Source organism: Massilia sp. CCM 8734 (assembly GCF_011682155.1).
GTDB lineage: Bacteria > Pseudomonadota > Gammaproteobacteria > Burkholderiales > Burkholderiaceae_D > Telluria_A > Telluria_A rubra.
Genome location: NZ_WHJI01000035.1, coordinates 1 through 86217, shown reverse-complemented (window position 1 = coordinate 86217; position 86217 = coordinate 1). Strand labels below are relative to the sequence as shown.

Genomic DNA, 86217 nt, shown 5'->3' with positions numbered 1-86217 from the left:
TAGATTGCAGATAGATGCCACTATCTGAAGCAGTACCGGGTCCCCATCGTCTAGAGGCCTAGGACATCACCCTTTCACGGTGAGTACAGGGGTTCGAATCCCCTTGGGGACGCCAGTTTTACCAGAGGGTCGTGAAAACGGTTCTTTGTTATTCCAGCGCAGAGTAGTTCGCGTTACATGGGGGGTATAGCTCAGCTGGGAGAGCGCTTGCATGGCATGCAAGAGGTCAGCGGTTCGATCCCGCTTACCTCCACCAAGTTTTGATGTAGTCGTACATTGCAGGTAGTTGCCACTACCTGGCAACAGTTCAGGTCCCCATCGTCTAGAGGCCTAGGACATCACCCTTTCACGGTGAGTACAGGGGTTCGAATCCCCTTGGGGACGCCAGTAAGTGTGAGAAGCCGCCTTGTGCGGCTTTTTGCATTGTGCGATCGATCCGTTGATGCGGCATCAAGCACGTCGTGCCCGCGCAGGCGGGCACCCAAGTTCATGGCGCAGTCGATGGCTCACCGAACTTGGGTCCCCGCCTGCGCGGGGACGACGGTTTTTAGGTCAGCGGCATTAAGCGCGTCGTGCCCGCGCAGGCGGGTACCCAAGTTCATGGCGCAGTCGATGGCTCACCGAACTTCGGTCCCCGCCTGCGCGAGGATGACGGAGCCGCCGGCAGCAGCTTTACCCAACTATTCCGACAACCGACATGCCCCTCGCCAACGAACCCGCACTCACCCTCGCCCTGTTCTGCCGCGTCGTCGACAATTACGGTGATATCGGCATTTGCTGGCGACTTGCTCGCCAACTCCGGCGCGAACACGGCATCGCGGTCACCCTGTGGGTCGACGACCTGCAAAGTTTTCAGCGCATTTGCCCCGAGATCGACCCCGCCGCCGCGCTCCAGCGGGTCGGTGGCGTGGCAGTGCGCCACTGGGCCGACCAGGATGGTGCTTTCACCCCTGGCGATATCGCCGACATCGTCATCGAATTTTTCGCCTGCGACATCCCGCCCGGCTATATCACCGCCATGGCGCAGTGCGAACCGCGTCCGGTCTGGTTCAACCTGGAAGGCTTGACGGCCGAAGAGTGGGTCGAAGGCTGCCACACCTTGCCATCGTCCCATCCGCGCCTGCCGCTGACGAAACACTTCTTCTTCCCTGGCTTCACCGCCAAAACCGGCGGCTTGATGCGCGAGGCGACACTCGACGACGAACGCCGCCAATTCCAGGAAGATCCCGCCACGATGGCCGAATTTCTGGCGCGCTTCGGCGTCACGGAACAAGAAATGGCGTCGACGAAGATTTCGCTGTTCTGCTATCCGCACGCGCCGGTCGCGCAGCTGTTCGCGGCCTGGCAGGGCGGTTCGCACGCCATCACCTGCCTGGTGCCCGACGGCGTCGCACGCGACGCGGTAGAAAGTTTCCTGCAAGCGCCTGCCGACCCCGGTGCGTCCCGCACCTGCGGCACGCTGACCGTGCGCGTGCTGCCCTTTGTCGCCCAGCCCGATTACGACCGCTTGTTGTGGGCGTGCGACCTGAACTTCGTGCGCGGAGAAGATTCCTTCGTGCGGGCGCAGTGGGCCGGGCGCCCGTTTGTCTGGCATATCTACCCGCAAGACGAGAACTTGCACCACAAGAAGCTGCGCGCCTTTTTAGGGCGCTACGCCAGCGGCCTCGACAGCCTGTCCGGGCTCTCGCTGTGCTGGAACGGCGCCGCCCCGGACGCACCCGATCCGGCGCCGCTGTGGCCGGCCTTTTACGCCGCTTTGCCCGAACTGCATGCGCATGCCGACGAATGGCGGCACCAGATGTTGGCAAACGGCGACCTCACCAGTAATTTGCTGAACTTTGCCTCTTCGCTTAGGTCATCAAGGCCCGGATAAGGTACAATATTCGGTTAATTTCTAACGTATTTTTACCTCGATCAAACGTGAGCTTCCGGCGTCATGCCAGCAGGCGACAGATGATTTTTATGCAACCCACTTTTTACGTACACTCTTTATGAAACCTGCAAAAGAAATTCGTGTTGGCAACATCATTATGGTTGACAGCAAGCCTATGATCGTGTTGCGTTCCGATGTCAACGGCTCGAGCCGCACGGGCTTCACCTACAAATGGAAGATGAAGAATCTTCTGAACAACAGCCCGATGGAAAACGTTTTCCGTGGCGACGACAAGTTCGACGTCGTCGTGCTGGACAAAAAGCCAGTGACGTACTCGTACTTCGCCGATCCGCTGTTCGTCTTCATGGATACTGAATACAACCAGTACGAAATCGAAGAAGAAAACCTGGGCGATGCGCTGCATTACCTGAAAGACGGCATGGAATGCGAAGCCGTGTTCTACGACGGCAAGGCCATCTCGGTCGAGCTGCCAACCACGATCGCACGCAAGGTTGCTTACTCCGAGCCAGCAGTCAAAGGCAATACGTCGGGCAACGTCCTGAAAGAAGCCAAGCTCGAGAACGCAATCGAAGCGCACAGCCACTCGGTCCAGGTGCCACTGTTCGTCAGCACCGACGACGTCATCGAGATCGACACCCGCACCAACGAGTACAAGCGCGTCGTCCGTAACTGATCACGCCGCTGCTCCAAAAAAACGCTGCCTCATGGGCAGCGTTTTTTTTGGTCGTTATTATGTGCTTACTTGGCTTTTTTGGCCTTGGCGAACACCGGCCCCCACAGCGGATGCCCGCTTTCGCCGGGCGCCAGCGCAAAGGACGGATCGAGCTTGAAGGCTTTGTCGAAATGCTGGCGGCACGGCGCCGGGCGCGAGGTCACGCAGTAGCTGAAGGCAATGTACTTGTGCGCGATCACCTGGTTGGCCTTCGAGCCGCCGGTCACATCGGCCGTGCCGAGACGCTTGATGGCGTCGTTGTACGCACCCTGGTTATACAGCTCGATGCCTTCGCTCAGCGCCAGCTGGTCGCTGCCGGGCGCCTGGGTGGCCGGCACCACGGGTGTGGGCGGGCGTGGCGTGGGCGTGCGCGGGGTGCTCGGCTTGGCGGCCGCGCTCGGCTTGTTCGGCGCTTCGGGGGTGACGCAGCCGGACAGCGCGAGGCTGCCGGCCAGTGCGGCGTACATCAGAAAGTGTTGGGATCGGTTCATGCCTCGATCTTAATGCGTTTATTTAGGCTGCGCTGTGAAATCATGTTCAATCGTGCGTGACTTGTTTTTACTGGTGTCGAGATTGACCGTGAAATCCTGGAAACCGGGATTGGCGATCCGGATTTTGTGCTTGCCGGCGGCCAGGGTCAGTTTTTTCAGGGGCGGCGTCACGCCCGCTTCCTTGCCATCGACATAGATGGTGCCCCATGGCTTGATCGACAGCTTGTAATTGAACGATTCCGGCGCCGCTTCCGGCACCGGCTCGGCCAGCACATCGGCGGCAGCGACGCCCTCGGCCGGCACGGTCGCATCGGCGACAACGGTCTCGGCCGGCACAGGCGCTTCGGCCGGCGGGGTCACCGCAGCCACTGGCGCCGGTATGGCTGCCGGCGGCGGCAGGACGGCGGCGGGCATGGCGGGCTGGGGCTGGGCCGGCGCGACCATGATGGTGTCGGACGGTTTGGACAGCAGCGAATACAGGCCCACGCCGATCGCCGCGATCATCACCACGCCGGACGCGGCAATGCCGGTCCAGGCCGGCAAGCCCTTTTTGGCCGGCTTGACCGGTTTGGCGGCTTTGTCGGCCACGTCCGGCTTCGGGCGGCGCGAGGACTTGGCCAGCGGATCTTGTTTCGACGACGAGCCGGGCGACTTCGACAGGTTCGGCTTGGGCGGCGCACCCTCGGCGCCAGTGGCCGGCACGGGACCGGTCCTGGCGCTGGCAGTAGCGTCCGGCAGGCGGTCGATCGTGGCGAAGCGCTGGGCCGGGCCGGTGGGGCGGGCGCGCGGCGCTTCGCCGCTGGTGTCGATGCCCAGCAGGGCGCGGAAGGCGTCGATGGTTTGCGGGCGGTCTTGCGCCAGCACGGCCAGGCCCTTGTCGATGGCGGCCAGGAATTCCTGGCCGTAGCCGGGCAGGCCGCGTTCGGCCAGCGGCTTGACCGGATCGCGTACCATGCGCGCGATCGAGGTCGCGGGCGGTTCCTTGATGATGGCAAAAAACATCACCGCGGCCAGCGCGTAGATGTCGGTGTACGGACCCTGGTCGAGCGACGCGTCGCCGGCGTACTGTTCCACCGGCGCATAGCCGGGTTTCAGGATCACGGTCAGGCCGCGCGTGCGGTCGCCGATGATCTGGCGCGCCGAGCCGAAGTCGAGCAGCACGGCGTCGCCGCTTTCCTGCACGATGATGTTGTCCGGGGAAACGTCGCGGTGCAGGATTTTCATGGTGTACAGCATCTCGAGGGCGTCGAGAATCTGCTTCATCACCTTTTTGCACCACGCTTCGGTCACCAGCTCCGGGCTATGCGTGACAATATCCTTGATCGTGCGGCCATCGTAATACTGCATCGCCGTGTAGGCGGTGCGGTTCTGTTCCCAGAAACGGTGGACCTTGACCAGCGACGGGTGGTCGAACTGGGCCAGGAAGCGCGCTTCGTTGATAAAGCTTTTCAGCCCCACATTGAAGGTTTCCTGGTGCCGTTCGGCACGCACCATGATGCTGTTGTCGCTGGCGCGCGCGGCCAGCACGCCCGGCATGTATTCTTTCAGGGCCACGCTGCGCTGCAGCGAGTGGTCGAACGCCATGTAGACGATGCCGAAGCCGCCTTCACCGAGCACGCCGGTGATTTCGAAGTCGGCCAGCCGGGTGCCGATCGGCAGGCAGTTTTCGGAGCCGGGGGCGAGGGCGTTCATACGATCTCGCTCTCGACACGGATGGCGTACGCGGAGAAGTTGTCGCGTACCTTGTCGGTGCCTTCCAGCGCCGCCTCGGCCAGGGCGCACATGGCGCTCAGCCATTGCTCGCTGTTGCCCGATTCGGCCAGGGTGCGTTCCATCTCGTCTTCGTGCACCCATTCCCACAAGCCATCGCTGCACACCAGCAAGGCGTCGCCGTCGAGCAACTGGACCGGGCCGTCGCCGAGCGCGACCGGGGTTTCGCCTTCAGCGCCGACCGCCGCGAACAGGATGTTGCGTTGCGGATGGCTGCGCAGCTGCTCGGCGCGCGCATAACCGGCGTCGATCAGTTGCTGGGTCAGGCTATGGTCGCGCGTGACGCTGACCAGTTGCGCGTCGCGGAACAGGTAGACGCGGGTGTCGCCCAGGTGCGCCCATAAAGCGTGGGCATTGGCCTGGTCGACCAGCAGGGCGGCCACGGTGGCGCTCATGTCGTGGTTCTGCGGCTGGGTTTGTTTGTTTTTCGCAACACTGGCGATGGCGTTGGCCGTATACGACAGCAAGGCATGGGCCCCGAAGGCCGGTGCGGCGGCGAATTTCTCGAGCATGGCTTCGACTACGATGTGAGCGGCCACTTCGCCGCCCTCGTGCCCACCGGCGCCGTCGGCGATGATGAAGCAGGAAATATCGCCATGCTGGGCTTCGCCGACAGCGTCCTGGTTACTGGCGCGCATGCCGATTTCGCTGATGCGGGTCCAGGCCAGCCGGATCGGATTGCGCTCAACCATTGTTGCTGCCGGCATTCGCGCGCTCGACTTCCTTTTCATAGGCGGCCAGGAAAGCCGGGCCGAAAATCGACTTGAACTGGTCTTTTGTTTCCGCCTCGGCGGTGTGGTAAGCCTGCTTGTAGGTCTTCCAGCTCTCGGCCTGGCGGCGCGAGGGAATCAGGGTGCCCATCATGCCGCCGCCCGACACTTCCGTCTCGAACAGTTCCGGCTTCAGGCGCGCCATCATGGCGGCCATGCTGGCGCGGGTGCCCGCCACCATGCCTTTTTGATGACTGCGCAAGTCGTTGTAGGCGTCGTCGAGCGACTCGAGCGGCTCCATGAAGCCGGGCATTTTCTTGCGCAGCATCTGGGTCAGCACGGTCTGGCTGTCCGGGAAAAATTTGAGTGGATTGTTGTTGCGCATCACCACCATCGTGACATCGGCCTTGACCTCTTGCTTGACCAGCGAGCGCAGGGCCAGCAAGTCGATCGTCCCTTGCAGCGAGCTGGCCATCAGCTTGCCCATCAGCTCCATTAACTCCGGCGTCAGGCCGGAACCGAGCGCATCGGCAGGAATGCCGGCGCCACGCAGGAAAGCCTGCTTCAGTGTTTCAATGTCATCAAGCACGACGTTATTATTCATGGGTGCGGGGCCGCAGGGAAGCGTCGATGTTTATCTCAAGCAATCATGCCAGATTTAACGATTAAGCGCATCACCCGGATGAACCTAATTTATGCATTTTGCCTCGTGACAACGCAATTTGCCGCATCTTCCGGCATGAACGCCATCATTGGCGTCATGCGAGCGTCCTTGCGCTGCATTTCTGGGCAGCGGGACGCGTGACACGTTTAGTGTAGCTGCATAAGTGCCCCGCCGCATAGCCCGGCTTGTCGGATGCGCAACACAATGCCTTGCAGAATCGTTACCAGATGTTTCCGGACAGCCTGTCGGGCTCGGGAGTCCCAAGTCCGAGAGCTTGCTAAGCGTCGATAAAGCGCATCTTGAAGCTGCGGCCCTTGATATTGCCGAAATCGCGGCCCAGTTTGTTGCCCGCGTTGAGGCGCTGGAAAGCGTGCTCGGCCACATGGCGGTCGAGCGCCACATAGGTCATGAATTCGAATACATTGATCTTGCCGACCTGTTCCTTGGTGAGGCCGGCGTCACCGGTGAGCGCGCCCAGCAGGTCGCCCGGGCGCAGCTTGTCTTTCTTGCCGCCCATGATGACCAGGGTCACCATCGGCGCCGGCGCGGCCGGCTCGCCATCGTCGGCCAGTTCGGCCAGCGGATGCCAGGCCACCGGCGCGTGCTGGTACTCCTCGATCAGCTTGACCCATTTCTTTTCGTTCGGCGCGCACAAGGTCAGCGCCAGGCCCGATTCGCCGGCGCGGCCGGTGCGGCCCACGCGGTGGATGTGCACTTCGGTATCTTTCGAGACATCGGCATTGATCACCGCGCCCAGGTTGGCGATGTCGAGGCCGCGCGCGGCCACGTCGGTGGCCACCAGCACCGAGCAACTGCGGTTGGAAAACAACACGAGGATCTCGTCGCGCTCGCGCTGTTCCAGTTCGCCGTACAGCGCCAGCGCCGAAAAGCCCTGCGCGCGCAATTCATCGGCCAGTTCGCGGCAATGCACCTTGGTGTTGCAAAAGGCCAGCGCCGAGACCGGCTTGAAGTGTTTCAGCAGGCGGCCCACCGCCTGGTCGCGGTTGTCGAAGCCGACTTCATAAAAGCGCTGCTCGATCTGGTCGCCGCTGTGCTGGGCCTCGACCACCACTTCCACCGGGTTGCGCAGGAACGATTCGGTGGCGCGCCGGATATCGTCCGGGTAGGTGGCCGAAAACAGCAGGGTCTGGCGGCGCGAAGGGCAGGCGCTGACGATGCCGGCGATCTCGTCGTAGAAACCCATGTCGGTCATGCGGTCCGCTTCGTCCAGCACCAGGGTCTGCACCTTGGACAGGTCGATGCTGCCGCGTCCCAGGTGGTCGCGGATGCGGCCCGGGGTGCCGACCACGATGTGGGCGCCGTGTTCGAGCGAGGCGATCTGCGGGCGCATCGGCGCGCCGCCGGTCAGGGTCAGCACCTTGATATTGCCTTCGCCGCGCGCCAGGCGGCGCAATTCGTTGGCCACCTGGTCGGCCAGTTCGCGTGTCGGGCACAGCACCAGGCCCTGGACCGCGAACCAGGCCGGATTCAATTTATGCAAGATGCCGATGCCGAAGGCGGCGGTCTTGCCGCTGCCGGTCTTGGCCTGGGCGATCAGGTCGCGCCCGTCGAGCACGTGCGGCAGGCTCTTGGTCTGGATATCGGTCATCTCGCGATAGCCGAGCGTGTCCAGGTTGGCCAAGAACGTGGCGGTCAGCGGCAGGGTGGCGAAGGCGTTTGGATTCATGGCGTGCTCTGGCAAAAAGGGGACGGGCCCAGTCTAACAGGCAAGCTGCGAGAGGGCGGATGGCGGGGAATTACGCGGCAGCCCAGTTGGGCAGGCCGGTCAGGTCGGTATTGTCTTCGCGCCGCCACACTGGCAGGCCGCTGGCGTCGGTTTCGTCGAGCAGTTCGAGTTGTTCCTGGCGCAGGGTTGCTTTGCGCGGGCGCGGCGCGCTGGCGCGGCGCGCTTCGGCTGGGGGATGAACGAGCGGCGCAGCCGCGCCGAACCCCGGCAGATCGAAGGTCGCGTTATCTTTTTTGTCTCTCATGGGAAGCGCGGCGGACTCGCTTGAAGGCAGCAAGTCCCTTTCTAAAAACAAAAGCCCGGCTGTGTGAAGAGTCGGGCTCAGTTCAAAATGTGTTTGGTTGCGGGGACAGGATTTGAACCTGTGACCTTCGGGTTATGAGCCCGACGAGCTGCCAGACTGCTCCACCCCGCGTCTGAGCGGCGAATTATATAGAGGTTCGGCCGAATATGCAAATGATCTGTCCGTCAGCGCAAATCGTAGCGTGCGCGCAGTGCTTGCAGGGCGCCGTTTTTCTCCAGTCGCGCGATGGCGGCGTTGATGCGCGCCAGGTCGTTGTCGGTGGTGCTGGCGCGGCTGAGCATCAGGTGCACCGGCGCCTGCTGCAGCACAAAGGGCAACTGGCGAAGCACCAGCTTCTGGCGCTGCGCTTCGTACATGATGGCGGCGCGGTCGCCCATGATCAGCTGCGCGCGTCCGGCGCCCAGCATGCGCATGCCCTGCTCGAAGGCGCCGAATTCGAACAGGCGCCCGGCGGCGCGCAGGCTTGGCGCGGCGTGCGCGAATTGCGACCCGTACCAGCCGACGCGCGGCGCCAGCACGGCCGCCTGTTCGCGCGCGACCCCCGTCATGCTGGTCACGCCGGCGTAGCGCGCATAGTCGCGCGCCAGCACGAACAGCGCCACTGTCTCGTGCCGGTAAGGGGAGGAAAAGCGCGCGAAACGGCGCCGCTCCGGCGTGTCGGTGGCGGCCAGCATCAGGTCGAAGTCGCCACGCTCGAACAGCAGCATGCGCCGCACCGTCGGCAGCGGCGGGGCGGTGACCAGGGTGCAGCCGGCTTCCTTGAGGATGGCCTTGGCCATGTCCATATCGAGGCCGGTCTGGAGGTTGTCTTCGTTGGTGAAGGAGTAGGGCGGCCACTCCTCGCTGACCATGTTCAGCGGGCGGCTGCAGGCGGCGGCGTGCGTGCACGCCAGCAGCGCCGCGGCGGCCAGCAGGCCCCTTACAGTGCGCGCAGGCGCCATAGCGAGGTCAGTTCGGCGGCGCGCGCGGCGTGCAGCGGGTCGGCGGCATCGGCCGCGCGCGGATGGGTGGGACGCACGTCGTGGCGTTCGATGACTTCAAGGCCGCCGTCCGCGATCAGCGCGAGCAACTGCGCGCGCGGGCGCAGGCCGAGGTGCTCGGCCAGGTCGGACAGAATCAGCCAGCCCTCGCCGCCGGGCGCCAGGTGCGCCGCCAGGCCATTGAGGAAGCCCTTGAGCATGCGGCTGTCCGGGTCGTACACCGCGTACTCGATCGACGAACTCGGGCGCCCCGGCAGCCAAGGCGGATTGCACACCACCAGATTGGCGCGCCCTTCCGGGAACAGGTCGGCCTGCACCACATCGACCGTGCCGGCCAGGCCGAGGCGCTGCAGGTTTTCGCGGGCGCAGGACAGCGCCCGCGCATCCATGTCGGTGGCCACCACGCGCCCCACGCCGCGCTGCGCCAGCAGGGCCGCCAGCACGCCGGTGCCGGTGCCGATGTCGAACGCCAGCGCGCACCCGCCCGGCAGCGGCGCGTCGGCCACCAGCGTCACGTACTCGCCGCGGATGGGCGAAAACACGCCGTAGTGCGGGTGGATGCGCGCCTCCAGCGCGGCAATCTCGACGCCGTTCTTGCGCCACTCGTGGGCGCCGATCAGGCCAAGCAGCTCGCGCATCGACGCCACGAAAGCTTCGTCGCTGCGCCCGTAGGCTTCGTTGCAGGCTTGTTTGACATCCGGCGCGCGCCGCAGCGGCACGCTGTAGTCGGCCTCGAACGGCAGCAGCAGCATGGCCAGGGTGCGGGCGCGCTGCGACTGGGCCTGGCGGTGCAGATGGAACGCGTCGGCCGGCGAGGCGGGCGCCTTGGGCGCCTTGGCGCGCCCGCCTTTATGGTCGGCGCGGCGCGCCAGCGCTTGCAGCAGCTGGCGCGCGTTGTGGAAGTCGCCGCGCCAGAGCAGGGCGGTGCCTTCGCAGGCGAGGCGGTAGGCCACGTCGGCCGGGGTTTTGTCGTCGGCGATGACGACTTTTTTGGGCGGCGGCATGCCGCTCTCGGAGCGCCAGCGCGCGCTGCGCGGCTGGCCCTCTTCGGTCCAGTGGATGCGCGCCGGGGCGTCGGCAGTGTGTTCAGGTTGCATGGGGGCGATCGGTCAGTGGTGCGAAAACGGAAAACGGCAAGCGCCCCGTGCGGGCACGGGGCGTCGATATCACTATTATACGTGGGCCTGTGGCCTCGTCAGGCGCGCGCCAGCATGCCCGCGCCCGCCGGGGCGCTGCCGTAGGCGCTGGCCAGCACCTTGCTGCGGTCTTGTGCCGGCACGTCCGGCTGGTCGGCGCGGGCGCGCGGGGCCAGCAGGGCGGCGCGGTCGACCAGGCGCAACAGGCGCAGGCTGAGATCGCCGCCTTCGCCGGAGGGGCCATTGACGTTGGCCTGCAATTCGCGTCCGAGCAGCTTGAACAGGTCGTCCAGGCTGCCGGGAAACTTCACCGGCGGCAGCGGTTTGCCGGTCAGTACCAACACATCGGGTGAATCGAGCCGGGCCGGGCGATTGGCCGATGCGGGGGGCGCCGCCGTGTCGGCACGCGCTTCGCTGGCCAGGCTGGCACTGGCTTCGTAATTGACTTCCAGCTCGAAATCGAAGGTCTGGCCGTCGGCCGTGCGCAATTGGCCGGTGCCGATGAAACTGGCGGACTCCTTCAGGGAAAAGGCGCTGCTGCGCACGCTGCCGTTTTGCATGGCGGAGCTTGACAACGCCGACTGCGCCTGCACCGCCACGGCGTCGAAACTGACCGTGGCGCCCCTGGCGGCGTCGCCGAACAACTTGCCCACAAAGGTATCGAGAAACTTCTGCGCCACGTCGACGGTGGAGCTGGCCAGGTCGCCGACCCGGTTGATCATGCTCTGTGGCGACAAGCTGACGTTATCGTTGTACAGCGACACCGGATCGACCACCGGCAAACGCGGGGCGACATTGCCGCTGGCCGGGGTCAGTTGCGCGCCCACGTTCCGGCCGCCACCCTGCGCGATGGCGGGAGGGACAGTGGAAACGGGCGCGCGGGCGCTCAGGGCGGACAAAAAAGACATGGTGGTCAGACAATAAAAACGTTGCGTTACTGACCATAACGGCAGCCATGCCGATTACTTTAGTTATTTTTCTATTATTTTTTTATTGCCTTGAGGCATCTCAATCAATGGTGATGGGACCATTGCCCTTCTGGCGAAGCGAGATAGGATTGAACTGCGTCCTTGCTTCCTGTCGCATGGCGCTTGATTTCCCCGCAGGCGCACACGCCCTGGTAGGGCTGGATGTGGGAGCAGGCGGACACTTTCTGCAGGAAGACTTTGACAGGTTTATCGCACTTGACGCATTTAAAGGTCAGCACGCGGGCGGGTTTTGACATGGGAAAGATCCGGACGTAAAAAGCGCGCATTTTATCATCGGGATGCGCAGTCGCAGTCAACTGTTGGCCTGGCACAGCGTTAACGGAGCAGGCCCCTGGGCGAACAGATCGAGACAGGAAGCAACATGAACACCGACAAGCAACCAAGCAAGGAAAGCGTGCGCCAGTGGCTGCGCATGCAAATCGCCCAGCGCCGCCCGCCGCCCGACCCGCAGGAAATCCGGCGCGAGCTGGGATGGGAACGGACCAAGGTGCAGTTGGCGAAAGCAAAACGATAAGTGCTTGAAAACACGCCGGGCGGTTTATTGCACCGTCACGGTACTGGTGCCGCCGCCGCCCGGCTGCACCAGGATACGCGTTGCAATGCGCTCCGTCATCTCCTGCACATGCGAGATCACGCCGACCTTGCGGCCCATCGACTGCAAGCCGTCCAGCGCATCCATCGCCACCCGCAGCGTTTCGCTGTCGAGGCTGCCGAAGCCCTCGTCGATGAACAGCGACTCGACCCGCACCCGGTTCGACGATAGCGACGCCAGACCCAGCGCCAGCGCCAGCGACACCAGGAACGATTCGCCGCCCGAGAGTGAATTGACCGAGCGCACCTCGCCGCCCATGTCCTGGTCGCGCACCATCAGCCCGAGCGACGGCCCGGCGGCGTTGATCACGCGTTCGAGGCGATAGCGCTTGGCCAGGTGATGCAGGTGGCTGTTGGCGTACCCGAGCAGCACATCGAGCGTGAACTGCTGCGCGTAGTTGCGGAATTTCTTGCCGTCGGCCGAGCCGATCAACTCGTTCATCTTGCCCCAGCGCCGCTCGCGCAACTGCTGTTCCTCGATCTGCGCCATGACCGCCTGCGCCTGCGTGCGCCGCACGTCGTCCTGGGCGATCTGCAAACGCAGCGCGGCGGCGTCGCCGGCGGCCGCGTTGCGCTCGTCGACCAGCCGGGCCAGCGTGTGCTCCAGCAAGGCCTCGCTGGCGGCCGGATCGTCGCCATCCCGCTCGTGCCGCTCGTGCCGTTCGTGCAGTTCGCGCTGGGCGCGGCGTTCGGCCAGCACCGCCGCCGCGTTGGCGCTGCGCTCGTCGAGCGCCTGCAAGGCGGCGCGCTCCCGCATGATGACGCCGGCGTCCTCCGCCAGCAGTTCGACCAGGCGCGCGCCATCGGCCACGCTCTCCAACGCCCGATGGCGTTCGCCGTAGGTGGCCAGCCATTGCGCCAGCCGCTCGCTCACCTGCTGCCTGCCGGTCTGCGAGGCGGTGAGCCGGGCGCCAAGGTGCAGCAGCGCGTCGCGCGCGCGCGTTTCGGCTTGCGCCGCTTGCTGGGCGGCGCTTTGCTGCTGCGCCAGCGCGGCGCGGGCCGCATCGACGGCGCCGGCCAGCTGCGCCTCGATCTCGCGCACCGGCTGCCCGCCCCACAGCGCGGCGCGCTGCGCATGCATGGCCCGGACCTCGGCGTCGATCCGCGCAAAGTCGGCGTCGGCGCCGGCACTGGCCTGGCGCGCGCGTTCCAGGTCGCCGGCCGCCGCCAGATTGGCCGCTTCCAGCGTCAGGATCGTTGCGGCGCGGCTGGCGTGCAGCGCCGATTGCGTGCGCCATTGCTGCGCTTCGGCGGCGCGCGCGTCGCGAAACGCCGCTGCATCGCGCCGCCATGCGCTGGTCCAGTCGCCGCTCAAGGCGGGGTCGAGTTCGTCCAGCAGCTGCGCCAGGGCGCTTGCCGCGCGGGTGCGCTTGTCCGACAGCGCTGCGTGCTGGACGCTGGCCTGGGCCAGGGCGGTGCGCCCCGCGCTTGCGGCTTCCTGCAGGCGCGCGTGGGCGCTGTTGGCCGTATCGCAGGCGCGCTGCGCGGCGTCGCGCGCGCTGGCGGCCGTGCGCGCGGCGCGTTCGCGTTCGTCGAGCTGCTGCGAGCGCGCCTTGAGCGCGGCCACTTCGCCGACGAACCACGCGCCGCGTGCGGTTTCTTCGGGAGCGACGTCGGCCAGGGCGTGCTCGTTCCATGCTGCGTGAGCCTCCGCCAGGGTGGCGTCGAGCAGCTCGTGTTCGCGCACGCTGGCGTCGAGCTGGTCGCTGGCGGCCGCAGCGAGCGCGCGTTCGGTGGCCTGGGCCGACAGGTTCTCTTGCAGCGCGGCGCGGCACGCGGCCACTTCCGCGCGCAGGCTGCCCAGCATGGCGCGCAGGCCCGCATCCTGGTGCTGGTACGGGTGCTCGGCGCTGCCGCACACGGGACAGGGCTGGCCCTCATCGAGGTTGGCGCGCAGGTCGACGACGCTGTCGGCGCACGCCAGCTCGGCGATCTTGAGCGAGCGCTCGGCCTGGGCCAGTGCCGCTTCGAGCGCGCCGGCGGCCCCCGCGCGCGCGTCCAGCGCGTTGTCGGCGGCGGTGATCGCGCCGCGCGCACGCGCCGCATTGGCGGCGGCCTGGCGCAGGCGCTCGCGCGTCGCGTTCACGCCGGTCCAGATTTTCTCGGCCTCGACCAGGCTGTCGCGATGCCGGTCGAGCGCCGTGCGTTCGGCGCGCAGCTGGTCGGCGTCGACGGCGTCGAGCGCGCTGATGGCTTGCTGGCGCGTGGTCTCTAACGCTTGCAGTTGCTGGGTCGATTGCGCCAGCGCTTCGGCGGCGCGCGCTTCGCTGTCGGTGGCGGCCAGCATGGCTTGCTGCGCCGCGTCCAGGCCGGCGGCGCTGGCGCTGTCCTGCTCAGCGGCCTGCGCGGCCTGGGCGAACAGCGTGTCCCAGCGCGGCCACCCGGTAGCCAGTACTTCCCAGTCGCTTTGGCACACCAGCCAGTCGGCGCCTTGCTGGTGCGCGCTGCGCAGCGCGGCCAGTTCGGCGCCTTTCGCTTCCAGTGCGGCGCCGGCCAGGGCGGCGTCGCGCGTGGCGTGCTCGCGCACCTGCGCCGCCTTGGCGTGCGACGGTTTGAGCGCCGCGATGCTGGCGTCGAAGGCCTTGGCCTGGTCCAGCTGTGGCGCACTGGCGCGCAGGGCCTGTTCCTTGTCCTGCAAGGCGGCGCTGGCGCCAGCGAAAGCGACGGTCGCGCCTTGCAGCGTGTCCTGGGCGCGTTGCAGCTCGCCGCCGCCAGCCGCCAGCGCTTGCTCGATGGCGGCGAGGTCGGCGTCGAGCCGGGCCTGTTCGGCCAGCAGCGCGCGCGCCGGTTGCAGCGCGTCCAGCGTGGCGAGGTGGCGCCGGCGCGCCTCGGCTTGGGTGGCGTCGGCGTGGGCGCTGGCCAGCGTTTCCTCGGCCAGCAGCTCGTTGCGGCGCAGGCGCGCACGCTCCTGGTGCCAGCGCAGTTGATGCTCGAGCAGGGCCTTGCGCTGGTCCAGCGCCGCCAGGGCGATGTCGGCGGCGGCGCTGCGTTCGTCGATGCCGGCGCGCGCCTCGGCGGGCAGCGGGGCCTGGTCGGCCAGGCGCGCGGTGAGGCGTTCCAGTTCTTTTTGTTCGTTCCGGAAGCGCTCGAATGCGCGCTTTGAAATGGCGGTGTAGATGGCGCTTCCGGTCAAGGTCTCGAGCAGCTCGCCCCGGTCGTTTTCCTCCGTCTTCAGGAAGGCGGAAAATTCGTTCTGCGCCAGCAGCACGGCGCGCGTGAACTGTTCGAACGAGAGCCCGATACACTTGGTAATCTCGTCGAGCACTTCGGTTTTTGTTCCACCGAGCGCGATCAGCTCCGGCAAGCGCTGAAGGCTCATGGCCGAGGGCTGCAGGCCGCCGCCGGCCTTGCCGCGCGAGCGCCGCACGCTCCAGCGCGCGCGGTAGCGCAACTGGTCGTTCCCGACGAAGTCGACTTCGGCATATGCCTCGCCCGCGCCACGCCGCAACAAGGTGCGCGGATCGTGGGCCGAGACGGTGTCCTGGCCCACATCGGGCAGCACGCTGCCGTTGCGCACGATCTTGAGCAGCCGTGGCGTGGCGTTGTACAAGGCCAGGCAGAGGGCGTCGAGCAGGGTGCTTTTGCCCGCGCCGGTGGGGCCGCTGATGGCGAACAGGCCGGCCGCGGCGAGCGGCTCCTGTTCGAAGTCGACGCAAAATTCGCCAGCCAGCGAAGCGAGGTTCCTGCCGCTGATTTTGAGGATCTTCATGCGTCGTCCCCGTGCGCGCCGGGCAGCATCAGCTCCGCAAAAGCGCTGAGCTGGTCGGGCGGCGCCTCGTCGCCGAACTTCTGGCGGTACAGGCGGCGAAAAATATCATCCGGCTGGATCTGCGCTAACTGCTCGAGCGAGAGCACCGTGCCCGCCTCGCCCGCGCCATTGTGCTTGCGGGTCGGTTCGATTTTCGCCAGGCGCACCGGTTTGCCGGCGATGGCCGCTTCGACCCGGCCGCGCAGGCCCGGTTCTGGCGCGTCCAGCAACACCCGTACCTCCAGAAAGGGCTGGGCCGGCAGCGGCAAGTCTTCCAGGTCGAGCGCCGCGAGCGCGGCCAGTGCTTCTTCCAGGGGCGCCGGTTGGGCCGGCACGCGCAGCAGGTCGACCGCGCGCGGCACCAGCAGCGGTTCGACCTTGACGGCGCCGTCGATCAGGTCGACGCGCAAAACCTGGTGCTGGTAGGCCACTTCGGAGAACGACAGCGGCAGCGGACTGCCGCTGTAGCGCACCTGCTCCTTCTGGCCGACGCGCTGCGCCAGGTGCAGGTGGCCCAGCGCGGCATAGGCGATGGCCGGATCGAACATCGCCGCCGGCAGCGCTTCGGTGCCGCCGATGACGATGCGGCGCTCGGAGTCGAGCGAGGCCTGGCCGTCGACCATGTGACAGTGACCCATCGCGACGACCACCTGGCCGTCTTCGCAACGCGCTTTGGCCAGCGCGAACACCTGCTGGTAGAGCAGGGCGATGCCGTTCAGGTAGGGGTCGGGCGGCGGCGCTTCTGTCGCCGGCGCCACCGGCTCGGGCGGCGCCAGGCGCGGCACATCGCCCGGGCGCAGGAAGGGCACGGCGATGCACCACGCCGCCACCTCTCCGGCCGCGTCGTGCAGCGGCACGATCAGGCGTTCGAGGTCGATCTCGCCGTCGCGCCGGCGCGCCACGTGGCCGACCACGGTGGTGCCGTAGGCTTCGAGCAGCGGCGCGGGCGCTTCCAGGCGGCCGGGCGAATCGTGGTTGCCGGCGATGATGACGATGTCGAGCAAGGGTGCGCGGGTGCGGGCCTGCTGCAAGAAACGGTACAACTGCTTTTGCGACGCGGCGGACGGATTGGCGGTGTCGAACACGTCTCCGGCGACCAGCAGCGCGTCGGGGCGCTCCAGCACGATGATGTCGAGCAGCCAGTCGAGAAAACACTGGTGCTCATAGGTGCGGTCGTGATTATGGAGAGTCTGGCCCAGATGCCAGTCGGAAGTGTGCAGCAGGCGCATAGGTGTGTTGAGGCGAGGAACAGGCGCTCAATATAGCGCAATATGGCGATGCACGACCGGCGCCGGCGCAGGGGGCGGCGCGCTCACTTGAGAAAGCGGCGCAGAAAAGCCAGCGCGGCGCGGCCGTCACCCCACGCGACAAATGTTCCGGCCGCCGACAGTCCCGCGTCGTGCAGCCGGCTGATTTGTGTTTCTGCGCCGTCATGGCGGGGGCGGCGGAACGACATTAATGACCCGTACGATGGTTTGCGTGTCAAGTTCATAGGGAACACGAATGTTTGAGCCGACAAAATCCTTTGTAAAATGCATGCGCGCGCAACTGTTCCAGGAGCGGTGCGCCAGCAATCAGCTCCATCCATGAGATAGCGCTGATGGCAGGGTTGGCATAATAGTCCAGCTCTTGACGGGCTTCCGGAATACCCTTCAAAGCATCGACAAGAATGTTTGTGTCAAATAAGACTAACCCCATTCGTCCCTCATTGCCTTTTGAAATTGAAGACCCTCGGGTATATCATCGCGATCTTTCCAAATTCCAAACATCTCCTTGAGTACCGCAGTACGTCTCTGACGTATGCTCTTCAAGGCATCGTCAGATGACTCTGGCTTCTCCACCGGAAGATGAACTTCCGGGGGAGAAAGCAGTCCCGCTTCGAAGGGGGGCTGTCGACGCGCAGGCGCAACTGCTCATGTTTACCTTCGCTCTCGATTTGGCAAGTGATCGACATGCGAGCTTGCGGAACCGAATTGCTCGTCCCCGTCTCTGGTCGATAGGTATAGAGAATTTGATAGACTTTTCTGTCTTCAACAATTTTCCCCGTTGTATGCACGGTCGTCACGTAGCTCAGATGGAAATGCGTCGAGTAGGATGGCGGCGGGACTGTGCGGGCCGCCTGATCCCCGCTTTCATCCGGCGACGCGCTTGCTGGAGAGGACCTATCTGTGCCCCTCGCGGTATCACCACTGCTTTGATTTAGTGAGCTCATGCGTTGTCCCCCCGGTTGTCCATGCATGCCGCATCAGTCTAGCGCAATTGAGCCGGCGTGCCCCGTGCGCCTGTGGCGCCTCGTAGCGAGGATCTGGGAAAATGCCAGGTGATTGCCTGCGATAGAAGTTGGACAGGCGCGCTTCGCTGAAGTTCCCGCCCAGCGCCGGTCCGCTCACGTTCAGTCAGGATGTGGCGGGAGATGAGGCCGAAGCGCGATGCTACTCGTCGTCGGTCGTAAACGGAAACGCGCCAATGAAGATTGGGTCGTCCGCAATGGGGCGGGTCACCTGTGCAGGGTCATAAGCAAATTCGTACTGCAGAACCACCCAGCGCGCTTGAAGACACCCCTTTCCACCCGCGACCCGCAAGACGTCCGCCATGAACGATTTGGAGTAAGAAATATCTTTCAGCAGGGATTGCAACGCCACCTCGTCGAAATCGAAACTATTCGCTTCCTGATCGTCGAGGCGGTAATAGCCGACGCCACAAAGCTCTTGCAGTATGTCGACGCGTGGTGCGTGCCGTGCGTCCGTCTTGCCCACCCAAACGGACACAAAGCCATCCCTTTCAAAGTCTTGGGTGTAAAAATCATCATCGTCAGTGCGATCTGGTGTGCTCATTTTTTCTCGATGTCGACAACTTCTCCAGGCTTTGCACCTGCATGCATGCCGACGAACGCTACGCAAGCGGTTGCAGGGTACGGCCAGTATTTTAGTCCGTTGGCCTTCGCACCCGCCATGTATTTGAGCTTGTGCCCGCTCAGCGGCCGTCCTGGCGCCCCTGCTACAGTCAAACCGGACGGCCAACCGGGAGGACTGCCATGTTTGCTCGACTGACACATTGGATCTGCGCGCTTCTGTGCGCCGCGCTGGCGCTGCCGGCAGCTGGCGCGGTGCGCTTCCTGGCCCTGGGCGACGCTGGCGAAGGCAATCGCGCCAGTACGCGAACGGCAAGGCCATGGCGGCCTTGTGCGCGCGCAAGGGCTGCGATTTCGTGATCTATCTGGGCGATAATTTCTACGGGAAAGGCATCACCGGCCCGGACGATCCCCAGTTCCAGCAAAAGTTCGAATTGCCCTACGCCGGCCTCGACCTGCCGTTCTATGCCATGCTGGGCAACCACGACTATGGCGATCCGCCCCTGGACTACTGGAAGCCGCAGTTCCAGGTCGCCTACACCTGGCGCTCGGCGCGCTGGAAAATGCCGCACCCGTTCTATCACGTCCAGAAAGACGAGGTGGCCCTGTTTGCGCTCGACACCACCGGCTACCTGCAGGGCGTCAACACCGATACGCAGCGCGCCTGGCTGGCCGGCGCGCTGGCGATTTCCGGGGCCAGGTGGAAGATCGTGGCCGGCCACCATCCCTACCTGTCCAACGGCCAGCACGGCAATGCGGGCAACTATGAAGGGTGCGGCAATGTTTGCCCGGAAATTGTCAACGGCGCGCCCCTCAAGCGCCTGTTCGAGGACGTCATCTGCGGCAACGCCGACATCGTCCTCAGCGCCCACGACCACAACCTGCAATGGCCGACGGCGCGCTGCGGCACGCAGTTCATCATCTCCGGCGCCGGCTCGAAAACCACGCGCCTGGTCGGACGCGACGCCAATCCGGTGCACTTCGCCTACGACCGCAGCCCCGGCTTCCTGTGGGCCAGCATCGACGGCGAGCGTTTCAGCGCCGAGTTTTACGACCTCCATGGCACGCTGCTGTACCAGCGCAGCATCACCAAGGCCGCGCCACCGCCCTGGCGCTGCCTGCGGCCGTGGCCCGGTTACGCCGGATGCCTGCCGGCGCAATTGCTCCCCAGTGGCAGCAGCCCTCCCGCCGACACGGCCCAATGACGCCCAACAATGTAGCGCCGGCACGACGAAGAAATAGACTAGCGGCAAGTGGAAGGCAATATCCTGACTCGCCCAGGCGTGGCGGACGTCCGCATGCACGCCTGCCGCCAACGCGATGATGCCAACGCATGAACCATGCGCACGGCTCCAGGCCAGGATGCGTGGCTGCCGCAAGCGTATTGCAACACCGGTCGGCGCGCTCTCAGGCCGCCGCGCGCCAGGTATTGCGCCCGGCCTGCTTGGCCTGGTACAGCTGCATGTCGGCCAGCTGCAGCAGCGCGTCCGGGTCCGGCGTGCCGCCGCTGAAGTAGGCCAGCCCGATGCTGGCCGAGACCGACACCGTGACCATGCCCAGCTCGAACGGCGCCTGCATCGCGCCAACGATCTTGGCCGCGATCGCCTGCGCGTCTTCCGGGCGCGCCAGCTTTTCCATGATGATGGTGAATTCGTCGCCGCCCAGGCGCGCCACCGTGTCGCTGGCGCGCAGGGTCTGCGCCAGGCGCGCCGAAAACGCCTTGAGCAGGGCGTCGCCCACATGGTGGCCATGGGTGTCGTTGACCGGCTTGAAATGGTCGATGTCCATGTACATCAGCGCCATCAGATGGCCGTCGTCGGCGCTCTCGCGCATGGCCAGGCTGAGTTTATGCAAAAAGCCGGCGCGGTTGGCCAGCCCGGTCAGCGCGTCGACCTGGGCCAGCTTGAGCAGGCGCTTCTTCTCGCGCTTTTGCGAGGTGATGTCCTGGCGCATGACGTGAAAGCCGACCACCGTCACGCCGTCCTCGCCCAGTTGGGGAATGTAGGTCACTTCCAGCGCACGCTCGCTGCCTTCGCGCTCGTCGTGTTCTTCGAACACCAGGGTCTCGCCGCCGAGCGCGCGCAGGATGTACGGTTCGAGCGTGGCGAAGCGCTTTTCGCCGACGGTCTGGCGCACCGTCATGCCCGGCACCTGGGTGCCGCCGCGCCCGAACTCGCGGTCGTAGGCCAGGTTGTGGAAGCGGTAGACCTGGTTGGCGTCGATGTAGGCCACCATGGCCGGCAAGGTGTCGGCGATGGTGCGCAGGCGCGCCTCGCTTTCGCGCAGCGCCATCTCGGCTTCGCGCAGGGTGGTGATGTCGTCGACGGTGCCCACGAAGCCTTCGATGCGCCCGCCGATGCGCACCGCCGCCACCTTGAGCGAGGCCCATACCAGGCTGCCGTCGGGATGCAGGCAGCGCACCACTTTCTTGAACGGCTCGGCGTTCCTGCTCTGGTGCCGGAAGATGGTGTCGAGGCTGTCGCGCTCCTCGGGCAGCAGCGCGTCTTTCCAGCCGCCGCCCAGCGCCCGCTCGCGCGTCACGCCGGTGATCGTTTCGAACATGCGGTTGACGTAGGTGCATTGGCCGCGCAGGTCGGCGCGGATCAGGCCGAGCGGCGAGGCGTTGGTGATCGCGGTCAGCTGCGCTTCGCTGTTGCGCAGGTTCTGGTCCTGTTCATGGCGCCGCGTGACGTCTTCGGCGATGCATAAAATGTATTCGATGACGCCGTCGTTGTCGAACAGCGGCACCGACACCGTGTGCAGGTAGCGCAGTTCGCCGTCGGGACGACGCAGCGGTTTTTCGGGCAGGTCGACCGCCGCCGGACTGGCCAGCATGGCGCGGTCTTCTTCGGGACTGCACAGGGCGAAGTCAGGCGCGAAGGCGGCGCAGTCGGTCTGGCCGATCACGTCGTCGGCGGCGTAGCCGGTGGCCGCTTCGGCCGCCTTGTTCCACACCACCATGGTGCCGAAGCTGGCCGGGCGCACGCTCTTGACGTAAATGAGCAGCGGCAGGTGTTCGATCAGCGACTGCAAAAAGCCGCGGTTGCCGCTGATTTCGAGTTCGGCCAGCTTGCGCGCGCTGATGTCGCGCCAGCTCACCGCCACGCCGGCCGGCAGCGGCACGATCTGATGGCGGATCCAGACCGGGCGTTCGCCCGGCGTGCGCAGTTCGACTTCTTCTTCCAGCGGGCGCGATTCGAGCAGCACCTGGGCGTAGCGCGTCAGGAACGGCGGGTCGACGTTGTGCGGCAGCAGCGGCAGGATGCCTTGCCCGGTGACGGCCGCCCGGGTGTGCCCGAGCAGGGCCGCGCCCTTGTCGTTGATGTCGGTGATGGTGAAGTCCACCACCTGGCCGTCGGCGTCGCGCCGCGCCTTGAGGAACATGACGCCATCGAGACTGCCCTCGGCCGCCGCGCGCGAGGTAGCCTGGGCGTCGCGCGCGGCGCGCATGCTGGCGCGCAGGCGCGCGCTCTGGCGCATCAGCAGCGCTGTGACCAGGGCGATCGCCAGGGTTGCGGCCAGCGCGATCGCCAGGTAGCGGATGCGGTGCCGTTCGAATTTTTCCATCGCGGCGCGCTCGGTGATGCCGACCACCGCCACCAGCGCGTAGCGGTCCATGTCGCTGTAGCTGTAGATGCGGGCGATGCGGTCCGGCGGCGCGTTCGGCACCAGTTCGTCCGACCCCTTGCTGTGCGCCCGAAAGCCGAGGCGTTCGCCCACGAACAGGTGCTCGCCGACGCGCCCGATGCTCAGTTGGGCATCGTGGGCCCACAGGAACAGGGCCGCTTCGTCGTCGACGTTGACGCGGTCGTAGTCGTCGACGAAATACAGCGGGTCGATCATGATCACGATGGCGCCGGCGAAGCGGCCGGCGCCATCGTTCAGGCGGCGCGCGATCTGGATCATCCATTTGCCGCTGCGCGGCTCCACCACCGGGGTCGAGAACTGGGGCGCGTCGCCGGCGCCGCGCGCGAGCGCCTCGAACCACGCCGCGCCGGAGGCGGCGCCGGCCTGGAAGCCGTTGGCGCTGTCGCGTATCGCGCCGTCGCGCCCGACCAGGGCCATCGGCAGATTGAGCTTGGCCGGCAGCACGCTGTCGAGCAGGCCGTTGCGCCGGCTGAATTCGGCCAGGCGCAGGGCGCCGTCGGTTTCCTCGAACTTGAGCTTGAACAGCTGGGTTGCGTGGTCGCTCTGGCGCAGGATGTGGCTGACGTGCTCCGACAGCACGCGCGCCAGCGCCTGGCTGGCCAGGACCGCGTCGTGATGGGCGGCGGCGCGCTCGACCCCCATCTGGTGAAACAGGGTGATCCACATGGACGCCACCAGCGCCAGCGCGAAGCAGGGGAGCAGCAGGACCCGGAACAGGCGCCTGGCTGATCGGCGAATTGCGCTGGCGGAAGGAATAGGCGTCCCCCTGATGGTTGAGCAGCATCAAAAGACTTGGCGCGGCTGCAAGTGCATGACATGCGGCCGCAGGCTAACTTACATTCTGCGCGCAAATACCGGTGATGTGGTTGGCGCACGCGAAAAAATCTTGGGTGCAAGAACATAGCGTGGCGTTTCGTTACTAAATGCTCTACGCTACGTTGCGATGTGCCGACAAGAAACGCGCTGATGGCACGCCCCTTGCGCTAGATCAAACGGATGGTGTCGGAGTTCTTTACACTGGTTTCTCCGGGCTGATGCAAAAGTTCATAAAGAACAACTCCAAGCCTGCCTGAACACACGACTCCAGCCAGGCTCCCGGGCGCTTGCAGCGTCCGGGTCTTGCGTATGCGGGCATCTTCTGAGGAGAACGAATGTTAACGGCGACATATACCCTGGTTGCACTGTCTGTCGAGCAAGCGAATATCCGCAAGCAAGTTCAGACTTTGCAAAAATTGCTACACTCGGCCTTCGCGCACCAGAATGCGCTGGCCGCCGGGCAGGTTGGCGCCGCATGCGAGATGGTCAAACGCCTGTACGAAAGTTGCCACTGGCGCAAAATCGACATGTTTTTGGTGCCGGCCATCCGCAAGACCAGCCCCGCCGCCGAGCGGCTGCTGCTCGACCTGGAAGAACTGGGCCGGGCCGCCGCCGACGCCGTGGGCGTGCTGGTGGTGCGCCTCGGTGTCACGGCGCTCGACACGTATGCCGGCGTGGCCCAGTTCTGCGCCGCGCTCGACGCCTTTTGCAGCGCCACGCTCAAACGCCTCGAACGCGAGGAGAAGGAACTGTTTCCGGTGGCGCGGGCGGTGATTTCCGGCGAGGCATGGTTTTCAATCGCCAACGAAATGCTGGTACATGATGCGTACGAGCAAGACCGCAAGCCGTCGCGCCCGGCCATCGGCACGGCCGGCTACGGGCAGGAGCGTGGAGTCGCCCGCACCGAAGACGCCGGACGGCGTCGCTTCGCCACCCATCTGGCCCACTGACGGCGGGCCGCGTCACCTGCGCCGGAGCGCTCCGGGCCGGCGCTTGCCAAGCCGGTGGCCGATGCCACCCGCGGTATCGGGCAGGAATACTCTAGCCGAGCGCGTGCTTTTCGCGCCATTCTTGCTATCATGGTGGTTTTGAATGGTTGATCTCACGTCATGTTCGAATTCCTTTTCAAGCGACCGGCCGACAAGTCCGACACCCCTGCCGGGAAGTCCGCGCAGGCGAGCCCGAATCCGGCGCCGCAGCCCTCGCAGACCAGCGTGCTGCGTGCCCAGCAGGCCGAAAAGGTAGCCGCGCTGGCCGGCGATGAAGCGGCCGCCGTCGAATTCATCCTGCAATCCGATTTTTCCGAGCTGCGCCTGGCTGCCGCCGAGCACGTCCATACAGCGGCCCAGCTCGAAAAAGTCCACGCCGCCATGCGCAACACCGACCGCCGCGTCGCCAAGCTCATGCAATCGCGCCTGGACGCGCTGCGCCACCACCAGGCCGAGCTTGGGCGTGGCCAGGCCTGCATCGACCAGGCCGAGGCCCTGCTCAAGGACGACAAGCTCTCGCCCAACCAGGTTGCCGACCTGGACCGCCGCTGGTCGGTGATCGCCGCCCCGGAACTGGCCGAGCAGTTCAACGCCATCCGCACGCGGCTGGCCCAGCGCCTCGAAGCGCAGGTGACCTTGCAGCGCGCCATGATCGACAGCCTCACCGCTTTGCGCGCCCTCGGCGCCAGCGACCTGCGCGCCGCCGACCTGGCCGAACGGCTCGACGCCATGGCGCAGGCGCAGGCCGCCGCCCTGGCCGCGCCGGAACACGCGTCGCTGCCGCGCAGCCTGACCAACGAATTCGCTTCCGAGCACGCGCGCCTGACTGCGTCGCTCGGCGCGCTGGAGCAGGGCCAGTCGGCCGTGATCGCGCGCGAAACCGCGCTCGCCGAATGGCGGGCCACGCCGCCCGGCGCGTTCAACCAGGAACAACTCAAAAAAGCCTGGCAGCAGTTGCCGCCGGCCGCGCCGGCCGAAGCGGCCGACCTGCAGCAGCGCTTCGAAGTGCTGCTTGCCTCGCTGCCGGCGCCGGTCGCCGCGCCGGGCAAGCCGGCCAGGGAGCCGCGCAAAAGCGCCCCCGCCCAGGCGCCCGACCAGCACTTCATCGATACGCTCGACGCCATGGAAGCGGCGCTGCAACAAGGTTCGCTCGGCAGCGCGGCCGAGATGGACAAGATCCTCAAGGACAGCAAGGGCACGCGCCTCACGCCGGCCCTGTCGGAGCGCCTGGCGCACGCGCGCGCCGAACTCAAACGCCTGTCGGACTGGGCGCGCTGGGGCGGCAACGTCTCGCGCGAAGAACTGATCAAGGCGGTCGAGCAGCTGACTACGCAAAAACTGGCGATGAGCGAACTGGCCAAGAAGGTCGGCAGCATGCGCGAACGCTGGAAGGCGCTCGACACCTTGTCGGGCGCCGCCCCCAAGAGCCTGTGGGAGCGCTTTGACGCCGCCTGCAGCGCCGCCTATGCGCCGGCCGCCGCCCACTTCAAGCACCTGGCCGACGAGCGCCACACCAACGCGGCCAAGGCGCAAGAGCTGATCGCCGAAGCGGCGCAGGAAACCGCCAAGCTGGCCGAAGGCGAGAGCGTCGACTGGAAGCACATGGCCGCCACCGTGCAGCGCATGCGCCTGGCGTGGAGCCACCTGGGCGCGATCGACCGCAAGGAAAAGAAGCGCCTCGACCACGAATTCACCGATGCGCTCAACACCTTGCAGGCGCCGCTGGAACAGCAGCGCAAGAACGAAGTGGCCGAACGCGAAGCCATGATCGCCCAGGTGGCCGCGCTCGACGCGCACGACCGCCACGCGCTCGACACCCTGCGCGCCTTGCAGGAACGCTGGCAGGAACACGCCCGGGCGCTGCCGCTCGAACGCAAGTCCGAGCAGGCCCTGTGGCAGAAATTCCGCGCCGCCTGCGACGCCGTCTTCGCGCGCCGTAAAGAAAGCGCCAACGCCGCCGACGCCGAACGGCGCAGCCACCAGGAAGCCAAGGACGCCATCAGCGCGCGCCTCGAACACGCCGCCGGTGAGCCGGACGCCGTCGCCCACGCCGCCAGGCTGCTGCGCGAAGCGGCGGCCGAATGGAACGCCATCGGCGCCGTCCCGCGCGCCAACGAAGCGAAGGTCGACAAGCGTTATCACGCCGCCATCGCCGCGTTGCAGCACCATGTCGACGCCGCCAAGCGCGAGGCCAGCCGCGCCCAGGCCAGCGCGCTGCGCGACAAGCTGCGCCTGTGCCAGGAACTCGAAGCCCAGGTTGCCGCCGGCGGCGAGCAGGCCGACAGCTGCGACTGGGCCGCGCGCTGGAGCGCCTTGCCGGCGCTGGACGCCACCTACGAACGCACGCTCAAGGCGCGATTCGATGCGGCGCTGGCGGCGAGCGGCGACGGCCGTGCCGCCTTTGCCGCGCTGCTCGAGAAGAACAGCGCGCCGCTGCTGCACGAAATCCTGCGCCTCGAAATCGTCGCCGGCATCGACAGCGGCAGCGAATTTGCGCGCGAGCGCCTCAAACTCCAGGTCGAGACCTTGCAATCGTCGCTCAAGTCCGGGCAAAAGCCGGGCAACCAGGCGGCCCATTTCCTGCAGCTGTGCGCCATGCCGGCGCTGGTCGACGACCGCACCGCCTCGCGCATCGACCACCTGTTCACGCGCATTGCCAGGGACGACAAATCGAAGGCCGGCAAATGATGGCGGTGCGGGTCCAGGCCGCCGACTTCGACCTGAGCACCGAAATGGCGGCCCTGCGCGCGCAGGATGCGCGCATCGGCGCGGTGGTCAGCTTTGTCGGCACGGTGCGCGACATGAACGACGGCGCCAGCGTGGCCGCGATGGAGCTCGAACACTATCCGGGCATGACCGAACAGGCGCTGGAAAAGATCGTGGCGCAGGCCGGCCAGCGCTGGCCCTTGTACGGCGCGCTGGTGGTGCACCGGGTCGGGCCGCTCGCGCCGCTCGACCAGATCGTGCTGGTGGCGTGCAGCGCCGCGCACCGCGGCGAAGCGTTTGCCGCCTGCGAATTCATCATCGATTACCTCAAGACCGACGCCCCGTTCTGGAAGAAGGAACAAACCCCGGACGGCGCGCGCTGGGTCGACGCGCGCGTGAGCGACGACGCGGCGCTGGCCAAATGGGCCGCCGGGTGAACTTTGTCGCCGTCGGCGTAGGAGCCGCGCTCGGTGCGTGGCTGCGCTGGGGACTGGCATTGTGGATGGGCGCCTGGCACCCGAAGCTGCAACTCGGCACCCTGGCCGTGAACCTGGCGGGCGGCTACCTGATCGGGGTGGCGCTGGGCTTTTTTGGCGCGCATCCGCAGCTGCCGCCCGAATGGCGCCTGTTCGCGGTGACCGGTTTCCTGGGCGGGCTGACCACGTTTTCCACTTTTTCAGGCGAGGCGATGGTGCTGCTCGAACGCGGCGACTATGGCTGGGCGCTGGCGCATGCGTCCCTGCACCTGGCCGGATCGCTTATCTGCTGTATCGCCGGCCATGCCAGCTGGCGCGCTTTGTCCACGTGATGTCAAACCAAGGAGAATTGAATGTCCAAGCAACTGCCGCAACGTCCTACCGGGGCCTTTATCGGCGCATCGTGGGCAGCCCTGTTCGTCGGCGCCGGTACCTACCTGGTCGGGCTGTGGAACTCGACGATGCAGCTCAATGAGCGCGGTTACTACTTTACCTTGCTGATGTACGGACTGTTCGCCGCCGTGTCGCTGCAAAAGTCGGTGCGCGACCGCCTCGAAGGCGTCAAGGTGACGGGCATTTACTTTGGGCTGTGCTGGGTGTCCTTGCTGTTGTCGGTGCTGCTGCTGACGGTGGGCCTGTTTAACGCCACCCTGGCGCAGAGCGAAAAGGGCTTTTTCGCGATGTCCTTCGTCCTGAGCCTGTTCGCGGCGGTGGCAGTGCAAAAGAATGTGCGCGACGTGTCGCTGTCGCAGGAAGCGACCGGCTACGTCGACCCGGGCAAGGAATAAGCCCGGGTTTGAGTTATCCCGGCCGGGCCATCGCGGCCCGGCCCCTGCGCCGTAGCTTACCCCGTTACTCCTGCGGGAATTTCATCGCCTTCCTCACCGCCAGGCAGCGCCGCTCGTTTTCATGCTGTTCGCGCAGCGCGCGCATGGTCCCTTCCGATAATCCCTTCAACTCCTTGCCGGCCCTGGCCAGGCGCGCCACGCTGGCCGGCGTGCAGTTCTTCGGAATCAGGTTCGCGGCCCAGGCGCGCATGTAGACCGGGCCGGCGGCCTTGTCCAGCGCCGGCAGCTGGCGCAGGCGCTCGGCCGCGCTCATTTCGCTCAGCACGCGCTGCCCGGTCGGATACAGGCTTTCCATCGCCGTGCGCACGCGCGCGAACGGCAGCGGGGTTTTCAAGTCCATGATCGTGGCCAGCCACTGCTGCTTGACGGCGGGGTCGGGCCGGATCACGGTGGCGCGCAGCGCGGCCGCCTGGCCGGCGTCGGAATTGTCGCGCGCCTGTTCGGCCGCGATGAGCGCCACGCTGCCGGCGTAACCGGCGCGGCTGAGCGCTTCGATGATCTTCCAGCGCAGGTCCTGGTCCAGCGGCACGCCACCGAGCACCGTCCCGCCATGGAGGATCGACAGCAGCCGCTCTTGCGCTTGCACGGTGGTGGCCGCGTCCAGGTAGGCGTCCATCCATTGGTGCGTGAAGTTGGCGTTGCCCTTGCTCGCTTCGACTCCGCGCCACATCATCGCTTCGAGTGCGGCGGTGGTCTTTTGCGCGTAGCGCGGCGGCGCGTGCATCACATCGATGTAGTGCTTGGCTTTCGCCACCTTGGTCAGCACGTCGCCCAGCAGCTTGTAGTCTGTTTCGAGCGGGGCGTTGGCCAGCGCGGTCTGGATGAATCTGTCCAGCGGCAGTTCGCCATCGCGCACGCCATCCCACAGGCTTTGCCACATCATCGCGCGCAGCAGCGGCTCGTCGATGGCGCCCAGGTGCGCGCTGGCGGAGGCGAACGAGCGCTGGTCCAGCTTGACCTTGACGTAGCCCCAGTCCTGGTAGTTCGGATACACCAGGTCGGGGCAGGCGCTGCCCACCAGTTCAGGCACGCCGGTGGCGGCACCCTTGTACGTGACGGCCACGGTCTTGCCGCGAGCGAGTTTGCCGCCATCGAGCACGAAAGTGGCGACCTGCACGCGTTGCTCGCGCAGCGTCGGCAGCGCGGGCGGGGCGCTTTGGCGCAGGGTGAAGCTGGCCACTTTGCCGGCCTGGCAGCGATAGTCGGCCGCCAGCGTGTTCACGCCGGCCTTGTACAGCCATTGCCGGGTCCACGGCGTGAGATCGCGCCCGGCGGCGTCGCCCAGGCTGCCGATGAAGTCGCCCAACTGCGCGTTCTTGTACTGGTACTTGACGAGGTAGTTGTGCACGCCCTTGCGGAACACCTCTTCGCCCAGCAGGTGGCGCAGCTGCTTGAGGGTGGACGCGCCTTTCGAATAGGTGATCGCATCGATGTTATCGAACGCGTTGGCGCTCGACGCCACCGGCACCTCGATCGGGTGCGTGGCCGGGCTCTGGTCCTGCACGTAGGCTTGCTGCTTGCCTTCGGCGTAGAAGGTTTGCCAGGCGCCGCTGAATTCGGTCGATTCGGCCGTCGCCATGGTGGCCATGAAGGAGGCGAAGCTTTCGTTGAGCCACAGGCCGTTCCACCATTTCATGGTCACCAGGTCGCCGAACCACTGGTGCGCCATTTCGTGCAAGATGACTTCGGCCAGGCTTTCGCGCTGGGCGTCGGTCATGGCCGCCTTGTACAGGAAACCGTTTTCGGCGAAGGTGACCGCCGCCGCGTTTTCCATGGCGCCGTACAGGAAGTCCGGCACCATCAGCTGGTCGTATTTTTCGAACTGGTAGGGGATGCCGAAGTAATTGTCGAAGTAGGCCAGGCCCTGTCTGGTGTACTTGAACCAGTCGGCGGGCGACACCTGGGCGGCCACCGACTGGCGCGCGAACAGGCGCATCGGATACGGGCCGCTGTTGTCTTCCCAGACCTTGTACGGGCCGGCGTGCATCGAAAAATTGTAGGCCGACAGTTGCCTGGTGGCCGGGAAGGTCCAGCGCCGCGTGGCGCCGCGCTCTTCGATGGCGCTTTCGCGTTTGGTCGAGACCACCTGCCAGTCGGCCGGCGCGGTTACCGTCAGCTGGTAGGTCGCCTTCAGGTCGGGCTGGTCGAACAGGGCGAACATCTGGCTCGCCGCCGCCGGCTCGAAGTGCGAGTAGGTGTAGACCTTGCCGTCGACCGGATCGAGCATGCGGTGCAGGCCTTCGCCATTGGTGCTGTGCGCGCGTTGGTAGGTCACGGTGATGCTGTTGCGTCCCACCTTCAGGTCGCGCGCGGCGATCGTGAGGTAGGCCTGGTTGTACTGCGGCGCGAGCGCCACGCCGTTGACGGTGAGGCTGGCGATGGTGGCCTTGTCCAGGTCCACCCGGATCGGCGCGCGCGTGTCCGCCAGGTCGAACTGCAAGGTACTGGCGCCGTCGAAGGTCTCTTTGCCGCTCAGCGTAAAGTCGAGCACATAGGCCACGTTGGCGATGCGCTGGGAGCGCGCCATGGCGTCGGCCTGGGTCAGCGCGTCGGTGCGCGCGGGCGCCGCTGGTGGCGCCCCCGCGCAGGCGGCGCTGGCCAGGAGGAGGGCGCCCACGGCGCTGAAGCGGGAAATAGACGAAGCAGACAAGGCGGCAGTCCAATAAAGGTTTCAATGATGCAAGAATATCATGGGAAACACCGTGGCCGGGAAGGGGCGTCTTGAAAAAAACGGCCGTGGCCCAATCTTTCAATCAAGTTAATCGCACTTTTACGTGGAGCTCGACCATGCGCCAAGACAAAATGACCACCAAACTGCAGGAAGCGCTGTCCGATGCGCAAAGCCTCGCGGTGGGCAATGACAATCAGTATATCGAACCGGTCCACCTGCTGTCGGCCCTGTTGAACCAGGATGATGGCGCGGCGCGCTCGCTGCTGCAGCGCGCCGGCGTGAACGTGGGCAGCCTGACCACGGCCCTGCGCAGTTCCCTGGAGCGCCTGCCGAAGGTGTCCGGCAATGGCGGCCAGGTGCAGGCCGGGCGCGAGTTCGTCGGCGTCCTCAATCTGGCCGACAAGGAAGCGCAAAAACGCGGCGACCAGTTCCTCTCGAGCGAAATGGTGTTGCTGGCGCTGACCGAAGACAAGTCCGACGCCGGCACCCTGGCGCGCGAAAACGGGCTGACCCGCAAAGCGCTCGAGACGGCGGTCCAGGCCGTGCGCGGCGGCGAAGGCGTGAAATCGGCCGACGCCGAAGGCCAACGCGAATCGCTCAAAAAATACACGCTCGACCTGACCGAGCGCGCCCGCCTGGGCAAACTCGATCCGGTGATCGGGCGCGATGACGAAATCCGGCGCGCGATCCAGGTGCTGCAACGGCGCACCAAGAACAACCCGGTGCTGATCGGCGAGCCTGGCGTGGGCAAGACCGCCATCGTCGAAGGCCTGGCGCAGCGCATCATCAACGGCGAGGTACCCGATTCGCTCAAGGGCAAGCGCGTGCTCTCGCTCGACATGGCGGCCCTGCTGGCCGGCGCCAAGTTCCGTGGCGAGTTCGAGGAGCGCCTCAAGTCGGTGCTCAAGGAACTGGCGCAGGATGAAGGCCAGACCATCGTCTTCATCGACGAGATGCACACCATGGTCGGCGCCGGCAAGGCCGAAGGCGCCATGGATGCGGGCAATATGCTCAAGCCCGCCCTGGCGCGCGGCGAACTCCATTGCGTCGGCGCCACCACGCTCGACGAGTACCGCAAGTACATCGAGAAGGACGCCGCGCTCGAGCGCCGCTTCCAGAAGATCCTGGTGGACGAGCCGAGCGTGGAGGCGACCATCGCCATCCTGCGCGGCCTGCAGGACAAATACGAGCTGCATCACAAGGTGGACATCACCGACGCCGCCATCATCGCGGCGGCCGAACTGTCGCACCGCTACATCACCGACCGCTTCCTGCCCGACAAGGCGATCGACCTGATCGACGAAGCGGCGTCGAAAATCAAGATCGAGATCGATTCCAAGCCGGAGGTGATGGACAAGCTGGAACGGCGCATCATCCAGCTCAAGATCGAACGCGAAGCGGTCAAGAAGGAAAAGGACGAGGCCTCGCGCAAGCGCCTCGACCTGATCGGCGACGAGATCGCGCGCCTGGAACGCGAGTACAACGACTTCGAAGAAATCCTCAAGTCCGAAAAGGCGATCGTGCAGGGCACCACGCACATCAAGGAAGAAATCGAGCGCGTGCGCCTGCAGATGGAAGAAGCGACCAGGAGCAGCAACTGGCAGAAGGTGTCGGAACTCCAGTACGGCAAGCTGCCCGAACTCGAAGCGCAACTCAAGCACGCCGAAGCCGACACCAGCAAGGCCGCCGAAGGCGCCAAGCCGAAGCTGCTGCGCACCCAGGTCGGGGCCGAAGAAATCGCCGAAGTGGTTTCGCGCGCGACCGGCATTCCGGTCTCGCGCATGATGCAGGGCGAGCGCGACAAGCTGCTGCACATCGAAGAGAAGCTGCACGAGCGCGTGGTGGGGCAGGACGAGGCGATCGTCGCCGTGTCCGACGCGATCAGGCGTTCGCGCGCGGGCCTGTCGGACCCGAACCGCCCGTACGGCTCCTTCATGTTCCTCGGCCCCACGGGCGTCGGCAAGACCGAGTTGTGCAAGGCGCTGGCCGGCTTTTTGTTCGACACCGAGGAATCGATGATCCGCATCGACATGAGCGAATTCATGGAGAAGCATTCGGTGGCCCGCCTGATTGGCGCACCGCCGGGCTATGTGGGCTACGACGAAGGCGGCTACCTGACCGAGGCGGTGCGGCGCAAACCGTACAGCGTGATCCTGCTCGATGAAGTCGAGAAGGCGCACAGCGATGTCTTCAACGTGCTGCTGCAGGTACTCGACGACGGCCGCATGACCGACGGCCAGGGACGCACGGTGGACTTCAAGAACACGGTGATCGTGATGACCTCGAACCTGGGTTCGCACAAGATCCAGTCGATGGACAGCGACGATCCGGGCGTGGTCAAGCTGGCGGTGATGGCCGAGGTGCGCTCGCACTTCCGGCCGGAGTTCATCAACCGGATCGACGAGATCGTGGTGTTCCATGCGCTCGACGAGAAGAACATCGGCACCATCGCCAAGATCCAGCTCAAGCACCTGGAACAGCGCCTGGCGAAGATGGAGATGACGCTCGACGTGTCGGAAGAGGCCTTGCAGAAGATCGCGGAGGCGGGCTACGACCCGGTGTATGGCGCGCGCCCGCTCAAGCGCGCCATCCAGCAGCAGATCGAAAATCCGCTGTCGAAGCTAATCTTGTCGGGACGCTTCGGACCCAAGGACACCATTCCGGTGCGGGTCAAGGGCGGTAGCTTGAGCTTCGAGTAGTCGGTTTAGCGCGGGCAGGATCTAACTAATGATTTTGCCCCTAAACTTCGCTCCGTCATTCCCGCCTGCGCGGGAATGACGGAGCTTAGGTTAGCGATATTCTGCCTGCGTCAGTTGGTTCAACGCTTGCGGCGCACGCCGACCAGGCCAGCCAGGCCAAGCATGAAGAGCGCAATCGCGCCCGGCTCGGGAACCACGTTCCAGCCGATCACGTCAAAATACTGCACGTCCAGCGGCGACAGGCCGAGCTTTTCGCCACGGCCGGCGGTCGGGTCGAGCAGGCCCAGATGCAGGTCATCCTCCCAGTGGCTCGCTTGCTGGCCATCGCCGTAGGTCGAGCCGGTGGAGAAGGTCGCCAGGGTGGTCTGGCATTTATCGAGCGAGAAGAACTTGGTGCGCGTGTCGGCCGACCAGTCCAGGTCCGCCGCTTTCTTTTTGCTGTGCGCCGAGCAGCGATACAGGTCGCCCGGGGCGATGTAGCTGAACTCCGAGTCGGCATAGTCGCCGTCGCGGTTGTAGTCGAGGACGTCGACGCCGCTGATGAAGCCGAGCGCGTGGCCGATTTCGTGTGCGGCTACGCCGATGAAGTCATAGGCCTTGCCGTCGACGCCATTGTCCGGATCGAAGTCCCAGTCGAACAGGCTGCTGAAATTGATCTCGCCGTCGGAGACGTCGTCCTTGGCGCCGGCCAGGCCGACCGCGCGCGCGTTGGCGCGGGTCATGCGGATGCTGTTGTTGTTGTCGTCGCAGTTATCGTCCAGGAAGGGCGTGGCGCTGCCGATGCCCGACGGGTTGGTGCCGGTGCCGTTCATGATCACATTCAGGCAACTGGCGGTCGACAGGTTCGACACGGCTTTCTTGTCGCTGATGCTCCAGGAATCCTTGGCGAGCGCGTTGCGGTAAGCGTCGTAGCTGAACAGTTCCTGGGTCGATCCGGTCGAGCCGAGCACGCCCGGTTCAAGTGCCAGGAAGCCGATGTTCAGGTTCACCTGCACGTTATCCTGCAACACATTGGTCCAGCGCGCGGCGGCCGCCTGGAAGCCGGCCAGCGCCAGCGGATCCATGCCGGGCGCCGGGGTGAAGTTGATGACGAGCGCCTGCGCGGAGCCGGCGTAAGCGCACAGCAGGGCCGGCGCGATTTTCAGTAGACGTTTGAGGTTTTTCATTTCCGCTTTTCAAGGTGTCGCTGATTGGAATCAGACTATGATTATATTTTTAACCATGCTTGGTGCAATGTGGCATTGCCCGCATGGCGTACTCGTCAAAGCGTATTTTTAAAGCAAGTTTCGCGCCTGAAACTTAAGCCTTTGTTACTAAACATTAAATTTTGAACGAGGGCGGATTTGACAGTTGGAGTGTAAAGATATCCGACAGCGCCGGCGTGGGCGCGCGTATCGTGGCTGGAAAGAAAAAACCGCCATGCCTGCGTGTGCAGGGATGGCGGTCAGTGTGGAGAGAAGCGGACGGCGTGCGCGTCAGGCGCGGCCTTCACGCATGAAGCGCTGGATGTGATCGAGCATGACGGCGTCCGAATACGGCTTGCCGAGCAGGACATCGACACCGGCTTCGGCGGCCTTGACCTGGTAGGTTTCTTCGGCGCTGATCATGATCACGGGAATGTGCGCCGTTAGCGGGTTCTGGCGCACGTGCCTGGTCAGCTCGAAACCATTCATGCCGGGCATTTCGACGTCGGTGATGAGTACGTCGGGCATGCGTTCGGCGATCTGCTTCATCGCGTCGAGGCCGTCTTCCGCCATCGCTACCTGGAACTGATTGTTGACCAGCAAGCGGTTGGTTTTCACCCGGACCACTTTGGAATCGTCGGCGATCATGACGACGGTGTCGGTTGCGACCTTGGCCTGGTGGACGCGTGCGGGGGTGGCGGGAGCCGCCACCGGGGCCGGGGCCGCGACAGTGGGGGCGCTGTCCGCAGCCGCCAAGCGTGCCGCCGTTTCGGCGGCGATGCGTTCGGCTTCGGCGCGTGCCGCTTGTTCGGCGGCGACACGTTCAGCTTCGACACGTGCCGCTTGTTCCGCCGCGACACGTTCAGCTTCCACACGCGCAGCTTCTTGCACCGCAACGCGTTCGGCTTCAAGCCGGGCGGCCTGTTCGGCGGCAAGGCGTTCGGCTTCCCGGCGGGCGGCTGCATCAGCGGCGACACGTTCAGCTTCCGCTTGCGCGGCGGCGACACGTGCGGCTTCTTCCGCAGCTGCCTGTTCGGCCTGCAGGCGTGCAGCCTCGGCTTCGGCGCGCCGTTGTTCTTCCACGCGCGCCGCTTCTTGCGCAGCCAGGCGGTCCGCTTCGATCCGCTCGGCTTCGGCCGCCGCCAGGCGCTCGGCTTCGCGCCGCGCCGCCTCTTCGGCGGCGATGCGGTCCGCTTCGCGCTGGGCCGCTTCGATGGCGGCGATGCGCTCCGCTTCCTGCTGCGCGGCCAGTTCATCGGCAAGACGCTTCGCTTCAGCCTGCGCCGCTTGCTCGTCGGCGATGCGCTGTGCTTCCAGCTGCGCTGCCAGCTCGTCGGCCAGGCGCTTCGCTTCCAGTTGGGCGGCCTGCTCGTCGGCCAGGCGCGCCGCTTCCAGTTGCGCCGCTTGCTCTTCGGCGATGCGCTTCGCGTCGGCTTGCGCGGCTTGCTCATCGGCCAGGCGCGCCGCTTCCAGCTGCTCTGCCTGTTCGTCGGCGAGGCGTTGCGCGTCTTGCCGCGCAGCTTGCTCGGCGGCCAGACGCTCCGCTTCCATGCGGGCAATATTGATCGCGGCGATGCGTTCCGCTTCCACGCGAACGGCTGCGTCGAAGGCCATGCGCGCCGCTTCGACCCGCGCCGCTTCCTCGGCTGCAAGGCGTTCTTCTTCGATGCGGGCCGCTTCCACGGCGGCCAGGCGTTCGGCTTCCAGGCGCTCGGCCTCGGCAAGCGCCAGGCGTTCGGCTTCCAGCCGCGCCGCTTCCTCGGCGGCGGCGACGCGTTCGGCCTCGCGGCGGGCTGCCTCGCGCACCTCTTCCAGGCGCGCTTCTTCGGCGGCAGCCAGGCGCTCTTCTTCCAGGCGCGCTTGTTCCAGCGCCAACAGGCGGTTCTGTTCGTCCTGGGCGCGCGCTTCGGCGACCAAGCGGGCCTCTTCGACACGCGCGGCTTCCTCGGCGGCTTCCTTCTCGGCCTGGATGCGCGCGAAGCTCTTTGCTTGCTCGTTAACATCGAGCATGCTCGGTTCATCGCGTTGCTGGAGCTCCTTGATTTCGCGCTCGCGCAACTTGTAGATCACTACGCGGTACGCCACGTAGAGTAACAAAATGATCAAAACGCCTATGCCGACATTGGTTTCGTAACTTGAAGTAAACACGCGAACAGCTCTCCGTCGTTACCTTTTTTCAAGGCAATGGGTTAATAAAAGGCGATCTTGGTTCTAGGCAATAATGATACACCGGCGCGGGGGAGAACACGATGGATGGTTGTGGGCAATTCACGTCGGCTTGTGTCACGACAGATCGCAAGCGATTGAGGAAACTCGAGATTTAGTATCGCTTTATGCTACTTTTTCGGCATTTATGCACTGGCCTGGCAGGAAACGGCAGATCCCGACACTATTTTGCGCTGCACAAAAAAAGCCGGCGCATGCCGGCTTTACCACACACGCCGTCGCTTACACGGTCGGCGGATCGGTTTCGCGCTCGAATGTGCGGTGCCGCGCGAGCGCCAGCTTGAACTGCGCCAGCGCCAGCGTGGCGAGGGTGGCGTCCAGCCTGACGATGCCGGGGTCGTCGCAGCCGTCCGGCAGCGTCAAAGGAATGGTGGCGCTGGCGAGCAGGTCGGCGCCCTTGCCGAGGGCCAGGATCGGCTTGCCGTGGCGGTATTGCTCGCGCACAAAGTCGAGCACGCGCCCGTCGCGCGCCAGTGCGAGGACGGCATCGTCGCCGCCGCTCGCGACCATCGCGTCGTACACCACCGAGGGCGTGACGTCGAAGGTGGTTTCGACATGCAGCGGCTGGCCGTCCTGCGAGCTGACCTGTCCCAGCCGCTGGCCCACCAGGCGCGGCACGGCGCCCGCATCGAGCAAGGCCGCATAGATCGCGCGCACGGTCGCCCCGTCGGCGCCCGGCGCGACCAGGATGGCGACCTGGCGCGTGCGGATGCCGGTCTCGCCCGGCCGGCTGAGCAGGGACAGGGCGGGCGAGGGCGGGTAGACCGGCAGCGGCAAGCTGGTGGCCAGTGGCAGCGGCGGCGGCACCGCGATGCCGAGGCCGCACGCGACGGCGTGCGCCAGGGTCGCGTCCACATTGACCAGCCCGGCCACCATGCGGACCCGGATCGCCAGCGTTTCCACGCGCGTCAGTTCGAAGCGGAAGGCGTCGATGATGTGGGCTTTTTCGGGCGCGCTCTGGCTGATCCAGAACAGGCGCGCTTGCGAATAGTGGTCGGCGAACAGTTCCGGTTTGCCGCGCACTTTGTTGCCGATCACGGGCTCGGGCACGCTGACGAAACCGGCGCGGCCCACCTGGAACGGGCAACCGCCGGCCAGCGAGTTGGGCTCGTAGTTGACCCGGCCGCGGTTGATGGACTGCCGGTGGAAACCCTCGCGCTGGTTGTTGTGCACCTCGGCCAGTGGCGAGTTGATGGGGATTTCGTGGAAATTGGGACCGCCCAGGCGCGTGATCTGGGTATCCGGGTAGGAATGGTTGCGGCCCTGCAAGATCGGATCATTGGTGAAATCGATGCCGGGTACAATGTGCTGCGTGCAAAAGGCCACTTGTTCGGTCTCGGCAAAGAAATTGTCCGGGTTGCGGTTCAGGACCAATTTTCCGACCGGGAACACCGGGATCAGTTCTTCCGGAATCAGCTTGGTCGGATCGAGAATGTCGAAGGGGAAGCTCTCGGCCTGCGTTTCGGTGAATACTTGCAGGCCCAGCTCGTACTCGGGGAAGTTGCCCGCTTCGATGGCTTGCCACAGGTCGCGCCGGTGGAAGTCGGTGTCGAGCCCGCGCAGCTTGAACGCTTCGTCCCACACCAGCGAGTGGGTGCCCTGCAGCGGGGTCCAGTGGAATTTGCACAGGCGCACCTCGCCGCTGGTGTTGATCAGCTTGAAGGTGTGCACGCCGAAACCTTGCATCATGCGGTAGCTGCGCGGAATGGCGCGGTCGGACATGATCCACATCAGCATGTGGGTGATTTCGGGGCTGAGCGAGGCAAAATCCCAGAAGCTGTCGTGCGCGCTGGACGCTTGCGGCATGCCGTGGTGCGGCTCCGGCTTGAGCGCGTGGGCGACGTCGGGAAACTTCATCGGGTCCTGGATGAAGAACACCGGGATATTGTTGGCGACCAGGTCCCAGTTGCCTTCGTCCGTGTAGAACTTGACCGCAAAGCCGCGCACGTCGCGCGCCGTGTCGGGCGAGCCGCGCTCGCCGGTGGCGGTGGAAAAGCGCACGAACGCCGGGGTGCGCTTGCCGGCGTAGGCGAAGGGGGCGGCGCGGGTCAGCTGGCCCAGGTCCTGGTAGGATTCGAAGTAGCCATGGGCGGCCGAACCGCGCGCGTGCACGACGCGCTCCGGGATGCGCTCGTGGTCGAAATGCGTGATTTTTTCGCGCATGACGAAGTCTTCCAGCGCGATCGGTCCGCGCAGGCCGATCTTGAGCGAGTCCTGGTTGCTGGCAACAGGAATGCCCTGGTTAGTGGTCAGGCGTTGTTCGGTATCGTCGGCGCGCACGCGGTCCAGCGAACTGTTGAGCGCGTTGACGCCCAGGTGCGCAGTGCCGTCCCCGACCTTGGGCGAGGCGATGTTTTCGGTGCTGGTGCTGGCCGTGGCCAGCGGGGTCGACGCCGCATAGGCTTCGCCGGTATGCGGCGTTAATGCTTGGTCGCCATATTCGAGCGGCTTGGTGGCGTTGAAGGGCCGCTCGTCGGCCAGGTCGGCTTCGCCGCCGGCCTTTTCCAGCAGGCGCTCGGCGATCGGGTTGGTGGTGCCCAGGCTGCCGGGCAAGGTCGGGTCCGAGGGACCCGCGACGGTGCTGAGAACGGAACCTGCGCCGTCGGTGGACGGTCCGCTTTTTTTACGTGTGACCATGGATTACCTCTTAGAAAGAGTGGGGCCGGCGCCCCTGGCTTGTCGAGTTTGCATCGCTCAGGCCCCGCGTGCTTGATCACGGACAGGCGATGCGGCGCGGGAGATCAGGGCGCCGCCAGTGCCACCCTGCCGGTGGACGAACAACAGGGAGAAGGTGCATGGAAACTTTGTCGGATACCTGCCGGACCTTGCTCGAACGCAGCAAGCGTTTCGGGCCGCTGTATGGCGACCGGCTCGCCAGTCACTTGCCGATGACGCTCATCGCGCTCGATCGCATGGGCGCGCCGGCGGACAGCATGGCGCGCGCTTTCGACGCCAACGCGCGCCAGTTGCAGGCGCGTGACGCCGAGCTCAGCCCGGTCACGTACGCGGCCGACTGGCTGGGCCAGGGCCGCAATGGCGGCGGGCTGGAACGGTATTTCCAGGCGTGCGCAGGGCGCGACGGGCCGGATGCCGTACTGCGCGACTGGGTGTCGCGCCTGTTGCCGGGCGTGTCGGCGTCGGCTTTTCATTGCCTGATCCGGCTGGCGTACGCGCTTGACGCCGGCGAGCATGACGAAATCTGCGCCGCGCTGGCGTACTGGGTCATGGAATACGCGACCCTCGACTTGCCGCCGGACACGGTCAACGCCACGCCGGCCGCGGTCGCCGCGCGCCTCGCTGCGGCGGTGGCCGGCCATGCACCGTGGGACGGCATCATTATCGACCGCATGCGGCAGGCTGCGCGCCACCCTGGCGTGGCCGGGACGGCGATCCAGCCATCCGGATTGGACCTGCGGCAGGTGGCGCAGTTCGCGCTCGGCGCCTATCATGCGCACGAAGATTTCACGCTCTTGCATACCGTTACGGCATGCCACGCATTCCGGCTGCTGCTGCCGTATGCCGGCGAGCCGCGCCGCGCGCTGCGCTACCTGTGGGAGGCGGTCGTGGTCGCCACCTTGACGGTCGAGCCCGCCGCCGCCACGCCGGCCGCCGCCGCCGTGGGCATAGACTGGCAAGCCTGCCTGGCGCAAGCTGCGCGGGCCACCGATGCGCACGTCGTCAAGCTGTGCTGGTCGGCGTATTGCGAGCACCTGGCCTACGGCGATGCGCGCTATCTCGCGATTGCCGCGCGTAAGCTGGCCGCGCAATGACCAGAAAGGACCATGTGAAACTGAATCACCTGCTGTTGTCGATGCTGGCGCTGATGGGGAACCCTGGTACCTGCCTGGGGCAACAAGACGGACTCCCTGCCGCGCCGGCGTCGGGAAGCGTGGATCTGTCGGCCACGTTCGGGCCGGGGCGGCTCGATGTGGCATTCGCCGCGCCGGGGGCCAAGGCAGCGGTCGCCAGCGTCACGCTGCGGCTCGGCGCGCTCGTGACCACGTTGCCGGCCTGCCTCGTCGAACGCTTGCCATCGCGGCAGATGGCGCAGATCAGCGCCGCACAAGCCTGGAGCCATGAGGAAAGCGGTCCGTCCAGGCTCAGCCTCACCTTTGTCGCTCCCGAGGCAGTCGCGGCGAGCCGGCGCCCGGACCCGGTCGTCATGTTGTTCGACGTGCGGACGGCGAAACTGGCCGACATCCACACCTTTACGATCGATGGGGATGAACACAGTCGCCGTTACGTCAACCTGGACATCGCGGCGATGTGCCCGCCACACGAGCTGGACGCGGTGTTCGATCCGGCGGCCCGGCGCAACATGCGCAAGCTTCCCAAGCAATGAGCAGAAAGAACCACGTGAAACTACACCAACTGCTGTTGCTGGGCGCATTGATGGGAAGCAGCGGCGCCTGCCTCGCTCACGTTGATACCATCGTTAAATTTTCCCCGGATGGAATGATGGACACGATTCCGGACGAGTTCGGGCCGGCTCAGATGAAGGTGGCCTTCGCTCTGCCAGGGGCGAAACACGCCGTCGACGGCGTGACCCTGCAGCTCGGCAGGCACGTGACGACGCTGCCGGCCTGCATCGTGGCGCTCCTGCCGTCACGGCAGATGGCGCAAGTGAGCGCCAGTGCGTCCTGGTACCACGAGGGCATCAGTACGCTGCCGGATTACCTCGACATTCACTTTGCCGCAGCCGGGACAGTCAAGGCGCGCAGGTTACGGACGTATGTCGCCATATTATTCAACTTGCGCACAGCGAAAATAATCAATATCAAAAAGGTCATCGCCGGTCCGGCCGAGGGAGAACAACGTTCTGTCGGCATGGGACTTTTGCAACGATGTTCAGCACAGGAACTTGACGCGGTATTTGATCCGATGCACCGGCTCAACGCGCGATGATGTCGCCCAACAAGTCGCCCAACAAGTCGCCCAACAAGTCGCCCTTGAGCACCATGGTCGAGCGGCCATCTTCGCCCAGCAGGAACAGGCCGCGCCCGTTCGAGTAGAGACGATGCAAGCTCAAGCGGCGCTGTCCACGGCGAAAAATGCCGACGGCGAACTGCCGAAGGTCTTTTTGAACATCGCCGAAAACGCCGACTGGCTGGCGTAACCGAGCTCCCCTGCCACCTGCGAGAGCGGCATGCCGCGCGCGATCAGCGGCGCGGCGTGCGCCAGGCGCACTTGCTGGCGCCAGTGGCCGAAGCGCATGCCCAGCTCGCTTTCGAACAGGCGGGTCAGGGTGCGCTCGGAGGCGCCGACCCGGGCCGCCCACTGGCCCAGGGTCAGCTGGCAGGCGGGGTCGTCGATCAGGGCCGCGCACAGGGCGCCAAGGCGCTTGTCTTGCGGCAGCGGCACCCGCATCGGCCGCGTGGCCGCGCCGGGTAACTCGTCGAGGATCAGTTCGGCCAGCAGCGTTTCGCGCGGACCGGCGCCGGTCTCGCCGAGCGCAACGATCAGTTCGCGCAACAGCGCCGACACCGCCAGCACGCGGCACTCGTCGCCTTCGAACGGGGCGCGCGCGGCCAGGATGCCGAGCGGGCGCAGGCGCGCATCTTCCAGCACATGGACCGAGTGGGTCACTTCCGGCGCCACCCAGATCGCGCGCAGCGGCGGCAGGATCCAGCTTGCGCCGGGCGTGGTCACGCGCAGCACCCCGGACAGGGCGAAGGTCACCTGGCCCCAGGCATGCCGGTGCGGATCGAGCGACTGGGTGATGTCGAGGTCGCGGGCGAGGGCGCGTACCGGCCGCGCCGGGGTCGGCGCCAGATCGGGAGCTTGCCAGCGGGTATGGGTAAGGATGGTCAGGGACACGGTCGGCTCGGGAGGCATTTGGCGGATTTGCGACAAAGTATGGCTTCCTGTCTCAAAACTGTCGATGGCTTTTTGCTTACACTGACATCTGCTCAACTAAGGATGCTTTATGAACACACCCACCCTGCGCGACGATGCGCGTGTCATCGGCCTGGTCAGCCTGGCGCACGGCGTATCGCACTTCTATCACCTGATCCTGGCAGCCTTGTTCCCGTGGCTCAAGCCCGCCTTCGACCTGTCGTACGCCCAGCTGGGGCTGCTGATGACCTTGTTCTTCATGGTCTCCGGCATCGGCCAGGCCCTGTCCGGTTTCGTGGTGGACAAGGTCGGCGCGCGCCGCGTGCTGTTTTGCGGGCTGGCGCTGCTCGGCACAGCGGCCCTGGTGCTGGCGGGCGCGCACAGCTATGTGATGCTGGCGGCCGGGTCGATGCTGGCCGGCCTGGGCAACGCCGTGTTCCATCCGGCCGACTACACCTTGCTGAACCAGCGCGTGAGCCGCGCCCGCATCGCCCACGCCTTTTCGCTGCACGGCATCAGCGGCAACCTGGGCTGGGCTGCCGCGCCGGCGTTTTTGGCCGGCATCGCCGCGCTGGCCGGCTGGCGCATCGCCCTGTTGTCGGCCGCCGCCATTCCCTTCGCCACCTTGGCGCTGCTGTTCTTTCAACGCGCCCACCTGCGCGCCGACCCGGCCCCGCCGCAGGCGGCCGGCACGGCGCAGGACGGCTCGTTCGCCTTCATGAAGTTGCCGGCGGTGTGGATGAGCTTCGGCTTCTTTTTCCTGACCGCTATTGCGCTGGGCGGGATCCAGAGTTTTTCGTCGGCCAGCCTGGTGGCGCTGTACGGCATTTCGCTGGCCTCGGCCACCACCGCCTACACCGCCTACATGCTCGCGTCCGCCGCCGGCATGGTGCTGGGCGGCTTTCTGGCGACGCGCGCCAAGCGCCACGACCGCACCATTGCGCTCGCCTTCGTCTGCGCCGCGCTGATGGCGCTGCTGGTGGGGGCGGCCGTGGTGCCGGGCTGGATGGCGGTGGTGCTGATGGGCGGAATCGGCCTGGCCGCCGGCGTCGCCGGTCCCTCGCGCGACCTGCTCATACGCGCCGCGGCCCCGAAAAACGCGACCGGCCGCGTATTCGGCATCGTGTACTCGGGCCTCGACAGCGGCCTGGCGCTCGGTCCGCTACTGTTCGGCGCCATGATGGACCGGGGTCATCCGGCCTGGGTGTTCGGCTGCATCGCCCTGTTCCAGGTGCTGGCGATCGGCACCGCCCTGACCGTGGGCGGCAGCAGCCGGGCGCCGGCGCTCAAGCAAGCCTGAGCGCCAGGCTACTCAGGTGGCCGGGCACAGGCTGGCCACGCCCAGCAGCGCGTAGCGCACCCGGTACGGCTTGAAACCGAGGATGGTCTTGAAGCGCCGCAGTCCCTCGGAGGCGCCGAACCAGGTGTCGTACATGGCGTAGCGCACGCTGCGCTCGGCGATCAGCATGCTGACGATCTCGACGATCATGAAGTGCATGACGCCATCGTTGTTGCGGTAGCCGAGCAGGCGCGAGAACAGGGCGAAGTTGCCGTAGATACCCAGTTCGCAGTACGCGACCAGCTTGCCCGACGCATCGAGTACGCCGAAATAGCGGAAGTTCTCGCGGTCGGTGTAATGCGCTACCCGGTCCTGGTAGCCGGCTGCCATGGGCCGGCCCTGGCGCTCGGGCATGGACTGGTTGATGGCGTGGATGTCGTCGACATAGCGGTTGCGCTCGATGCGGGTGAACTGGTAGCCGCGCGCCTGGGCGCGCCGCGCGAAGAAACCGCCCCAGTTGCGCTCGCCGATCGAGTCGCGGTACTGCGCGCTTGATGCGAATTGCCCGATGTCGAGCAGGGCCGCGCCGATGGTCTTGTTGCCGATGATGCGGTAGCGCGGATGGCGCCGGGTGAAATGGCGGTAGGTGGCGCCCACGTCGGCGGGCGCGAGCGCCGTGTCGAATTGCAAGTGAGCGAGCGGCAGTTTGACGATCGCGGCGAGAATGTCCCACAGGCGCCGGAGCTGTGACAGCGTGCTGAGCATGCATGCCCCCTTGACGTGAAAGAGGAGCCGATTATGGCGCGCTTCGGGCGCCGCGTCAGCCGCTCCCTGCGCTTCGCTTGTGACACATCACGCGCACCGCGAATGCCTGGTTTTCGCGGGAACCCGAACGCCGTTCGCGTGGTCGTACTTCATGCAGCGGCAGGCGCGCGCAGGGGCGGCGGCGGCAATCGCTTAGAATTGTTCTCATTTCACCTTTTGCGAGCGAGCCGACATGACTTTTGCCACCACCGACCTGTGCGACGACCATCCCGACCTGCTGGAAGAGGGCCGCATGGCCGTGCTGCCGCCGCTGTTCAGGCACTACGGCCAGCACCTGCGCTTTTGCGGCAGCGTGACCACACTAAAAGTATTTGAAGATAACGCCCTGGTGCGCGCCACCCTGGAAGCGCCCGGCAACGGCAATGTGCTGGTAATCGACGGCGGCGCCAGCCTGCGGCGCGCGCTGGTGGGCGGCCAGCTGGCGTTATTGGCGCAAAACAATGGCTGGAGCGGCATCGTGGTCGACGGGTGCGTGCGCGACAGCGAGGAAATCAACGCCTGCGCCATCGGGGTGCGCGCGCTGGGCACGCATCCGCAAAAGAGCAGCAAGCTGGGCGCGGGCGAGCGCAATGTGCGCATCTGCGTCAGCGGGGTGGCGGTGCAGCCGGGCGACTGGTTGTATGCCGATGCCGACGGCATCGTGGTGGCGCAGCGCAAGCTGGCCTGACAGGGAGGGAAGGGCGCGGAAAAGCGGAAAACAGCGGGGAAGGGCGTCGAACCAGCGTGCGCGCGGCGGCCGCAGCCGCCGCGCAGGTATTATCAGAACGCTGGCATGTCGAGCGCCTTGGCGACGTCGACCTTGAACTTGGCGGCCTGGTCCTCGTTGGGGATTTCCTTGGACAGCGCCATGACCACGGCGCGCACATCGGTGGCGCCGTCGAAGTGGTCGGCGCAGACGATTTCGGCCATCGGACCGACATACTTGACCAGGCAACGCTGCAAGGTGGCCTTGATGTCTTGTGTCAGGCCCGGCGTGGCGGCCGGGCGGGCGGCCGAGGCTTCCGCGCGTGGCGCAGCCCCGCCCAGCACGCCAGTGCCCGGCAAGTCGTCCAGGGTGCCGTCAAGGTAGCCCAGCACGATTTCGGTCGGCCAGTCCAGTCCGTCGGCATTGACGACGCCGGCCTTGTCCAGGGTCAGGCGCGCATTTTTCATGGTGCGCATGATCGCCAGGCCGTCGCGGCCGCGGCGACCGCGGCACAGGATGAAGACGATCTTGCCGCCTTGCAGGTGAACCTGGGCCATGCGGTTGTCGTCGCTGATCAGCAACGCAGTCCCACTGACGCGCTGCGAGCAAAAGCCAGCGATCTGGTCGACCACGTCGATAAATGGCATGAATTCCGGTTGTGACATATCAGTATCCTCTCATCGGTATCAAACCTTCTTACGCAGGCGATCCATTGCCAGCTGGATGCTCACGCCGAGGCGATCAATGGCACGGGCCAGCGAACCGATCTCGTCGCCGCGGGCCGTTTGCGGAATGTTGACTTTCAGTTCGCCGTTGCTGAGCTGAACGGCAATCGCGGTCAGATCGTTGATCGGACGGGTCAGGGCCTTGCCGAAGAAAATGGCGACGCCGATGACCAGGAGGACGGCCGCGGCGATCAGGATGCGCGCGTCGCGTTCCATCTTGTGCATGGTGGCGAAGGCTTCATCGTAGTCCTGTTCAATCAGCAAAGTCCAGCCTTGTGGCAATTTACGCATGAAACCCATGACTTTACGGTCTTCGGCGGTATAGGCGACCGGCGCGTCGACGATGCCGGCCACTTTGAGCGCCGGGTAGGCGCTGAAATCTTGCAGCGCGGTACGCACCTTGGACGAGTCGCCGTGGGCGATGACCTTGTTGTTGCCGTCGAGCAGGATCGCGCGGCCAGTGTCGCCGATGCGGATATCGGTCACGATCTTGGAAATATCGGCCAGGTTCATCGACATGGCCAGCACCCCGACCAGGGCGGCGTTGACGTCGCGGATCGGGGTGGCCACGATCAGCGCCGGCTTGCCGGTGGTTTTGCTGATCGCTACCTGGCGGCCGACCGGCTGCCCCTTCATCACGGCCTGGAAGTACGAACGGTCGCCGTAATTGATCGGGGCGCCGCCGTCGTTACGGGCGGTGTTCGAACCATCCGGTGCGATCGTAAACATCAGGAACGACCATTCGTAGGCCTTGCCGGTCGCCTTCAGGATCGGCACCTGGCGCTCGGTCTTCATCGACACCACGTCGGCCAGGCGGCTGGTCTGGCCCATGGCGTGCAGATTGGTCTCGTCCCACGCGTTGATGCCATTGGCAACGGTGTTCATGGTCAGGACCAGGCTTTGCGACACGTTATCGGTCAGTTCGCGCTGCGCCGCCCTTTCGCTGATCAGCCACAGCGTACACAGCGGGATCAATGTGGCTGCGAGCAAGGTAATGAGTACCTTGTGAAAAATATTGAGAGTAAATTTTGAGTTCATACTGCGCCTTCGTAATATAGGTCTGCTTGACGTGGCAGATCGGCCAGCGTATCGGACATCAAGATACCGATTGCTGGGCCGACATTAAAACAAGGTGTCGGACTTTTGTATCTGGCAATCCCGTTCGCTTGGCGCGCAACGGGATCGGACATTCGGAAGTCACTGTTGGAAGGGTTGCACTGTCCGTCATGGAGCGCGCCGCCCTTGTTCAGCGACATCGGAGCGCGATCTTCAGCAGTGTATTAGGGTTGCTCGTAAGCACATTATTATACCGGTCTTTACCAAAAGCATGGGTTTTCGGGCAATTCTCGTTGTATTTCGTGAGAATTACATCGTATTGTGTTTTCGATGCAACAATTTCTTCGCTGAAGATAGAACAGGCGGCAACATGCCGCCGGCTCGTTCAGCTCTTCTTGCGCAGGCGATCCATGGCCAGCTGAATACTGACGCCGAGGCGGTCGATGGCGCGGGCCAGGGCGCCGATTTCGTCGCCGCGTTCGGTCTGCGCGATGGTGACCTGCAATTCACCATTGCTGAGCTGACGGGCGATCGTGGTCAGTTCGTTGATCGGACGGGTCAGGGCCTTGCCGAGGAAAATCGCGACGGCGATCACCAGTACGATGCTGACCGCGATCAGGATGCGCGCCTCTTTTTCCATGCGCTTCATGGTGGCGAACGCTTCGTCGTAGTCTTGTTCAACCAGCAAGGTCCAGCCTTGCGGCAATTTGCGCATGAAACCGATCACCTGGCGGTCTTCCGACGAGTAGACGACAGGGGCCTGGGCCAGGCCGGCCACCTTGAGTGCCGGATAGGCGCTGAAATCCTGCAGCGCGGTACGCACCTTGGAGGAGTCGCCGTGGGCGATGACTTTGTTGCTGGCGTCGAGCAGGATGGCGCGGCCGGTTTCGCCGATGCGGATATCGGTCACGATCTTGGAAATATCGGTCAGGTACATCGACATGGCCAGCACGCCGACCAGGTTGGCGTTGGCGTCCTTGATCGGGGTGGCCAGGATCAGCGCCGGCTTGCCGCTGGTCTTGCCTATGACCACCTGGCGGCCGACCGGCGCGCCCTTGATGACTTGCTGGAAATAGGAGCGGTCGCCGTACGGGGTCAGGGCGCCGCCATCGTTACGGCCGACGTTGGAGCCGTCCGGCGCGATCGTAAACATCAGGTACGACCATTCGTAGGCGGTGCCGGTGACCGACAGGATCGGGTTTTGCAACTCGGCCTTCATGGAAATCATGTCGTCCAGGCTGCTGGCCTGGGTCATGGCGCGCACGTTGGTGCTGTCCCAGGCTTCGATGCCGTCGGCCACGGTATCCATGGTCAGGACCAGGGATTGCGAGACATTCTTCGTCAACTGGCTCTGCGCTGCCTTATTGCTGACCAGCCACAGGGTAATCAGGGGTATCAAGGTCACCGCCAGCAGGGTGATGAGTACTTTGTGGAAGATGTTAAGAGTAAATTTTGAGTTCATGAGGTGCATTCGTAATGTAGGTCTGCTTGACGTGGCAGATCGGCCAGCGTATCGGACATCAAGATACCGGTTGCTGGGCCGACACTAAACAGCGTGCCGGGCTTTTATCTGGCAATCATCCCGCTCCTCGGCGCAAGGGGTTAGGGATGAGGAAATGTTGGCAGGAGTTGCACTGTGCGCCATGGAGTGCGTCGCAATCTGCCTGGAGACGTCATGTGCGTCGGGTGGCAGTGATTAAGGATTGCCTGAGAGCACATTATCCTACGGGGCACCAAGGGAAGCATGGGTTTTCGCGCGATTCCTGTTGTTTTTCGTGAGTATTATACCCCCGTGTGTCTTCTGTGCAACACGCGACGCCCTATTTTGGTGCGCGTGCGGCCGCACCTTGGCGCCGATCAGTATCCTCGCCGCAAAAAAGCTGCCGGATTTCATCAGGCGCGGAGGGTATTTCATAATGCGGAATAGCGTGGTGCGTTTGCACCATCACGCTCTTCCATTTAGAGAAATTCCATCCCGTATCATGAAAAACTAATTTCAAGTTGTTGATTTTTAACGAGTTAAATTTAGTTATATGTCTTATATAAGAGTGTTGTTGCAGCGCGCAAAACGGTCTATCATTTGTTCAAGGCATTTCATTTCTTAACTCGGCTTTCAATTAGGAGAACACCATGGCAACTCGTGAACAGCAAGTAGCAGAACTGCAAAAAGATTGGGACACCAACCCGCGCTGGAAAGGTGTTGTACGTAACTACACCGCAGCGGACGTGGTGCGCCTGCGCGGCTCGCTGAAGATCGAGCACACGCTGGCCAAGCGCGGCGCGGAAAAACTGTGGGACCTGGTGAACAACGAGCCTTTTGTCAACGCCCTCGGCGCCATGACCGGCAACCAGGCCATGCAGCAGGTCAAGGCCGGCTTGAAAGCCATCTATCTGTCCGGCTGGCAAGTTGCCGGCGACGCCAACGTGGCCGGTGAAATGTATCCCGACCAATCGCTGTATCCGGCCAACTCGGTGCCGCTGGTTGTGCGCCGCATCAACAACACCTTCCAGCGCGCCGACCAGATTCAATGGTCCGAAGGCAAGGATGACATCGATTACTTCGCACCGATCATCGCCGATGCCGAAGCCGGTTTCGGCGGCGTGCTCAACGCCTACGAACTGATGAAGTCGATGATCGACGCGGGCGCCGCCGGCGTTCACTTCGAAGATCAGCTGGCATCGGTCAAGAAATGCGGCCACATGGGCGGCAAAGTGCTGGTGCCGACCCGTGAAGCCGTCGAAAAGCTGACCGCCGCGCGCCTGGCGGCCGACGTGATGGGCACCTCGACCCTGGTGATCGCCCGTACCGACGCCGAAGCGGCCGACCTGTTGACGTCCGATGTGGACGACAACGACCGTGAATTCTGCACCGGCGAGCGCACCGTGGAAGGCTTCTATAAAGTCCGTCCGGGCATCGAGCAAGCCATTTCGCGCGCCATTGCCTACGCTCCGTTCGCCGACCTGGTCTGGTGCGAAACCGGCAAGCCGGACCTGGCTTTCGCCAAGCAGTTCGCCGACGCCGTGCACGCCAAGTTCCCTGGCAAGATGCTGGCCTACAACTGCTCGCCATCGTTCAACTGGAAAAAGAACCTGGACGACGCCACCATTGCCAAGTTCCAGAAAGAATTGGGCGCCATGGGTTACAAGTTCCAGTTCATCACCCTGGCCGGCTTCCACGCCCTGAACTACGGCATGTTCAACCTGGCGCACGGCTATGCGCGCCGCCAGATGTCGGCCTTCGTCGAGCTGCAGGAAGCCGAATTCGCCGCCGCCGACAAGGGCTTTACGGCCGTCAAGCACCAGCGCGAAGTCGGTACCGGCTACTTCGACGCCGTCACCCAGACCATCCAGCAAAACCAGAGCTCGACCACCGCGCTGCATGGTTCGACCGAAGATGAACAATTCTTTGACGAAAAGAAAGTAGCCTAAAAGCTATTGATCCGCGGCGCTTCCAAAAGGAGCGCCGCCAGCGCGACGGCCGGCACAGTTGCTCGGACAAGGGCCGTCGCGCGCCCCTGCGGGTGCAAACGCACAGCGCCTTCCCCCTTGTTCGCGGCATGCTCACGGCGCGCGGACAAGGGGGAGGGCGTTGTGCATTTACGCGCTTTTTGCGTCGAATCCCTCTTTATAGGAGATAATGGCGTCTCAGATCCCCCTTTTTTATGGAATTCCCACGTTATGTTGAGCTACCGCCACGCCTTTCACGCGGGTAATCACGCCGACGTCCTGAAGCATTTCGTGCAGATTCAGCTGCATGAATATATGAATCAGAAAGACACGGCCTACACCTATATCGACACCCACTCCGGTGCCGGCGTGTATGCGCTCGATGGCGGTTACGCGTCCAAGAACGCCGAATACGAAACCGGCATCGGCCCGCTGTGGGAGCGTAACGACCTGCCCAAGCCGCTGGCCGAGTACGTCAAGCTGATCAAGGAACTCAATCCGAGCGGCAAGATGCGCTACTACCCGGGTTCGCCGTACTGCGCCGACAAGCTCATGCGCGAGCACGACCGCCTGCGCCTGTTCGAACTGCATCCGGCCGACAGCAAAATCCTGGCCGACAATTTCCGCAAGGTGGCGGAGCATGCCGCCGCCCAGGGCGAGCGCCCGAGCGCGCGCGGCCGGCGCGTGCTGATCGAGCGCGGCGACGGTTTCCACGCCCTCAAGACTTTGTTGCCGCCGCCCTCGCGCCGCGCGCTGGTGCTGATCGACCCGCCCTACGAAGACAAGCAGGATTACCGCAAGGTGCGCGATGCGCTCGACGATGCGCTGGTGCGCTTCCCGTCGGGCATCTACGCAGTCTGGTATCCGGTGTTGCAGCGCATGGAATCGCGCCAGTTCGCCGACAAGCTCAAGCGCCTGGCGGCCAAGGACTGGCTCAATGTCACCCTCACCATCACCACCCCGGGCCCGGATGGTTTCGGCCTGCACAGCAGCGGCATGTTCATTCTCAATCCGCCGTACACGCTCGAGCCGACCTTGCGCCAGGTGATGCCTTACCTGGTGCAAGTGCTGGGCAAGAATGCCGACGCCACCTACGTGATCGAAAAAGGCACGCAAGTGACCGGCACGGCTGCCGCCCGTACCGGCGCCAATGGCGCTGCGCGCATGCCGGTCGGTAACGCCCGCAAGGCCAGCCCGACCGCCGGCACCGGCAGCCTGCGCCTGCCCGGCCAAGCTCCCGCCGGCACCCCCGGCGCGGCTGGCGGCGCACCACGCGCGCCAGCGGTCAAGCGCTCCAGCATTGCCGCCGCCGCGGCCGGCAAGAGCGCCCGTCCCACCGAAGCCGGGGTCACGCGCAAGAGTGCGCGCCCTGCCGACAGTGGCACAGCGGGCAAGAGCGCCCGTCCGACCGGTCCACGCAACAGCGGTCCACGCCGTCCTTAGTAGTATAGTCATCGCAGGGCGCCGTTGTTGGCGCGCCTGTTTTCCGGATTTCCCATGCCTATTGACACCGTGGCCGAGCTGGCGCTGCCGTCCGACGATTTTTTTCTCGCGCGCCAACCGATTCTCGGACGTAACCAGCGACTGGTTGCCTTTGAACTCTTATTTCGCAGCGCCAATGGCGGCGACGCGAATGTGACCGATCACGCCGCCGCCACGGCGGCCGTGATTTCGCACGCGTCCCAGCTCGGCATGGCCAAGGTGGTCGGCGAGCGCCTGGCGTTCGTGAATGTCGACGATATCGTCTTGATGAGCGACTTCGTGCGCTTCCTGCCGCACGACAAGGTCATCCTCGAAATTCTCGAAACCGTCCAGGCCACCCCGGCATTGGTCGCCCGCGTGGCCGAGCTCAAGGGCTTTGGCTTCACCTTTGCCCTCGACGATGTGGTGGAAGAGTCCGACGACCTGCGCAAGTTGGTCGACCTGGTCGACATCATCAAGGTCGATGTGCAGGCGGTGGCGGCGGTCGACCTGCCCAAGCTGGTGGCGGCCCTGAACGGGCGTCATAAAAAGCTGCTGGCCGAAAAGGTCGAGACGGTCGAAGAGTTCGAGATGTGCATGGCGCTCGGCTTTGAGTATTTCCAGGGATATTACTTTGCGCGCCCGGCCATCCTCAGCGGCAAGAAGATAGCGCCGTCGGAACTGGTCATCCTGCGCTTGCTCGACCTGATCAATTCCGATGCCGACAATGCCGAGATCGAACGCGCGGTCAAGCGCGACGCCCTGATCAGCCTGAACCTGCTGCGCCTGGTCAACACCCCGGCGGCGGGCGCGCGCGGGCGCATCGATTCGCTGAGCGAAGCGTTGTATGTGCTGGGGCGCCAGCAATTGCAGCGCTGGTTGCAGATTTTGCTGTACGCCAAGCCAGGTGCGGCGGTCGAACTCAGTTCGCCGCTGTTGCAGATGGCCACCACGCGCGGCAAGCTGATGGAACTGATGACGCAGAAAGTGCCGCCCGAGCGCCGCGTCAGCGCCGAGGCCGGCTTCACGGTGGGCATCATGTCGCTGATGGATGCGCTGTTTTCGATGTCGATGCAGGATATTCTCAACACCGTGGTGGTGGCCGACGAAGTGCGCGCCGCCTTGCTCGAGCGCGAAGGCGTGCTGGGCGAGATGCTCAAGGTGGTCGAACTGGTTGACAACCCCAAGCGCGGGACGGAACTGGCCAGGGCGCTCAAGACGCTTGGCTTGAGCGCCAAGACCATGCGCGAGATCGAGATGGAAGCGTTTGGCTGGGTCAATGAACTGGTGACCTGAGACCTGCGCCATCCGGAAAAGGCTGGCGCAGCGTGGCATCGCGCTCGCGCGCTGACAATCGGTAAGGCGTAGTTTACCTTGCAAGCAACAGAATAAGCTCGTCCCGCGAGCGCAAATGTCGAGCTTCTGATTATCTGCAAGCAAACGTGCATCAGCGCTTGTTGGTCATCCGTGTGTTTCATACAGTCGAATGTCCGGGCCGTGCTCGGGCGGGTATTTTTTCAACTTACCGAAGGCTGACCATGAATCCGAAAAGGCTCGGTGTCCTCCTGCCGCTTCTATTGTTTGCTTCGACCGCTAGTGCAAGCAATCCCGATGACAACGCGACCCACGCCCAGGATTCGGGCGGAAGGAGTATGCAGCGCGTTTTCATCAACGAAAAGCGGCTTATAGGGGAAGAGCCACGTTTCGGCAGGCTGGAATACTTTCCCAGGTTCGCATATTCCAGGCCATCGCGATCCGGCGGGGCGCCAGTCAAGGCGGCGCCACCGTCGAAAGACAATTCCAACAAGGAGTCCGAAGAAAGTTGCAAGTCGACCGACAATCCCGTCGTGATCGCCACCGGCGAAAAACACAAGGATGAGTCTGATTTTGAATCACAGGGATTGTACGGCCTGTCGCTTACCCGCACTTACCGTAGCCGGCATGCCGAGGGCAGATTGTTCGGGAAACACTGGCTATCGAGCCTGGACCCACCGAAGCTGGTGCGCGCCACATGCTTCATTCCCAGTCCCGGCTGGCAGTGCGTGCCGCAGTCGATCACCCATGTCGATGAAAACGGATCATCCTATGTGTACACCTATGCCGGTAACGGACCGCTCGAGCGTCCGAACGACGCCACCACACCGCCGTCCGGCCAACCGAACCCTGGCGCAAATCCCCCGGCAGGCTCGCCACCACCGGCCAGGCCGAGCGAATTCTACTATCGGACCGGGGAGAACTCCCCGAAGTTAACGTGGAAAGCAGGAACCCAACTCATCCTAATCAGAAACAAATTCATTTATCGTTTTGATGCGCAAGGCCGCGCGCTGAGTATCGCTACCCTGTCCGGGGCGCTCCTGCGCGGCTACGACTATACCCCGTGGGATGCGCCGGGGGGATCGCGGCTGAGCGCCATCCGCAATGCACCCGGTCAGAGCGTCAAACTGAGCTGGGGTGCCAACGGGCTGGTGTCCAAAGTCCAGGATACGAATGACGCCATCTGGGACTATCAATATAACGCGCAGGGCATGCTGACCAGGGTGACATCTCCCGGTGCGGGTCCCGACCTGCGCGAGTATCATTACGAAGCGCCCGATCCGACCTTGCTGACCGGGATATCGATCGGCGGCATACGCTACAGCACCTACAGCTACCACGCCGACCGTCGAATCCATATCAGCGCACTCGCCGGCAATGAAGAAAGGGACGTCTTCAATTACGGCGACAAGCTGACGGTCGTCAGCGACGCGCGGGGACAGGAAACACACTACCGTTTCACCCAGATCCAGGGAGAGCTCAAGATCAGCAGGATCGACCGGCGCTCTACAGCGACCTGCTCGGGCGCAAGCGCATCGACGCAATACGACGCGCGAGGCTACCTGACGGAGACGCGCGACTGGAAGAACATCCCGACTCGCTATGCGTATGACGGCAATGGTCACCTGCTGCGCAAGGACACCGCGGCCGGCACGCCCGACGAGCTACGCCTGGAACATCGCTGGCAGAACGACGACCTCGTCGAGACGGTGTATAAAAGCGCAAGTGGCGATCCCCAGGCGAGCATCCGCTATGCCTATCACGCGGCCGGCCACGCCACCGGGCGGATTGCGGAAACCAGGATCAGCGACCTGAAAACAGGCCGCCAGCGCGTTACCAGATATGCTTACGGATTTTATCCGAACGGTACCTTGGCCCAGATCGTGACGATTCTGGAATCGAGTACCGGAGAGATAAAGACGTCTGAAAATTACGATGCGTATGGCCGCGTGATTTCAGTTGTTAATGCGCTTGGGCAAAGCGCGACGATGGGCGGCTATACGGGGCTGGGCATGCCGGGAATGAGCACGGATGTGAATGGCGCCACTACCAGCTACACCTACAAACCGAACGGCACGGTGGCAACGATGACCGAACCGGGCAATCGCGTAACCCGCATTACCTACAACGGCGCGCGCCAGCCGATTGTCATCAGCCAGCCCGATGGCAGCGTCCAGCGCTTCGTTTATACCGCGTCCGGGCGCCTTGAGTCGGTCGGCAATGCGCAGCATCAGTACGCCACGATCAGGTACGATGTCGGCGCCAATTCTTTGCGCAGCACGTCGGCGCGCAGCGTGCCATCGGCAGGTGCGGGCGGCCCGACCGGCACGCCAGGCGGCGAGTTCAGTAGCTTGACGCTTCTCGATTCCCTGGGGCGGCCGTATCAAAAGATAAACAGCAAGGGAGAGCGCGAAGACACCCGTTACGATGCGAACGGGAACGTCGAAGCGGAATACGGCGGCGATGGGCGCGGCACGTTCTACGAGTACGACGCCCAGAACCGGCTGGTGAAGCAGACCGCGCCCGATGGCGGCATCACCTTGTTCGATTATGACGCGGCCGGACGGCTGGAGGTCGTCGTCGACCCGCGCAACGTCAGGACCAGCTACGCCTACAACGGTTTCGGCGACATCACGGGCATATCCAGCCCGGATACCGGCTCGACCACGTTCGAGTACGACGACCTTGGCCGGCGCATCAGCGAAACGCGCGCGGACCAGAAGGTGATCCTTTACGGATGGGACGCTCTGGGACGCATGCGCTGGCGCCACAGTGGCGGCACCACCGAATCGTTCAACTACGACGAAGGCAATTTCGGCAAGGGAAGGCTGACCAGCATTGCCGATGTCACCGGCCGCACCGATTACGCCTATGACATCGCCGGCCGCATCGTCAGTCAGAGAAACGATATCTACGGCGTCAAGTTCGCAACCTACTGGGGATACGACGCCGCCGGCCGCAAAAGCGCCATGAGCAATTCGAGCGGCTTTGGCGTCGGTTACGACTATGACGCGTACGGGCGCCTGTGGCGGGTGCGCAGCACCCTGGGCGGCAAGTGGGCGACCCTGGCGAACGGATTCATCTACCAGCCGGCGACCGACCGCCTTTACGGCTGGCGCTTCGGCAACGGCCTGCCGCGCATGCTGACTTTCGACCAGGATGGGCGTCTGGACCAGTTGGCCACGCCTGGTGTGCACAGTCTGGGCTTCGATTACCACCCGAAAGGGACAATCTCGAAAGTCGTCGATGCGGTGTTTCCGGAACTGACGACGGACTACGGCTACGACGAGGCCAGCCGGCTGGCCACTGCGACGCGCAGCGGGGACAACCAGTATTATGCGTGGGATGACGCGGGTAACCGGCTCAAGCACAGCCGGCAAAGCCAGGGCGATTACACCTATGTGCTGTATGCAAACACCAATCGCATGCATGGCTGGGCCGGTGGGGGGCAATCGCGCCGGTTCGAATACGACGCGGTCGGTAACGTGAGTACCGAGTACCGCCACGATGGCCAGCGCAAGTATCTGTACGACACCTTCAACCGGATGAGCGGCGCGATCATCAATGGTGTTCAGGTGGGCGACTATCGCATCAACGCATTGAACCAACGCGCCCTGAAGATATCCAAGGGAGCGGGTACGAGAGCGATCTATGGCCCGGATGCGGAGTTGCTTGCAGAGATCGGTGCCACGACGACAAATTATGTGTGGCTTGAAGGGCAGTTGCTCGGGATCGGGCGGAATGGAACGTTTTACGCAAGCCATAACGACCAGGTAGGGCGACCGGAAGTGCTCACCAATGCCGAAGGGGTCAAGGTTTGGCGTGCCGCCAACGCTGCTTTTGACCGGCGCGTCGTCACCGATACTATCGGCGGCTTGAATGTGGGATTTCCAGGACAATACTATGATGGGGAGACAGGACTTTGGTACAACTGGCATCGCTACTACGATCCCATTCTCGGCAGATATTTGCAGAGTGATCCGAGTGGACTCGACGGCGGCATGAACACCTACGGGTACGTGAACGGAAATCCGATTAGTTACATCGATCCGCTGGGGTTGGAAACATGCTTGCTTACGACAGTTGGCCCTGGCGGTATTCGAGATCATGCTGCCGTGTTCACCTCGCGCGGGGATGGCAGTGGTGGGCCGGCGATCTACGACCCCGCCGGGGCTTATCAATTGACTCTGCACCAGCTTAGCTACGCATCGCGCGCATTGCGTAGCGTCCCCCGAGCCCATTCCAGGCTGCCCAGCCCATTGTCGACAAAATGCTTGTGGGCCGCCGGGAAAAAACCGGGAGTCGTCGTCACGGCGGGCCTCCTTTTATGCCAGCAGCAAAAACACGGTCGGCTTCTTGTGGAAATCCGGCGCCTTGCCGGCCGCCAGCAGCGCCTTCCATTTGCCGCCATTCAAGGTGCGGATCGATTCCGTCGGCAAACTCAAATCGGTCGCGACGCAGATCAAGGTGCCCGGCTGGCAGGCGCCGACCAGCGCTTCGAGCATGGCGCCGTTGCGGTAGGGCGTTTCGATCAGCAGCTGGGTCTGCTTTTCCGCGCGCGAACGCGCTTCCAGCTCCTTGATGCGCTTGGTGCGCAGGGCGGCATCGGTGGGCAGGTAGCCGTTGAAAGCAAAACTCTGCCCGTTCAAGCCGCTCGCCATCACGGCCAGCAGCAGTGAGGACGGTCCGACCAGCGGTCGCACCTGGATGCCGCGCTCGTGCGCCAGGCGCACCAGGTCGGCGCCAGGATCGGCCACCGCCGGCACGCCCGCTTCCGAGATCAGTCCGGCATCGCGCCCGGCCAGCAAGGGTTCCAGCAGGCCGGCCAGCGCTTGCGCCGGGGTATTCACGTTCAGTTCGGCAATCTCGATTTCCTGCAAGGTCTTGGCCAGGGGGTGGCGCAGCGCAATCAGTTTCAGGAAGCCGCGTGCGGTCTTGGCGTTTTCGGCGACAAAGTAATCAAGACGCGCGGTCAGGGCCTGGACTTGCTCGGGGATGATGTGGGCGAGCGCATGGTCGGTCGGGTCGGCCGCGCCGAGGGTGTTGGGGATCAGATATAAAGTGCCGGACATAATGCTCACGATTGAAAAAAGGTAAAACCGGCGCGCCGCAGCATGCCGGTCAGGGCGATCAGGGGCAGGCCGGTGAGGGCGGTCGGGTCGCTACTGTCGATGCGCTCCAGAATGGCGATGCCGAGCGCTTCGTTCTTGGCGCTGCCGGCGCAATCGTAGGGTTGTTCGATGCGCAGGTAGGCGTCCAGCTCGGCGTCCGGCAGGTCGCGCACGGTGACAAACGTTTGCACGTTCTCCACCTGCGCCGTGCCGGTGCGCCCGTCCCACAGGCACAGGGCCGTGTGGAACATCACGCGCCGTCCGCGCATGGTTTGCAGTTGCAGCAGGGCGTTGGCGTGGTTGCCGGGCTTGCCGATCTGGGCGCCGTCGAGCGTGGCGACCTGGTCGGAACCGATGACCACGCTGCCGGGCGCGCGCGCCGCCACCGCTTCGGCCTTGGCGCGCGCCAGGCGCAGGGCGGTCGCTTCGGGCAGTTCGCCGTCCAGCGGCGTTTCATCGATATCGGGCGCCAGCACGTCGAACGGCAGGCGCAGGCGCTCAAGTAATTCGCGCCGATAAGCGGAACCCGATGCAAGAATTAGCCGCGGCGCGGTGGAAGTTGGTATCATGTCGTACTTAAGTCCTGTTGGCTGGTCCGGTTAGCGGGCGCAGCGAGATTCATCCGGCGGGCGCGGCGTGCACGCGCCAGCAACAGCGCGCGGGTCCTTGCCCAAATAATCGCGCTAAGTCTTTGACTCCACAACGAGAAGCCTGTTATTATCGCAGGTTTTCCGGGGAAAATTTCTGCAATGAGTGCTTTTGTCATCGACGCTTTTGAGTTTTGTCGAAGCAACGGCCATCGCGAAGGCGTCACGCCTGTCGCTGAAATGAGCCGGTTGAACAAGGATTGTGCCGACCAGTCGGGCCAGATCGCCTGGACCATCGATGGGTCGACCAGCAAGTTGGGCTATCCGCAGTTGAGCTTGTCGGTTTCCGGCACGGTCCAGCTGGTATGCCAGCGTTGCCTGGCCCCGTTCGCTTACGAGATGGATTCGTCCACCGTGCTGATGCTCGGCAAGGATGACGAGCATGCGGACGAGATCGAAGAGATCCTGGACGACGAGAGCATCGACGTCATCGTCGGCAGCCGCGAATGCGATGTGCGCGACCTGTTCGAGGATGAGGCCTTGCTGGCCCTGCCGCAAGTGCCCAAGCACGACGTGTGCCCGGACAACAAGCTGCTCGATGCGGCCAAGTCCGACAAGCCATCGCCGTTTGCGGGGCTGAAGAACCTCAAGCCGGAATAGTCGGAAGCCGCGGCCGGCGAGCCGCGAGCGGCTGGAATACAGAACAAGCAGTAGTGAAGAACGTGTCAAACGCGTGTTGTAGTCGAGTATGGCATTGGTAGTAAAAGGTAGGTCGGCGTTAAACATGTCGGTAAGAAATTTTGCCGCTGGGATACTCGATTCGCATGTATTTGCTGATCGATTGTGTTAGAATTTTAGAACTTATGTATTAGGAGTCATCATGGCTGTTCAGCAAAATAAGAAATCCCCTTCGAAGCGCGGTATGCACCGTTCGCACGACTTCCTGGTCGCGCCACAACTGGGCATCGAGCCAACCACCGGTGAAACGCACCTGCGTCACCACATCAGCCCTAACGGCTTTTACCGTGGTCGCAAAGTTCTCAAAACCAAAAACGACGAGTAATCGACGTTTTAGTTTGAGTAAGATAAAAGCGGTGCAACGACTATTTTGTGCGTCGCACCGCTTTTTCTTTGTCCCCGGCTGCAAACCAGCTTTGCACACCGTCATTTCGAATTACGCAGACTCTGCTTGGCGTTCGTCCACATACAGATCGCATCCTGCCGCCACACGCTGTTGAGTCGCGGTACGAATCCACAAAATGACAATTAAAATTTCCATTGACGGCATGGGCGGCGATCATGGCCCCTCAGTTACTATCCCCGCAGCACTTTCTTTCCTTTCCAGCGAACCTGAAGCAGAACTGATTCTGGTCGGCCTGCAGGACGAGTTGCGCGCAGAACTTAAAAAACACAAAGCCGACAGCCATCCGCGCCTGTCCATCCTGCATGCCTCGGAAGTGGTGACGATGGACGATCCCATCGAAATCGCGCTGCGCCGCAAGAAGGATTCGTCGATGCGCGTGGCGATCGAACTGGTCAAGGACGGCAAGGCCCAGGCCTGCGTGTCCGCCGGCAATACCGGCGCCCTGATGGCGGTCTCGCGCTATGTGCTCAAGACCATGGCCGGGGTCGACCGTCCCGCCATTTGCTCGATCCTTCCCAACCAGAAAAACGGCCCGACCTATATGCTGGACCTGGGCGCGAACGTCGACTGCGAGCCGCATCACCTGCACCAGTTCGCCATCATGGGCTCGGTGCTGGTCTCGGCCATGGAAGGCATCAAGCGTCCCACCATTGGCCTGCTCAATGTGGGCACCGAAGAAATCAAGGGCAATGAGGTGGTCAAGGCCACCGCCAAGCTGCTGCGCGAAGACCATGAACGCGGCGCCCTGAATTTTTTCGGCAATGTCGAGGGCAACGATATTTTCAAGGGCACCACCGACATCGTGGTGTGCGACGGTTTCGTCGGCAACGTCACGCTCAAGGCGGCCGAGGGCCTGGGCCGCTTCGTCAAGGATGCGCTCACCACCGAGTTCAAGCGCAATCCGCTGACCATGCTGGCCGCCTTGATCGGGCGCGGTGCTTTGAAGAAATTTTCCAACACGTTCAATCCTTCGCGCTACAACGGTGCCAGCCTGCTCGGTTTGCGCGGCCTGGTGTTCAAGAGCCATGGCGGCGCCGATGCGTACTCTTATGAGTGGGCGATCAAAAGGGCGTTTGACGCGGCAAAATACAATGTGCAGGAGCAGCTCTCGGCCATGATCGCCGAGTTGATGCCCCGCACGCCTGACCCGGAAGTGCCAGGGATAACCCACTCGTAGGACGGCCAGCATGACCTTGTACAGCAAAATTATCGGCACCGGCAGCTATCTGCCGGCCAAGCGCGTCTCCAACGGCGACCTGACCGAGCAACTGGCGGCCAAGGGCATCGAAACGTCGGACGAGTGGATCGTCTCGCGCAGCGGCATTTCGAACCGGCATTACGCAGCGCCCGACGAATTGTCTTCCGACCTGGCGGTCGCGGCCGCCAGGCGGGCGCTCGAGATGGCCGGCAAGCATGCCGAGGAAATCGACCTCGTCATCGTGGCCAGTTCGACCCCGGACTTTCACGGCAGCTTTCCCAGTACCGCCTGCATCGTCCAGCGCAAGCTCGGCATGCATAACAATAGCGCCGCCTTCGACGTGCAGGCCGTCTGCAGCGGCTTCGTGTATGCGGTGTCGGTGGCGGACGCCTTCATCAAGTCGGGCGCGCACAAGAACGTGCTGGTGATCGGGGCCGAAGTGTTTTCGCGGATTCTCGATTTTAACGACCGCACCACCTGCGTGCTGTTCGGCGACGGCGCCGGCGCCATCGTCCTCTCCGCCTCGGAAGAGCCGGGCATCCTCTCGACCAAATTGCATGCCGACGGCCGTTATTCCGACATCCTGAGCGTGCCCGGCACCCTGGCCGGCGGCGTAATCGCCGGCAGCGGCTTCTTGTACATGGATGGCCCGGCCGTCTTCAAGCTGGCCGTGACCGTGCTCGAACAGGTGGCCAAGGAAGTGCTCGAGCACGCCGGCATGACGGCCGACCAGGTCGACTGGCTGGTGCCGCACCAGGCGAATATCCGCATCATGAAAAGCACGGCCAAAAAGCTCGGCTTGCCGTTAGACAAAATGGTGGTCACGGTCGACCAGCATGGCAATACCTCGGCCGCGTCGATTCCGCTGGCGCTCGACATCGCCGTGCGCGACGGCCGCATCAAGGCTGGCGAGACCGTCATGATGGAAGGCGTCGGCGGCGGCTTTACCTGGGGCGCCGTGCTGGTGCGCATGTAAGGGCCGCGCGGCGCCCGCGCCGCGCCGCCTAAATTTCTTGCCCGCACCAGTCCTTGGTGCGGATGCCACCATAAAAACAAAACAGGAGGACATTATCCCATGAGTAAATTCGCGTTCTTATTTCCCGGCCAAGGTTCGCAAGCGATCGGCATGTTGAATGGCTTCGCCGGCAATCCGGTGGTGGCGCACACCATTGCCGAAGCCAACGAGGCACTCGGCTTCGACCTCGGCAAGCTGATCGCCGACGGTCCCAAGGAAGAACTGGACCTGACCACCAACACCCAGCCCATCATGCTGACCGCCTCGGTGGCAGTGTACCGTGCCTGGATCGCGGCCGGCGGCGCCGTGCCGTCGGTGGTGGCCGGGCACAGCGTGGGCGAATATTCGGCCCTGGTGGCGGCCGGCGTGATCGCCTTCAAGGATGCGGTGCCGCTGGTGCGCTTTCGCGCCCAGGCCATGCAGGAAGCGGTGCCGGTCGGGCAGGGCGGCATGGCCGTCATTCTCGGCCTGCCCGCCGACGAGGTGCGCGCGATCTGTGCCGAAGCGGCGGCGGCCAATCCGGCCGAGGTGGTCGAGGCCGTCAATTTCAACGAACCGACCCAGATCGTGATCGCCGGCCACAACGGCGCGCTCGAGCGCGCCTGTGAGCTGGCCAAGGCCAAAGGCGCCAAGCGCGCCATGAAACTGGCGGTGTCGGCGCCGTTCCACTCCTCGCTGCTGAAACCCGCTTCGGACCGCCTTCGCACGTACCTGAAAGACGTGCCGTTCGCGGCGCCGCGGATCGACTTGATCAACAACGTCGACGTGGCTATCCTGAACGACCCCGACGCGATCAAGGATGCGCTGGTGCGCCAGGCGGCCGGCGCGGTGCGCTGGGTCGAAACCATGCAGAAAATGGCGGCCGAGGGCGTCACCCAGGTGATCGAATCGGCGCCGAGCAAGGTGCTGATCGGCATGGCCAAGCGCATCGATGCGCAATTGGTGGGCGAGGCGCTGGTCGATCAGGCTTCGCTCGAGCGCGTATTGAGCAGTCTCAATCAGGCGTAAGCTGTTAAGCGCAGTATCGCAGAACGTCAGCATAAAAGGATCTCAATGAATCTGGAAAATCAAGTCGCCCTGGTCACGGGCGCGTCGCGCGGCATCGGCAAGGCCATCGCACTCGAACTGGCCCGCCAGGGCGCCAAGGTGGTCGGCACCGCCACTACCGACAGCGGCGCGCAGGCGATTAGCGCCTATCTGGCTGAGTTCGGCGGCAAGGGCGCCGTGCTCAATGTGACCGACGCGGCGGCCTGCGCCGCCATCATCGACGATGTGCAAAAGGGCTGCGGCAGCCTGTCGATCCTGGTCAACAATGCCGGCATTACCCAAGATCAATTGGCTATGCGCATGAAAGACGAGGAATGGGACAGCGTCATCGCCACCAACCTGTCGGCCGTGGGGCGCCTGTCGCGCGCGGTCCTGCGCGGCATGATGAAAGCGAAACATGGGCGTATCATTAATATCACCTCGGTGGTTGGCTCGGCCGGCAATGCGGGCCAGATGAATTACGCGGCGGCCAAGGCCGGCGTGGCCGGCATGAGCCGGGCGCTGGCGCGTGAAATCGGCAGCCGCAATATCACGGTGAACTGCATCGCGCCTGGCTTTATCGATACCGATATGACCCGCGCGCTGAGCGCCGAGCAGCATACCGGCTTGCTGACGCAGATTCCGTTGGGACGCCTGGGCGCGCCGGAAGATATCGCGCACGCGGTGGCCTTCCTGGCGGGGCCGCAGGCGGCATATATCACGGGCACGACCCTGCACGTGAATGGCGGCATGTATATGAATTGATGTTGACATCCCTTTGTCCGCTCCCATTTGTGGGTGTGCGCACGGAGAGAATAAAGGGAATTCTCGTCATTTAGCAGTACGTTCGGTGGAATTTGCGGCAGACACCGAAATTAGTTTTTCGCCGCGCAAACCTGATAAAATGCGCGCACTTTCCGTAACACACACAATGGAGCCATAACATGTCGGATATCGAACAACGCGTTAAAAAAATCGTCGCTGAGCAACTGGGCGTTGCAGAAGTAGACATCAAAATCGAATCCTCGTTCGTTGACGATCTCGGCGCTGATTCCCTCGACACGGTCGAACTGGTGATGGCGCTGGAAGACGAATTCGAAATGGAAATCCCTGACGAACAAGCTGAAAAAATCACCACCGTGAAACAGGCGATCGACTACGCTACGGCGCACGTCAAGGCCTAAGTTTTACAATTTTTCTCGGGAGAATCGCTTGAGCCGTTCACGAAATCGTCGTGTCGTCATCACCGGGCTGGGCGCCGTTTCACCTATCGGCAACACGGTTGCCGACACGTGGAATGCCGCACTGGCCGGCAAGTCGGGCATTGCCAACATCACCAGGTTTGATGCGCAGCCTTTTTCGACCCACTTCGCGGGCGAAGTCAAGGGTTTCAATATCGAGGATTACATCTCGGCCAAAGATGCCCGCCACATGGATACGTTTATCCATTACGGCATGGCGGCGGGCATGCAAGCCATGCGCGATAGCGGACTGGTGGTCACCGAAGAAAATGCCGACCGCATCGGCGTGATCGTGGGGTCCGGCATCGGCGGCTTGCCGCTGATCGAAGACACCAAGGAAGATTACAGCAAGCGCGGCCCGCGCCGCATTTCGCCGTTCTTCGTCCCGGCCTCGATCATTAACATGATTTCGGGCAACCTGTCGATCGAGTACGGCTTGCGCGGTCCGAACCTGGCCATCGTCACGGCCTGCACCACCGGCCTGCACAGCATCGGCGCGGCTGGCCGCCTGATCGAGTACGGCGACGCCGACGTGATGATCGCCGGCGGCGCCGAAGCGACCATCTCGCCGCTGGGCCTGGGCGGTTTCGCCTCGGCACGCGCGCTGTCGTCGCGCAACGACGATCCGGCCACCGCCTCGCGGCCGTGGGACCGCGACCGCGACGGCTTCGTGCTGGGCGAAGGCGCCGGCGTGATGGTGCTCGAAGAGTACGAGCATGCCAAGGCGCGCGGCGCCAAGATCTACGCCGAACTGCTCGGCTTTGGCATGAGCGCCGACGCCTATCACATGACCGCCCCGGTCGAAGACGGCAGTGGCGCGAGCCGCTGCATGCAATCGGCCCTGGCCAATGCCGGCATTAACGCCGACCAGGTCAATTATGTGAATGCGCACGGTACCTCGACGCCGCAGGGCGACGTGGCCGAAGTGCAGGGCCTGAAGAAGACCTTCGGCGCGCATGCCGGCAAGCTGGTGGTCAATTCGACCAAGTCGATGACCGGCCACTTGCTGGGCGGCGCCGGCGGCCTGGAAGCGGTGTTTACCGTGCTGGCGATGCATCACCAGATCTCGCCGCCGACGATCAACATCTTCAACCAGGACCCCGCTTGCGACCTGGACTTCTGCGCCAACACGGCGCGCGAGATGAAGATCGACATCGCGGTGAAGAACTCGTTCGGCTTCGGTGGCACCAACGGCACTTTGGTGTTCGGCAAGGCATAAGCTACCGGGCACCTCGAAAAACCTACTGCGCGGCGCAATTTTCGCCCTGCGATGCTCACCGTACCTTCGTACGGTTGCGCTTCTTGAACGAAACTTGCGCCGCTCGCTACGGTTTTTCGAGGTCCCGCTGTCGTTCGCTTTATCCATGGTGCAATGACGCGCAGGAAAATATTCTCGTCATAGCATGAACTTTCGGCGCCCGCACTTGTCTCAAGTGTGGGCGTCGATGAAACGCCGGCGGCACTCGCCGGGGTCCGATTTGCCCAGTGCATCCTTACGCGCTGGCGCCCCGCAGCACCTTTCCTACTGATTATGTCGATTGCGGTTTCCGCCTGCATCAGGCCGTCGCGCTTGTTGCGCCTGGTCTTGCTTGGCTACGCCGCGCTCAATCTGGCTGTGGCTCTTGCGCTCGTCTGGCGCTGGGCTGCGGGCATGGGCGCGGCTGGCGTTTGGACGGCAGTGTCCGCCGGGGCTTGCGCCTTGGCAGCATTGCTTGCATGGAGTGCATCGAAGCAGGGGGAAAAGCGGCGCAGGATTGATATTTCTGGACTCGGCGAGATTCGCCTGACGGTACAACAGAGCTTGAGCGCAGTACCGGCGCAAGCGGATGTGCTGCAATTGCTTCCCGGATCGACTATTTGGCCGTACAGCCTGCTCCTGCTGCTGGGTTCACCCACCGGCGAGCGCATCACTGTGCAGCTCATCTGGCCGGACAGCATGCCCCGCGAGCAGTTTCGGGCTTTATCGGTCGCTGTACGGGCCATTGCCGGGCGGGACAAACAATTTGTCGGAAATAACAAAATACTTTGAACTTATTGCAAGCGGCCAACTCTATAGACATAGGGACGGTTCGCTGCCGCAGCCAAGAGGGCAGGGTCAGTGACGACAGAACGCGAGTGTGATCAACTGCTGGTTGAGCGCGTCCAGGCTGGCGAGAGGCAGGCGTTCGACCTGCTTGTCAGCAAATATCAGCGCAGGCTGATGCGGCTGGTGTCGCGCCTGGTGCATGATCCGGCCGAGGCCGAGGACGTCGTGCAGGAAACATTTATCAAGGCGTATCGTGCCTTGCGGCACTTCAGGGGGGATTCCGCGTTTTATACCTGGTTGTACCGGATCGGAATCAATACGGCGAAGAATTTTCTCGTCACACAGGGCAGGCGTGCGCCGACCTCGACTGAGGCCGATGCCGAGCGCGCCGAAGCGTTTGACGATGCGGAAAGTTTGCGAGATATCAACACGCCGGAATCGGTGTTGGCAAGCAAGCAGATCGCGTACACGGTCAATGCCGCGATGGAAGCATTGCCGCTGGAATTGCGGACTGCGATTGTCCTGCGCGAAATTGAAGGCTTGAGTTACGAAGAAATATCCGAAGTCATGTCCTGTCCTATCGGAACGGTGCGCAGCCGGATCTTCCGGGCGCGCGAAGTCATCGCCGACAAGTTGAGGCCCTTGCTCGACTATCCGGTTGACAAACGACGTTAGGTGTAGCAATGATCGCTCTAATCGGTTAACTTTTGGTCACACTTACAGTGATGGAAATATCGATGGACACCCCGAAAACCATCCGGGAGCAGATCTCGGCATTCAGCGACCACGAACTGGCGCCTTCCACGCTTCCCGACGACGCGCTGCGCTCGGCCGAGGGCGAACATGCGTGGCATGCCTACCACCGCATCCGCGACGTCATCCGCGAGCAGGGCGCGCCACACCTGTCGGCCGGTTTTGCCGACAAGCTGGCCGCGCGCCTGGCCGCCGAGCCGACTCCGGCCAAGCGCCTGCTGCGCGCCGCGCCCGAGGCGCTCGCGCGGCGCGCCCCGGCGGTCACGCCGCTGGCGGTCGCCGCCGGCGCGGCCGGGCCGGTGACCGGAATCGGCGCGGCGCCGGGCGAGTCCGCCGGCGCCAGTGCCGGCGCGATCAGCGAATCGCCGCTCGACCTTGACGGCCAGGCGCTCGCCGCGGCGCCGCACGAGGCCCTCGACGCGCTCGACATCAGCGGCGCCGCCGCCGCCGAGGCCAGCATCGCGCCGGGGGCCGCGGCGGTCACCATCGCCGTGGTCAAGGCGGCGGCCAACGGCGCCGCCGACGTCGAGCTCAAAGCCGCCGGCGCGGAGGTGGAGGCCGGCGCGGCCGACGGGGTTGAGGGTAACGCCGACCCCAAGGCGGACGTCACGATCAAGCCGCCCATCACCTCGGTATCCTGAGCGGCAGCGGTGGCCAGCGGCGTTCTCCGGCAAAAAAACCCGCTTGCCAGCCGCCCGCGCGGCACGCCGCGACAAGGATGGCGTTTTGGCTTACCATAACGTCAATCTTTGTTCCGATTCCCCACTCCGATGACCATGACACTTTCCGCTGGCAACAAGCTGCTCTCTTCCCTGTTTATCGCCACCTCGGCCCTGGCCTTCGTCCCCACCGCAGGCGCGGCCGCCGTTGCCGCCGCCGCCGCCGGGGCGCCGCTGGTCAAGGGCTTGCCCGATTTTACCGACCTGATCGACAAGGTCGGGCCGGCGGTGGTCAACATCCGCACCACCGAAAAACTCAAGCAGGGGCAGGGCAGTCCCAATGAAGAGGAAATGCAGGAATTCCTGCGGCGCTTCTTCGGCGGTGCCACGCCGCGCGGCCAGGACCCGCGCGGACGGCGCTCGCCCCAGCAGCCGCAAGAGGAAGAAGTCCAGCGCGGGGTCGGCTCGGGCTTTATCGTCTCGCCCGACGGTTTCGTGCTGACCAACGCGCACGTCGTCGATGGCGCCGACGAAGTGCTGGTCACCCTGACCGACCGCCGCGAATTCAAGGCCAAGGTGCTCGGCTCGGACAAGCGCTCCGACGTGGCCGTGCTCAAGCTCGAAGCGCAGCAGTTGCCCAGCCTGACCATTGGCGACTCCAACAAGATCCGGGTCGGCGAATGGGTGATCGCCATCGGTTCGCCATTTAATCTCGACAACACCGTTACGGCCGGCATCATTTCGGCCAAGTCGCGCGACACCGGCGAATACCTGCCGCTGATCCAGAGCGATGTGGCGGTCAATCCCGGCAACTCGGGTGGCCCGCTGATCAATATGCGCGGCGAAGTGATCGGCATCAATTCGCAGATCGCGACCTTGTCCGGCGGCTACAATGGCATTTCCTTCGCCGTGCCGATTGATGAAGCGATGCGCGTGGCCGACCAGCTCAAGAAGACCGGGCGCGTCACGCGCGGTCGCCTGGGCGTCGAAATCGGCGAAGTGAGCAAGGAAGTGGCCGAGTCGCTCGGACTGGGCAAGGCGCGCGGCGTCGAAGTGGCGCGCGTGGAAGCGGGCGGGCCGGCCGACAAGGGCGGTATCAAGGTCGGCGACATCATCCTCAAATTCAATGGCCAGGATATCGCGCGCAGCGCCGACTTGCCGCGCCTGGTCGGCTCAACCGCCGTCGGCAGCAAGGCGGTCGTGACGGTCTGGCGCCAGGGCCAGCAAAAAGAGATCCCGGTCAACATCGTCGCCCTCGACGACGACAAGTCGGCGCGCAAGCCGGCCGTCAAGAAGCCGGCCCCCGAGCAAGCCGCGAACGCGGTGGGCCTGCACGTGTCCGACCTGAGCGACGTGCAGCGCAAGGAGCTCGAGATCGCTTCCGGCGTGCTGGTCGACGCCAGTGAAGGGGCGGCGGCGCGCGCGGGCCTGCGCCCGGGCGACCTGATCCTGCAACTGAACAATGTCGAAGTCAAGGATGCGAAGCAATTTAACGCCATGGTCGCCAAACTCGATCCCAAGAAAAGCGCCGCCGTGCTGGTGCGCCGCGACGAGACCACGCAATACGTGGTGATCCGCCCGCGTCAATAAGGCACAGGCAAGCCTTCCCGGCGGGCCGCGCGCCCGCCTTTTTTCTTTCGTCCCCGTCCCATGATCCCATTTACCCTGTATTCCCGTGGTTACTGCCACCTGTGCGACGACCTGCTGGCCGCCCTCGAGGCGCTGCAAACCGACACCGTCCGCTTCGCCGTGGAGGTGATCGATGTCGATGCCGACCCGGCCCTGGTGGCGCGTTTCGACGAGCTGGTGCCGGTGCTGTTCGGCGACCCGGCCCAACCCGAGCTGTGCCACTACTTCCTCGACGCGGCGGCGGTGCGCGGCTACCTGGCCACGTTCGATGTATTGATTTAACAATGTTTACGCGGAATTCGGCATTAAGCCGGCTTTCTACCTTGAAATCCGGTAAAATGCGGGGGTCGGAAATAACTTCTGTCCTGAGCTTGACAGCTTCTCTTGCTTGATAAGGCGCTCGCCTGGGGATTGCCATGGCCCCACGGAGCGCTTTTTTCGTCTGGGGCGGCGTCGCCCCGATACGGCAAGCCGGCACTGCAAAGAGCGCGCGACCACCCTGAATGTCGTCCTTCCCTACTTGGTTTTGAATTGCATTAATGAACAACATACGTAACTTTTCCATCATCGCCCACATCGATCACGGCAAATCGACCCTGGCCGACCGTATCATCCAGATCTGCGGCGGCCTGTCCGACCGCGACATGGAAGCACAGGTGCTCGATTCGATGGACCTGGAGCGCGAGCGCGGCATCACCATCAAGGCCCAGACCGCCGCCCTGCATTACAAGGCGCGCGACGGCCAGGTGTACAACCTGAACCTGATCGACACCCCGGGCCACGTCGACTTCAGCTATGAAGTGTCGCGCTCGCTGTCGGCCTGCGAAGGCGCGCTGTTGGTGGTCGACGCTTCCCAGGGCGTGGAAGCGCAGACCGTGGCCAACTGCTATACGGCGCTCGACCTGGGCGTCGAAGTGGTGCCTGTCCTGAACAAGATCGACTTGCCGCACGCCGATCCGGCCAATGCGATCGCCGAGATCGAAGACGTGATCGGGATCGATGCGACCGACGCCGTCAAGTGCTCGGCCAAGAGCGGCCTGGGTGTGGAAGACGTGCTCGAGTCCTTGATCGCGCGCGTGCCGCCGCCCAAAGGCGACCCGGACGCGCCGCTGCAGGCGCTGATCGTCGATTCGTGGTTCGATAACTATGTCGGCGTGGTGATGCTGGTGCGCGTAATCAACGGCACCCTGAAGCCGAAAGAAAAAATCCTGCTGATGGCGTCCGAATCGGTGCAACTGGTCGAGAGCGTGGGCGTGTTCAGCCCGAAATCGCAATCGCTGCCGCAGATTTCGGCCGGCCAGGTCGGTTTCGTGATCGCCGGCATCAAGGAGCTCAAGGCCGCCAAAGTGGGCGACACCGTCACCCACGCCGCCAGGCCGGCCGCAGCGCCCTTGCCGGGCTTCAAGGAAGTCCAGCCGCAGGTGTTCGCCGGCCTGTTCCCGGTCGAAGCGAACCAGTACGACGCGCTGCGCGACTCGCTTGAAAAGCTCAAGCTGAACGACGCGGCCTTGATGTACGAGCCGGAAGTGTCGCAGGCGCTGGGCTTCGGCTTCCGCTGCGGCTTCCTCGGCCTGTTGCACATGGAAATCGTGCAGGAACGCCTGGAACGCGAATTCGACATGGACCTGATCACCACGGCGCCGACCGTGGTGTACGAAGTGATCATGCGCGACGGGTCCCTGATCCGGGTCGACAATCCCTCCAAGATGCCCGATCCGTCCAAGATCGAGGAAGTGCGCGAGCCGATCGTCACGGTCAATCTGTACATGCCGCAGGAATACGTCGGCTCGGTCATCACCCTGTGCATCGGCAAGCGTGGCGTGCAGATGGACATGAGTTATCACGGCCGCCAGGTCAAGCTGATCTACGAAATGCCGATGGCCGAGATCGTTCTCGACTTCTTCGATCGCCTGAAATCGACCTCGCGCGGCTATGCCTCGATGGATTACGAGTTCAAGGAATACCGGGCCGCCGACGTGGTCAAGGTCGACATGCTGATCAACAGCGAAAAAGTCGACGCGCTGGCGATCATCGTGCACCGCGCCAACAGCCAGTTCCGTGGCCGCCAGGTGGCCGCCAAGATGCGCGAGCTGATTCCGCGCCAGATGTTCGACGTGGCCATCCAGGCCGCCATCGGCGCCAACGTCATTTCGCGCGAGAACGTCAAAGCCTTGCGCAAGAACGTGCTGGCCAAGTGCTATGGCGGCGACATCAGCCGTAAGAAGAAATTGCTCGAGAAACAAAAAGCCGGTAAAAAGCGCATGAAACAGGTTGGCTCGGTGGAAATTCCACAAGAAGCCTTCCTGGCAATTTTACAAGTGGACGATAAATGAACCTGCAGTTTATCTTAGGGAACTTTGCGCTGATCCTGTTCGTGGCGATGGTGCTCACGGGCATTATCTGGTGCCTGGATGTGTTCTATTTCGCGCGTCAGCGGCGCGCCGCGGCCGATGCGGCCCTGGCCGCCTTCGACGCGCGCAATGCCAAGCTGACCGCCGAAGGCATCAAGGTCGACAACACCAGCCGCGACGCGATCGCCGCGGCGATCCTGCGCCAGCCGACCTGGATCGAGTACTCGGGCAGCTTTTTCCCGGTGATCGCGCTGGTGTTCATCCTGCGTTCCTTCCTGTACGAGCCGTTCAAGATTCCGTCCGGCTCGATGGTGCCGACCCTGATGATCGGCGACCTGATCCTGGTAAACAAGTTTACCTACGGCATCCGTTTGCCGGTGCTGAACCAGAAGGTGATCGACGTCAACGACCCGCAACGCGGCGATGTGATGGTGTTCAAATACCCGGAAGACATGTCGCAGGACTACATCAAGCGGGTGGTGGGCGTGCCCGGTGATAAAATCACCTACGCCAACAAGCGCCTCTCGGTCAACGGCAAGGAGCTCGCTTACGCGCCGCTGGACGACTACCTCGACGACGAAAAGCTCGTGTACCATAAGCAATTCACCGAAAACCTGTCGGAACCGCCGCACCGTATCCTCAACGAGCCGGGCAAGTTGACGTATAACCCGGAGCAGGTAAAGAACTTTCCGCAACACGAAGCCTGTACTTACAATGCCGAGCAATTTACTTGTGTCGTACCTGCGGGCAATTACTTTATGATGGGTGATAATCGCGACAACAGCGCCGACAGCCGCTACTGGGGTTTCGTCCCGAACAAGAATATCGTCGGCAAGGCGTTTTTTGTCTGGATGAATTTCAGTAGCCTCAAGCGTATCGGCAGCATTCACTAACGTCACCGGGAATTTACTATGTACGGACCGAAACCGGCCAATCTGGCACAACAGCAAGGCGTCTCCCTGGTCGGGCTGATTTTTGTGCTCGGCATCATCACTTTCATTGCCATGTTTGCCATGAAAGTCTTTCCGACTTTCCTGGAATACCGCTCGGTCAAGGCTGGCGTTCTTTCGGCCAAGCGTGCCGACGGCACGGTGCACGAGATCCAGATCGCCTTCGACAAGCACGCCAATATCAATAACATCGAGTCCATCAAGGGTAACGAATTGATCATCACCAAGGATACCGGCGAGACCCAGGTCGCGTTTGCCTACACCGCGCGCATCCCGCTGATCACCAACGTCACCCTGCTGATCGATTACTCCGGCACCACCGATCCAAGCGGCAAGATCCCTGAAAAACCAGCTGAACCCGTCCGTTAAGGCAGTCCAACCAAGAAGTCCGACACATGAATCTTCAGTTATTGCAAACGCGCTTAGGGTATACGTTCCAGGATGCTGGCCTGTTGCAGCAAGCCTTGACGCACCGCAGCCACAGCAGTTTGCATAACGAGCGCCTCGAGTTTTTGGGCGATTCGATCCTGAACTGCGTGGTGGCCTCGGTCCTGTATGAGCGCTTTGCCGCCATCGACGAGGGCGACCTGTCGCGCCTGCGCGCCAACCTGGTCAAACAGCAGTCGCTCTACGAAATCGCCCAGAAACTGGAACTGTCGCAGTTCCTGCGCCTGGGCGAGGGCGAACTCAAGTCGGGGGGCTTTCGCCGTCCCTCGATCCTGGCCGATACGCTCGAAGCGCTGCTGGGCGCGATTTTCCTCGACGCCGGTTTCAACGCCGCGCGCGACGTGATCCGCGCCTTTTATATCCCCATTCTCGACTCGGTCGACCCGCGCACCCTGGGCAAGGATGCCAAGACGCTCTTGCAGGAATTCCTGCAAAGCAAAAAAATCTCTTTGCCGACGTACAATGTCGTGGCCACGCACGGGGCCGCGCACAGCCAGGAATTCGAAATCGAATGCCTGGTGCCCAAGCTCGGCATCCAGGTCTACGGCCGTGGCGGCAGCCGCCGCGCCGGCGAACAGGCCGCCGCCAAGCTCGCGCTCGAAGTGGCCGAGCAAGCCCTGCTGAAGACGCCAGCGGCCGGCCGCAAGGCCAAGCCGCGCGCGGCCCAGCTCAAACTGGCCGGCATCGCCACCATCCAGAGCGATGGCGATCACGACGACGACGGCGCCTTGCCGGTCGACGCCAAAACCCCTAAACACCCGCATCCGGAAACGAAATCAGCATGAACGCCACAACCACCCCAGAAAACTTCCGTTGTGGCTATATCGCCATCGTCGGCCGCCCCAACGTGGGCAAATCGACCCTGATGAACGTGCTGATCGGCGCCAAAGTCTCGATCACCTCGCGCAAGGCCCAGACCACGCGCCACCGCATCACCGGCATCCAGACCGTGGACGACGCCCAGTTCATTTACGTCGATACGCCGGGCTTCCAGACGCGCCACGCGAATGCGCTCAACAAGACGCTCAACAAGACGGTCACCAACACCCTCATTTCGGCCGATGTGATCCTGTACCTGATCGAGGCGGGCACCTTCGGCCCGGCCGACCAGCAAGTGATCGACCTGTTGCCGACCGACGTGCCGTGCATCCTGGTGATCAACAAGTCGGACCGGGTCAAGGACAAGGCGGCGCTGATGCCGTTTGCCCAGCAGATCGCGGCCAAGCATGACTTCGCGGCCATCGTGCCGGTATCGGCCAAGCTCAAGTTCCAGCTCGACGGCCTGCAAAATGAAATCAAGCGCCTCCTGCCCGAGAACGCGCCGGTGTTCGGCCCGGACGACATTACCGACCGCAGCGAAAAATTCCTCGCTTCCGAAATCGTGCGCGAAAAACTGTTTCGCCTGGTGGGCGACGAGTTGCCGTACACCAGCACCGTCCTGATCGAAAAATTCGAACAGGAAGGCGACCTGCGACGCGTGTTCGCCGCCATCCTGGTCGAGCGCGACACCCACAAGTCCATGGTCATCGGCAACAAGGGCGCGCGCCTGAAGGAAGTATCGACCCAGTCGCGGCTGGACATGGAAAAGCTGTTCGGCGGCCCGGTGTACCTGGAAATCTGGGTCAAGGTCAAGTCCGGCTGGGCCGACAATGAAGCCGGCCTGCGCGCCTACGGCTACGAGTAGGGCGTCCCCGCCCGCCGCATGCCCACCAACGACGCCGACCTGACCGTCGCCGTAGCGGCCAACGCGGCGCCGGCCGCGCAGACACCCGCGGCGCCGCCCGCCAGGCGGCGCGCGCCCCAGCGCGTGGAGAAGGTCAACGGCCAGCCGGCCTTCGTGCTGCACAGTTATCCCTACAAAGAAACCAGCCTGATCGTCGACATGTTCACGCGCGACTTTGGCCGCGTGGGCCTGGTCGCCAAGGGCGCCAAGCGGCCGCTGTCGAAACTGCGCGGCGTGCTGCAAACCTTCCAGCCGCTGCAGGCCGCCTGGAGCGGCAAGTCCGAACTGCGCACCCTGATCGACGCCGAGTGGGTGGGCGGCATGCTCCCGCTCGAAAAGACGGCGCTGCTGTGCGGCTTCTACCTTAACGAGCTGCTGGTCAAGCTGATCGCGCGCGACGACCCGCACCCGGCCTTGTTCGACCACTACGTCTCAACCCTGAACCAGCTGGCGCATAACGAACCGGCGCCGGTGGTCTTGCGAAAATTCGAACGGGCCTTACTTAAAGAGACAGGCGTGGCCGCCGACCTGACCCGCTGCACCAGCACGCGCGCGGCGGTCGAACCCGATGGCGACTACGTGGTGGACCCCGAGCGCGGCGCGCGCCCGGCGCGCAGTAGCGACAGCTGGCCCGTGGTGAGCGGCAAGACCCTGCTCGACATGGAACGCGAAGACTACGGCGACCCGCTCACGCAGGCGCAGAGCAAACTCCTGCTGCGCTTTCTGCTGGCGCACCAGCTCGGCGGCGCCACCCTGAACACGCGCCAGATCCTGATCGACCTGATGCAGTTATAGATTAACTGCGGATTAACCACGCAACCCAAGCGAGCAACCAACCAAGATGAGCTTCCTCCAACCGAATGGCCCGGTCATCGACCTGGGCGTGAACATCGACCACGTGGCGACCTTGCGCAATGCGCGCGGCACCGTCTATCCGGACCCGCTGCGCGCGGCCATGTTGGCCGAGCAGGCCGGCGCCGACGTGATCACCCTGCACCTGCGCGAAGACCGGCGCCACATCAAGGACGCCGACGTGATTGCCCTGCGCCCGCAACTGATGACCCGCATGAACCTGGAAGCGGCCGTCACGCGCGAGATGATCGACTTTGCCTGCTCGGTGCGCCCGCAGGATGTGTGCCTGGTGCCGGAGCGGCGCGAGGAAGTGACCACCGAAGGCGGCCTCGATGTGATCCGCTACCAAAGGGAAGTCGAAGCGGCCGTCAGGCAGCTGCAAGGGGAGGGCATTCGCGTCAGTCTCTTCATCGACGCCGACCAGGCGCAGATCGGCGCGGCCGCCGACATCGGCGTGCCGGTGATCGAACTGCATACGGGGCGCTACGCCGAAGCGGGCCCGGATGACCTGGCGCATGAACTCGAGCGCATCCGCCTTGGCGCGCGCTATGGCGTCGCGCGCGGGCTGAAGGTCAACGCCGGTCACGGCCTGCACTACCAGAACGTGCAGGCGATCGCCGCCATCGCCGATATCGGCGAACTCAATATCGGCCACGCGATCGTCGCGCACGCGCTGTTCGCCGGCTTCGAGAACGCGGTGCGCGAGATGAAGGCGATCATGGTCGCGGCGCGCCTGGCTGCGTGAACTGCGGCGCGCTGATGATCTACGGGATCGGCACCGACATCGTGCAGGTCGCGCGCATCGACGCGGCGCTGGCGCGCAGCGAGCGCTTTGCCGGCAAAATTCTGGGCGACGACGAACTGGCGGTGTTCCGCCAGCGCCGCGCGCAGAACCCGGTGCGCGGCCTGCGCTACCTGGCCACGCGCTTCGCGGCCAAGGAAGCGTTCTCGAAAGCGCTCGGCCTGGGCCTGCGCCTGCCGATGGCCTGGCGCAGCGCCCAGATGCTCAATACGCCAGGCGGGCAGCCCGTCATGGTCTGCAGTGGCGCGCTGGCCGACTTTATGCGGCAAAATGGGCTTTGCGCCCAGGTGACGGTGAGCGATGAAGCCGAATACGGCGTCGCTTTCGTGATCGTCACCCGGCAAGCCTGATTGAATTGACCCGGATTGATTGTGTTATGACCGATGTGACTCCCGAACTTCCTGGCGCCGCCGACCCTGGCGCGGCGGCGGCCGCGCGCGAACAGGTGCTGACCACGGTGGCGAAGCTGCCCAACCTGCCGGGCGTGTATCGCTATTTCGACGCGCATGATGCGGTCCTGTACGTGGGCAAGGCGCGCGACCTCAAGAAGCGCGTGTCGAGCTACTTCCAGAAGAATTTGTCCAGCCCGCGCATCGCCATGATGGTCGAGCGTATCGCGCGCCTCGAGACCACGGTGACGCACAGCGAAGCCGAGGCGCTGATCCTCGAAAACAACCTGATCAAGACGCTCAAGCCGCGTTTTAACATCCTGTTCCGCGACGATAAATCGTATCCCTACCTGAAGATCAGCGGGCAGGACGTGCCGCGCATGGCCTACTACCGCGGCGCGGTCGACAAGAAGAACCAGTATTTCGGGCCGTTTCCGAGCGCCTGGGCGGTCAAGGAATCGATGCAGATCCTGCAGAAGGTGTTCATGCTGCGCACCTGCGAGGACAGCGTGTTTTCGAACCGCACTCGCCCCTGCCTGCTGCACCAGATCGGCCGCTGCAGCGCGCCCTGCGTGGACCTGGTCTCGCGCGACGAATACAAGCTCGATGTCGACAACGCCGCCAAATTCCTGCGCGGACGCCAGAGCGAAGTGATGGCCGACCTGGAAGCGAAGATGCACGCGTTCGCGGGCGAACTCAAATTCGAGCAGGCCGCCGCAGTGCGCAACCAGATCGCCTCGCTGGCGCGCGTGCTGCACCAGCAAAGCATGGAGACCGGCGGCGACGCCGACGTCGATATCATCGCCGTGGTGGTGCAGGGCGGGCGCGCCTGCGTCAACCTGGCCATGGTGCGCGGCGGGCGCCATCTGGGCGACCGCGCCTATTTTCCGACCCAGGTCAGCGACGCCGCCGCGATTGCGGAAGGGGCGATCGAAGTCGAGGTGCTGGCCGCGTTCCTGGCGCAGCACTACAGCGAAAAATTCATCCCCGGGGTGCTGATCCTGAATATCGAATTCGACCAGCCGGCCCTGATGGTGGCGCTCACCGAGCAGTGCGGGCACCGCATCAACCTGATTTTCCAGCCGCAGGGGCAGCGCCGCCAGTGGCTCGAGATGGCGCAGAAGGGCGCCGACATTTCGCTGGCGCGCCTGTTGTCGGAACAGGGCTCGCAGCAATCGCGCACGCGCGCGCTGGCCGAAGCGCTCTCGCTCGACGCGAGCGACCTCGATGCGCTGCGCATCGAGTGCTTCGACATCAGCCACACGCAAGGCGAGGCCACGCAGGCCTCGTGCGTGGTGTTCCATCACCACGCCATGCAGAATGGCGAATACCGGCGCTACAACATCAACGGCATCACGCCGGGCGACGATTACGCGGCCATGCGCCAGGTACTGATGCGGCGCTACGAAAAAGTCGCCAACGGCGACGGCGTCATGCCCGACGTGGTGCTGATCGACGGCGGCAAGGGCCAGATCGAAATGGCGCGCCAGGTATTCGCCGAACTGGGCCTGGACATCTCGCTGATCGTCGGCGTGGCCAAAGGGGAGGGGCGCCGGGTCGGCCTCGAGACCTTGATGTTCGTCGACGGGCGCGCGTCGCAGGAACTGGGCAAGGAATCGGCGGCGCTGATGCTGGTCGCCCTGATCCGCGACGAGGCGCACCGCTTTGCCATCACCGGCATGCGCGCCAAGCGCGCCAAGACGCGCCAGACCTCGCGCCTGGAAGAGATCGAGGGTATCGGCGCCAAGCGCCGCCAGAAGCTGCTGGCGCGCTTCGGCGGGCTGCGCGGCGTGGTCGACGCCAGCGTCGAAGACCTGATGTCGGTCGAAGGTATCTCGACCCAGCTGGCCGAAGAGATTTACAAGCAGCTGCACTGACGATGTTGACGCAGGGCCGTGCGCGCCGACCGCGCGCACGGTCCAAACTGGTTAAAACACCGTGGGCAAGGTAGACTAGCGGCGCAAGCATCTATCAACGCTTAACCAGTGCGCCCGCCTCTATGCCCATTAATATCCCGATTCTCCTGACCTGGTTACGTGTAGCCCTGATTCCGCTCGTCGTCGGCGTGTACTACCTGCCGGTCCACTGGCTGCCGCGCTCCGACCAGGACATGGCGGCCACCTTGGTATTCATCATCGCCGCCGTCACCGACTGGTTCGACGGCTTCCTGGCGCGCCGCTGGAACCAGACCTCGGCCTTCGGTGCCTTCCTCGATCCGGTGGCCGACAAATTGATGGTCTCCGGCGCGCTGCTGGTGCTGGTGCACCTGGACCGGGTCGACCACTTCCTCGCCTTCATCATCATCGGCCGCGAAATCGCCATCTCGGCGCTGCGCGAATGGATGGCGCAGATCGGCGCGTCGCGCTCGGTCGCGGTCAGCTCGATCGGCAAGATCAAGACCGCCGCGCAGATGACCGCCATCCCGCTGCTGCTGTGGCACGACATGCTGTTTCGCTTCATCGACACCCAGCTGTTGGGCGAATACCTGATGGTGCTGGCCGCCGTATTGACCGTCTGGTCGATGTTTTACTACATGCGCCTGGCCTGGCCGCTGATCAAGGAAAAGGGCGGCATGATGGATTGATCGCAGTAATTGGCTGTCGATCCTTGACAGGGCGTTCAGATCATCTATAATGCCGGCCTGTTGTGACGAAGTTGTAACGATGTGGTGGCAGCGCGGGAGTAGCTCAGTTGGTAGAGCGCAACCTTGCCAAGGTTGAGGTCGAGAGTTCGAGACTCTTCTCCCGCTCCAGTCAGTCGGAAAAAACGTCGTAAGGTTATCCTTGAAATGTTGCTCAGTTTCTGCGATAATCATGGTCTTGAAAAATGCGGGAGTAGCTCAGTTGGTAGAGCGCAACCTTGCCAAGGTTGAGGTCGAGAGTTCGAGACTCTTCTCCCGCTCCAGAATTCGAAAGGGAAGCATCGCTTCCTTTTTTTGTCACCCCACCGAGGGTGGCGCAGCAAGTCTCTGGCGAGGTAGCAAAGAGGTTATGCAGCGGCCTGCAAAGCCGTTTAGACGGGTTCGATTCCCGTCCTCGCCTCCAGAAAATCAAGGACTTAGCGCTTTTTTCCTTAGTCCGAACATGTGTCGACCTCCTTCAAAACGGAGGTCGGCCACACCTCAAAACGGCCTGCAAACGGCCTGAATTCGTTTGACACTCGATACGCTTCGGACCATGATAGATCCATGGCTACGATCAAAGTCCTGTCAAGCGGAGCGTTCCAAATCCGTGTTGTCAGCAAACTTCTTCCCAAACCGTTCTATGCCACCTTCGATACGAGGGAACAGGCAGTCGCATATAGCCACCATCTCAAGGTTCTGCTCGATCAAGGGATTGTTCCTGCGACGTTAGCTCAAGAAAAGGGTGAACAACGTACGCCATGGACGGTGCAACGTTGCATTGCCGAGTACTTGCGCACCCAGTCAGTGCCGGTTTCCGAGCAAAAATTGCTCGACACCATTCGGGAGCGTGTAGCCGACGTTAATACGAATGACCTGAACTACGAGTGGGCCGAAAAATGGATTCGGCGAATGAAACATATCGACAATTTGTCGCCGACTACGATCCGGCACCGGCACGGCGCGCTTGCGAGATGTATAGACTGGGTGTGCCGAAGCCATCCGCAGATTCTTCTGGCAAACCCGCTTCGGCTTCTCAAGCGTGGATTTTCTACCTATACAGCGGAGGATTCGCTCCTGGCAGCTGCAAATGGTGGTAAAGCAAAAGTGGATATTGAACGGAACCGCCGGCTAGATGCGGACGAAGAGGAGAGAATACTTGCTTGCCTGCGGGAGTCGCCGGATGCGTTGATGTTCTTTGTGCTCGCGCTCGAAACGGCAATGCGGATGCGCGAGTGTTACACGCTTGGGTTGCTCTTGCCTGATCCGTGACTTCCTACTCCGAAATTTGCTGCGACACCGGCATTTCCGAGAACCCAAGTATTCATGCGTGTTAGACTGAAAAAAGAGGCCATCCCTGGCTTCCCTCTGAATGCAATTCAACCCCATCCTATTCAGAGGTTCGCATGGCACAAGCTACTACCCTCAAGCCGGGCCAATTTCGGCACCTCCTCCGTGTGACGACAGCAACCAGCCGCCATCCCGAGCGCGATCTGGTCATTCTTCTGCTGGGCATCATGTGCGGTATGCGGGTGAGCGAGATCGCACAAATCGAAGTGGCTGATCTACTCCATCCGGCGCTCTCAAGGCGGAATGCAGCTTGCGGGCTGCGATCACGAAGGGATGCCGCCAAAGATGCATTTACCTGACCCAGCGCCATCTTGTAGATGCCATCGACGGCTACCTGCTTTACCGTCTTGAGCAACGGTTGCGGTTGGGCGTTCCGGGCCGCTACCGTGGGCTGGACCCGGACAGCAAGTTGATCGTGACTCTCAAAGGCCAAAAGTTCTACCTGAACACCAAGCGTCGGATCAATCAGGCAGGCGAGCAGGTCGATTACAAGGCGTGCGACAGCCTACAGGCTCACGTCACGAAGCGGGCGGCGCACGATGGCGTCCCGGCTGCTGGCACAAGGCCACGAGATCGACACACTGATGTTGATCCTTGGGCACGGCGATATCGACGCCTGTAAACCCTATTTGGAGGTGTCGAAAGAAAAATTGATGCGGGCATTTGCCGAGGTGATATGATACTCATTGAGTATATTAACGATGAGCTATTATGATAGAACCACCGATTGCACAGCAGGAATTCCTACGGGACGCAATGAACACGCTAAACATGACGCGCGACGAGTTTGCTGACCGGATCGGCACGAACCGCCGCCGCCTTGACAATTGGCTGCTGCCTTCCGAATCCTCTGGTTTCCGCGAGATGGACGAGATGGCGTGGAAGTTCATCAGAGAGATTTTGAAGAGCAAATCAAAAAGAGCTTGACTGTACTCATTGAGTATATATAATGATGGGCATGGAAGCGCAATTTCTGCGCGACAGATTGAAGGAAAGGACCGATTAACAACAACTCGCTTCACCGGCCAAGATAATTGACGCCGACCGGCCAAGATAGTTGACGCCAACCCTCGCACATCGCCATTAGAATTGATCATCACATGGAGGCCATTTTATGAACATTATTGTTGGTGGAACCGGGCACGTCGGCGGCGCTGTATCGCGGGCATTACTCGACGCTGGGGATAAGGTAACTATTGTGACTCGCGACGCAGCGGCAGCGGCCGGGTGGGGCGATCGTGGCGCACTGCTCGCTGAAGTCAATGTACGTGACATCGAAGGTTTGCGCCGAGTATTCAAGAGCGGCAGCCGCGCCTTTCTACTTAACCCGCCTGCTGATCCTTCAGCAGATACAGATGCCGTTGAGCGCCAGTCCGTCGCGGACTTGCTCGCGGCAGTCACAGGCAGTGGACTCGAGCTGATCGTGGCACAGTCCACCTACGGGGCCCGTCCTGGGGCTCCATGCGGGGATCTCAACGTACTGTATGAGCTTGAGCAGGGATTGTCAGCCCAGCCAATTCCGAGTCGTATCGTCAGAGCAGCCTATCATTACCCGAACTGGTGCGCTGGAATCGAGACTGCAAAGGACCAAGGTTTCATAGAATCAGTGCTTCCCGTTAACCGAGTTTTCCCAATGGCAGCACCCGAAGATATCGGCGCAGAATGCGCCAAACTCATGCGCGGCGGCGTTGGAAGTAGCTTGGCCTTTGTGGAAGGGCCTGAACGCTACTCGCCCCAACACGTTGCAGATGTGTTTGCGCAGCGTTTAGGAAGGCCGGTAGAGGTGCGTGTTGTCGCTGGAGACGATCTTAACGGATGGTTCCAGAAAGCAGGGTTCTCGCAGGCGGCAGCGGAGTCCTACGCTTGTATGGCTAGGGCGACTACGCAAGGCGTATGGCCCGCGTTTGGCGAAGTAATCCGCGGCTCGACTACGCTCGCCGACTATTTTAGTACCATCTAGGCAAGGGAAACCCGCGACGTTCGACTATCTACACCTAGTTGCCGACCACCACAGCATGTTGCAGCGCTACACCCCGGAATTACCCCGGCGCCCTGAGCGTCCCGCACCGGCCGGCGCCGGCGAGGAAAAGACATGAAAAAGCAAATCGAAAAAATGTTCAACGGCGCCACCGTTTCTGATGTCGTCGTTGATCCCGAGTTCGGCAATGTCACAGCAACGGTGAATGGCAAGAAAAACGTAGATTGCGGATTTGCTGAAGATTTTGACGCGGCCTAAAGGAAAAGATGATGGCTCTCACAATCATTGCGTTGGAAAAAGCAGGCCGGAAGTCGTCGGGCTGGAACGGCGATCACGGCAAAATCGCGCACGCACTTGAAGTGAAAGACGGGCAGCGGGAAAGGGACTTGGAAGGCGGTACAACGGCCGCGTTATGCGGAGCGGCGCCGAGCGGTCGCGGCAGCTGGAGTTCGCATCAATCCGAAGCGGTTACGTGTCCCAAGTGCTTGAAAAAATTGGCCTCCGCAGTCGCGTTGAACTGACAAGGAAAATATGCGCAAAATTTTACCTAACGAGGAATGCATCAGCGCTGCTGAGATCGTCGCAAGGTTCGCGTCCGCAACAGGCTTTGCCTTGCATGCGACGAACGCAGGTAACGCGGCCAAAGCTCTCGGACTAGATTTCGTGGAGGTGGATGTGGAACGTCCCGTGGAAGCAAAATGGTCTAAAAAGGAACGGCGCTATTCTGTCATTGACATGCCCTTAATCTTCAAATCGCTAAATGAACTCGCGGCTAGCCGCGCTCGGTACGAAAACTAAGGAAAAAAATGAGCGATAACTTTAACAACTTGCGGGAAGCGACGCGGGCCTGTATTGAGCAGCTTGGTGCCTCGCGGAACGAGGAGCTTTTTGAATTCCGCAATGCTGCGACGTTTACCGTAATCCATCAGCTGTTGCATAAATATGATGGCATGCGCGAACAAGCGATGTTGCCCGTTGCAACCCATTCGCTCGGTGAGCTTACTGCGGCAGAGGTGGCTTTGCTCCACGCGTTCCGACAAGCCGATAACGACTCCAAAATAACGATCCAGATCGCCGCTGACGTTTCGCTCCAGGTAGCCGCAAAATTTGCTACGAAGGAGCGCTGTGATGTGGTCGATATCTCATCGGCTCGATCGCCCATCGTATACGGGAAATAGAATGAATATGCTTGTGACGTCCAAAAACGTAGCCTACATCGGCGTCCGCAAACTGTTCGGCTGGCTAGAAGCTGCGACGTTTAAAGTTTTACTTGAGGACGGGCGAGCGGTGCACATGCGAGCCGCGTTGCCGCATGGAGATGACTGCTACGCTGTCGTGATGGTTGATTCGGATCGTTTCCTTGAACTTTGGCGCCAACCATTGAGCAGTCACCGGGAGGTGGCTCTTAACACCCCGGCGACTTGGCCGAACGACTACAAGTATGCGCACGCCGTCGATGGCTTTTCGCACGGGTTTGAGAACCCAGTCCCACTTGCCGAAGTTTCCTGCTGGCGGTCCACCGGCGACGTGGTCGAATACAGGACATATTTTCACTTCTTCCAACGGAAAGTGGTCATTGGGCGGGCTGGAGAGCCTTGCCTGAGTTTCGTGAACGGTATTACTAGGACGATCTATTTGCTCGCCAACGGAGTGCGGTCATTCCCTGTCCTTTGCGAGCGCCAGGCTGCTGACCTCCTTGTCGAACTCGCGGGTTGGAAGGGTACTCATCCCCTGCAACTTTCGTTATTCAGAAAGGTGTAAGGCGTTTTGGAGCAGCGTGACTCGTCACGAACAGGAAAGTGACCTGGCACTGCGGCGCCCCAATCCGGCCGATACCGGTGTAACGGAAGCGGCCAGGCCGTGAGGAAGAAGCGGGGGATATACGGGCTTCCCATGGCGTTAAAACCAAGAATTTTAGCCGCTAAATTTCGCGGACGCGGAACAAGGAAAATCCCGCGCTTCGGCGCCCGCTACCTGGACGGCCTCCGGGGCGAGGAATGACATGGCAACTGAGCCAATTGCAAAACGATTTTTCTGAACTGGCCGACATCAGGAGAGCACAATTTTTCATCGCTTTTTCGTGATGTCGGACGAAATTTGATCGTTTACGGCGGCGGAATCATGGCTAATCTCATTTTTAGGGCGTGGGGATGCCATATCTGAACGTTCGGAGCGGAATCGGGAGAAAGTTAAGCGGTATGGTCATCGTCGAAGTCGCATCAACTGGTCGGCGCCGAGGGCGAGCAGCCCGAACATCAAATGGCTCATGACTTTGGCAGGTCCTTTGACCATGATGTTGCGGCCACCAAACTCGTCCTTGAGGCGCGCGTTGGTCCGTTCGGCCACAGTGCGCTCACGGTAGCGAACCTCATCGGCAGGCTCGAAGTGTTCCTTCTCGCCGCCACGCGGATTGTGGTCGATCAGGGGGACGTGTCCCAGTTCGCGGCAGTGGTCGTGCAACTCTTTACTGCAGTAGGCAGCATCCATCACATCGTACAAATTGGTGACCCGTTGCTTCGTGATGTGCGACAGCGGCACGGCGGCGTGGCTGTCATGCATCGACGCGGAACACAGCAAGGCGGCGATGGGAACGCCACAATCGGCAGTGTCGATGTGCAGCTCGTACCCGTAAAGTGGATCCATTGGTCAAGACAATTTGTCAGCGAGTTTAAGCTGTGTCCGGTTCCAACTCTGCAGCTGGTCGGCGCTGCCCCGTAATGCTCCTTTCTCGTCGCTGGAGGGATACATCCTCCAGTGACTACCCCTGGCAGGGCGGGGTCTGGGGCAGCGCCCCAGGTCGCCGCCCTCACGCCGCTGCCGATACGGCTATTTCCGCTGGGCCGTACTTGTCAACGATCAGCGCACCGCCGCCGACGCCGCTACGATAGA

At 63.4% G+C, this 86217-nt stretch carries 77 protein-coding genes, 7 tRNA genes and 2 pseudogenes; 57 read left to right on the top strand and 29 right to left on the bottom strand.

Annotation, left to right across the window (positions count from 1 at the left end):
• Positions 1-39: 39 nt before the first annotated feature.
• From F2P46_RS26290 to F2P46_RS26270, 5 genes are all read left to right on the top strand, one after another.
• Positions 40-115: transfer RNA gene (locus tag F2P46_RS26290), tRNA-Glu, on the top strand.
• A 65-nt stretch (positions 116-180) separates the two neighbouring features.
• Positions 181-256 (top strand) — tRNA-Ala (locus F2P46_RS26285).
• Between the two features lie 55 nt (positions 257-311).
• A tRNA-Glu gene (locus tag F2P46_RS26280) sits at positions 312-387 on the top strand.
• A 310-nt stretch (positions 388-697) separates the two neighbouring features.
• Entirely contained in the window at positions 698-1873 is a 1176-nt protein-coding gene (gene earP / locus F2P46_RS26275) for an elongation factor P maturation arginine rhamnosyltransferase EarP (protein WP_166895809.1), read from the top strand.
• Between the two features lie 118 nt (positions 1874-1991).
• The gene (locus tag F2P46_RS26270) at positions 1992-2567 is read left to right on the top strand and encodes an elongation factor P (RefSeq protein WP_054267202.1); all 576 of its coding nucleotides are present in this window, start codon (positions 1992-1994) and stop codon (positions 2565-2567) included.
• A 65-nt stretch (positions 2568-2632) separates the two neighbouring features.
• Here the strand turns inward: F2P46_RS26270 and F2P46_RS26265 are convergent, their stop codons facing one another.
• The 11 genes from F2P46_RS26265 to F2P46_RS37935 form a co-directional block, all read right to left on the bottom strand.
• Positions 2633-3097 (bottom strand): TssQ family T6SS-associated lipoprotein, encoded by a 465-nt coding sequence (locus tag F2P46_RS26265; protein ID WP_166895807.1) that lies wholly within the window; start codon positions 3095-3097, stop codon positions 2633-2635.
• A gap of 18 nt (positions 3098-3115) precedes the next feature.
• Positions 3116-4789 (bottom strand): serine/threonine-protein kinase, encoded by a 1674-nt coding sequence (locus F2P46_RS26260; RefSeq protein WP_229509468.1) that lies wholly within the window; start codon positions 4787-4789, stop codon positions 3116-3118.
• On the bottom strand, positions 4786-5574 hold the full coding sequence (locus F2P46_RS26255) for a protein phosphatase 2C domain-containing protein (protein ID WP_166895803.1): 789 nt from the start codon (positions 5572-5574) through the stop codon (positions 4786-4788). The genes F2P46_RS26260 and F2P46_RS26255 overlap by 4 nt, the downstream gene beginning before the upstream one ends.
• On the bottom strand, positions 5552-6181 hold the full coding sequence (gene tagH, locus F2P46_RS26250) for a type VI secretion system-associated FHA domain protein TagH (protein WP_166895801.1): 630 nt from the start codon (positions 6179-6181) through the stop codon (positions 5552-5554). The genes F2P46_RS26255 and tagH overlap by 23 nt, the downstream gene beginning before the upstream one ends.
• Positions 6182-6518: 337 nt before the next feature.
• Positions 6519-7928 carry an ATP-dependent RNA helicase DbpA gene (gene dbpA, locus F2P46_RS26245; protein ID WP_166895799.1) on the bottom strand — a complete coding sequence of 470 codons (1410 nt, stop codon included), beginning with the start codon at positions 7926-7928 and terminating at the stop codon, positions 6519-6521.
• A 70-nt stretch (positions 7929-7998) separates the two neighbouring features.
• On the bottom strand, positions 7999-8232 hold the full coding sequence (locus F2P46_RS26240; RefSeq protein WP_166895797.1) for a hypothetical protein: 234 nt from the start codon (positions 8230-8232) through the stop codon (positions 7999-8001).
• A 94-nt stretch (positions 8233-8326) separates the two neighbouring features.
• Positions 8327-8403, bottom strand: a tRNA-Met gene (locus F2P46_RS26235).
• A 53-nt stretch (positions 8404-8456) separates the two neighbouring features.
• A complete protein-coding gene (locus F2P46_RS26230) occupies positions 8457-9233 on the bottom strand; it encodes an ABC transporter substrate-binding protein (RefSeq protein WP_166895795.1) in 777 nt (258 codons plus the stop codon).
• Complete coding sequence (locus F2P46_RS26225) at positions 9212-10369, bottom strand: methyltransferase (protein WP_166895793.1); 1158 nt, start codon at positions 10367-10369, stop codon at positions 9212-9214. Before F2P46_RS26225 ends, F2P46_RS26230 begins: the two co-directional genes overlap by 22 nt.
• 98 nt (positions 10370-10467) lie before the next feature.
• Positions 10468-11316, bottom strand: coding sequence for a hypothetical protein (locus tag F2P46_RS26220; protein WP_166895791.1), 849 nt, complete (start codon positions 11314-11316; stop codon positions 10468-10470).
• A gap of 104 nt (positions 11317-11420) precedes the next feature.
• Positions 11421-11633 carry a hypothetical protein gene (locus F2P46_RS37935; RefSeq protein ID WP_166895789.1) on the bottom strand — a complete coding sequence of 71 codons (213 nt, stop codon included), beginning with the start codon at positions 11631-11633 and terminating at the stop codon, positions 11421-11423.
• Between the two features lie 125 nt (positions 11634-11758).
• Between F2P46_RS37935 and F2P46_RS26210 the strand changes: the two genes are divergently transcribed.
• Complete coding sequence (locus tag F2P46_RS26210; RefSeq protein ID WP_166895788.1) at positions 11759-11911, top strand: hypothetical protein; 153 nt, start codon at positions 11759-11761, stop codon at positions 11909-11911.
• Positions 11912-11935: 24 nt separating this feature from the next.
• On the opposite strand, the gene F2P46_RS26205 is transcribed toward F2P46_RS26210, so the two are convergent.
• The 4 genes from F2P46_RS26205 to F2P46_RS26185 all read right to left on the bottom strand — a co-directional run bounded on the left by F2P46_RS26205 (position 11936) and on the right by F2P46_RS26185 (position 18570).
• Complete coding sequence (locus F2P46_RS26205; protein ID WP_166895786.1) at positions 11936-15697, bottom strand: AAA family ATPase; 3762 nt, start codon at positions 15695-15697, stop codon at positions 11936-11938.
• Positions 15694-16965 carry an exonuclease SbcCD subunit D C-terminal domain-containing protein gene (locus F2P46_RS26200; protein WP_166895784.1) on the bottom strand — a complete coding sequence of 424 codons (1272 nt, stop codon included), beginning with the start codon at positions 16963-16965 and terminating at the stop codon, positions 15694-15696. The genes F2P46_RS26205 and F2P46_RS26200 overlap by 4 nt, the downstream gene beginning before the upstream one ends.
• Before the next feature lie 83 nt (positions 16966-17048).
• Positions 17049-17192 carry a hypothetical protein gene (locus F2P46_RS26195; RefSeq protein ID WP_166895782.1) on the bottom strand — a complete coding sequence of 48 codons (144 nt, stop codon included), beginning with the start codon at positions 17190-17192 and terminating at the stop codon, positions 17049-17051.
• 976 nt (positions 17193-18168) lie between these two features.
• The gene (locus F2P46_RS26185; protein WP_166895779.1) at positions 18169-18570 is read right to left on the bottom strand and encodes a hypothetical protein; all 402 of its coding nucleotides are present in this window, start codon (positions 18568-18570) and stop codon (positions 18169-18171) included.
• 337 nt (positions 18571-18907) lie between these two features.
• Here F2P46_RS26185 and F2P46_RS26180 point away from each other — a divergent pair, with 337 nt between their 5' ends.
• Complete coding sequence (locus F2P46_RS26180; RefSeq protein ID WP_166895777.1) at positions 18908-19792, top strand: metallophosphoesterase; 885 nt, start codon at positions 18908-18910, stop codon at positions 19790-19792.
• 202 nt (positions 19793-19994) lie between these two features.
• Here F2P46_RS26180 and F2P46_RS26175 read toward each other — a convergent pair whose 3' ends face one another.
• A complete protein-coding gene (locus F2P46_RS26175; protein ID WP_166895775.1) occupies positions 19995-22901 on the bottom strand; it encodes a PAS domain S-box protein in 2907 nt (968 codons plus the stop codon).
• A gap of 485 nt (positions 22902-23386) precedes the next feature.
• On the opposite strand from F2P46_RS26175, the gene F2P46_RS26170 reads away from it, so the two are divergent.
• From F2P46_RS26170 to yiaA, 5 genes are all read left to right on the top strand, one after another.
• Positions 23387-24001, top strand: a complete 615-nt coding sequence (locus tag F2P46_RS26170; RefSeq protein WP_208296779.1) for a hypothetical protein — start codon at positions 23387-23389, stop codon at positions 23999-24001.
• 159 nt (positions 24002-24160) lie between these two features.
• Positions 24161-26728 carry a DUF349 domain-containing protein gene (locus tag F2P46_RS26165; protein ID WP_166895773.1) on the top strand — a complete coding sequence of 856 codons (2568 nt, stop codon included), beginning with the start codon at positions 24161-24163 and terminating at the stop codon, positions 26726-26728.
• On the top strand, positions 26725-27183 hold the full coding sequence (moaE, locus tag F2P46_RS26160) for a molybdopterin synthase catalytic subunit MoaE (RefSeq protein WP_166895771.1): 459 nt from the start codon (positions 26725-26727) through the stop codon (positions 27181-27183). The genes F2P46_RS26165 and moaE overlap by 4 nt, the downstream gene beginning before the upstream one ends.
• Positions 27168-27554 carry a fluoride efflux transporter CrcB gene (gene crcB / locus F2P46_RS26155; RefSeq protein ID WP_208296778.1) on the top strand — a complete coding sequence of 129 codons (387 nt, stop codon included), beginning with the start codon at positions 27168-27170 and terminating at the stop codon, positions 27552-27554. Before moaE ends, crcB begins: the two co-directional genes overlap by 16 nt.
• Before the next feature lie 21 nt (positions 27555-27575).
• On the top strand, positions 27576-28010 hold the full coding sequence (gene yiaA, locus F2P46_RS26150; protein ID WP_166895767.1) for an inner membrane protein YiaA: 435 nt from the start codon (positions 27576-27578) through the stop codon (positions 28008-28010).
• Positions 28011-28074: 64 nt separating this feature from the next.
• Here the strand turns inward: yiaA and pepN are convergent, their stop codons facing one another.
• The gene (gene pepN, locus F2P46_RS26145) at positions 28075-30720 is read right to left on the bottom strand and encodes an aminopeptidase N (protein ID WP_229509467.1); all 2646 of its coding nucleotides are present in this window, start codon (positions 30718-30720) and stop codon (positions 28075-28077) included.
• Between the two features lie 137 nt (positions 30721-30857).
• Here pepN and clpB point away from each other — a divergent pair, with 137 nt between their 5' ends.
• Complete coding sequence (gene clpB, locus F2P46_RS26140; protein ID WP_166895765.1) at positions 30858-33440, top strand: ATP-dependent chaperone ClpB; 2583 nt, start codon at positions 30858-30860, stop codon at positions 33438-33440.
• Between the two features lie 119 nt (positions 33441-33559).
• Here clpB and F2P46_RS26135 read toward each other — a convergent pair whose 3' ends face one another.
• The 3 genes from F2P46_RS26135 to F2P46_RS26125 form a co-directional block, all read right to left on the bottom strand.
• Positions 33560-34606, bottom strand: coding sequence for an NF038122 family metalloprotease (locus tag F2P46_RS26135; RefSeq protein WP_166895763.1), 1047 nt, complete (start codon positions 34604-34606; stop codon positions 33560-33562).
• A 309-nt stretch (positions 34607-34915) separates the two neighbouring features.
• Positions 34916-36730 carry a response regulator gene (locus tag F2P46_RS26130; RefSeq protein ID WP_166895761.1) on the bottom strand — a complete coding sequence of 605 codons (1815 nt, stop codon included), beginning with the start codon at positions 36728-36730 and terminating at the stop codon, positions 34916-34918.
• Between the two features lie 342 nt (positions 36731-37072).
• The gene (locus F2P46_RS26125) at positions 37073-39487 is read right to left on the bottom strand and encodes a catalase (protein WP_166895759.1); all 2415 of its coding nucleotides are present in this window, start codon (positions 39485-39487) and stop codon (positions 37073-37075) included.
• A gap of 158 nt (positions 39488-39645) precedes the next feature.
• Between F2P46_RS26125 and F2P46_RS26120 the strand changes: the two genes are divergently transcribed.
• From F2P46_RS26120 to F2P46_RS26110, 3 genes are read left to right on the top strand one after another with little or no spacing between them, the layout of a single operon-like run.
• Entirely contained in the window at positions 39646-40620 is a 975-nt protein-coding gene (locus tag F2P46_RS26120) for a questin oxidase family protein (RefSeq protein WP_166895757.1), read from the top strand.
• 14 nt (positions 40621-40634) lie between these two features.
• Positions 40635-41192, top strand: coding sequence for a hypothetical protein (locus tag F2P46_RS26115; protein WP_166895755.1), 558 nt, complete (start codon positions 40635-40637; stop codon positions 41190-41192).
• Positions 41193-41206: 14 nt separating this feature from the next.
• A complete protein-coding gene (locus F2P46_RS26110) occupies positions 41207-41755 on the top strand; it encodes a hypothetical protein (RefSeq protein WP_166895753.1) in 549 nt (182 codons plus the stop codon).
• Here the strand turns inward: F2P46_RS26110 and F2P46_RS26105 are convergent.
• Both F2P46_RS26105 and F2P46_RS26100 read right to left on the bottom strand, forming a co-directional pair.
• A complete protein-coding gene (locus F2P46_RS26105) occupies positions 41742-41879 on the bottom strand; it encodes a hypothetical protein (protein WP_166895751.1) in 138 nt (45 codons plus the stop codon). The two genes, F2P46_RS26110 and F2P46_RS26105, sit on opposite strands and share 14 nt — an antisense overlap.
• A complete protein-coding gene (locus F2P46_RS26100) occupies positions 41876-42667 on the bottom strand; it encodes a helix-turn-helix transcriptional regulator (protein ID WP_368737960.1) in 792 nt (263 codons plus the stop codon). Before F2P46_RS26100 ends, F2P46_RS26105 begins: the two co-directional genes overlap by 4 nt.
• Positions 42668-42776: 109 nt before the next feature.
• Between F2P46_RS26100 and F2P46_RS26095 the strand changes: the two genes are divergently transcribed.
• Positions 42777-43985, top strand: a complete 1209-nt coding sequence (locus F2P46_RS26095) for an MFS transporter (RefSeq protein WP_166895749.1) — start codon at positions 42777-42779, stop codon at positions 43983-43985.
• A 12-nt stretch (positions 43986-43997) separates the two neighbouring features.
• Here the strand turns inward: F2P46_RS26095 and F2P46_RS26090 are convergent, their stop codons facing one another.
• Positions 43998-44729, bottom strand: a complete 732-nt coding sequence (locus F2P46_RS26090; protein ID WP_166895747.1) for a hypothetical protein — start codon at positions 44727-44729, stop codon at positions 43998-44000.
• A gap of 232 nt (positions 44730-44961) precedes the next feature.
• Here F2P46_RS26090 and rraA point away from each other — a divergent pair, with 232 nt between their 5' ends.
• Positions 44962-45456: a ribonuclease E activity regulator RraA gene (gene rraA / locus F2P46_RS26085; protein WP_166895745.1), complete on the top strand. Its 495-nt coding sequence runs from the start codon at positions 44962-44964 to the stop codon at positions 45454-45456.
• Between the two features lie 92 nt (positions 45457-45548).
• Here the strand turns inward: rraA and F2P46_RS26080 are convergent, their stop codons facing one another.
• From F2P46_RS26080 to F2P46_RS26070, 3 genes are all read right to left on the bottom strand, one after another.
• Entirely contained in the window at positions 45549-46139 is a 591-nt protein-coding gene (locus F2P46_RS26080) for a hypothetical protein (RefSeq protein WP_166895743.1), read from the bottom strand.
• A gap of 21 nt (positions 46140-46160) precedes the next feature.
• Positions 46161-47237 (bottom strand): cache and HAMP domain-containing protein, encoded by a 1077-nt coding sequence (locus F2P46_RS26075; RefSeq protein ID WP_166895741.1) that lies wholly within the window; start codon positions 47235-47237, stop codon positions 46161-46163.
• A gap of 403 nt (positions 47238-47640) precedes the next feature.
• Entirely contained in the window at positions 47641-48717 is a 1077-nt protein-coding gene (locus F2P46_RS26070) for a cache and HAMP domain-containing protein (RefSeq protein WP_166895739.1), read from the bottom strand.
• A gap of 668 nt (positions 48718-49385) precedes the next feature.
• Between F2P46_RS26070 and aceA the strand changes: the two genes are divergently transcribed.
• The 4 genes and pseudogenes from aceA to F2P46_RS26050 form a co-directional block, all read left to right on the top strand.
• Positions 49386-50684: an isocitrate lyase gene (gene aceA / locus F2P46_RS26065; protein WP_099877013.1), complete on the top strand. Its 1299-nt coding sequence runs from the start codon at positions 49386-49388 to the stop codon at positions 50682-50684.
• 333 nt (positions 50685-51017) lie between these two features.
• Entirely contained in the window at positions 51018-52145 is a 1128-nt protein-coding gene (locus F2P46_RS26060; protein ID WP_229509466.1) for a 23S rRNA (adenine(2030)-N(6))-methyltransferase RlmJ, read from the top strand.
• 54 nt (positions 52146-52199) lie between these two features.
• Positions 52200-53459 (top strand): EAL domain-containing protein, encoded by a 1260-nt coding sequence (locus F2P46_RS26055; protein WP_166895735.1) that lies wholly within the window; start codon positions 52200-52202, stop codon positions 53457-53459.
• A gap of 242 nt (positions 53460-53701) precedes the next feature.
• A pseudogene (locus F2P46_RS26050) lies at positions 53702-57526 on the top strand (RHS repeat-associated core domain-containing protein); the annotation flags it as partial.
• Between the two features lie 276 nt (positions 57527-57802).
• On the opposite strand, the gene F2P46_RS37930 reads toward F2P46_RS26050, so the two are convergent.
• Positions 57803-58549 (bottom strand): SAM-dependent methyltransferase, encoded by a 747-nt coding sequence (locus F2P46_RS37930; protein ID WP_229509465.1) that lies wholly within the window; start codon positions 58547-58549, stop codon positions 57803-57805.
• 5 nt (positions 58550-58554) lie between these two features.
• On the bottom strand, positions 58555-59157 hold the full coding sequence (locus F2P46_RS26045) for a Maf family nucleotide pyrophosphatase (RefSeq protein WP_166895731.1): 603 nt from the start codon (positions 59155-59157) through the stop codon (positions 58555-58557).
• 180 nt (positions 59158-59337) lie between these two features.
• On the opposite strand from F2P46_RS26045, the gene F2P46_RS26040 reads away from it, so the two are divergent.
• From F2P46_RS26040 to F2P46_RS25870, 35 genes are all read left to right on the top strand, one after another.
• A complete protein-coding gene (locus F2P46_RS26040) occupies positions 59338-59835 on the top strand; it encodes a DUF177 domain-containing protein (protein ID WP_208296777.1) in 498 nt (165 codons plus the stop codon).
• Positions 59836-60055: 220 nt separating this feature from the next.
• Positions 60056-60238, top strand: a complete 183-nt coding sequence (rpmF, locus tag F2P46_RS26035; protein WP_008449924.1) for a 50S ribosomal protein L32 — start codon at positions 60056-60058, stop codon at positions 60236-60238.
• 196 nt (positions 60239-60434) lie between these two features.
• A complete protein-coding gene (gene plsX / locus F2P46_RS26030; RefSeq protein ID WP_166895729.1) occupies positions 60435-61496 on the top strand; it encodes a phosphate acyltransferase PlsX in 1062 nt (353 codons plus the stop codon).
• A 10-nt stretch (positions 61497-61506) separates the two neighbouring features.
• Positions 61507-62493 carry a beta-ketoacyl-ACP synthase III gene (locus tag F2P46_RS26025; RefSeq protein ID WP_306667712.1) on the top strand — a complete coding sequence of 329 codons (987 nt, stop codon included), beginning with the start codon at positions 61507-61509 and terminating at the stop codon, positions 62491-62493.
• Between the two features lie 99 nt (positions 62494-62592).
• On the top strand, positions 62593-63540 hold the full coding sequence (fabD, locus tag F2P46_RS26020) for an ACP S-malonyltransferase (protein WP_166895727.1): 948 nt from the start codon (positions 62593-62595) through the stop codon (positions 63538-63540).
• A 45-nt stretch (positions 63541-63585) separates the two neighbouring features.
• The gene (gene fabG / locus F2P46_RS26015) at positions 63586-64323 is read left to right on the top strand and encodes a 3-oxoacyl-ACP reductase FabG (RefSeq protein ID WP_166895726.1); all 738 of its coding nucleotides are present in this window, start codon (positions 63586-63588) and stop codon (positions 64321-64323) included.
• A 179-nt stretch (positions 64324-64502) separates the two neighbouring features.
• Positions 64503-64742 carry an acyl carrier protein gene (gene acpP / locus F2P46_RS26010; RefSeq protein ID WP_018059410.1) on the top strand — a complete coding sequence of 80 codons (240 nt, stop codon included), beginning with the start codon at positions 64503-64505 and terminating at the stop codon, positions 64740-64742.
• A 28-nt stretch (positions 64743-64770) separates the two neighbouring features.
• Complete coding sequence (gene fabF / locus F2P46_RS26005; RefSeq protein WP_166895724.1) at positions 64771-66018, top strand: beta-ketoacyl-ACP synthase II; 1248 nt, start codon at positions 64771-64773, stop codon at positions 66016-66018.
• Positions 66019-66330: 312 nt separating this feature from the next.
• On the top strand, positions 66331-66828 hold the full coding sequence (locus tag F2P46_RS26000) for a protein YgfX (RefSeq protein ID WP_306667711.1): 498 nt from the start codon (positions 66331-66333) through the stop codon (positions 66826-66828).
• A 69-nt stretch (positions 66829-66897) separates the two neighbouring features.
• Positions 66898-67500 carry an RNA polymerase sigma factor RpoE gene (gene rpoE, locus F2P46_RS25995; protein ID WP_166895720.1) on the top strand — a complete coding sequence of 201 codons (603 nt, stop codon included), beginning with the start codon at positions 66898-66900 and terminating at the stop codon, positions 67498-67500.
• A 62-nt stretch (positions 67501-67562) separates the two neighbouring features.
• Positions 67563-68219, top strand: coding sequence for an RseA family anti-sigma factor (locus tag F2P46_RS37925; RefSeq protein WP_166895718.1), 657 nt, complete (start codon positions 67563-67565; stop codon positions 68217-68219).
• 135 nt (positions 68220-68354) lie between these two features.
• Positions 68355-69827: a DegQ family serine endoprotease gene (locus F2P46_RS25985; RefSeq protein ID WP_166895715.1), complete on the top strand. Its 1473-nt coding sequence runs from the start codon at positions 68355-68357 to the stop codon at positions 69825-69827.
• A gap of 60 nt (positions 69828-69887) precedes the next feature.
• Positions 69888-70148, top strand: a complete 261-nt coding sequence (locus tag F2P46_RS25980) for a glutaredoxin family protein (protein ID WP_166895713.1) — start codon at positions 69888-69890, stop codon at positions 70146-70148.
• Between the two features lie 257 nt (positions 70149-70405).
• Positions 70406-72199: a translation elongation factor 4 gene (gene lepA / locus F2P46_RS25975; protein WP_166895712.1), complete on the top strand. Its 1794-nt coding sequence runs from the start codon at positions 70406-70408 to the stop codon at positions 72197-72199.
• Positions 72196-73110 (top strand): signal peptidase I, encoded by a 915-nt coding sequence (lepB, locus tag F2P46_RS25970; RefSeq protein ID WP_166895710.1) that lies wholly within the window; start codon positions 72196-72198, stop codon positions 73108-73110. The genes lepA and lepB overlap by 4 nt, the downstream gene beginning before the upstream one ends.
• Positions 73111-73128: 18 nt before the next feature.
• A complete protein-coding gene (locus tag F2P46_RS25965) occupies positions 73129-73536 on the top strand; it encodes a DUF4845 domain-containing protein (protein ID WP_166895708.1) in 408 nt (135 codons plus the stop codon).
• Between the two features lie 26 nt (positions 73537-73562).
• Positions 73563-74399, top strand: coding sequence for a ribonuclease III (gene rnc / locus F2P46_RS25960; RefSeq protein WP_229477290.1), 837 nt, complete (start codon positions 73563-73565; stop codon positions 74397-74399).
• On the top strand, positions 74396-75298 hold the full coding sequence (gene era / locus F2P46_RS25955) for a GTPase Era (protein WP_166895706.1): 903 nt from the start codon (positions 74396-74398) through the stop codon (positions 75296-75298). The genes rnc and era overlap by 4 nt, the downstream gene beginning before the upstream one ends.
• Positions 75299-75316: 18 nt before the next feature.
• Positions 75317-76132: a DNA repair protein RecO gene (gene recO / locus F2P46_RS25950; RefSeq protein WP_166895704.1), complete on the top strand. Its 816-nt coding sequence runs from the start codon at positions 75317-75319 to the stop codon at positions 76130-76132.
• A gap of 46 nt (positions 76133-76178) precedes the next feature.
• Positions 76179-76934 (top strand): pyridoxine 5'-phosphate synthase, encoded by a 756-nt coding sequence (gene pdxJ, locus F2P46_RS25945; protein ID WP_166895702.1) that lies wholly within the window; start codon positions 76179-76181, stop codon positions 76932-76934.
• Between the two features lie 14 nt (positions 76935-76948).
• Complete coding sequence (acpS, locus tag F2P46_RS25940) at positions 76949-77341, top strand: holo-ACP synthase (RefSeq protein WP_166895699.1); 393 nt, start codon at positions 76949-76951, stop codon at positions 77339-77341.
• 26 nt (positions 77342-77367) lie between these two features.
• Positions 77368-79257 carry an excinuclease ABC subunit UvrC gene (gene uvrC / locus F2P46_RS25935; protein ID WP_208296776.1) on the top strand — a complete coding sequence of 630 codons (1890 nt, stop codon included), beginning with the start codon at positions 77368-77370 and terminating at the stop codon, positions 79255-79257.
• A gap of 122 nt (positions 79258-79379) precedes the next feature.
• Positions 79380-79964 carry a CDP-diacylglycerol--glycerol-3-phosphate 3-phosphatidyltransferase gene (gene pgsA / locus F2P46_RS25930; protein ID WP_166895697.1) on the top strand — a complete coding sequence of 195 codons (585 nt, stop codon included), beginning with the start codon at positions 79380-79382 and terminating at the stop codon, positions 79962-79964.
• A gap of 92 nt (positions 79965-80056) precedes the next feature.
• Positions 80057-80132: transfer RNA gene (locus F2P46_RS25925), tRNA-Gly, on the top strand.
• Positions 80133-80208: 76 nt separating this feature from the next.
• A tRNA-Gly gene (locus tag F2P46_RS25920) sits at positions 80209-80284 on the top strand.
• Positions 80285-80350: 66 nt separating this feature from the next.
• A tRNA-Cys gene (locus F2P46_RS25915) sits at positions 80351-80424 on the top strand.
• 143 nt (positions 80425-80567) lie between these two features.
• Positions 80568-81272 (top strand): hypothetical protein, encoded by a 705-nt coding sequence (locus tag F2P46_RS25910; RefSeq protein ID WP_166895695.1) that lies wholly within the window; start codon positions 80568-80570, stop codon positions 81270-81272.
• 134 nt (positions 81273-81406) lie between these two features.
• On the top strand, positions 81407-81649 hold the full coding sequence (locus tag F2P46_RS37920) for a hypothetical protein (protein ID WP_229509464.1): 243 nt from the start codon (positions 81407-81409) through the stop codon (positions 81647-81649).
• A gap of 412 nt (positions 81650-82061) precedes the next feature.
• Positions 82062-82277 (top strand): transcriptional regulator, encoded by a 216-nt coding sequence (locus F2P46_RS25900; RefSeq protein ID WP_166895693.1) that lies wholly within the window; start codon positions 82062-82064, stop codon positions 82275-82277.
• 187 nt (positions 82278-82464) lie between these two features.
• Positions 82465-83310: an NmrA family NAD(P)-binding protein gene (locus tag F2P46_RS25895; protein ID WP_166895691.1), complete on the top strand. Its 846-nt coding sequence runs from the start codon at positions 82465-82467 to the stop codon at positions 83308-83310.
• Between the two features lie 132 nt (positions 83311-83442).
• Complete coding sequence (locus F2P46_RS25890) at positions 83443-83586, top strand: hypothetical protein (protein WP_166895690.1); 144 nt, start codon at positions 83443-83445, stop codon at positions 83584-83586.
• A gap of 11 nt (positions 83587-83597) precedes the next feature.
• Entirely contained in the window at positions 83598-83849 is a 252-nt protein-coding gene (locus F2P46_RS25885) for a hypothetical protein (RefSeq protein WP_166895688.1), read from the top strand.
• A gap of 10 nt (positions 83850-83859) precedes the next feature.
• On the top strand, positions 83860-84126 hold the full coding sequence (locus F2P46_RS25880; protein ID WP_166895686.1) for a hypothetical protein: 267 nt from the start codon (positions 83860-83862) through the stop codon (positions 84124-84126).
• An 8-nt stretch (positions 84127-84134) separates the two neighbouring features.
• Complete coding sequence (locus F2P46_RS25875) at positions 84135-84506, top strand: hypothetical protein (RefSeq protein ID WP_166895683.1); 372 nt, start codon at positions 84135-84137, stop codon at positions 84504-84506.
• Position 84507: 1 nt separating this feature from the next.
• Entirely contained in the window at positions 84508-85089 is a 582-nt protein-coding gene (locus tag F2P46_RS25870; protein WP_166895681.1) for a hypothetical protein, read from the top strand.
• Positions 85090-85530: 441 nt separating this feature from the next.
• Here F2P46_RS25870 and F2P46_RS25865 read toward each other — a convergent pair.
• Positions 85531-85956, bottom strand: a pseudogene (locus tag F2P46_RS25865) (transposase); the annotation flags it as partial.
• Positions 85957-86217: the final 261 nt, after the last annotated feature.

Bases quoted from the DNA above. Each gene is read 5' to 3' on its own strand.
- F2P46_RS37930 (WP_229509465.1), bottom strand. From the start codon at position 58,549: ATGTCCGGCACTTTATATCTGATCCCCAACACCCTCGGCGCGGCCGAC.
- F2P46_RS26120 (WP_166895757.1), top strand. From the start codon at position 39,646: ATGGAAACTTTGTCGGATACCTGCCGGACCTTGCTCGAACGCAGCAAG.
- F2P46_RS26135 (WP_166895763.1), bottom strand. From the start codon at position 34,606: ATGAAAAACCTCAAACGTCTACTGAAAATCGCGCCGGCCCTGCTGTGC.
- acpS (WP_166895699.1), top strand. From the start codon at position 76,949: ATGATCTACGGGATCGGCACCGACATCGTGCAGGTCGCGCGCATCGAC.
- yiaA (WP_166895767.1), top strand. From the start codon at position 27,576: ATGTCCAAGCAACTGCCGCAACGTCCTACCGGGGCCTTTATCGGCGCA.
- F2P46_RS25980 (WP_166895713.1), top strand. From the start codon at position 69,888: ATGATCCCATTTACCCTGTATTCCCGTGGTTACTGCCACCTGTGCGAC.
- fabD (WP_166895727.1), top strand. From the start codon at position 62,593: ATGAGTAAATTCGCGTTCTTATTTCCCGGCCAAGGTTCGCAAGCGATC.
- F2P46_RS37925 (WP_166895718.1), top strand. From the start codon at position 67,563: ATGGACACCCCGAAAACCATCCGGGAGCAGATCTCGGCATTCAGCGAC.
- acpP (WP_018059410.1), top strand. From the start codon at position 64,503: ATGTCGGATATCGAACAACGCGTTAAAAAAATCGTCGCTGAGCAACTG.
- F2P46_RS26255 (WP_166895803.1), bottom strand. From the start codon at position 5,574: ATGCCGGCAGCAACAATGGTTGAGCGCAATCCGATCCGGCTGGCCTGG.
- F2P46_RS26185 (WP_166895779.1), bottom strand. From the start codon at position 18,570: ATGAGCACACCAGATCGCACTGACGATGATGATTTTTACACCCAAGAC.
- F2P46_RS37935 (WP_166895789.1), bottom strand. From the start codon at position 11,633: ATGTCAAAACCCGCCCGCGTGCTGACCTTTAAATGCGTCAAGTGCGAT.
- clpB (WP_166895765.1), top strand. From the start codon at position 30,858: ATGCGCCAAGACAAAATGACCACCAAACTGCAGGAAGCGCTGTCCGAT.
- fabG (WP_166895726.1), top strand. From the start codon at position 63,586: ATGAATCTGGAAAATCAAGTCGCCCTGGTCACGGGCGCGTCGCGCGGC.
- F2P46_RS26125 (WP_166895759.1), bottom strand. From the start codon at position 39,487: ATGGTCACACGTAAAAAAAGCGGACCGTCCACCGACGGCGCAGGTTCC.
- F2P46_RS25890 (WP_166895690.1), top strand. From the start codon at position 83,443: ATGAAAAAGCAAATCGAAAAAATGTTCAACGGCGCCACCGTTTCTGAT.
- F2P46_RS25870 (WP_166895681.1), top strand. From the start codon at position 84,508: ATGAATATGCTTGTGACGTCCAAAAACGTAGCCTACATCGGCGTCCGC.
- F2P46_RS26220 (WP_166895791.1), bottom strand. From the start codon at position 11,316: ATGTCTTTTTTGTCCGCCCTGAGCGCCCGCGCGCCCGTTTCCACTGTC.
- F2P46_RS25885 (WP_166895688.1), top strand. From the start codon at position 83,598: ATGGCTCTCACAATCATTGCGTTGGAAAAAGCAGGCCGGAAGTCGTCG.
- F2P46_RS26000 (WP_306667711.1), top strand. From the start codon at position 66,331: ATGTCGATTGCGGTTTCCGCCTGCATCAGGCCGTCGCGCTTGTTGCGC.
- F2P46_RS26075 (WP_166895741.1), bottom strand. From the start codon at position 47,237: ATGAACTCAAAATTTACTCTCAATATTTTTCACAAGGTACTCATTACC.
- F2P46_RS25880 (WP_166895686.1), top strand. From the start codon at position 83,860: ATGCGCAAAATTTTACCTAACGAGGAATGCATCAGCGCTGCTGAGATC.
- tagH (WP_166895801.1), bottom strand. From the start codon at position 6,181: ATGAATAATAACGTCGTGCTTGATGACATTGAAACACTGAAGCAGGCT.
- F2P46_RS25875 (WP_166895683.1), top strand. From the start codon at position 84,135: ATGAGCGATAACTTTAACAACTTGCGGGAAGCGACGCGGGCCTGTATT.
- F2P46_RS26165 (WP_166895773.1), top strand. From the start codon at position 24,161: ATGTTCGAATTCCTTTTCAAGCGACCGGCCGACAAGTCCGACACCCCT.
- F2P46_RS26265 (WP_166895807.1), bottom strand. From the start codon at position 3,097: ATGAACCGATCCCAACACTTTCTGATGTACGCCGCACTGGCCGGCAGC.
- F2P46_RS25985 (WP_166895715.1), top strand. From the start codon at position 68,355: ATGACACTTTCCGCTGGCAACAAGCTGCTCTCTTCCCTGTTTATCGCC.
- F2P46_RS25900 (WP_166895693.1), top strand. From the start codon at position 82,062: ATGATAGAACCACCGATTGCACAGCAGGAATTCCTACGGGACGCAATG.
- pgsA (WP_166895697.1), top strand. From the start codon at position 79,380: ATGCCCATTAATATCCCGATTCTCCTGACCTGGTTACGTGTAGCCCTG.
- F2P46_RS26230 (WP_166895795.1), bottom strand. From the start codon at position 9,233: ATGGCGCCTGCGCGCACTGTAAGGGGCCTGCTGGCCGCCGCGGCGCTG.
- F2P46_RS26180 (WP_166895777.1), top strand. From the start codon at position 18,908: ATGGCGGCCTTGTGCGCGCGCAAGGGCTGCGATTTCGTGATCTATCTG.
- F2P46_RS26225 (WP_166895793.1), bottom strand. From the start codon at position 10,369: ATGCAACCTGAACACACTGCCGACGCCCCGGCGCGCATCCACTGGACC.
- rpmF (WP_008449924.1), top strand. From the start codon at position 60,056: ATGGCTGTTCAGCAAAATAAGAAATCCCCTTCGAAGCGCGGTATGCAC.
- F2P46_RS26270 (WP_054267202.1), top strand. From the start codon at position 1,992: ATGAAACCTGCAAAAGAAATTCGTGTTGGCAACATCATTATGGTTGAC.
- lepB (WP_166895710.1), top strand. From the start codon at position 72,196: ATGAACCTGCAGTTTATCTTAGGGAACTTTGCGCTGATCCTGTTCGTG.
- F2P46_RS26175 (WP_166895775.1), bottom strand. From the start codon at position 22,901: ATGTGGATCACCCTGTTTCACCAGATGGGGGTCGAGCGCGCCGCCGCC.
- lepA (WP_166895712.1), top strand. From the start codon at position 70,406: ATGAACAACATACGTAACTTTTCCATCATCGCCCACATCGATCACGGC.
- F2P46_RS26200 (WP_166895784.1), bottom strand. From the start codon at position 16,965: ATGCGCCTGCTGCACACTTCCGACTGGCATCTGGGCCAGACTCTCCAT.
- uvrC (WP_208296776.1), top strand. From the start codon at position 77,368: ATGACCGATGTGACTCCCGAACTTCCTGGCGCCGCCGACCCTGGCGCG.
- pdxJ (WP_166895702.1), top strand. From the start codon at position 76,179: ATGAGCTTCCTCCAACCGAATGGCCCGGTCATCGACCTGGGCGTGAAC.
- F2P46_RS26240 (WP_166895797.1), bottom strand. From the start codon at position 8,232: ATGAGAGACAAAAAAGATAACGCGACCTTCGATCTGCCGGGGTTCGGC.
- F2P46_RS26055 (WP_166895735.1), top strand. From the start codon at position 52,200: ATGCCTATTGACACCGTGGCCGAGCTGGCGCTGCCGTCCGACGATTTT.
- F2P46_RS26210 (WP_166895788.1), top strand. From the start codon at position 11,759: ATGAACACCGACAAGCAACCAAGCAAGGAAAGCGTGCGCCAGTGGCTG.
- recO (WP_166895704.1), top strand. From the start codon at position 75,317: ATGCCCACCAACGACGCCGACCTGACCGTCGCCGTAGCGGCCAACGCG.
- F2P46_RS25895 (WP_166895691.1), top strand. From the start codon at position 82,465: ATGAACATTATTGTTGGTGGAACCGGGCACGTCGGCGGCGCTGTATCG.
- earP (WP_166895809.1), top strand. From the start codon at position 698: ATGCCCCTCGCCAACGAACCCGCACTCACCCTCGCCCTGTTCTGCCGC.
- dbpA (WP_166895799.1), bottom strand. From the start codon at position 7,928: ATGAATCCAAACGCCTTCGCCACCCTGCCGCTGACCGCCACGTTCTTG.
- rnc (WP_229477290.1), top strand. From the start codon at position 73,563: ATGAATCTTCAGTTATTGCAAACGCGCTTAGGGTATACGTTCCAGGAT.
- F2P46_RS26260 (WP_229509468.1), bottom strand. From the start codon at position 4,789: ATGAACGCCCTCGCCCCCGGCTCCGAAAACTGCCTGCCGATCGGCACC.
- moaE (WP_166895771.1), top strand. From the start codon at position 26,725: ATGATGGCGGTGCGGGTCCAGGCCGCCGACTTCGACCTGAGCACCGAA.
- F2P46_RS26170 (WP_208296779.1), top strand. From the start codon at position 23,387: ATGTTAACGGCGACATATACCCTGGTTGCACTGTCTGTCGAGCAAGCG.
- F2P46_RS37920 (WP_229509464.1), top strand. From the start codon at position 81,407: ATGGCACAAGCTACTACCCTCAAGCCGGGCCAATTTCGGCACCTCCTC.
- F2P46_RS26095 (WP_166895749.1), top strand. From the start codon at position 42,777: ATGAACACACCCACCCTGCGCGACGATGCGCGTGTCATCGGCCTGGTC.
- F2P46_RS26025 (WP_306667712.1), top strand. From the start codon at position 61,507: ATGACCTTGTACAGCAAAATTATCGGCACCGGCAGCTATCTGCCGGCC.
- F2P46_RS26070 (WP_166895739.1), bottom strand. From the start codon at position 48,717: ATGAACTCAAAATTTACTCTTAACATCTTCCACAAAGTACTCATCACC.
- F2P46_RS26205 (WP_166895786.1), bottom strand. From the start codon at position 15,697: ATGAAGATCCTCAAAATCAGCGGCAGGAACCTCGCTTCGCTGGCTGGC.
- F2P46_RS25910 (WP_166895695.1), top strand. From the start codon at position 80,568: ATGGCTACGATCAAAGTCCTGTCAAGCGGAGCGTTCCAAATCCGTGTT.
- plsX (WP_166895729.1), top strand. From the start codon at position 60,435: ATGACAATTAAAATTTCCATTGACGGCATGGGCGGCGATCATGGCCCC.
- aceA (WP_099877013.1), top strand. From the start codon at position 49,386: ATGGCAACTCGTGAACAGCAAGTAGCAGAACTGCAAAAAGATTGGGAC.
- rraA (WP_166895745.1), top strand. From the start codon at position 44,962: ATGACTTTTGCCACCACCGACCTGTGCGACGACCATCCCGACCTGCTG.
- crcB (WP_208296778.1), top strand. From the start codon at position 27,168: ATGGGCCGCCGGGTGAACTTTGTCGCCGTCGGCGTAGGAGCCGCGCTC.
- F2P46_RS26090 (WP_166895747.1), bottom strand. From the start codon at position 44,729: ATGCTCAGCACGCTGTCACAGCTCCGGCGCCTGTGGGACATTCTCGCC.
- F2P46_RS25965 (WP_166895708.1), top strand. From the start codon at position 73,129: ATGTACGGACCGAAACCGGCCAATCTGGCACAACAGCAAGGCGTCTCC.
- F2P46_RS26040 (WP_208296777.1), top strand. From the start codon at position 59,338: ATGAGTGCTTTTGTCATCGACGCTTTTGAGTTTTGTCGAAGCAACGGC.
- F2P46_RS26195 (WP_166895782.1), bottom strand. From the start codon at position 17,192: ATGTCGTTCCGCCGCCCCCGCCATGACGGCGCAGAAACACAAATCAGC.
- era (WP_166895706.1), top strand. From the start codon at position 74,396: ATGAACGCCACAACCACCCCAGAAAACTTCCGTTGTGGCTATATCGCC.
- F2P46_RS26080 (WP_166895743.1), bottom strand. From the start codon at position 46,139: ATGTCACAACCGGAATTCATGCCATTTATCGACGTGGTCGACCAGATC.
- F2P46_RS26045 (WP_166895731.1), bottom strand. From the start codon at position 59,157: ATGATACCAACTTCCACCGCGCCGCGGCTAATTCTTGCATCGGGTTCC.
- F2P46_RS26060 (WP_229509466.1), top strand. From the start codon at position 51,018: ATGAATCAGAAAGACACGGCCTACACCTATATCGACACCCACTCCGGT.